The organism is Buttiauxella cochleicola, assembly GCF_021282405.1.
Taxonomy (GTDB): domain Bacteria; phylum Pseudomonadota; class Gammaproteobacteria; order Enterobacterales; family Enterobacteriaceae; genus Buttiauxella; species Buttiauxella massiliensis.
In genome coordinates, this window is the sequence record NZ_JAJSOU010000008.1 from 57,672 (window position 1) to 173,014 (window position 115,343).

The 115,343-nt window shown below is 48.0% G+C and carries 93 protein-coding genes, 3 pseudogenes, 2 riboswitches and 1 other annotated feature (1 of these 99 only partly in view); of the genes and pseudogenes, 70 read left to right on the forward strand and 26 right to left on the reverse strand.

Annotation, left to right across the window (positions count from 1 at the left end):
- Positions 1–10: 10 nt before the first annotated feature.
- Positions 11–643, reverse strand: coding sequence for a fimbria biosynthesis transcriptional regulator FimZ (gene fimZ / locus LVQ79_RS12525; protein ID WP_232865190.1), 633 nt, complete (start codon positions 641–643; stop codon positions 11–13).
- A gap of 591 nt (positions 644–1,234) precedes the next feature.
- Positions 1,235–1,981 carry a helix-turn-helix transcriptional regulator gene (locus LVQ79_RS12530; RefSeq protein ID WP_232865191.1) on the reverse strand — a complete coding sequence of 249 codons (747 nt, stop codon included), beginning with the start codon at positions 1,979–1,981 and terminating at the stop codon, positions 1,235–1,237.
- Positions 1,982–2,643: 662 nt separating this feature from the next.
- On the opposite strand from LVQ79_RS12530, the gene LVQ79_RS12535 reads away from it, so the two are divergent.
- Both LVQ79_RS12535 and potE read left to right on the forward strand, forming a co-directional pair.
- The gene (locus LVQ79_RS12535; protein ID WP_232865192.1) at positions 2,644–4,947 is read left to right on the forward strand and encodes an Orn/Lys/Arg family decarboxylase; all 2,304 of its coding nucleotides are present in this window, start codon (positions 2,644–2,646) and stop codon (positions 4,945–4,947) included.
- Positions 4,948–4,981: 34 nt separating this feature from the next.
- Positions 4,982–6,406 carry a putrescine-ornithine antiporter gene (gene potE / locus LVQ79_RS12540; protein WP_232865193.1) on the forward strand — a complete coding sequence of 475 codons (1,425 nt, stop codon included), beginning with the start codon at positions 4,982–4,984 and terminating at the stop codon, positions 6,404–6,406.
- Positions 6,407–6,508: 102 nt separating this feature from the next.
- Here potE and LVQ79_RS12545 read toward each other — a convergent pair whose 3' ends face one another.
- From LVQ79_RS12545 to LVQ79_RS12555, 3 genes are all read right to left on the reverse strand, one after another.
- Complete coding sequence (locus LVQ79_RS12545) at positions 6,509–7,894, reverse strand: GGDEF domain-containing protein (RefSeq protein ID WP_232865194.1); 1,386 nt, start codon at positions 7,892–7,894, stop codon at positions 6,509–6,511.
- A 108-nt stretch (positions 7,895–8,002) separates the two neighbouring features.
- Positions 8,003–10,264, reverse strand: coding sequence for an EAL domain-containing protein (locus tag LVQ79_RS12550; protein ID WP_232865323.1), 2,262 nt, complete (start codon positions 10,262–10,264; stop codon positions 8,003–8,005).
- A 423-nt stretch (positions 10,265–10,687) separates the two neighbouring features.
- The gene (locus tag LVQ79_RS12555; protein ID WP_232865195.1) at positions 10,688–11,638 is read right to left on the reverse strand and encodes a transporter substrate-binding domain-containing protein; all 951 of its coding nucleotides are present in this window, start codon (positions 11,636–11,638) and stop codon (positions 10,688–10,690) included.
- Positions 11,639–12,111: 473 nt separating this feature from the next.
- Positions 12,112–12,208: riboswitch (TPP riboswitch) on the forward strand.
- Positions 12,209–12,244: 36 nt separating this feature from the next.
- Between LVQ79_RS12555 and thiM the strand changes: the two genes are divergently transcribed.
- The 9 genes from thiM (at position 12,245) to LVQ79_RS12600 (ending at position 21,735) form a co-directional block, all read left to right on the forward strand.
- A complete protein-coding gene (thiM, locus tag LVQ79_RS12560; RefSeq protein WP_232865196.1) occupies positions 12,245–13,033 on the forward strand; it encodes a hydroxyethylthiazole kinase in 789 nt (262 codons plus the stop codon).
- On the forward strand, positions 13,030–13,839 hold the full coding sequence (gene thiD, locus LVQ79_RS12565) for a bifunctional hydroxymethylpyrimidine kinase/phosphomethylpyrimidine kinase (RefSeq protein WP_232865197.1): 810 nt from the start codon (positions 13,030–13,032) through the stop codon (positions 13,837–13,839). The genes thiM and thiD overlap by 4 nt, the downstream gene beginning before the upstream one ends.
- 177 nt (positions 13,840–14,016) lie before the next feature.
- Positions 14,017–15,069: a class I fructose-bisphosphate aldolase gene (gene fbaB, locus LVQ79_RS12570; protein WP_232865198.1), complete on the forward strand. Its 1,053-nt coding sequence runs from the start codon at positions 14,017–14,019 to the stop codon at positions 15,067–15,069.
- A 237-nt stretch (positions 15,070–15,306) separates the two neighbouring features.
- Entirely contained in the window at positions 15,307–16,461 is a 1,155-nt protein-coding gene (locus tag LVQ79_RS12575; protein ID WP_232865199.1) for a mandelate racemase family protein, read from the forward strand.
- 72 nt (positions 16,462–16,533) lie between these two features.
- Entirely contained in the window at positions 16,534–18,168 is a 1,635-nt protein-coding gene (locus tag LVQ79_RS12580; protein ID WP_232865200.1) for an ABC transporter substrate-binding protein, read from the forward strand.
- Complete coding sequence (locus tag LVQ79_RS12585) at positions 18,165–19,202, forward strand: ABC transporter permease (RefSeq protein ID WP_232865201.1); 1,038 nt, start codon at positions 18,165–18,167, stop codon at positions 19,200–19,202. The genes LVQ79_RS12580 and LVQ79_RS12585 overlap by 4 nt, the downstream gene beginning before the upstream one ends.
- Positions 19,199–20,104 carry an ABC transporter permease gene (locus LVQ79_RS12590; protein ID WP_232865202.1) on the forward strand — a complete coding sequence of 302 codons (906 nt, stop codon included), beginning with the start codon at positions 19,199–19,201 and terminating at the stop codon, positions 20,102–20,104. Before LVQ79_RS12585 ends, LVQ79_RS12590 begins: the two co-directional genes overlap by 4 nt.
- Positions 20,076–20,942 carry an ABC transporter ATP-binding protein gene (locus LVQ79_RS12595; RefSeq protein WP_232865203.1) on the forward strand — a complete coding sequence of 289 codons (867 nt, stop codon included), beginning with the start codon at positions 20,076–20,078 and terminating at the stop codon, positions 20,940–20,942. The genes LVQ79_RS12590 and LVQ79_RS12595 overlap by 29 nt, the downstream gene beginning before the upstream one ends.
- 19 nt (positions 20,943–20,961) lie before the next feature.
- Positions 20,962–21,735: an ABC transporter ATP-binding protein gene (locus tag LVQ79_RS12600; protein WP_232865324.1), complete on the forward strand. Its 774-nt coding sequence runs from the start codon at positions 20,962–20,964 to the stop codon at positions 21,733–21,735.
- A 22-nt stretch (positions 21,736–21,757) separates the two neighbouring features.
- Here LVQ79_RS12600 and yegS read toward each other — a convergent pair whose 3' ends face one another.
- The 8 genes from yegS to LVQ79_RS12640 all read right to left on the reverse strand — a co-directional run bounded on the left by yegS (position 21,758) and on the right by LVQ79_RS12640 (position 35,756).
- Positions 21,758–22,657, reverse strand: coding sequence for a lipid kinase YegS (gene yegS, locus LVQ79_RS12605; protein ID WP_232865204.1), 900 nt, complete (start codon positions 22,655–22,657; stop codon positions 21,758–21,760).
- Between the two features lie 389 nt (positions 22,658–23,046).
- The gene (gene trhP, locus LVQ79_RS12610) at positions 23,047–24,393 is read right to left on the reverse strand and encodes a prephenate-dependent tRNA uridine(34) hydroxylase TrhP (RefSeq protein WP_232865205.1); all 1,347 of its coding nucleotides are present in this window, start codon (positions 24,391–24,393) and stop codon (positions 23,047–23,049) included.
- Positions 24,394–24,640: 247 nt separating this feature from the next.
- Entirely contained in the window at positions 24,641–25,363 is a 723-nt protein-coding gene (baeR, locus tag LVQ79_RS12615; RefSeq protein WP_064559538.1) for an envelope stress response regulator BaeR, read from the reverse strand.
- Positions 25,360–26,754, reverse strand: coding sequence for an envelope stress sensor histidine kinase BaeS (gene baeS / locus LVQ79_RS12620; RefSeq protein WP_232865206.1), 1,395 nt, complete (start codon positions 26,752–26,754; stop codon positions 25,360–25,362). Before baeS ends, baeR begins: the two co-directional genes overlap by 4 nt.
- The gene (locus tag LVQ79_RS12625) at positions 26,751–28,166 is read right to left on the reverse strand and encodes an MFS transporter (RefSeq protein ID WP_232865207.1); all 1,416 of its coding nucleotides are present in this window, start codon (positions 28,164–28,166) and stop codon (positions 26,751–26,753) included. The genes baeS and LVQ79_RS12625 overlap by 4 nt, the downstream gene beginning before the upstream one ends.
- A gap of 146 nt (positions 28,167–28,312) precedes the next feature.
- Positions 28,313–31,393 carry a multidrug efflux RND transporter permease subunit MdtC gene (mdtC, locus tag LVQ79_RS12630; RefSeq protein ID WP_232865208.1) on the reverse strand — a complete coding sequence of 1,027 codons (3,081 nt, stop codon included), beginning with the start codon at positions 31,391–31,393 and terminating at the stop codon, positions 28,313–28,315.
- Positions 31,390–34,515, reverse strand: a complete 3,126-nt coding sequence (locus LVQ79_RS12635) for an MdtB/MuxB family multidrug efflux RND transporter permease subunit (protein ID WP_232865209.1) — start codon at positions 34,513–34,515, stop codon at positions 31,390–31,392. Before LVQ79_RS12635 ends, mdtC begins: the two co-directional genes overlap by 4 nt.
- Positions 34,515–35,756 (reverse strand): MdtA/MuxA family multidrug efflux RND transporter periplasmic adaptor subunit, encoded by a 1,242-nt coding sequence (locus tag LVQ79_RS12640; protein ID WP_232865210.1) that lies wholly within the window; start codon positions 35,754–35,756, stop codon positions 34,515–34,517. Before LVQ79_RS12640 ends, LVQ79_RS12635 begins: the two co-directional genes overlap by 1 nt.
- Positions 35,757–36,007: 251 nt before the next feature.
- Here LVQ79_RS12640 and LVQ79_RS12645 point away from each other — a divergent pair, with 251 nt between their 5' ends.
- Positions 36,008–36,355 carry a type II toxin-antitoxin system RelE/ParE family toxin gene (locus LVQ79_RS12645; RefSeq protein ID WP_232865211.1) on the forward strand — a complete coding sequence of 116 codons (348 nt, stop codon included), beginning with the start codon at positions 36,008–36,010 and terminating at the stop codon, positions 36,353–36,355.
- Position 36,356: 1 nt separating this feature from the next.
- A complete protein-coding gene (locus LVQ79_RS12650) occupies positions 36,357–36,674 on the forward strand; it encodes a helix-turn-helix domain-containing protein (RefSeq protein WP_154155342.1) in 318 nt (105 codons plus the stop codon).
- A gap of 30 nt (positions 36,675–36,704) precedes the next feature.
- Here LVQ79_RS12650 and yegD read toward each other — a convergent pair whose 3' ends face one another.
- Complete coding sequence (gene yegD / locus LVQ79_RS12655) at positions 36,705–38,063, reverse strand: molecular chaperone (RefSeq protein ID WP_232865212.1); 1,359 nt, start codon at positions 38,061–38,063, stop codon at positions 36,705–36,707.
- Positions 38,064–38,196: 133 nt separating this feature from the next.
- Here yegD and alkA point away from each other — a divergent pair, with 133 nt between their 5' ends.
- Entirely contained in the window at positions 38,197–39,042 is an 846-nt protein-coding gene (gene alkA / locus LVQ79_RS12660) for a DNA-3-methyladenine glycosylase 2 (protein WP_232865213.1), read from the forward strand.
- Between the two features lie 7 nt (positions 39,043–39,049).
- On the opposite strand, the gene LVQ79_RS12665 is transcribed toward alkA, so the two are convergent.
- A complete protein-coding gene (locus LVQ79_RS12665) occupies positions 39,050–42,382 on the reverse strand; it encodes a diguanylate cyclase (protein ID WP_232865214.1) in 3,333 nt (1,110 codons plus the stop codon).
- A gap of 355 nt (positions 42,383–42,737) precedes the next feature.
- On the opposite strand from LVQ79_RS12665, the gene udk reads away from it, so the two are divergent.
- The 3 genes from udk to asmA all read left to right on the forward strand — a co-directional run bounded on the left by udk (position 42,738) and on the right by asmA (position 45,981).
- Positions 42,738–43,379 carry a uridine kinase gene (gene udk / locus LVQ79_RS12670; RefSeq protein WP_034458495.1) on the forward strand — a complete coding sequence of 214 codons (642 nt, stop codon included), beginning with the start codon at positions 42,738–42,740 and terminating at the stop codon, positions 43,377–43,379.
- 152 nt (positions 43,380–43,531) lie between these two features.
- Positions 43,532–44,113: a dCTP deaminase gene (gene dcd, locus LVQ79_RS12675; protein ID WP_064512248.1), complete on the forward strand. Its 582-nt coding sequence runs from the start codon at positions 43,532–43,534 to the stop codon at positions 44,111–44,113.
- Between the two features lie 23 nt (positions 44,114–44,136).
- On the forward strand, positions 44,137–45,981 hold the full coding sequence (gene asmA, locus LVQ79_RS12680; RefSeq protein ID WP_232865215.1) for an outer membrane assembly protein AsmA: 1,845 nt from the start codon (positions 44,137–44,139) through the stop codon (positions 45,979–45,981).
- A gap of 98 nt (positions 45,982–46,079) precedes the next feature.
- Here asmA and LVQ79_RS12685 read toward each other — a convergent pair whose 3' ends face one another.
- Complete coding sequence (locus LVQ79_RS12685) at positions 46,080–47,660, reverse strand: TerC family protein (RefSeq protein WP_232865216.1); 1,581 nt, start codon at positions 47,658–47,660, stop codon at positions 46,080–46,082.
- A 794-nt stretch (positions 47,661–48,454) separates the two neighbouring features.
- Between LVQ79_RS12685 and LVQ79_RS12690 the strand changes: the two genes are divergently transcribed.
- From LVQ79_RS12690 to wzzB, 39 genes and pseudogenes are all read left to right on the forward strand, one after another.
- The gene (locus tag LVQ79_RS12690; RefSeq protein ID WP_151994412.1) at positions 48,455–49,588 is read left to right on the forward strand and encodes a polysaccharide export protein; all 1,134 of its coding nucleotides are present in this window, start codon (positions 48,455–48,457) and stop codon (positions 49,586–49,588) included.
- A gap of 6 nt (positions 49,589–49,594) precedes the next feature.
- Complete coding sequence (gene wzb, locus LVQ79_RS12695; protein ID WP_034458485.1) at positions 49,595–50,038, forward strand: low molecular weight protein-tyrosine-phosphatase Wzb; 444 nt, start codon at positions 49,595–49,597, stop codon at positions 50,036–50,038.
- 2 nt (positions 50,039–50,040) lie between these two features.
- The gene (gene wzc / locus LVQ79_RS12700; protein ID WP_232865217.1) at positions 50,041–52,209 is read left to right on the forward strand and encodes a tyrosine-protein kinase Wzc; all 2,169 of its coding nucleotides are present in this window, start codon (positions 50,041–50,043) and stop codon (positions 52,207–52,209) included.
- Between the two features lie 115 nt (positions 52,210–52,324).
- Entirely contained in the window at positions 52,325–53,161 is an 837-nt protein-coding gene (gene wcaA, locus LVQ79_RS12705; protein ID WP_232865218.1) for a colanic acid biosynthesis glycosyltransferase WcaA, read from the forward strand.
- A 2-nt stretch (positions 53,162–53,163) separates the two neighbouring features.
- Positions 53,164–53,649, forward strand: a complete 486-nt coding sequence (wcaB, locus tag LVQ79_RS12710) for a colanic acid biosynthesis acetyltransferase WcaB (RefSeq protein ID WP_232865219.1) — start codon at positions 53,164–53,166, stop codon at positions 53,647–53,649.
- Positions 53,646–54,863 carry a glycosyltransferase gene (locus LVQ79_RS12715; RefSeq protein ID WP_232865220.1) on the forward strand — a complete coding sequence of 406 codons (1,218 nt, stop codon included), beginning with the start codon at positions 53,646–53,648 and terminating at the stop codon, positions 54,861–54,863. The genes wcaB and LVQ79_RS12715 overlap by 4 nt, the downstream gene beginning before the upstream one ends.
- The gene (gene wcaD / locus LVQ79_RS12720) at positions 54,838–56,058 is read left to right on the forward strand and encodes a colanic acid polymerase WcaD (protein ID WP_232865221.1); all 1,221 of its coding nucleotides are present in this window, start codon (positions 54,838–54,840) and stop codon (positions 56,056–56,058) included. The genes LVQ79_RS12715 and wcaD overlap by 26 nt, the downstream gene beginning before the upstream one ends.
- Positions 56,059–56,066: 8 nt before the next feature.
- Positions 56,067–56,819 carry a colanic acid biosynthesis glycosyltransferase WcaE gene (wcaE, locus tag LVQ79_RS12725; RefSeq protein ID WP_232865222.1) on the forward strand — a complete coding sequence of 251 codons (753 nt, stop codon included), beginning with the start codon at positions 56,067–56,069 and terminating at the stop codon, positions 56,817–56,819.
- Positions 56,820–56,872: 53 nt separating this feature from the next.
- A complete protein-coding gene (gene wcaF / locus LVQ79_RS12730; protein WP_232865223.1) occupies positions 56,873–57,412 on the forward strand; it encodes a colanic acid biosynthesis acetyltransferase WcaF in 540 nt (179 codons plus the stop codon).
- A gap of 53 nt (positions 57,413–57,465) precedes the next feature.
- Positions 57,466–58,587 (forward strand): GDP-mannose 4,6-dehydratase, encoded by a 1,122-nt coding sequence (gmd, locus tag LVQ79_RS12735; protein ID WP_232865224.1) that lies wholly within the window; start codon positions 57,466–57,468, stop codon positions 58,585–58,587.
- A 2-nt stretch (positions 58,588–58,589) separates the two neighbouring features.
- Positions 58,590–59,555: a GDP-L-fucose synthase gene (gene fcl / locus LVQ79_RS12740; RefSeq protein WP_232865225.1), complete on the forward strand. Its 966-nt coding sequence runs from the start codon at positions 58,590–58,592 to the stop codon at positions 59,553–59,555.
- A 2-nt stretch (positions 59,556–59,557) separates the two neighbouring features.
- Positions 59,558–60,031, forward strand: a pseudogene (locus LVQ79_RS12745) (GDP-mannose mannosyl hydrolase); the annotation flags it as partial.
- Positions 60,032–60,158: 127 nt separating this feature from the next.
- On the forward strand, positions 60,159–61,379 hold the full coding sequence (gene wcaI, locus LVQ79_RS12750; RefSeq protein ID WP_232865226.1) for a colanic acid biosynthesis fucosyltransferase WcaI: 1,221 nt from the start codon (positions 60,159–60,161) through the stop codon (positions 61,377–61,379).
- A 2-nt stretch (positions 61,380–61,381) separates the two neighbouring features.
- A complete protein-coding gene (gene cpsB / locus LVQ79_RS12755; protein WP_232865227.1) occupies positions 61,382–62,827 on the forward strand; it encodes a mannose-1-phosphate guanyltransferase in 1,446 nt (481 codons plus the stop codon).
- Between the two features lie 185 nt (positions 62,828–63,012).
- Positions 63,013–64,383 carry a colanic acid biosynthesis phosphomannomutase CpsG gene (gene cpsG, locus LVQ79_RS12760; protein ID WP_232865228.1) on the forward strand — a complete coding sequence of 457 codons (1,371 nt, stop codon included), beginning with the start codon at positions 63,013–63,015 and terminating at the stop codon, positions 64,381–64,383.
- A 67-nt stretch (positions 64,384–64,450) separates the two neighbouring features.
- The gene (gene wcaJ, locus LVQ79_RS12765; protein WP_064512211.1) at positions 64,451–65,845 is read left to right on the forward strand and encodes an undecaprenyl-phosphate glucose phosphotransferase; all 1,395 of its coding nucleotides are present in this window, start codon (positions 64,451–64,453) and stop codon (positions 65,843–65,845) included.
- Positions 65,846–65,856: 11 nt separating this feature from the next.
- Positions 65,857–67,335: an MOP flippase family protein gene (locus LVQ79_RS12770; protein WP_232865229.1), complete on the forward strand. Its 1,479-nt coding sequence runs from the start codon at positions 65,857–65,859 to the stop codon at positions 67,333–67,335.
- 27 nt (positions 67,336–67,362) lie between these two features.
- Positions 67,363–68,643 (forward strand): colanic acid biosynthesis pyruvyl transferase WcaK, encoded by a 1,281-nt coding sequence (wcaK, locus tag LVQ79_RS12775; RefSeq protein ID WP_232865230.1) that lies wholly within the window; start codon positions 67,363–67,365, stop codon positions 68,641–68,643.
- On the forward strand, positions 68,640–69,860 hold the full coding sequence (wcaL, locus tag LVQ79_RS12780; RefSeq protein WP_232865231.1) for a colanic acid biosynthesis glycosyltransferase WcaL: 1,221 nt from the start codon (positions 68,640–68,642) through the stop codon (positions 69,858–69,860). The genes wcaK and wcaL overlap by 4 nt, the downstream gene beginning before the upstream one ends.
- A gap of 29 nt (positions 69,861–69,889) precedes the next feature.
- Complete coding sequence (gene wcaM, locus LVQ79_RS12785; RefSeq protein WP_232865232.1) at positions 69,890–71,317, forward strand: colanic acid biosynthesis protein WcaM; 1,428 nt, start codon at positions 69,890–69,892, stop codon at positions 71,315–71,317.
- 170 nt (positions 71,318–71,487) lie between these two features.
- Positions 71,488–72,390 carry a UTP--glucose-1-phosphate uridylyltransferase GalF gene (galF, locus tag LVQ79_RS12790; protein ID WP_502258082.1) on the forward strand — a complete coding sequence of 301 codons (903 nt, stop codon included), beginning with the start codon at positions 71,488–71,490 and terminating at the stop codon, positions 72,388–72,390.
- A gap of 423 nt (positions 72,391–72,813) precedes the next feature.
- The gene (gene rfbB / locus LVQ79_RS12795) at positions 72,814–73,893 is read left to right on the forward strand and encodes a dTDP-glucose 4,6-dehydratase (RefSeq protein ID WP_232865234.1); all 1,080 of its coding nucleotides are present in this window, start codon (positions 72,814–72,816) and stop codon (positions 73,891–73,893) included.
- Complete coding sequence (rfbA, locus tag LVQ79_RS12800; protein WP_232865235.1) at positions 73,890–74,774, forward strand: glucose-1-phosphate thymidylyltransferase RfbA; 885 nt, start codon at positions 73,890–73,892, stop codon at positions 74,772–74,774. Before rfbB (LVQ79_RS12795) ends, rfbA (LVQ79_RS12800) begins: the two co-directional genes overlap by 4 nt.
- A complete protein-coding gene (locus LVQ79_RS12805; protein WP_232865236.1) occupies positions 74,764–75,165 on the forward strand; it encodes a sugar 3,4-ketoisomerase in 402 nt (133 codons plus the stop codon). The genes rfbA (LVQ79_RS12800) and LVQ79_RS12805 overlap by 11 nt, the downstream gene beginning before the upstream one ends.
- Positions 75,158–75,637: a GNAT family N-acetyltransferase gene (locus LVQ79_RS12810; protein WP_232865237.1), complete on the forward strand. Its 480-nt coding sequence runs from the start codon at positions 75,158–75,160 to the stop codon at positions 75,635–75,637. Before LVQ79_RS12805 ends, LVQ79_RS12810 begins: the two co-directional genes overlap by 8 nt.
- Positions 75,612–76,553, forward strand: a complete 942-nt coding sequence (locus tag LVQ79_RS12815; protein ID WP_232865238.1) for a GNAT family N-acetyltransferase — start codon at positions 75,612–75,614, stop codon at positions 76,551–76,553. The genes LVQ79_RS12810 and LVQ79_RS12815 overlap by 26 nt, the downstream gene beginning before the upstream one ends.
- Positions 76,550–77,653 (forward strand): DegT/DnrJ/EryC1/StrS family aminotransferase, encoded by a 1,104-nt coding sequence (locus tag LVQ79_RS12820; RefSeq protein WP_232865239.1) that lies wholly within the window; start codon positions 76,550–76,552, stop codon positions 77,651–77,653. The genes LVQ79_RS12815 and LVQ79_RS12820 overlap by 4 nt, the downstream gene beginning before the upstream one ends.
- Positions 77,650–78,900, forward strand: a complete 1,251-nt coding sequence (locus LVQ79_RS12825) for an O-antigen translocase (protein WP_232865240.1) — start codon at positions 77,650–77,652, stop codon at positions 78,898–78,900. The genes LVQ79_RS12820 and LVQ79_RS12825 overlap by 4 nt, the downstream gene beginning before the upstream one ends.
- Before the next feature lies 1 nt (position 78,901).
- Positions 78,902–79,852 (forward strand): glycosyltransferase, encoded by a 951-nt coding sequence (locus tag LVQ79_RS12830; protein ID WP_232865241.1) that lies wholly within the window; start codon positions 78,902–78,904, stop codon positions 79,850–79,852.
- Entirely contained in the window at positions 79,849–80,595 is a 747-nt protein-coding gene (locus LVQ79_RS12835; protein WP_232865242.1) for a glycosyltransferase family 2 protein, read from the forward strand. Before LVQ79_RS12830 ends, LVQ79_RS12835 begins: the two co-directional genes overlap by 4 nt.
- 10 nt (positions 80,596–80,605) lie before the next feature.
- Entirely contained in the window at positions 80,606–81,838 is a 1,233-nt protein-coding gene (locus LVQ79_RS12840; protein WP_232865243.1) for a hypothetical protein, read from the forward strand.
- A gap of 149 nt (positions 81,839–81,987) precedes the next feature.
- Positions 81,988–82,767: pseudogene (locus tag LVQ79_RS12845) on the forward strand (transposase).
- A gap of 52 nt (positions 82,768–82,819) precedes the next feature.
- Positions 82,820–84,223 (forward strand): CDP-glycerol glycerophosphotransferase family protein, encoded by a 1,404-nt coding sequence (locus tag LVQ79_RS12850; protein ID WP_232865244.1) that lies wholly within the window; start codon positions 82,820–82,822, stop codon positions 84,221–84,223.
- 638 nt (positions 84,224–84,861) lie between these two features.
- Entirely contained in the window at positions 84,862–86,274 is a 1,413-nt protein-coding gene (gene gnd, locus LVQ79_RS12855; protein WP_232865245.1) for an NADP-dependent phosphogluconate dehydrogenase, read from the forward strand.
- Between the two features lie 225 nt (positions 86,275–86,499).
- Positions 86,500–87,516 carry a UDP-glucose 4-epimerase GalE gene (gene galE / locus LVQ79_RS12860; RefSeq protein WP_232865246.1) on the forward strand — a complete coding sequence of 339 codons (1,017 nt, stop codon included), beginning with the start codon at positions 86,500–86,502 and terminating at the stop codon, positions 87,514–87,516.
- Between the two features lie 512 nt (positions 87,517–88,028).
- Positions 88,029–88,506, forward strand: a pseudogene (locus tag LVQ79_RS12865) (DDE-type integrase/transposase/recombinase); the annotation flags it as partial.
- A gap of 95 nt (positions 88,507–88,601) precedes the next feature.
- Positions 88,602–89,666, forward strand: a complete 1,065-nt coding sequence (rfbB, locus tag LVQ79_RS12870; protein WP_232865247.1) for a dTDP-glucose 4,6-dehydratase — start codon at positions 88,602–88,604, stop codon at positions 89,664–89,666.
- 22 nt (positions 89,667–89,688) lie between these two features.
- Positions 89,689–90,567 (forward strand): glucose-1-phosphate thymidylyltransferase RfbA, encoded by an 879-nt coding sequence (rfbA, locus tag LVQ79_RS12875; protein ID WP_232865248.1) that lies wholly within the window; start codon positions 89,689–89,691, stop codon positions 90,565–90,567.
- Between the two features lie 202 nt (positions 90,568–90,769).
- Complete coding sequence (gene wzzB, locus LVQ79_RS12880; RefSeq protein ID WP_232865249.1) at positions 90,770–91,753, forward strand: LPS O-antigen chain length determinant protein WzzB; 984 nt, start codon at positions 90,770–90,772, stop codon at positions 91,751–91,753.
- Positions 91,754–91,806: 53 nt separating this feature from the next.
- Here the strand turns inward: wzzB and hisIE are convergent, their stop codons facing one another.
- The 8 genes from hisIE to hisG are packed head-to-tail and all read right to left on the reverse strand — an operon-like array spanning position 91,807 to position 98,857.
- Positions 91,807–92,418 carry a bifunctional phosphoribosyl-AMP cyclohydrolase/phosphoribosyl-ATP diphosphatase HisIE gene (gene hisIE, locus LVQ79_RS12885; protein ID WP_232865250.1) on the reverse strand — a complete coding sequence of 204 codons (612 nt, stop codon included), beginning with the start codon at positions 92,416–92,418 and terminating at the stop codon, positions 91,807–91,809.
- Entirely contained in the window at positions 92,412–93,188 is a 777-nt protein-coding gene (hisF, locus tag LVQ79_RS12890) for an imidazole glycerol phosphate synthase subunit HisF (RefSeq protein WP_232865251.1), read from the reverse strand. The genes hisIE and hisF overlap by 7 nt, the downstream gene beginning before the upstream one ends.
- A complete protein-coding gene (hisA, locus tag LVQ79_RS12895) occupies positions 93,170–93,907 on the reverse strand; it encodes a 1-(5-phosphoribosyl)-5-[(5-phosphoribosylamino)methylideneamino]imidazole-4-carboxamide isomerase (RefSeq protein WP_232865252.1) in 738 nt (245 codons plus the stop codon). The genes hisF and hisA overlap by 19 nt, the downstream gene beginning before the upstream one ends.
- Before the next feature lie 5 nt (positions 93,908–93,912).
- The gene (hisH, locus tag LVQ79_RS12900; RefSeq protein ID WP_232865253.1) at positions 93,913–94,503 is read right to left on the reverse strand and encodes an imidazole glycerol phosphate synthase subunit HisH; all 591 of its coding nucleotides are present in this window, start codon (positions 94,501–94,503) and stop codon (positions 93,913–93,915) included.
- On the reverse strand, positions 94,503–95,570 hold the full coding sequence (gene hisB, locus LVQ79_RS12905; RefSeq protein WP_232865254.1) for a bifunctional histidinol-phosphatase/imidazoleglycerol-phosphate dehydratase HisB: 1,068 nt from the start codon (positions 95,568–95,570) through the stop codon (positions 94,503–94,505). Before hisB ends, hisH begins: the two co-directional genes overlap by 1 nt.
- Positions 95,567–96,649, reverse strand: coding sequence for a histidinol-phosphate transaminase (gene hisC / locus LVQ79_RS12910; RefSeq protein ID WP_232865255.1), 1,083 nt, complete (start codon positions 96,647–96,649; stop codon positions 95,567–95,569). The genes hisB and hisC overlap by 4 nt, the downstream gene beginning before the upstream one ends.
- Positions 96,646–97,953 (reverse strand): histidinol dehydrogenase, encoded by a 1,308-nt coding sequence (hisD, locus tag LVQ79_RS12915; protein WP_232865256.1) that lies wholly within the window; start codon positions 97,951–97,953, stop codon positions 96,646–96,648. Before hisD ends, hisC begins: the two co-directional genes overlap by 4 nt.
- Before the next feature lie 4 nt (positions 97,954–97,957).
- Complete coding sequence (gene hisG, locus LVQ79_RS12920) at positions 97,958–98,857, reverse strand: ATP phosphoribosyltransferase (protein ID WP_064545284.1); 900 nt, start codon at positions 98,855–98,857, stop codon at positions 97,958–97,960.
- Between the two features lie 35 nt (positions 98,858–98,892).
- Positions 98,893–99,015, reverse strand: a sequence feature (His leader region).
- A 232-nt stretch (positions 99,016–99,247) separates the two neighbouring features.
- Between hisG and LVQ79_RS12925 the strand changes: the two genes are divergently transcribed.
- The 5 genes from LVQ79_RS12925 (at position 99,248) to LVQ79_RS12940 (ending at position 104,036) form a co-directional block, all read left to right on the forward strand.
- Positions 99,248–100,075 carry an SDR family oxidoreductase gene (locus LVQ79_RS12925; RefSeq protein ID WP_232865257.1) on the forward strand — a complete coding sequence of 276 codons (828 nt, stop codon included), beginning with the start codon at positions 99,248–99,250 and terminating at the stop codon, positions 100,073–100,075.
- A 38-nt stretch (positions 100,076–100,113) separates the two neighbouring features.
- Positions 100,114–101,028 carry a LysR substrate-binding domain-containing protein gene (locus LVQ79_RS12930; RefSeq protein ID WP_232865258.1) on the forward strand — a complete coding sequence of 305 codons (915 nt, stop codon included), beginning with the start codon at positions 100,114–100,116 and terminating at the stop codon, positions 101,026–101,028.
- 139 nt (positions 101,029–101,167) lie between these two features.
- Positions 101,168–102,466: a 4-aminobutyrate--2-oxoglutarate transaminase gene (gene gabT / locus LVQ79_RS12935; protein ID WP_232865259.1), complete on the forward strand. Its 1,299-nt coding sequence runs from the start codon at positions 101,168–101,170 to the stop codon at positions 102,464–102,466.
- Between the two features lie 153 nt (positions 102,467–102,619).
- Positions 102,620–102,682: a membrane protein YoeI gene (gene yoeI, locus LVQ79_RS22585; protein WP_115631794.1), complete on the forward strand. Its 63-nt coding sequence runs from the start codon at positions 102,620–102,622 to the stop codon at positions 102,680–102,682.
- Complete coding sequence (locus tag LVQ79_RS12940; protein WP_151994370.1) at positions 102,672–104,036, forward strand: APC family permease; 1,365 nt, start codon at positions 102,672–102,674, stop codon at positions 104,034–104,036. The genes yoeI and LVQ79_RS12940 overlap by 11 nt, the downstream gene beginning before the upstream one ends.
- Before the next feature lie 46 nt (positions 104,037–104,082).
- Here the strand turns inward: LVQ79_RS12940 and sbcB are convergent, their stop codons facing one another.
- Complete coding sequence (gene sbcB / locus LVQ79_RS12945; RefSeq protein ID WP_232865260.1) at positions 104,083–105,510, reverse strand: exodeoxyribonuclease I; 1,428 nt, start codon at positions 105,508–105,510, stop codon at positions 104,083–104,085.
- A gap of 265 nt (positions 105,511–105,775) precedes the next feature.
- Between sbcB and dacD the strand changes: the two genes are divergently transcribed.
- The 4 genes from dacD (at position 105,776) to LVQ79_RS12965 (ending at position 109,291) form a co-directional block, all read left to right on the forward strand.
- Positions 105,776–106,942 carry a serine-type D-Ala-D-Ala carboxypeptidase DacD gene (dacD, locus tag LVQ79_RS12950; protein WP_232865261.1) on the forward strand — a complete coding sequence of 389 codons (1,167 nt, stop codon included), beginning with the start codon at positions 105,776–105,778 and terminating at the stop codon, positions 106,940–106,942.
- 204 nt (positions 106,943–107,146) lie between these two features.
- On the forward strand, positions 107,147–107,617 hold the full coding sequence (sbmC, locus tag LVQ79_RS12955; RefSeq protein ID WP_232865262.1) for a DNA gyrase inhibitor SbmC: 471 nt from the start codon (positions 107,147–107,149) through the stop codon (positions 107,615–107,617).
- Between the two features lie 88 nt (positions 107,618–107,705).
- Entirely contained in the window at positions 107,706–108,764 is a 1,059-nt protein-coding gene (locus tag LVQ79_RS12960; protein ID WP_232865263.1) for an FUSC family protein, read from the forward strand.
- 206 nt (positions 108,765–108,970) lie between these two features.
- Entirely contained in the window at positions 108,971–109,291 is a 321-nt protein-coding gene (locus tag LVQ79_RS12965; protein ID WP_151994365.1) for a DUF496 family protein, read from the forward strand.
- Positions 109,292–109,424: 133 nt separating this feature from the next.
- Here the strand turns inward: LVQ79_RS12965 and LVQ79_RS12970 are convergent, their stop codons facing one another.
- Positions 109,425–110,285: a GHMP family kinase ATP-binding protein gene (locus tag LVQ79_RS12970; RefSeq protein ID WP_232865264.1), complete on the reverse strand. Its 861-nt coding sequence runs from the start codon at positions 110,283–110,285 to the stop codon at positions 109,425–109,427.
- 226 nt (positions 110,286–110,511) lie between these two features.
- Positions 110,512–110,691: riboswitch (cobalamin riboswitch) on the forward strand.
- Positions 110,692–110,919: 228 nt separating this feature from the next.
- Between LVQ79_RS12970 and LVQ79_RS12975 the strand changes: the two genes are divergently transcribed.
- The 5 genes in view from LVQ79_RS12975 to LVQ79_RS12995 are tightly spaced (at most 9 nt apart) and all read left to right on the forward strand, a layout consistent with a single transcriptional unit that may run on beyond the window.
- A complete protein-coding gene (locus LVQ79_RS12975; protein ID WP_232865265.1) occupies positions 110,920–112,302 on the forward strand; it encodes a cobyrinic acid a,c-diamide synthase CobB in 1,383 nt (460 codons plus the stop codon).
- Positions 112,299–113,258 (forward strand): adenosylcobinamide-phosphate synthase CbiB, encoded by a 960-nt coding sequence (gene cbiB, locus LVQ79_RS12980; protein WP_232865266.1) that lies wholly within the window; start codon positions 112,299–112,301, stop codon positions 113,256–113,258. Before LVQ79_RS12975 ends, cbiB begins: the two co-directional genes overlap by 4 nt.
- Before the next feature lie 9 nt (positions 113,259–113,267).
- Complete coding sequence (locus LVQ79_RS12985) at positions 113,268–113,900, forward strand: cobalt-precorrin-8 methylmutase (RefSeq protein WP_232865267.1); 633 nt, start codon at positions 113,268–113,270, stop codon at positions 113,898–113,900.
- Complete coding sequence (gene cbiD, locus LVQ79_RS12990) at positions 113,897–115,033, forward strand: cobalt-precorrin-5B (C(1))-methyltransferase CbiD (RefSeq protein WP_232865268.1); 1,137 nt, start codon at positions 113,897–113,899, stop codon at positions 115,031–115,033. Before LVQ79_RS12985 ends, cbiD begins: the two co-directional genes overlap by 4 nt.
- Positions 115,027–115,343: the 5' portion of a cobalt-precorrin-7 (C(5))-methyltransferase gene (locus LVQ79_RS12995; RefSeq protein WP_232865269.1), read on the forward strand. The gene runs 286 nt beyond the window's last position; only the first 317 of its 603 coding nucleotides appear in the window; its start codon is at positions 115,027–115,029; its stop codon lies beyond the right edge, outside the window. Before cbiD ends, LVQ79_RS12995 begins: the two co-directional genes overlap by 7 nt.

Consider the following 115,343-nt stretch of genomic DNA (forward strand, 5'->3'; position numbering starts at 1 on the left):
TGATGCGCAGTTATAATAGTTCTTTTACTCGGGCGTAATCGATAAGCTCGACAATCGATGAGACATGTAGCTTGGAAAATATATTAGATTTATGCGCGCTGATGGTTTTGTTACTCAGCAGAAGTTGTTCGGCAATTTCCTTATTGGATAAACCATTGGCAAGGTAGCGTAATACGGTTATCTCTCTGTTTGATAATGGCGTATCGTCAGTCACTCCGTTACGCGAACCCGGATTACTGATTAACTCCAGCGTTTCGGAGGGGAAAAACGAATACCCTGCAAGCAACATTTCTACCGCATGATAGATATCTTCCTGCTCCTTCCTTTTACTGACAAACCCATTTGCCCCGGCCTGAATAGCACGGCCCGCATAAAACCTCTCAGACTTGGAAGATAAGAACAGTATACGAGTGTCAGCTTGTATGCTCTTGATTCTTTTTAATAAAGTGAAGCCATCAATGGACGGCAGTTCAATGTCGAGAATCACTAAATCGACAGAGTGGGAGCGCATATAGTTGACCACCTCCCGGCTGTCGTCGGTTTTCATCACCACATCAATATTTTTATTTTTCTGTAGCAGTACCTCTATCGACATTCTGACAATAGGGTGTTCGTCCATAATAATTACGGATGCAGGTTTCATATTCTTGCCTCTAATTTTTTGAGGAACATATCGCATTGACGCAAAGTCACTGGCGGCGAAAGTGAAAAGGTGTTTCACTATTTCGTATTTTATAATGTATGCAAGATGCTCCCTTGAACTTAAAAACTTCCTTCATAAGTACTGTTTTCTAATGGCTGCGAGTGAAACAAAAAATTATTTCAATAAGAAAATCAATCTATTCAAATTAGATAAATGAATAGGTTGATTATACAGCCATATTATTTAAGAAAAAGGCCACTGTTATGCTCGGGGAATAATGCTGTGATCAAATTCTAATTAAATTGGTTAATTAATTGTTATTTGGTAGGTGTGTCTGTGTTAAGTGAAATATTTGGGAAAAAAGATTGTTTTGAACATGAAGAATAGTGAGAAGTCTCGAATGTTTCCTATTTGTTATCCGTAGCACAGAGTGATTACGTGGTTAATCGTCGGGAAGCGGCATAGTTTGCGGGAAACTGATTCTCCAGGAATAGTTGTAATTGTTAATAAACTGTTCTTATTTAACAAATCGCGAGCATTGAAAATAAGTCGTTTCCTGGCTTTCACTCGGAAGTCGGTTAGTTAGCGCAGCTATACTTTCCCTGATGACGCACAGGACAATTTATTAAGCAAATGTATCAGTGACTTGTTGTTCCCTGTTCCTATACGAGCGGCAACCCGTCCAAGGGTATAAACCACAGAGTGGTAGGGTTTGTTTAATGACGCGGCAATAGCTTTCAGCGACTCTCCTTTTGCCACGGCCAGCAGAATATTCCATTCCCGCTTTGAAAGTGGGACTGAGCGTGACCCATCCTGAGCATTGGACCAATCTTGCCGGGCTCGCTTTTCAGTCAGCAGAATAAGCAGATCGGTAATTCTCAGTCGCCGTTCCACCACAGGGAAGGTTGATGCCGCATCGATCAGTCGGGCGACTTCAATACAACGGCAGGCAGTCAGTTGCATCATATTCAGATGTGGCCAGGTTTGTTGCCATTGTCTGATCATATTTAGCACATCCATTGCTGGCTCGCTTACGCCATCCAGATCGATGAACACTCGCGGTTGTGGAGTTTGTTTAAGCATAACTTCAGCCTCATCCAGGTTTGCGCAGACATGAGTTCGCTGGAACTTAAAAAAGTACTCAGTCAGTGCCAGCGACAAGTAGTAGTCACTGGTCACGAGGATGATATCGAGTGGTTCCGGCAACTGCTTCGCATACATTTGCTGTTGTAGAGACTCAATGCGGTCAAAGACAATCGGGGCCAACCGGCTATGAAAATGTGTCAGATCGCCATTTTTGATGCGTCGAAATCTACGTTTACGCGCGGCTATGTACAAATCTTCAGTAACCCGCAGCGCAAAGAAAAGGTTTGTGAATCGCGATTTGGGCGTGAGTCAGTGGTGCATTAATAATCATTTCCATATTCTTTCATCAACAGCACCTGTCAGTGCTGAAATAGACTCTTTGTCAATACCGCTGATAATCGTAAGTTAATTTTATATAGCTTACGATTATATCGTTGCAATAAATCCTGACATGAAAAAATCAGGTTAGATATTAGAATTGACTTAAGTAAATATAAGGGGTTTCTTAAAATAATAACCAAGGGGCGGGAGGTTTATATTTATATCAAGATGGCTACCGCCTGGATGTAAATGTCTATAATAATGACGGTGAAAAATTTTGGTTAGGGTTCATGTTTTCGCAAGGCAGGTAATCCTGCCATTGATTGCGGCCATTATTTTTTAGTTACTCACAACTAAAAAAGATAATAATTTGTATGCAATGAAATAAAGTGTGGCTCTTAGAGTTGTCCGGGCACATTTGAAATAAACACCTTTATTATATTTAATCCTTAGTGCGCCGTTCAAATGAATTATTTTTAGGAACTTAACCGTATTGACTATGTGGTTTACTGGGGAATAGCATCGAGATGCCCTACCTGAACTAAATTTTTATGACGCAACTACTGATTATAAATAAAATAATGGAGAATCAAGTGAACATTACCAGTGAAAGGTTGGTTGGTTTTAATGTTTTGATGATACATGCAGAACAGCCGCAATTTTCTGCTATGAACCGAGCTGTTGGAGATATAGTTACCGATTTAAAGCAAAGAGGAATTAACGTTACTTACTCCGCTAATGCCGAAGATGCGTGCTCAATTGTGCATTCTGACACCACTATTCAATGCATAGTATTAAGTTGGAAGATGCAGGATAACGATGAATATAATCAGGAAGCTCGACAAATAATTAATATTGCTAGAGCACGAAATGTTCACATTCCCATTTTTTTGATGATTGAAAGGAGTAGCGAATCCCACTTGACGGCTGATGTCATGCGTCAAACAGATGAGTTAATCTGGCTTCTAGAAGATACAGCATTCTTTATTTCCGGAAGAATTTATGCAGCCATGTTACGTTATCGCGAAAATATCACCCCTCCTTTAACCAAAGCAGTGATAAATTTTGCCAACAAATTTGAATATTCCTGGCATACGCCCGGTCATACTGGCGGTACTGCTTTTCTCAAATCACCCGTTGGTCGTATTTTTCATGACTATTTTGGCGAGAACTTATTGCGCTCCGATCTTTCTATTTCAGTTGGCGAACTGGGTTCGTTACTCGATCACTCCGGGCCTATTGGCGAGAGCGAGAAGTTTTGCGCCAAAGTATTCGGTGCTGACCGCGCATATACCGTGACGAATGGTTCGTCTATGTCTAACCGTGTGATTATGATGTCTTCCGTGGCACGTAATGATTACGCGCTGTGCGACCGTAATGCGCATAAATCAACAGAACAAGCGCTGACCATGACGGGAGTTATACCAACATATTTACTGCCATCGCGTAATAATCTCGGCATTATTGGCCCTGTGTATGCCAGAAATTTACACCATGAATCAATCAGTGCAGCGATTAAGGCTAATCCGCTTGCCAAAGATAAATCACAGAAAGCCGTACATGCCATTATTACTAATTCAACTTACGATGGCTTAATTTATCACGTGCCTACCGTTATCGATTTGCTGGACGCCAGCGTCGATCGTATTCACTTTGACGAAGCCTGGTATGGTTACGCAAGATTTAACCCAATATATCGCGAGCATTTTGGTATGTATGGGGAACCTGAGGATTATCCAAAAGATAAACCTACAATATTTACCACGACTTCAACTCACAAACTGTTAGCCGCACTTTCGCAAGCCTCGTTAATTGGTATTCGCGACGGACGTAATACCGTGCCACATGAGCGTTTTAACGAATCTTATATGATGCATGCTTCAACTTCGCCACTTTATCCTATTATCGTCTCCAATGAAGTTTCGGCGGAGATGATGAGTGGTGTTGGCGGGCAAGCATTGACCACGGAATCGATTACCGAGGCGGTAAGTTTCAGAAAGGCAGTCCGTAAAATTAAGCGCCAGGTGAATAAAGAGAATGACTGGTTCTTCTCAACCTGGAACGCGGATTATGTGACGGATCCTTCCACTAATGAAAGAATTGCTTTCGAAGATGCACCGGATGAACTGCTAATTACCGATCCAGCCTGCTGGAAGCTGAGTTCTGGGGATAGCTGGCATGGCTTTAAAGAAATAGAAAACAACTATTGCATGCTCGACCCTATCAAAGTTTCCGTTGTTACACCCGGTGTCGCAAGCGATGGTTCGCTCGAAGATTTTGGTATTCCGGCTACTCTTCTAACGGCATTTTTAAGCCAGCGAGGCATTCAGGTAGAGAAAACCACCGATTTTACCGTGCTCTTTTTATTCTCACTTGGCGTGACGAGAGGTAAATACGGAACGCTGGTGAATGCGCTGCTGCGATTTAAAGAAGCTTACGATAATAATTTGCCGGTCAGCGAAGTGCTGTATGAACACAAAAGCGACGTCCCGCCATGTTATGAAACTATGGGGCTGAAAACGCTCTCCGACACCATGTTCGCCTTTATGAAGGCGAATCAAACTCTTGCTATTCAGGCTCAGGCGTTTTCAACGATTCCACAACCGCACATGACGCCAGCGGATGCTTACGTCAAGCTGGTTCATAACGAAATTGATAGGGTCAAAGTGGATGATTTGCAGGGACGTGTATTAGCAACAGGGGTTGTTCCTTATCCACCGGGCATCCCAATGATCATGCCTGGCGAATGCGCAGGTGCGAAAGACAGCCCGCATATTCGTTATTTACAGGTATTGCAGGCATGGGACAGGGCGTTCCCAGGTTTTTCACATGACACCCACGGTGTCGAAAGTATCGATGGACATTATTACGTTCAGTGCCTAAAGCATAGCTCGTAAAACAACAGGGCTTGTCTTAATAAGGGAATATGATATGAGTGTGAAAAAAATGAGCGTTACGCAGTTAACGATGTTAACTGCCGTAAATATGCTGGGTTCGGGAATTATTCTATTGCCAGCAAAATTAGCGCAGGTTGGCGGGATATCTATCCTTTCCTGGTTTATTACCGCCACGGGCTCGGTCGCTTTAGCATGGGCATTTGCCTGCTGTAGTACCATAAGTAATAAACCCGGTGGCATGGGGGGCTATGCGGAGTATGCTTTTGGCAAAGCGGGTAATTATATTGCTAACTATACCTATGGTGTTGCAATTGTCATCGGCAACGTAGCCATCGCGATAACAGCTGTTGGTTATATTATCGGCTTGTTTAATATTAACCCTAATCCTTTACAGATAGGGTTGATGACGATTGGGCTACTTTGGTTTACCACTATTGCTAACTTTGGCGGAGCAAGTATTACCGGTAAATTAGGCAGTATAACCGTATGGGGTGTTATCGCACCGGTAGTAGTTATTTCCACCGTAGGTTGGTTCTGGTTCGAACCGAAAATATATATGGCTGGCTGGAACCCACACCATAAAACTATGCTCGAAGCCGCAGGTTCATCGATAGCGATTACGCTTTGGGCATTTTTAGGCCTCGAATCAGCCTGCGCAAACTGCGATGCGGTAGAAAACCCGCAAAAAAATGTTCCCATTGCCGTGCTCTTTGGCACGATAGGATCAGCAATTATCTACATCGTTTCCACCAACGTTATTGCCGGTATTATCCCTAATATGGACTTGGCAAATTCGAATGCGCCTTTTGGCCTGGCATTTGCGAAGATGTTTACCCCGGAGATCGGGAATATCGTTACGGGTTTAATGATTCTTGCCTGTATTGGTTCGCTATTGGGATGGCAGTTCACCACCGCGCAGGTTTTTAAAAGCTCGGCGGACGTTGGATACTTTATGAAGATTTTTTCTAAAAGCACCAAAGCGGGAACACCTATCGTCGGTATGATGGTATTACTTTTGGTTCAAACGCTTTTGAGCTGGCTGTCCATACCCGTCAGCCACGACGGAACGCGACTGGGTTGGCTAACGCAAACCAGTTTCAGTAATACGGGCGTTTCGGATCAGTTCTCGGCGATTGTCGATCTGTCAGTAGTGACTAACCTCATCCCGTATATCCTCTCGATGGCGGCTCTGGTCACCATACAGGAAATAGCTCATACCCCACGGCGTAAGGCAATGATTAACAACGCTATTGCGTTGGTTGGCGCGGCGTATAGCTATTTTGCGCTGGTTAACTCAGGCGATCAGGCACTCATGTATGGTGGGGTTGCTACCATCCTGGGCTTCACGTTCTACGGCGTGGTTAGTGCACGTTTTGTGAAAGATGAACAGAGATTACATCCAGATCATGTCATCTCCGGAGCAGAAGAGGTCCCAGCCGTGCCATTCGATCAAAAATAGAGTTAAAACAGATCGTGTAAGGGAAGTGTGAATCGTGTGAAAGGAAGGCGTGTCGTGCTTGCTTTCACCGATCCACTTCGTTTTCTGCCAGCCACATCCCCTTCAGTTAAGCGACGGCGTAAAGTTTGAGTCTTCATTAATATGCTCAACATGTTGATATTTGCACCATTGATTGCGGCCATTATTTTTTGCTTGATACAAAGCCTGATCTGCATATTTAAACAAAGTCTCATATTTCTGCCCTTCAGACCACCTGACCATACCTGCGCTAATTGTTAGGGGGAACGGCTCATTATCAATAATAAGAGGGTTTCTGGACAGTTCATTAACAATAGTATTGGTTAATTCCTGGTGGTTTATCTCCGGAGTATTAGCAAGCAACAGGGCAAACTCTTCACCGCCTACGCGTCCAAATAATTGACTATCGGGGGTAAACTGTTTTAAACGTTGGCAAAAGGCAACGAGAACCTTATCTCCCTTTTGATGCCCCCATACGTCATTTATTTTCTTGAAAAAATCAATATCAATTAAAACCATTGAACAGATATCTCCTTTCTTCAATGACGACGTAATTGCCTCCGCTGCTTTAGTAAATGCCCGGCGATTGAGAATACCGGTCAAGTCATCGTGATTAGCAAGTTGAGATAACTTAGAAAAGAGTTTATCTCGTTCAGAAATTGCAACCGCAATCGTAAGTGCGCAAAGCGCCAGTACTGCAACAATCGTCCTGACAGCAGAGATGTAGATATTCTCAGAAAAATGTAGATAACCATGCGTAGAGTGAATGATCCACATAAAAAAGAATGCACCATTCATACTGATACCAAAGGTTGTTAGAAATAGATTGCCTGAAAGCGCTAGCCATATGATGGTTGGAATAATCAGTATTGACGCCATCAGGAAATATATTTTGTCTGTTATAAAAATAAAGGCAAACAATAATAGAATAGACGGAATAATATGTAGAAACGCATTTTCGAAAGATTTAAGTATTTTTGGAGCTGCCAAAATGACTGGTAAAAATACTATAAAATCAAGCGACTCGTTTAAGTACCAATAAAATGCTGTTTGAAAAAATGCATTACCATACAGAGCAAATAATGCCCCTGAGCCTACTAACGAACCTATAATAAGAGAGGGTTGGCAGAGTAATAACCATTGCGGAACGCTATGTAAGCTACCAAGCCATTCATCTTCGTCGGTACGCGTAGCGAAGCGATGTAAAGTGATATAACCTATTGAAATTGTGATGATATTGGCAATGGTCATCAGTAAAACCTGGTTGAGACGTGTACCGATTAATAAATCTGGCAACACCATCCCTGCGCAACAAATTAAATAATGACGCCAGTTAACACGTTGGTAAAAGCGTAATAACACACCAATGGTTATAGCATTGGTCAACCAAACTAAAGAAAATGGTCCATTAACTCTTTCAATAATACCTATGACAGTTGTCAGTGTAGTGATTATAAATAAGATTATCATTGGATAGCATTTATAGAAAAAGTTGTTCAGCGTAAGTATCATTCCAGGTGACTTCCCAATCTAACTATCAACACAATAGAGCAATATATGAATTAGAGTGTTTATTAATTACGACCATAGAGACTCAATTGGGACAGGTTTCCCGGTATGATATCCCTGTAACCATTCAACTCCCATCGATATTAGCATTTGTTTTATTTCTTCACTTTCAACAAACTCTGCGACAACTTCCAGACTTTTAAATTTAGCTGCTTCACTAAATGACATCACTATTAGCCGGTCAAACTTATCGTTCACAACATTACGTATGAATGAACCATCTATTTTAAGTATGTCGACATCTAATGTCTTGAGGCGAGAGTAACTGGATGCTCCTGTACCAAAATCATCAATCGCAATTTGACATCCAAGTTTGCGTAGTTCCTGCAGGACACTGGATGCATTAATATTATCAATAATATCTGACTCGATAATTTCAAAGATGATCCGTTCAGGGCGTATTAAGTAGTTCTTTAAAAGAACATTCAGACTATCCAGAAAATCTTTTCTACTAAGCGATTGAGGTGTCAAATTGATGGAAAAACGAGTATCAGATTTAGATTGATCCAGGGATTGCATAAACTGAAATGTTTGTTCAATTACAGTCAAATCCACTTGTGCAAGCAATCCTGCTTCCTCAGCCACCGGTAAAAAAGTATCCGGGAAGAATATTTTGTCGTTGGTCGTCTTCATGCGAATAAGAATTTCATAATACTGGCTGCTGTTTTTAGTTGAAACTATTGGCTGAGCAACGAGCATAAATGATTTACGGTCTATCGATTTTTGCAGAAGATGGCGTATAGCTCCCGAACTGACGGTCTGATCGCCTGGGTGCAAGATATTAAGCGCTTCTGGTTTACCTTGCTTTAGCGATACATAAGCACGGGCATTAAGCTGCCCCACGACATAAGATAGATTATTGATACATTTGCCATACACCATGTATGCCATGCCAAAATTGAGACCCACCTCCATTTCAGCCCAGGAAAAACGAAAAGTTGACATTGCCTTATAGTAAGGGCGGATAATATCGTCATCTACCTTGTTAAGGCGCAAGATAAGCCCATATCCAGGGCTGTAAAACATTTTTTCATTATCCATAAGTAATGGGCTTAAATAAGAAAAAACAGCTTTAACGAATTCGAAGCGAAACGTTATTCCATGAGATTGTGTTAGCGTATTTAATTCAGGGCATTGAATAATACATAACCCAGAGTGTGGGTAACGAATGATATCGTTTTTTAATGCAAGGAGATTAGGTAACCCAGTGTGTGGCTCTGATAAAGAAAGTCGCTTGAGACTTCTAATGTACTTTAGAATGCGTGTAGCCAATACACCAACGATAACAATTGTTAGTGAAAAGGTAAAAATCATCGAACAAGAAAGAGCCAGGTGGCTGACATAATGGTTAAATGTAAACTCATTATTTATTGATATGTAATTATCAATATAGTCGCTCAATAAAATGAGCATGACTACCCACAGGGGAGAGATTAGTGCATGGCCCAGGCAAATTGCACCCCAGAGCATAACTGGCAATAGCCAGACTATAGTGTAATCTGTAAATATTAAGGTGTCGCCGTGCAAATAAATCAGGCAATACATAATTCCAATCACCAATATTACCCAGATTAATTGGTAGATTGCACGCGGCCCTGATGTAATTAATGTTTTTAACTGGTTCAAATAACTAAAAAACCAGACTGGTTTGTAGCACGCCCGTAAAATGAGATAGCAGAAAGGAGTTCCTGTAATACAGGATGTTAACATCCATTGCACATTAATCAGCGTGGGAGTGTTTAAAACATTAATATCGGATATAAAATGAAACTTTAGTAATAACCACTGTTGAACCAATGTGAAAATAATGGTGTTAAAACATATCAACCAAATTATGCGCTGAGCGCTGAGACTACTACGTCCGAAACTGACCGCCCCACGTTTACCGGTGGCAAGAAAATAGACTTTTGTGCTAACTAAAGCCGCTACGAGTTGAGATGTTGTATCCAGGAACTGGGATAAAGGTTGTGTGTGAAAGCTATATAGCGCAAACAGAGAGAGGGCAGGAATGGCTTTTTTATTATACAAAATGAGTAGCGCGGAAATCACTGGCAACGTGAGATCGTAGAGTCTGATAGTTGTACCAGAAATCTCAATGCTGTTACTCAGTTTGTCTGCAAATGAATACAAGAGAATAAATGAAAGGCAGAGCACGATGTATTTTTTTAAGTTTTCAGGGCGTGCGAAATGCATCAATGGAGAATTTTGCCATTGATTGAACGCTGTACTTTTTCTGATCCTTGAGTTTCTTTTAGCTAACTCAGTTTCCATGACCACAGGTGTGTCCATTTTTACAAAAAAACTTCTAAGCCCCATGGTTCTTACTCACAATGGTTTACTTTTCGATTATAAACAGTCTAATGATAGCCATGATGTTTTTAATCTTATCCGTGATTCATTCAACAAACACTAAACCAATAAGTTGCTATTAATTTTCATATGGATTTAAGTGACTAGTCAAACGAAATGTATGATTAGCCAAAAACAAATGTTATTAACATGCTGTGAATGTTGTTTTATGATGCTCATATGTTTTTTTAAGGTTTAAAAATGAGGTGATATAATTTCATTGAGTAATAGTGTGAAGCATAAGTAAGGGAATTGAAAGCATATCCAGAAATGGACATTTTTAGCAGCAAAGTTAGGGTCTTAATGCATTCCTCAAGTCACCTGATGTCGCTGGCAACTAATTATTTATCTCCCCGTTCTTGAGCAATCATCAAATTGTGTTAATGCTTTATCCATTTCTTTTGAATAAGGAGTTTGTAAGTTTAACTTTAAATAAGGAATTGGTTGGTTAAACCAGATATCATGAATCTTACCAAAATCAGGTGATTTTCTAATTTTACAAAGACTCTGATTTACCAGTGACTTAAATTCTTTGTCATCGTGCGGCAGTAATATGACAAAAAACTGAGGTTTCCCAACCCCTTTATCACTAATGGAAAATAAATCTTTATCGCCCTGAGCCTCAATGATTTCCTTTAATGAAATATCATTGATAAAGGCAGCCGATGTTTTTCCACTGCGCATCAGGTCAAAAGCTTTTTCCATGGTTGGAGTTTTTATTACGACTAAATTCAGGCCCATCTCACGATTGGTCTGGTTAAGTGCAAGAGCATCAACTGATCCCGATGTTACACTAACAGTGTGCCCCGCCAATTGATCAATAGATGATATCTTTTTGTTCTTTAACGTAGCGAATCGTGTATATGAATAAGTATAGGGGCTTGAATAGTCTGCAATCGATTTCCATTCATTAACGTTAGCATTCACTGAACAGATCATATCTACTTTTTTCGCACGCAATAATTCATCTCTTTCAGGCAGATATTTATTCTCAATGTAATTAATTTTTAAGTCAGGTATGTTCAGATGTTTGCTGATATCGCTAACGATAACATTACATAAATCGATAACATAACCGACGACTTTGCCATCTGAAGTTGCATAAGAGAAAGGTGGTGCATCACGATAGGCGATGTTTATTTGATGCGTTTTTTTGATGTTATCGATCGTTTGTGATAGTTCGGCTTGAGCCACAGAAACAAACAAACCAGGAACAAGAAAACCACATGTAATTAACCGGTTGAATATTTTTGCAATATTGTTTTTGTTATGAGCTACTTTGTTTTCTATATTCATATAGGATGTTAATTTTATGTGATTTTATAAGAAAAGATCGACGGTAGATATTTGCTGTCAGTTATACACATAAAGCACACCATTGCCAATTTCATTATATCTAACAAGACGGATTTGGCGATTGAGGTAGTATGTTTTAAATACATTGCGATCATTTAATGGTCAAGTTATTTCAATGTATTAACGGAATTTTATGAAATTAAAAAATCCGTGCAAATAATTCAGACTAGTTGGTCAAAAATAATAAATGTTGAATTCGTAAACTCTAATCAATTAATTTTTTAGATTTATGTTAATAGATTTTGAGACGGTATTTTTATTAATAGTCAAATCCGGATAAAGATGATGCTGGAGAAAGTTGATCATCATTTCACAGGATGCACTTAGATTAAGAACTTGTTTGTCGAACACCCTGCTGGCATTATCCTGTGCTGGGATTAACGTCCCGTTAATCGCAAGTAGTTGATTTTGATTTAAATGACTCGGGGTGCCCTTCCACGTGAAGGCTGAGAAATACCCGTACCACCTGATCTGGATAATGCCAGCGTAGGGAAGTCAGATGCCTGTCAGGTCATCCCTTCTTCACGCCGGGCAGGAGCTTTCAATATGCAGCCTGACCTGCTACCCGGCCACCGTGCCGCGTCGGTTTTACACAATTTACATCAAGCTTCCCCTTTGGTTCACTGCATGACTAACGATGTGGTGCAGAGTTTTACCGCCAACGTTTTGCTCGCTATTGGCGCAGCTCCAGCGATGGTTATTGAGCCAGAAGAAGCCGCACAATTTAGCCCTATAGCCTGCGCTCTACTCATCAATATCGGCACACTTACCTCTGAGCGCAGTACCGCAATGCTTGCAGCCATTCATGCTGCGAACCAATCTTCTACCCCCTGGGTGCTTGACCCCGTCGCGGTCGGTGGCCTGGAGTTTCGTACACAATTTGCACGCTCGATTCTTGAATTAAACCCTGCCGCAATTCGGGGGAATGCGTCGGAAATCATGGCGCTTGCGGGCGAGCACAGTGGTGGGCGAGGCGTGGACAGTACTGTAGATGCTCTTTCAGCTCTACCCGCGGCACTTAAGCTTGCTCAGATTAGCGGTGCAATTGTTGCGGTAACAGGTGAGGAGGATTACGTCACTGATGGGGAGAATGCCTGGAGCATTGCCGGTGGCGGCGCGTTGATGACGCGTGTTGTCGGCACAGGATGTGCACTTTCCGCCGTTGTTGCTGCCTGTTGTTCATTGCCCGGGTCCCGGTTAGACAATGTCGCTTCCGCCTGCCAGTTTATGAAATGTGCTGGCGAGCAGGCCATTGCTGCAAGTCGCGGGCCTGGTAGCTTCATTCCAGCCTTTCTGGACGCGCTTTATGCACTTAATGCGGAGGCTCTGGTATGAAAGGCGTCAAACGCATTAACGCGCTAACTATTGCTGGAACCGACCCGAGTGGTGGGGCGGGTATCCAGGCTGACCTTAAAACGTTCTCGGCATTGGGTGCGTATGGCACCAGCGTTATTACCGCGCTGGTTGCACAAAATACGCGTGGAGTGCAGTCGGTTTATCGTATCGAACCTGAGTTTGTCGCAGCCCAACTTGACTCAGTGCTGAGTGATGTTCGCATCGACACTGTCAAAATCGGCATGCTGGCAGAAACAGATATCGTTGAAGCCGTGGCCGAGAGGTTGGCATTTTACCAAGTCAAAAACGTGGTGCTTGATACGGTGATGCTGGCGAAAAGTGGCGACCCATTGCTTGCTCCTTCGGCGGTAGAAAGTTTACGTCGCAGGTTATTACCGCAGGTGGCATTGATTACCCCGAACTTACCCGAAGCGGCAGCTCTGCTGAATACGGTACATGCTTGCAACGAACGAGAGATGAAAGAGCAGGGGGATGCATTGCTGGGGATGGGATGCAAAGCCGTGCTGATGAAAGGCGGCCATCTTGATGACGCTGAAAGCCCAGACTGGTTGTTTACCCAAAGTGGAACGCAGCGTTTTACTGCACCACGTGTGCAAACGCGTCATACCCATGGTACTGGTTGCACATTATCCGCCGCACTTGCGGCACTTTATCCACGCTATAACGACTGGCCTCAAACTATCACAGCGGCGAAAAAGTGGTTATCCCAGGCATTAGACCAGGCAGATTCGCTTGAAGTTGGGCAAGGAATTGGGCCAGTTCATCATTTTCACGAGTGGTGGTAATGGGGTAAATTTCCGCCGGGTATAAAACGTTACACCATAAAACAAACCGAAAGTGCTCCCGAGGTGGCGAATACTGTGAGTCGCGGCCAGGATTATGTCTGCCTGTTTTAACAAAAGCAGGCCAGGAGAATCCATCCTCAGCGGGCAGGGTGCTCGCTGAATTTACGGGAGCGTATTATGACTGATATTGCGCAGCTGCTTGGCAAAGATGCCGACAGCTTGTTACAGCATCGTTGTATGACTATTCCGGCAGACCAGCTGTATCTGCCAGGCTCAGATTATGTAGACCGCGTGATGGTGGATAACAACCGCCCGCCTGCAGTGCTACGAAACATGCAAACGCTGTATAACACCGGGCGGCTTGCTGGCACTGGCTACCTTTCCATTTTACCGGTCGATCAGGGTGTGGAACACTCCGCCGGGGCATCGTTTGCGGCAAATCCTCTCTACTTTGACCCGAAAAACATTGTTGAATTGGCGATTGAAGCGGGCTGCAACTGTGTCGCTTCAACCTATGGTGTGCTGGCATCGGTATCGCGACGTTACGCGCATCGCATTCCTTTCCTCGTCAAACTTAATCACAACGAAACGCTCAGTTACCCAAACACTTTTGACCAGACGTTATACGCAAGCGTCGAGCAGGCGTTCAACATGGGCGCGGTGGCAGTTGGGGCGACCATTTACTTTGGTTCGCCAGAGTCACGTCGCCAGATTGAAGAGATTTCAGTGGCGTTTGAACGCGCACATGAGCTGGGGCTGGTCACTGTTCTTTGGGCATATTTGCGTAATCCGGACTTTAAAAAAGACGGTGTGGATTACCACGTAAGCGCCGATCTTACTGGCCAGGCAAACCATCTGGCCGCCACTATTGGCGCGGATATCGTGAAGCAGAAGATGGCGGAGAATAATGGTGGCTACAAGGCGGTGAACTTTGGTTATACCGATGACCGTGTGTACACCAAACTGACCAGCGATAACCCGATAGACCTGGTGCGTTATCAACTGGCCAACTGTTATATGGGCCGCGCAGGGTTGATTAACTCCGGTGGTGCCGCTGGTGGTGAAACCGACCTGACAGATGCTGTGCGTACCGCTGTCATTAACAAGCGTGCGGGTGGCATGGGGCTGATTCTGGGACGCAAAGCCTTTAAGAAATCTATGTCTGAGGGTGTTAAGTTGATTAATGCTGTGCAGGATGTGTATCTGAACAGCAAAGTGACTATCGCCTGATTTTCTGCGTATTGCTGGCGGGTTAGCGCAAGCGACTCCCGCCAAAAACTTTCCCACATTCATTAGTTACCTTCATCACAATTCCATAACACTTTGTGAAAAGCATCACGCCCCCCTGGACATATGTCCAAAAAATCACTCGCATTTAAGCACCTTTGAACGAGGCGGAGGTGATTTTTTACGCATAGAGTAAGTGGTGAAACGCTGTTTTAAATTAACAAAGGGACAATGACAGCCGTGAAAATAGAATCCGTAAACGTAACCGTTTTTACTTACCCAACCCGCCGAGTTTCTGACAGTGCAGGCCATTCTCACCCTGGCCCGGAAAGCCTAGCGAAAATGGCGATGCTGACGATTACCACTGATGAAGGTGACTGTGGTTACTCTTTCGCGCCACCAGAAGTGGTGCGCCCATATGTAGTGAATGCATTCTTCCGCAAAGTGCTGGTCGGGCAAGACCCGTTTAACCGCGAACGTATCTGGCAGGATCTGGTGCACTGGCAGCGTGGCAGCGCACACCAACTTACCGAACGTGCACTCTCGTTTGTTGAGCAAGCACTGTGGGATTTAATTGGCCGCAAACTGAAAGTGCCGGTCTACAAATTGCTTGGTGGATTCCGCGACAAAGTGCCTGCTTACGGCAGCACCATGTGCGGCGACGAACTGGAAGGGGGTTTATCTACGCCAGACGAATTCGGCCAGTTCGCTGAAAAGCTGGTCGCTCGCGGCTATAAAGCCATCAAACTTCACACCTGGATGCCACCGGTTGCCTTCGCTCCCGATCCAAAAATGGATGTTAAAGCCTGTGCCGCCGTGCGTGAAGCCGTTGGCCCGGATATCGATTTGATGCTTGATGGCTATCACTGGTACAGCCGCAGTCAGGCGCTGTATATCGGCAAGGCGCTGGAAAAACTCAACTTTGCCTGGTTCGAAGAGCCGATGGAAGAAGAGAGCATGGCTTCTTACGTCTGGCTTTCTGAGAACTTATCTATCGACGTTGTCGGGCCAGAAAGCCTCGGTGGCAAACATCATAGCCGCGCAGACTGGGTAAAAGCGGGCGCGTGCGACATCCTGCGTGCCGGAGCGAACGGCGTTGGCGGCATATCACCAACCATGAAAGTTGCTGCACTTGCCGAGTCCTTCGGCATGGACTGTGAAGTTCACGGCAACGGTGCGGCAAGCCTTGCGGTTGTCGGTGCGATTCGTAACTGCCGCTGGTACGAGCGCGGTTTACTGCACCCGTTCCTTGAATACGATGAGCCAGCCGCTTACCTGAACAGCATCGTTGACCCGATGGACGCCGATGGTTTTGTGCATTTGCCACAACGTCCGGGCTTGGGTGAGGACATCAACTTTGACTATATAGAAACGCATACAATAAGCCGTGATTAACCCGTTACAAAAATAATAAGCCCAGGCTGATAGCGCCTGGGTAGTCATTACCCTACAAAAACGGTATCTATCATGAATCGAAGCTCCCGACTGAGGGCGTGGTTGCTCACGCTCCTGTTCATGTTCGGCAGTAGCTCGGCGATGGCGAAAACGCCACCTGACCAGCTAATCATCGGCATGAATATGAATAACCTGCTCACCCTCGACCCGGCCGCCATGACCGGTAACGAAGTGGTGGGACTGGTGGTAAACCTCTATGACTCGCTGGTGGAGTTAGACCCTGCGAAACTCACCAACGTGCGCCCGGCACTGGCAACCTCCTGGGATATCTCGGAAGACGGCAACCGTCTGACATTCCACCTGCGCGATGGCGTGAAATTCCACTCTGGTAACGTACTCACCGCAGACGACGTGGTGTGGTCAATGCGCCGTGTTTTGCACCTCAATCTGGCGCAGGCATCAGTTTGGAAATCCTACGGCTTTAGCAAAAAGAACGTCGATGAGCATGTGAAAGCACTGGATGCCTCGACGGTGGAAATCACGCTGCCAAAAGCCAACGACCCGCAGCTGGTGATTTACTCGCTGGCGGCGTTGGGAAGCGTGGTGGTGCTGGACAGTAAAACGGTAGAACAGCATGTACAAAACGATGACTGGGGTAACCGCTGGTTGACGACCAACGAAGCGGGTTCTGGGCCATTTAGCCTTGATGTATGGCAGGCAAAAGATGTATTGCGTATGAAGCGCAACCCGGATTACTGGCGCGGCGCGCCTAAACTCTCCCGCGTGGTGTTCCGTCACTTCCAGGAGTCGCAAACTTTACGGCTGATGATCTCCAAAGGCGATCTGGATATTGCCAGCAACATGGCGGTATCTGACGTAAACGCCTTGCGAAAAGATCCCGATTTGACCGTCGATGCAGTAAAAAAAGGCACCATATATTACGTTGCCATGAGCATGAAGGAAGCGCATTTCGCCAACCCTAAAGTGCGCGAAGCTGTGCGTTATCTGATTGATTATCAGGGTATCAATAAAGCATTGATGCCGGGGTACGGCGTGCTACATCAGCGCCCAATTCAATCTGGAATGCCGGCAACGCTTCCGAACCCAGGCTATGCGCTGGATATTCCACGGGCCAAAAAACTGCTGGCGGAAGCCGGTTATCCTGACGGGTTTGATACCACGCTGCGCGTACTTGCGGATCAGCCATTCCTCAATATTGCCATCGCGGTGCAGTCCACACTGATGCAGGCGGGAATCAACGCGAAAATCGTGACCGGCACGGGCAACCAGATTTACGGCGCAATGCGCGAGCGTAAGTTTGACATATTGGTTGGGCGTGGCGGCAGTGGCGTAGAACCGCATCCGCATTCCAGCCTGCGCTCTCTGGTTTACAACCCGGATAACAGTGACGCTGCGCGTCTGACTAACTTCCAGGGTTGGCGTACCAGCTTCTACGACAAACAAATTAATCAGCAAATCGATAAAGCTCTGGTGGAGCGCGACCCAACTAAGCAGCGTGAAGAGTATCAGGCGATTCAGACCCGTTATGACGAGTTGATCCCTGCATTATTGCCGCTTTCACAAATGGTGGATTCGGTGGTGGTGCGCAATGAAGTGCAGAACTACCAGCCGCACCCATCAGCCACCACTTTCCTGCGTGATGTTTATAAAACGCCTGCTGCTGAAAATGGGGAGAACAAAGGATGAGTATGATCCTGTTGGCACCGGGTGGCCGCACCCGGCGTTTCTCAAAACGCTTAAGCCAGGTGCTGATCACCTTGTTTGGCTTGCTGTTACTGACCTTCTTTATTGGCCGTGTGATGCCCATCGACCCGGTGCTGGCGATTGTCGGCCCGGACGCTGACCAAAGCACCTATCAGCAGGTTTACCACCAGCTTGGCTTTGATCAATCTCTGGCAACGCAGTTTTGGATTTACCTCGGTGGCTTACTGCATGGCGACTTAGGAAACGCCCTGCTGACCGGGAAACCGGTGGTGGACGATATTCTGCGCGTGTTCCCGGCAACCCTTGAGCTGGCGACGGTGGCCATTATTGTCGGTGCGGGCCTTGGTATTCCACTAGGTGTCTGGGCGGCGGCTCGCCGTAACAGCGTGGTGGATTACGCCGTGCGCATTATCAGCCTCGCGGGTTATTCGACGCCGATTTTCTGGGTCGGGATGATGGGGCTGCTGCTGTTTTACGCCTGGCTCGGTTGGGTGGGTGGCGCAGGCCGCATTGATTTAGGGCTGGATGGCATTGTCCCGCGTCGTACTGGATTGTTGCTGGTGGATGCATTATTGGCGGGAAACAGCGCGGTGTTCTTCAACGCACTTAACCACCTGATTCTTCCGGCATCTCTTTTGGGTTTCCACTCGCTGGCTTACATCAGCCGCATGACGCGCAGCTTTATGCTGGCTCAACTGTCGCAGGAATTCATTATTACTGCGCGTGTGAAAGGGCTAACAGAGCGCCAGGTTATCTGGAACCATGCTTTCAGAAACATTCTGGTGCAGCTGTTAACGGTGGTGGCGTTGGCTTACGGCTCTTTATTGGAAGGTGCGGTGTTAATTGAAACCGTGTTCTCGTGGCCGGGTTTTGGGTCCTATCTCACGGGCAGTTTGCTGTTGGGCGATATGAATGCGGTGATGGGCTGTGTGCTGGTGGTCGGGGTGATCTTCGTGTTGCTGAACCTGCTGTCTGACATGCTCTACCAACTCTTTGATCCGAGGACAAAATCATGACCGTCTCCTTTGGAACACCTCAACTCACCGCTGCTGATGAGCGTTCATTACGCTTCAAACGTGCCGGTCTGCGGGCTGTTGGTTTTATTGGCAAGATGGCGCGCAATCCGCTGACGGCGATTGGAGGAGGGATTGTTTTCCTGTTGCTGCTGGTGGCAATTTTCGCCCCGTGGATAGCGCCATTTAACCCACTGGTGCAGGATTTGAGTAATGCGCTAACTGCACCAAACGCCACACATTGGTTTGGCACCGATGAGTTTGGCCGCGATATCTTCAGCCGCCTGGTTTACGGCTCGCGCATCACGCTTTACATCGTGCTGCTGGTGTCGGTCACGGTTGGCCCGCTGGGCTTGCTGCTTGGCGTTACGGCGGGTTATTTCGGCGGAAAAGTCGATATGGTATTGATGCGTGTCACCGACATCTTCATTTCGTTCCCAAGTTTGGTACTGGCACTGGCATTTGTTGCGGCACTTGGCCCCGGCCTTGAACATGTTGTGATTGCAATTACGCTAACAGCCTGGCCGCCGATTGCCCGCCTGGCGCGTGCGGAAACCCTTTCGCTACGGCAGGCTGATTTTATCTCTGCCGTCCGCCTGCAAGGGGCTTCGCCGGTTCGTGTGCTGTGGCGTCACATTGTGCCGCTGTGCATGCCGTCGGTGATTATCCGCATCACTATGAATATGGCGGGTATTATCCTGACCGCCGCCGGGCTTGGCTTCCTGGGGCTTGGCGCACAACCGCCAGAACCGGAGTGGGGGGCGATGATCTCCAGTGGGCGCACTTACATGATGGAGTGCTGGTGGGTAGTAACGATTCCGGGGCTGGCGATTTTAATCAACAGTCTGGCATTCAACTTCTTGGGAGATGGCTTACGTGACATCCTCGATCCTCGCAGCGAATAACTCGCCGCAACTGCTTGATGTACGCGACTTGAATGTGACATTCGTTAACGGTCGCCAGCAAACCCACGCGGTACGTGGTGTTTCCTTCCAGCTCGGACGCGAAAAGCTGGCGATTGTCGGCGAGTCCGGCTCCGGGAAATCCACCGTCGGGCGTGCGCTTTTGCAGCTTCACCCTAAAAAGGCGCAGATCACCGCCGATCGTATGCAGTTTGGCGACGTGGATTTGTTAAATGCCACGGACGCGCAAATGCGCGATGTGCGCGGCAAACGAATTTCCATGATTATGCAGGACCCGAAATACTCACTGAACCCGGTGATGTGCGTTGGTGATCAAATTGCTGAAGCGTGGCTGACGCACCATCGCGTTGGCCATAAAGAGGCGAAACAAAAAGTGCTGGAGATGCTGGAAGTGGTGCGCATTCGCCAGCCGGAACGCGTCTATAACCTCTATCCGCACGAAGTTTCCGGCGGGCAGGGGCAGCGCATTATGATTGCGATGATGCTGATCACCGACCCGGAAATGGTGATTGCCGATGAGCCGACTTCCGCACTTGATGTTTCAGTGCGTTTGCAGGTGCTGGCGCTGCTGGATGATTTAGTGCAATCGCGTGGACTGGGGCTGATTTTCATCAGCCACGACATCAACCTGGTGCGCAGTTTCTGCGATCGTGTGCTGGTGATGTACGCCGGGCGTGTTGTGGAATCTATCGCCGCCAAAGATCTGGATAACGCGCAGCATCCGTACACGCAGGGCCTGATAAGCGCCTTGCCGGATATGGACAAACGGCGTGCGCATCTGCCGGTTCTACAGCGCCAGGCCAGTTGGCTAACCCAATAAGGAGCAACGTATGTCATCCATGATTGAAGTCAGCCAGCTTAATTTAACCTTTGGCGAAGTGGCGAAAACCAACCAGGTGCTGTTCGATGTGAATTTCAACGTTGGGCACGGTGAGATTTTTGGCCTGGTGGGGGAGTCGGGTTCCGGGAAAACCACGGTGCTGAAATGCCTGGCGGGTTTATTTACCCACTGGCAGGGCAAGTTGGTGATTGACGGAACTGAACTCGAGCACAAAATCAGCCGCGAGCGGTGCCGCATGGTGCAAATGGTATTTCAGGACCCCTACGGTTCGCTCCATCCGCGCCATACCATAGGCGATATTCTGGAGGAGCCGCTACAAATCCAGGGATTCACTGACCGCGACCGGCGTATCAATATGATGCTGGATAAAGTTGGTTTAAACCGGGCATTTCGCAGTCGCTATCCGCATCAGCTTTCCGGTGGGCAACGTCAGCGTGTGGCGATTGCACGTGCGCTGATACTTGAACCGGAAGTGCTGCTGCTTGATGAACCTACTTCGGCATTGGATGTTTCGGTGCAGGCGGAAATTCTCAATTTACTTTCGGATTTACAGCAAGAATCGAAACTCACCTATTTAATGGTGACGCACGATTTAGGCGTCATTGCGCATTTATGCCATCGCGTGGGTGTGATGCAACACGGGCGTATTCTGGAATCGCTCGGCACCGATAATTTAATCAGCGGTGCCGCGCAAAATCCGTATACGCAAATGCTGGTTAACGCTAGTCGTCAATATAGCCGTGAAATGGCAAGCCAGGTGGCGCAGTTCTGACTCGACTCAATTGCCCGTCTGCTTAACCCAGCAGCGGGCAGTTTGGTGGCAGACGGCAGCTCAGCGCATTCGGATGGATATCAATGCGGAACTTCTGACTGGTCAGCGGCTCGCCATCAAGATTAAAAGTAATGTCGTGCGGGGCGGTTATCTCAAACCAGGATGAACGCCCATCAATGATATTTGGGTTGTCGTCTGGTTGCGTCAGAGTTTTAAAAATCGCCGGGAGCAACTCTTCGCCGGTGAAAATGCGCAGTTCTAACAGCCCATCGTTAATCAACGCCTGCGGGCAAAGTTCTTGTCCACCTCCCGCCTGACGGCCATTGCCGATGCCAATCACCAGCGCGTCGCCTTGCCACTCAAAATTCTCACCACGAATTTCGCAGCGATCCGGTTTGAGCGTGTCGAGGCGAATCAGGCCGTGAACGAAATAGGCGATCCCGCCCAGTGCCGCTTTAAGTTTTTCCGGTGTTTCGGTGGTGATACGCGTCCCGAAACCACCGGTCGCCATATTGATAAACCAGGCCGATTCGTTCACCTGCACCAGATCGATAGGCGTCCCTTTGCCGACAATTGCCAGTTGCAGCGCTTTGTCCAACTCCTGTGGAATGCCGACGCTGGTGGCAAAGTCGTTGGCGGTGCCGAGCGGTAAAATGCCCAACACCGGACGGTGTTCAGGGGCCAGTTGCGCCAGCGCGGTCGCCACTTCGTTTATCGTACCGTCACCGCCTCCGGCAATAACCGTATCAACGCCCATCCTGGATGCTTCTTCAACATAGCGAATCGCATCACCTTGTTCCCAGGTGACGCGGATGTGTAACGTGTACCCCTCATCACGCATGACGCTGACGGCGCTGCGCAAAATATCGTTATTAGCACCTTTGCCGTTCAGAATGACGAGCGATACCGGAAACTGCTCCATGGCAAACCTCTGGAAATGTAATTGAATTCAAAGTGTATCTTATGTGTGGGATTTGCGGGTAAGAACAGGCTGAGTCTGCGGGGTTTAGCAAAAAAGAAGGCCTGCGGAAGGGAGATTCCACAGGCCAATGAGGTGGTTCCTGGTACATATCCGTCATACTTTAAATTGTAGATGCGTTGGCTTTCCTCGTTCACCCCAGTCACTTACTTGAGTAAGCTCCCGGGGATTCACTGCGTCGCCGCCTTTCTACAATTCGAATTATTAGGATATAGCTAGCATTTATGGGTTATGTTTTTCAGCCCGGCGATAATAACCGTATACAGCGAAGCGGTATGTGATCGGTTTCTAAGAAATGTCCTGGCGCGGAAAAAATACCCACAATGAGTGACTTAGCGCGCGTTCTGAGCAACCAAATTGCGCATCAGCAGCGCGTAATCCAGCGAAACATCTTCTGGGACAGGCATCCAAACGGTGTGGCCATCGCCTGGAGCCACTTCAATCGGCTGCGCTTTGGTATTTTCCAGCACTTCCAGCGTGAAGGTGACGTTGCCTTGTGGCGTCATTAATTCCAGGCTGTCGCCGAGCAGGAATTTGTTCTTCACTTTCACTTCTGCCAGGCCGTCACGGCGTTCACCGGTAAATTCACCGACAAATTGCTGACTTTCAGAAACCGAGTGGCTGTACTCGTAATTCTGATAAGAATCATGATTATGGCGACGTAAGAAACCTTCGGTATAACCGCGATGCGCCAGTCCTTCAAGCGTGGTCAGAAGCGTTGGGTCGAACGGTTTTCCTGCAGCGGCATCGTCGATCGCACGGCGATAAACCTGAGCGGTACGCGCGCAGTAATAGTAAGACTTGGTGCGGCCTTCGATTTTCAGCGAGTGCACGCCCATTTTGGTCAGGCGCTCAACATGTTCAATGGCGCGCAGATCTTTGGAGTTCATGATGTAGGTGCCGTGTTCGTCTTCGAACGCCGTCATGTATTCGCCAGGACGTTTACCTTCTTCCATCAAAAACACTTTGTCGGTTGGTGCGCCAGCGCCCAAAGTTGGCTCTATGTTCTGAACCGGAATCGGCTCATGAAGATGCACGATATTGCCGACATCATCTTCCTTACCTTCTTCAACTTTGTACTCCCAACGGCAGGCGTTGGTGCAGGTGCCTTGGTTCGGGTCGCGCTTGTTGATGTAACCAGAAAGCAGGCAGCGGCCAGAATAGGCCATGCATAGAGCGCCATGAACGAAGATTTCCAGTTCCATATCTGGCACTTGTTCACGCACTTCAGCGATCTCTTCCAGCGACAGTTCGCGTGAAAGAATCGCACGCGTCAGACCCATTTGTTTCCAGAACTTCACGGTTGCCCAGTTTACGGCGTTGGCCTGCACAGACAGGTGAACGTCCATTTCCGGGAATGCTTCGCGTACCATCATGATAAGACCTGGGTCGGACATGATCAGCGCATCCGGGCCCATATCGATAACCGGTTTCAGGTCACGGATAAAGGTTTTCAGCTTAGCGTTATGGGGAGCAATGTTGACAACCACATAGAATTTTTTGCCGAGCTCATGGGCTTCGTTGATGCCGAGCTGGAGGTTTTCGTGGTTGAATTCGTTATTGCGCACACGCAGGCTGTAACGCGGCTGGCCCGCATAAACCGCATCGGCACCATAGGCAAAAGCGTAACGCATATTCTTCAGCGTTCCGGCTGGCGAAAGGAGTTCTGGTTTAAACATGATTTTCTCGTTCTGATTTCAGGTCAGAAATCACCGCACTGGGTGCGATGATTTTAAGGCGCGTGCATAAGGCACAGTTTTAGGGCGGGAATTGTAGCGCTAATGCTCGTCATACTTCAAGTTGCAGGGGCGTTGGCTGCGCTCACTTACCCGAATCACTTACATAAGTAAGCTCATCGGGATAACTTCCCTTGCCGCCTACCTGAAACTCGAATTATTTTGAGCATATTAGTTCCAGAAACTACCTTTACGCAATACGGCACTCGTCGGCTTCCCAACGGTAACCCACACCATATACCGCGCGGATAAACGACTGTTCTTCATCTAATGCTTCGAGTTTACGGCGCAGGTTTTTAATATGGCTGTCGATGGTGCGGTCAGTCACTACGCGGTAATCATCGTAAAGCTGGTTAAGTAGCTGTTCGCGGGAAAAGACTTTGCCCGGTTCGTGGGAAAGGGTTTTTAGCAGTCGGAACTCAGCTGGTGTTAAGTCCAGCAGCTTGTCGCGCCAGCTTGCCTGGAAGCGTCCTTCGTCAATGATTAACGGGCTGATTTCGTCGGCAGCAACCGGGTCGCGCTGGCGTTTGCAGCGGCGCAAAATAGTTTTCACGCGCGCCACCACTTCACGCGGGCTGTACGGTTTACAGATGTAATCATCGGCACCAATTTCCAGCCCTAATAAGCGGTCGATCTCTTCGATTTTGGCGGTGACCATCACAATCGGAATTTCCGAGAAACGACGGATTTCGCGGCATAGCGTCAGGCCATCGGTGCCTGGCAGCATCAAATCAAGCAGGATCAAATCCGGCGGTGTCTGGCGCACGAAAGGCAGCACTTTGTCGCCGTGAGTGATCAATTCTGGGGCGTATCCCGCGGCACGTAAGTAATCAATCAACAGTTGGCCGAGCTTCGGCTCGTCTTCAACAATTAAAATACGCGGTGTGTTTTCGTCAATAGGTAATTCGGTCATACAGGTCTCAACGATTCTGGCTCCAGCGGTAACTCTACTGTAATGCTTACCCCGCCGAAAGGCGAATGCGAGGCGTAAAGCTTGCCGTTATGGGCCGCAACGATATTCTGGCAGATGGACAAGCCGAGGCCGGAGCCGCCGCTTGCGCGGTTGCGCGAACCTTCAGTGCGGTAGAAACGCTCAAACAGCATGGTGAGTTGTTCATCGCTGACACCCGGCGCGCTGTCGGCAAAGTGCATGACAAAACGTTGATTCACCACTTCGCCGGAGATAACCAGCTGGCCGCCCGCATCGGTGTAGCGCAGGCTGTTTTCCAACAGGTTATTGAATAACTGCATTAAACGATCGCTGTCACCGAAAATGGTGGCGCTATCAGGCAGCGCCAGGCTAATTCTTAAACCACGTGAGTTAAAGCGTTCGCGGAAGGCTCCCGCCACAATTTCCAGCAGGTTAATGATATCCAAAGATTGCTTCTGGTAGGCCAGTGCGCCTTCGTCAGACATTGACAATTGGTGCAGGTCATCAACCAGTTTGGTCAGTGTGGCGACCTCCATTTGTAGTGACGCCACGGATTCCGGCGTGAATTTACGCACGCCATCCTGAATCGCCTCCAGCTCGCCGCGTAAAATCGCCAGCGGGGTGCGCAATTCATGGGAAATATCCGCCATATACGCGCGGCGCATATTATGGTTTTTCTCAAGCGTGCTGGCGAGCTGGTTAAAGTCCTGCGCCAGTTTGCCGAGTTCATCCTGGCTGGTGGAGTCCACTCGGGTGGTGAAATCCCCGGCGGCAAGTTTGTGTGTCCCTTCAACCAGGCGCTTAACCGGTGCCAGCAGGCCACGCGCTAACAGGAAGGTTGCGGCGGCGGCGAGCAATGTTGCCAGGCCGACGATTATCCAGCTGGTACGCCGTTGTTGACGGTCGAAATTAATATCGGTGTTGCGCGTCAGGCGTTCAACCGGCGAGGCGACAACCCAGCCTGCATCACGGCCATTAACGTTTATCGCCCGGCGCATACCGTCTGTGGGAACCGGGCCACGTGGGCCAACCAGCACTTTGTAATCCTGGTCGACGACCCAGAATTGAGTGCGCCAGCCGTGCGGTGGCAGGTTGTTATTTTCTACATCGCCATGCTCGAATGAACGCAGCAGCTTGAACATAAAGCGATCATTATTGCGCAGAAACTGCCAGTTTCCGTGCTGTTCATACTGCTCGCCCAACGCGTCGCTTAGCATCTCCAGCCGCTGTTCATTGCCACGTTTGATGTAATCAATAAACCCATGTTCGAAACTGAGCCGCACACCCCAGTGCATGATTGCCAGCACCAGCAAGCAAGTCGAGAAAATCGCGAGGAACAATTTGCCGGTAATTCCAGGCCGCCAGAGCTTCATGAGCTCCTCCTTTTGCGTCGCGCAATCACGACATTTTTGGTGGTGTCTTTCGGGACGCGAGCAAAAATCAGTGCGGGCAGGGCGATAACCACCGCCATGCTGAGATACGTATACATAAACACGCTGTGGACTACGGTGCTATCTGCCGTCAGTTGATGATGACCGTACATTCCCAGTAACAACCCGGCGATGGTGACGCCGATACTCATCGAAAGCTGCATCACCATTGAGAGCATGCTGTTGCCGCCGCTTGCGAGGTCATCAGGTAAATCTTTCAGCGTCAGCGTGTTCATTGAAGAGAAACGTGTTGAGTTCACCATGCCGAGCAGGAACAACACCACTGGTAGCAGGTAGTACCAGCCCAGCAGCGCGGTTGCCATAAACAGTAGAATTACCAGCGCTAAACCGAGCGTGGTGGCAACTAACACGTTGCGATAGCCAAAACGGTTAACCACCTGTACCACAATGCGCTTCATGCCCATGCTGCCGAGCACCATTGGCACCATCATCAGGCCCGCGTGGAATGGCGAAAAACCGAGGCCGATTTGCAGGAATACCGGTGTCATAAACGGGATCATGCCGCTGCCGATGCGGCCGCAAAAACTGCCTAGTAGCCCGAGAGAAAATGTCTGCGTCTTAAAAAGGTTTAGATTGAATAGAGCGTTGTCATTGGCTTTGGCATGCCATAAGTAGAGCGCCATTGCCGTAGCACCGCCACCAACCAACAACCACACAGTGGATGGGCTAACGCCTAAACCTTTCGCGCCATCAAGCGCAATGGTCAACGCCGCCATGCCAAATGCCAGATAGACAAAGCCCATCATGTCGAATTTACGTGTCTGCATGGTGTAGTTCGGCATCAGCCATAGCGTGGCGATGGCTCCGATAATGCCAACCGGCAGGTTAATCAGGAAGATCCAGTGCCAGGATGCATATTCCACCAGCACGCCACCGAGCGCCGGGCCAAGCAGCGGGCCAATTTGCTCCGGCAAAGTGACGAAGGTCATCGCTGCCATATACTGCTCGCGCGGCACGATTTTCATCACCGTTAAGCGCCCGACGGGCACCATCATCGCACCACCGATACCTTGTACTACGCGCGCCATCACAAGCTCGTTAAGCGTTGAGGCGTGCGCGCAGAGCAATGAGCCAATGGTGAAGAGCACAATTGCGGTGAAGAAGATATTGCGCACGCCAACGCGGTCCGCCAGCCAGCCGCTGGCGGGCAACATTACCGCCACCGTCAACACATACGACACGATAACCGAGTGCATGTGTAACGGGCTTTCGCCCAGGCTCGCCGCCATAGAGGGCAGGGCGGTGTTGACGATGGTGGTGTCGAGCGACTGCATAAAGAAGCCAAAGGCGACTATCCACAGTTGCCAGCGCACGGCGGCAGGCAATTCGGTCATTTAAATATCCTTCATACTTGAAGCTGCAGCAGCGTTGCTGCGCTCTTTCGCCCAAATCACTTACTCAAGTAAGCTCATCGGGACTCATTCACTTGCGGCCTTGCTGCAACTCCAATTATTTTGGATATTCCAGTGCCATGGGATGATTAATCCGTTGTCGCAAGACGATCATTTTTACGCGCAAACCGCATCCGCAAACGATCAAAGAACAGATAAACCACCGGCGTGGTGTACAGCGTTAAAAGCTGGCTTACAAACAGGCCGCCAACAATCGTGATCCCTAGCGGCTGGCGCAGTTCCGCGCCGTCGCCACTGGTCAGCACCAATGGCAATGCACCGAAAAGTGCGGCAAGTGTGGTCATCATGATTGGGCGAAAACGCAACAGGCAGGCCTGGAAAATGGCTTCTTCAGGTTGCAGGTTGCCGTTACGCTGTGCGTTGATGGCGAAATCCACCATCATGATGGCATTTTTCTTCACGATACCAATCAGCAGCATGATGCCAATGAGCGCGATTAAGCTAAACGGCGCGCCAAAAATTTCCAGAGCTAACAACGCGCCAACCCCCGCGGAAGGCAGGGTAGAGAGGATCGTCAGCGGGTGAACGTAACTCTCATACAAAATCCCCAGCACGATATACACCGTGGCGATGGCAGCAATAATCAGCAAAACCTGGGATTTCATGGTGTCCTGGAATACCTGCGCGGTTCCGGCGTACATCCCGCGCACGGTTGAAGGCACGCCGAGCGCGGTCATGGTGCGGTCGATAGCATCACTGGCTTCCGATAACGAAACCCCGGTTGGCAGGTTAAAGGAGACGGTGGAGGCGGCTGATAACCCCTGGTGGTTAACGGCAAGGGGGGCGTTCGCCGGCTGCCATTTGGCAAAATACGAAAGAGGGATTGGTTTACCCTCTTTATTAGTGACAAACATTTGGTCCAGTGCGCTGATGTCCTGGGTGTAACGCGGGTCGACTTGCATCACCACTTTGTACTGGTTTAGCGGCTGATAAATTGTCGAAATCTGCCGCTGGCCAAAGGCGTTATTTAGCAGATTATTGGCATCTTGAACGCTTATGCCCAACCGTGACATGGTTTCACGATCATAAATCAGATCCATTTCTGCGCCGTTATTCTGGCTGTCAGAGTTCACATCTGCAAGTTGCGGCAGTTTAGCCAGAGCCTGACGAATCTTTGGCTCCCAGGTGCGCAGGTCGGCCAAATTATCTGATAGCAGCGTGTACTGGTAACTGGCATTGGCCTGGCGTCCGCCAACACGAATATCCTGCACGGCCATTAAGAACAGGCTCGCACCGGGTTCTTTTGCCAGTGATTGACGTAAACGATCGATAACCTGTTGCGCCGTCTCTTTACGTTCAGAAAGCGGCTTCAATGAGATAAACATCATACCGCTGTTTACCCGTGAACCACCGGTGAAGCCCGTTACATTATCCACTGCCGGATCATCCCGGACGATTTTCATAAAGTCCTGTAACTTCCCACGCATCGCCTGGAATGAAATGCTTTGGTCGGCCTGAATGTTGCCCATCAAGCGCCCGGTGTCTTGCTCGGGGAAAAAGGTTTTTGGAATCGCGATATACAGCCAGATATTCAGTGCGATGGTTGCCAGCAGCACAACACCCACCAATTTCGTATGGTTTAGCACCCATTTCAGAGAACGCCCATAGCCTTGTTGCATTGCGACAAGTACGCGTCCAAATCCACGGTTACGGGTTGGGGTATGCTGCGGTTTATTCTTTAGTAACCAGCCACACATCATCGGCGTCAGCGTAATCGAAACCACCAGTGAGATACCGATGGCGACCGAAAGCGTGACTGCAAATTCTTTAAACAGCCGGCCCGGCAAGCCGCCCATTAACAGCAAAGGCAGGAAAACAGCGACTAACGACAGGCTCATCGACAACACGGTAAAACCGACTTCGCGCACACCCTGAAGTGCTGCCTGCAACGGTTTCACACCCGCTTCGAGATGGCGGGAAATATTCTCCAACACCACTATAGCGTCATCCACCACAAAACCGGTGGCGATGGTTAGCGCCATCAGCGACAGGTTATTGAGGCTAAAGCCGCACAGGTACATAGCGATGAAGGTGCCGATGAGCGACACCGGAACCGCGACTGCGGGTATGAGTGTTGCGCGCCCGGACCGCAGGAACAGGAACACCACCAGAATCACAAGTGCGACTGAGATAACCAACGACTGCTCGACTTCAGCAAGAGAGGCACGAATGGTTGGCGAGCGATCCTGGGCGATTTGCAAATCGATCGACGCAGGAATAGTTTCCCGCAACTCAGGGATTTTCGCCCGAATCCTGTCAACCGTCTCGATGATGTTCGCTTCCTGGGATTTACGAATCATCAGCAAAATCGCGGGTTTCGCGTTGGTCATCCCGGCGTTACGCACGTCCTGTACTGAATCGGTGACGTTAGCGACATCACTCAGTTGTACCGCACCACCATTGTTGTAATGAATGATTAACGGCTTATATTCCGCTGCGGTTTTTAGCTCATCATTTGTCTGCAATTGCCAGCGTTTAGAACTATCTTCCACCGCACCTTGTGGACGGCGCACGTTGGCATTGTCGATAGCGGTGCGGACGGCATCGAGCGAAACGCCCTGGTTGAATAGTGCTTGTGGGTTGAGATCTACACGCACCGCAGGTAGCGAACTGCCGCCGACATCCACATCACCCACGCCATCAATTTGCGAGACGGTTTGCGCCAGTTGTGTGGAGGCGAAATCGTAGAGCTGGCCTTGCGAAAATGTATCGGAAGTCAGCGTCAGAATCATAATGGGTGCATCTGACGGGTTAGCTTTGCGATAGGTCGGGCGGCTTGGCATTCCACTTGGTAGCAGGCTTTGCGCGGCGTTTATCGCGGCTTGCACATCACGCGCGGCTCCGTTGATATCGCGGTCAAAAGTAAATTCCAGAATGATGCGCGTGCTGCCAAGCGAACTCGACGAGGTCATCTCATTCACGCCAGCAATACGCCCTAGCGCCCGTTCAAGTGGCGTTGCCACTGACGATGCCATGGTTTCAGGTGAAGCGCCCGGCAGTGAAGCACTGACCATAATGACCGGGAAATCCACCTGTGGCAGCGGGGCCACAGGCAGCAGGCGGAAGCCCAACACGCCGCACAATGTGATGGCGGCGGTCAGCAGAATGGTGGCGACGGGCCGGTAGATGAATAGTGCAAAGAATTTCACAGCACTTCCTCATCACGACGACCAAAGCGGCGGCGCACCGCATGCGACAGGTTATCGAACAGCAAATAGATAACCGGCGTGGTAAACAGCGTTAATACCTGGCTCACCAGCAGACCACCGACCATGCCAATCCCGAGCGGGCGGCGCAGTTCTGCACCCACACCGGTTGAGAGCATCAACGGCAGTGCACCAAGCAGGGCGGCGAGGGTAGTCATCAGAATCGGACGGAAACGCAGTAAACAGGCCTGGTAAATCGCATCGTATGGTTTCATGCCTTGTTCACGCTCAGCCGCGAGGGCGAAGTCGATCATCATGATGGCGTTTTTCTTCACTATGCCGATAAGCAAAATGATGCCGATGATGGCAATGACATCCAGTTCGGCTCCTGCCAGCATTAACGCCAACAGTGCGCCTACGCCCGCAGTCGGCAGTGTTGACAGGATAGTTATCGGGTGAATGAAGCTTTCGTATAACACGCCGAGCACGATGTACATCGCCACCACTGAAGCCACGATTAGCCAGATGGTGCTCCCTAACGCGTTCTGGAAGGCGAGGGTGCTGCCCTGGAATTGAGTGGTGATATCAGCGGGCATGGCGAGATCTTTTTCCGCCGCTGTAATCGCTTTAACCGCATCCTCCAACGAATGGCCGCTCGTGACGTTAAATGAGAACGTCGTAGATGGGAACTGGTCGAGATGGTTTATCGTCAACGGGGCAAAACGCTGCTCGATTTTGGCAATGCTACTCAGCGGCACGCTGCCGCCATCAGTGCTGGCAAGGCGAATATTATCCAATCCGCTCAGGCCTGGTGTGGTGCTGGTATCGTGCTCAAGTACCACGCGATACTGGTTGGCCTGAGTATAAATAGTGGAAATCAGGCGCTGACCAAATGCGTTATAGAGCGCGTTATCGACATCTGACATGGAGATACCAAGGCGGCTGGCACTGGCACGGTCAACATTTACATAGGCCACCAGCCCCTGATCCTGCCAGTCGCTGCTGACGTCAGCCAGTTGCGGCAAAGCTCGCAATTTTTCAGTTAACTGCGGCACCCAGGTGCTGAGTTCATCCAACGAAGTAGTCTGCAAAGTGAACTGATACTGCGTACGGCTAACCGTTGTATCGATGGTCAAGTCTTGCACTGGTTGCAGGTAAAGCTCGACCCCCGGCACTTTTGCCACGTTAGTTTGTAAACGCTCAATCACTACCGGAATACGGTCGTCACGGTCGCTCAATGGTTTGAGGTTAATTTGCAAACGCGCACTGTTCAGAGATGGATTGGTACCATCCACTCCTATAAATGAAGTCAGGCTTTCGACCGCAGGATCTTTCATTATCACATCTGCAACCTGCTGTTGGCGCTGCGCCATGCTGGCAAAGGAGACAGATTGCGGTGCCTGTAAAGTGCCCTGAATAATGCCGTTATCCTGGATCGGGAAGAAGCCTTTCGGAATGAAAATCCACAGTACAACAGTGAGACCCAGGGTGCCAAAAGCTACACCCAGCGTGAGCCACGGGTGGTTTAACACACGGGTTAACATGCGCCCATAACCGGCAATTACGCGATCGAAGAAGCGTTCACTGGCGCGGGAGAAACGGTTCTGCTTGCGCAGTGATTCGTGGCTTAACATCCGTGCGCACATCATTGGCGTAAGCGTCAGCGACACTACCGCCGATATCAGAATCGCAATAGCCAACGTGACGGCAAATTCCCGGAACAAACGGCCAACGATATCGCCCATAAACAGCAGTGGGATCAGCACAGCAATCAGCGAGAAGGTCAGCGAGATAATCGTAAAGCCAATTTCCCCCGCGCCTTTTAGCGAGGCGGCGAGGGGCTTTTCGCCTTTTTCGATATAACGCGAGATGTTTTCGATAACCACAATCGCATCATCGACCACAAAACCAGTAGCGATGGTTAACGCCATCAGCGTCAGGTTGTTTATCGAGAAGTCGAGAAACACCATCACCGCAAAAGTCCCGATCAACGACAGTGGCACTGCAACCGCCGGGATAATGGTCGCCGGAACGTTTCGCAGGAACAGGTAAATAATCATCACTACCAGCGCGATGGCGAGCATCAGCTCATGCTGGGTGTCGGTAACGGAGGCGCGGATGTTGGTTGTGCGGTCGCTGAGCAGTTTGACTTCAACCGATTTCGGCAGGCTTTTGGTTAGCGCGGGCAACATCGCGCGGATGCTGTCGGCGGTGTCGATAATATTCGCCCCCGGCTGGCGCTGTACGTTCATCACTATCGCCGGTTGCTTGTTCGCCCACGCACCAAGCCAGGTGTTTTCTGCCCCTTGCTCAACGGTTGCCACATCGCCAAGACGAATTGGCGCACCGTTCTGATAAGCAATAATCAGGTTGCGATACTCTTCAGCCGACTGCATTTGGTCGTTTGCTGAAAGCGTAACGGCGCGTTCGGGGCCATCCAGGCTGCCTTTTGCTGAGTTAACGTTGGCGCTGGTGATTGCCGTGCGCACGGTTTCGCTGGTTAAACCCAATGCGGCAATCGCCGGTGCGTTGAGTTTCACGCGGACCGCCGGGCGCTGGCCGCCGGAAAGCGTGACCAGGCCGACGCCGGAAACCTGGGAGATTTTCTGTGCCACGCGCGTTTCTACCATGTCTTCGACCTGCGTCATCGGCATGGCAGTTGAGGTGACGGCGAGAGTCATAATTGGTGGATCCGCCGGGTTTACTTTGCTGTAAACCGGCGGATTCGGCAGGTCGTTTGGCAACAGGTTAGTGGCGGCGTTAATCGCGGCTTGTACTTCCTGTTCGGCAACATCAAGTGGCAACGTGAGCTGGAATTGTAATGTTACAACCGATGCACCACCGGCACTTTGTGACGACATCTGTTTGAGGCCCGACATCTGGCCAAACTGGCGCTCAAGAGGCGCGGTAATGGCTGATGTCACTACATCCGGGCTGGCTCCAGGATAAAGCGTTACCACCTGAATTGTTGGGTAATCCACTTCGGGTAATGCAGATACAGGCAAGAAGCGATAGCCAATAATACCGGCCAGCAAAATGGCCACCATCAAAAGTGTGGTGGCAACTGGCCGTAGGATAAACAGGCGCGATGGGCCACCTGTGGCGCTCGGTGGTAACACCTGCATCAGGAAGCCGCTCCGTTACGTTTGTGTTTTGGTGCAGCTTCGGTATTGCTGGTTGTCGCTGATTGTGCTTCGACCACTTCCACTTTCGCGCCTTCCGTCAGGCGATCAATGCCGTCCGTTACCACTCGCTCACCTGCAGAAAGGCCAGCGGTGATAACGACTTTCTGGCTATCCTGAATGCCGGTAGTCACCAGGTGTTTGCTGACTTTATCTTCGCTATTGAGCACCCAGACAAAGCTGCCTTCATTGCCCATTTGTACCGCGGCAGTGGGAACAACCACGGCATCTTGCTGGGTATCTACCAGCATGCGGGCATTAACAAACTGGTTTGGGAACAGGGCATCGTCTTCATTATTAAAGCGGGCTTTGAGTTTGATGGTGCCAGTGGTGACATCAATCTGGTTATCCAGACTCAGCAGTGAGCCGCTGCTGAGCTTTTGCTTATTAGTCCGATCCCAGGCTTCAACACTCAGTGTTGCTCCTGCCTTTTGCGCTTTAACCACGGTGGCAATATCACCTTCAGGCAGGGTAAAGATCAGGTCAATAGGATGTGTTTGGGTCAGCACTACAATCCCGGCGGTATCACTGCTGGAGATCTGATTGCCAACATCGACCTGTTTTAACCCCACACGGCCATCGATTGGTGCGGTGATTCGGCTCCAGTCGAGCTGCAACTGAGCGCTGGCAACTGCGGCTTCATCAGCTTTAATCGTCCCGACAGATTCATTGACTAACGCTTGTTGCGCGTCCAATTCCTGACGTGACACGAGATTGGTTTTAACCAGTTGCTGGAAACGCGCCAGGTCACGGCGTGCATTGGCAAGCGTTGCCTGATCTTTTGCCAATTGACCCTGTGCCTGGGCAAGGGTGATTTTGAACTGACTTGGATCGATTTCAGCCAGTAAATCACCTGCTTTTACCTGCTGCCCTTCCTGGAAGTGAATCGCCAGTAATTGCCCATCCACACGGCTGCGCACAGTAACGGTGTTCGCGGCAGTGATAGTACCAAGACCTGTGAGATAACGGGGTACAGATTCACTGGTCGCCGTTGCGGCCTGAACCGGCGCTAGTGCACCGCCGCGCATCCCCTGGCGGTTGCCGGCATGGCGCTGCTGAGTTGATTGCGAACCTGCGGTGTCGTTACCCGTGCTCGAATGGCGCCAGTAAAAAATAGCGGAAATAACGACAATGACTGCTGCTGCTGCAATCCATAACCCACGTGCGGTGAATGTGCCTTTCATAGATTTACGTCTTCTCTTCCTGAAACGATTATCCCCGTCGTACTCAGGGGTTAGGCCTAATGATACTAGTGTAGTGAGTTAAGGCGGCGGAAAAATGGAGGAAATATGAAGTACTGTATGGATAAGTCTGAGATGGCGGTTTTTTACGAGGCGGCTCGTAGGAATACGGTTGAATAGTATCCTGCTTATATTTCCAGCAATAAACTGTGGTTTATATTTTAGATATAAACTATAGTTTATGAGGCAACGCTATGACATGGACGATCTTGACCACAAAAAGATTTGAAGAATGGTTTGATGAACAAAACGATGATCTTCAGGAAAGAGTGCTTGCGGTGATGGGGCGTTTACAGTTTTGGGGGCCGGGACTCTCTCGTCCTTTTGCTGATACGGTAAAAGGTTCGCGCTTTGCGAATATGAAAGAGCTGAGAGTGCAACATCATGGCAAGCCCATCAGGGCATTTTATATTTTTGATTATCGGCGTAATGCAATTTTGCTTTGCGCTGGCGATAAATCGAAAAGCAAGCATTTTTACGAATCGATGATCACTGTCGCTGATAAAGAGTTTTTGGCCTGGTTGAAGGCACAGGAGAAATAATATGAAAAACAACCCGAAAGGTTACAGCACATTAGAAGAGTTGATTGCTCGTCGTTCACCTGAAAGTCAGAAACGAATTGCTGAAGCGACTCAGGAACTGATTCTGGAAAGCTGTTTGCATATGATGCGTGAGCAAATGGGCTGGTCGCAACAACAACTGGCAGACGCGATGGGCATTAGCCAGCCTGCGGTAACGGCAATTGAAAAACGCGGCAATGAGGTCAAACTGGGGACACTAAAGCGTTATATCGAGGCATTGGGTGGCAAGCTTTCACTGCAAATTGAGTTTCCGGATGGCATTAAACAGCTGAAGATTTAAAACGCCGCAGGTTTCCCCACGGCGGTTTGATTATTCGCGGAACACCACATCAGCCCAACGGGCCAGGCCTGCAGTTACGGAGCCGAAGTCATCGCCTCCAGCCAGTGGGATGCCCGGCAATTGCTGAGCCAATGCATGTTTCAGCAATGGTGAGCGAGCACTACCACCAGTGAGATAAATCACATCCGGTTTCACGGCACTGTTTTCCAGTGCAAGTGTGACTTGTTCGAGAATACGTTGCAGCGGCTGACTGATAGCGCTTTCCAGATCCGGCTGAGTAATCTCGCAGCCCAGTTCTTTACTGATAAACGGCAGCATGGTGGCGACTTGCTGACTATCGGACAGCGCGATTTTACTCTCTTCCGCAGCACGCACCAGGCGATAGCTAAGGCGCTGGCGCCAGACCTTTTGCAGGAATGCCACTTTTTCAGGTTCACGCGAATCGCGCACCAGTTCGTTGAGCATGCGGCCATTAGCACTGCTATAAAAATCGTTTTGCGCCGGGACGTCGTTAATTGCGACCGCATTCCACCACGGCAACACTGGCAAAGCGATACCTTTTTCGGTTTGCCCGCCCATGCCCAATAATGGGGAAAGCTGTTTAAAGGCCAGCATAATATCCAGATCGTTTCCGCCAACACGGCAACCGCTGTGGCCTAATAGGCTCTGTTCGCGATCACGACGAGCACGCCATTGCGGCCCCATCAGCAATACTGAACAGTCAGTGGTACCACCGCCGATATCGACGACTAACACCTGTTTCTCTTCTTTTAATGTGGCTTCAAAATCAAGTCCGGCCGCAACCGGCTCAAACTGAAACACCACATCTTTAAATCCTGCGCGATGAGCGGCACGGTCAAGGATCCCTTGAGCCTGCTGATTGGCTTCATCACCACCTGTGCCCTGGAAGTTAATCGGGCGGCCGATCACAGCTTGAGTAATCGGCTCAGCAACCTGGCTTTGGGCCTGATTACGGATATGTAGCATCATCGCGCAGACTAAATCTTCGAACAGAGCGACTTGCTGAGGTTTCAGGCCTGTAGCGCCGAGGAAGGATTTTGGTGATTTAACGAAGTAAACTTCTTCCGGGTCTTCCATGTACTGGCGCAGGGAACTCAAGCCAAATTGCACACTGTTGGGCAAGACATCGATATCTTCTTCGCGATTAAAGGATACCGCGCGACGCAGCAATGCCTGGGTTTCGGTACCAGTGGCAGGAACCTCGTGATGGCGATAGAGCCACTCACTTACTGATTCACGTGTCGGAGCGCACAACATTGACGGAAGCAGTTTTGAGCCGTTTTCCATCTCCAGCGCCTGTGGAACGCCGTCACGCATCACTGCTACCGAGCAGTTTGCAGTACCATAATCGAAGCCAATAAATTGCATATAATCCCCATGCCGGTGAAGAAGGGGGGCGACTTTAGCGGAATGTGGCGCATCGGGCAACTGAATATCAAAGCAAGGCATTATTAGTGGCGTGCGCCTATGCTATTGCGATAGCTAACGACAGGAAGAAACAATGTATCAGCTGGAGTACACCCCACCTTACGACTGGAAGTGGATGTTTGGTTTCCTGGCCGGGCGAGCGGTTAGTGGCGTCGAGATTGTCACCGATGAGTATTACTGCCGCAGCTTTGCGTCAGGGAAGTATCAAGGGCTAGTGACGCTTGAGCCTGATGAAACAGCCTGCCAGCTAAAAGTGACGCTGAGTGCGGGTCTGGAGCCGGTTGCCGATGTGGTTTTGCAGAAAGTGAAACAATTGCTCGATCTTGATTGTCAGCCCCATACCATTCTTGAAAGTCTTGGTGATCTAGCGACTGCAAGGCCTGGCCTTCGTTTGCCAGGCTGCATGGACACCTTCGAGCAGTCTGTCCGCGCGATTTTAGGGCAACTGGTGAGCGTGGCAATGGCGGCAAAACTTGCCGGTAAACTGGCGCAGGCTTTTGGTGAACCGCTGGTGGATTTTCCTGATTGGCGACTTTTCCCCACCCCTGAACGACTGGCATCGTTGAGCCCTGAAGAGCTAAAACCGCTTGGTATGCCCTTAAAGCGTGGCGCTGCGATCATTCATCTGGCGCAACAAATGATAAGAGGCGAGTTTCCACTCCATAGCCCTACAGATGTTGAGCAAGGTGTGAAAACGCTCGTCACTTATCCAGGGATTGGTCGCTGGACGGCAAACTACATTGCTTTGCGTGGTTGGCAGGCAAATGATGTTTTCTTACCAGACGACTATCTGATTAAGCAGCGATTTCCTGGTATGACGCCAACTCAAATTCGCCGTTACGCCGAACGCTGGAAGCCCTGGCGCTCCTATGCGTTATTGCATATTTGGTATAGTGAGGGCTGGGTTCCAGGTATTTAATAGCGAGTTAATTAATCGCGAAATAGCTGGTGTTCAGCAGTATTTCCAGCGGGGTTGGTTGGGTCACTGCCTCACCGAAAATAAGGTCAATGCCAATGCCTGACAGCGTATCCATCACCATTGGCATATCGGCAGGCCCCGCGATCGTTTGTAATGATTGGCGCTGGGCGTGGCCATGAATGATGGTCACCATCATTTCATCCATCAGATTGCAGTGAACATTACTAATCAGTTCGTCATCAACAATGATGTAGCTGAAACGCTGGCGTGAGACGTGTTTAAAGATATCCAGGTCTCGGCCTACGTGGCTTAGGATCAACTGGCATCCACTATCGCGCAGCCTTTTCAGGTTGCTGTCGATTTTCTCATCATCACTTTGCAACACTTCGCAATTGACCATCAGGTGTAACAGACGAGCAGGTAGTGGGCTGCGGGATAAGCCTCTTAACAGCTCGTCGACAACTTTATCATTCGCAAGGCCCGGGGAAGAAATAGGAAGCGCGATGCCAAAGCCTTTGCTTGCTACTTGTTGAGAAAACTTGCTGAAAAATTCGTTAAAAACCCTCAGGTCGAGAGCGCATTGCAACTCTTTGTCGGTAACGGCTGTGCGGAACGGGGACTCATCAATCACGACATTATCACTTCCCCAGAAGCGTAACGACACCACATAAAAACTGGTTGACTCTGGAACGCGTGGCGGGGCAACTCCTCTGGCTACCATCAGGATCGGGTTCTCGTTGATGATGCGCTTTTGCTCATCGATGGTCATATGTTGATCTTCTTTGCGAATCTCATGCTGAGAAGATTCAAAGACGGTCACACGGCCGCGACCACCATTTTTCGAGGCATAACAGGCGATATCGGCCTGAGAAAGCACTTCAGAGGCAATTCTGTTATCGGCATCAATTTGGGTTATCCCCGCGCTGGCGCCAATGCTGTGCAAACGCCCGTTCCACGTAAAGTGATAGTCATTAATGCTTTGGATAATACGCTCAGAAATATAGCGCGCATTGTCAGAAGAGCAATCAGGGAGTAACAAACCAAATTCATCGCCGCCCAGACGAGCCAGGAAATCACCTGTTCGCAACATGCTTAGCATCAAAGAGGAGAGCTCGCGCAGCAGCGCATCGCCCGCAGCGTGCCCTGCGGTATCATTCACTGCTTTGAAACGGTCGAGGTCGATAAACACGAGCGCATGGCGCTGGCGATTTTCTCCAGCACTCTGCAATAAACGTTTGAGATGATTTTCGAAACTGACACGGTTTGCCAGGTGTGTCAGCCCATCATGTGAGGCACTGTAGCTCAACTGTTTAAGCATTTTACGTGATTCGGTAACATCCTGAATGACCAGTACCGAGCCGATGCTTTGCCCATCCAGCGTTGTTAGTGGGGTGATGCTGTAATGAATATCGTAACTGCCGCCATTGCGGCAATGCAGAACGACATCGTGCTCAATGGTCGTTCGCGCATAATCGCCACTATGAATATTCTCCATCACGGGCCCGGTATCGCCAAACGTGATGTGCAGAATGGCCAGAATATGCTGACCGATTGCCTGCTGTTGTGGCCAGCCGCTGAGCTTTTCGGCAATAGGGTTCATAAAGGTGATATTCATATCTACATCGGTACAAATGACCGCTTCACCTATCGAATCCAGCGTGATGTGTAGACGTTCTTTTTCCTGATACAGCGCTTCGTTCAGCTGTTTAACTTCCGTCATATCCATGTTGATGCCGAGCAGGCGCTCAACATCACCATTTTTATTCAACACCCGGTTTGCGAGTGAGCGAATATGGCGAATGCCTTCTTTGACATGAATACGATATTCCATCTTGAAAGGCACTCGAGCCTTCAAAGCATCGCGAACTGTTTTTTCAGCCTGTGGCGCATCCTCGGGGACGATAGATTCAAGCCACAGAGCGTAGGTGGGTTTCATATGTGCCGGAACTTCATAGAGATCAAACATACGTTTGTCCCAACTGATTACGTCGCTGCCAAGATCCCATTCCCAGATACCGATGCCACCCGCTTCATTGGCAAGCGTAATGCGCTCCATCAAGCGTTTATTCACCCACTCGGTATGCTTGAGATCGTTAATATCTTCAATCTGCGCGATTAAATAGAGCGGCGTGCCGTCAATATCACGCACGATAGACACCGCCAGCAATGCCCATACGACATCGCCTTTGCTGGTGTAGTAACGTTTTTCCATCGAATAGCTGTTGATACTGCCACTTACCAGCATATTAAGTTGCTGTAAATCAGCGTGTAAATCTTCCGGATGCGTGATTTGCTGGAATGTCAGTGAGCGTAGTTGTTCGGCGCTATACCCGAGGAATTTGCAAAGCGATTTATTGACCTGCAACCACTGACCATCAGTTGATACCAACGCCATACCGATGGCTGAATACTCCATCGCGTTACGGAAACGCGCTTCGCTTTCGGTGATGTGTTTACGCTCCTCGCGAAACGAATACATCACCATTGTCATTACATTTGCTGGTAATAAAATCATCAGGAACGGCAGCCAGGGGGCATTATTCATGATGTCCGTGTGCGGTTGCATGTCTACCGTGCTATTGGTTGCCATCATTAAAGAGACAACCATTAATGTAGCCAGGAAAATAACGAAAGCTTCCAGACGCGGCAGGCGAATAGCACTCCACATCAGAAAAACAATAATAAAGGTAAATGGCCACGGCATATAACGCAGAGCAAGATAGCTAAGTGTCAGGGTGATAACAAAAGTGAATATTGTTTCTAATAATAGTTTCGGATTTTTATGGCGTAATAAATAGCTTGGTTTAAACAATAATGCTGTTGGGACTAACGCCAAAGTGCCGATGGTTTCGGATAAAACCCAAACGAAAAAAGTTTTAGCAATGTTTCCGCCATCAGACCCCGCAAGCCAAACTGCCAGCACGCCGCCAATAAGAGGGGGAACTATGGCACTGCAGAAAACCAGACGAACCCAATTATTGAGGTTTTGCAATGGGTTAATTTGCGTGAGGAAACGCCGCATTAACGATGCGCCAAACAATGCCTCGATAATATTTATAGCGGTGTAGCCGAGATTAATCTCATGTATGGGCTGCAAAATAGCAGAAGCGCATAAACTTCCGAGAGCGCATACCACAATGATCATTGGCCATTGACGGACTGGATTACGGAATAAGGCCACCATCATGATGGATGTTGGGAACCAAAGCGGTGCTAAAACAGTACCGACCAGAGACAGTTCCAGGGAGTACAAAGTGAATATAAAACTTAAGAAGCCCAACCCCGCAGGCAAAATGAAGGAAGGCATTGCGATTAACTCTTTTGTGCTTTGTTTGATCATTACCGCAAATCCGTTAAGGCGTGCCGCCAGGTGCCATGCCCGGATGCAAATAAAAAGATAAGTTTCGGTTTATGCTAGTACAAACAATTTACAATTCCTATGCAGGCCGATCATAATTTAACACCAAGAAGTAATAAAAAGTGTTATTTGACATACTTATTTTTACCATCAAGTAATAACCATGTTTTTATAGTTGTTACTCATTGACTTCCACCTACCTGATACCTGTCAGTTAAAATCACCCTTGCGTGTGCATTACTCTGGTATCAGCGGGCGGATCTCCCTATAATTGCCGCGTTTGACGTCTTTTGCGTCGCCCTTCCTCAACATTTAAGTCAACAAGGCTCGTTACAACATGACTGACAAGTCCCATCAATGCGTCATCATCGGGATAGCCGGTGCGTCGGCTTCAGGAAAAAGTCTTATTGCCAGCACACTGTATCGCGAACTACGCGATCAAGTTGGTGATGAACACATTGGTGTCATTCCAGAAGACAGTTACTACAAAGACCAAAGCCATCTTTCGATGGAAGAACGAGTTAAGACCAACTACGACCATCCAAACGCGATGGATCACAACTTGCTGTTTCAGCATTTACAAATGCTCAAATCAGGTAACCCTATCGAACTGCCTGTCTACAGCTATGTTGAACATACCCGTACCGGTAACACTGTTCACTTAATGCCAAAGAAAGTCATCATTCTGGAAGGGATTTTGTTGCTGACGGATGCCCGTCTGCGCGAAGAGATGAACTTCTCCATTTTTGTTGATACGCCGCTGGATATTTGCCTGATGCGCCGTATGAAACGCGATGTTAACGAACGTGGCCGTTCAATGGACTCTGTGATGGCCCAGTATCAGAAAACCGTTCGTCCTATGTTTTTACAATTCATCGAACCTTCCAAGCAGTATGCCGATATTATCGTGCCGCGCGGGGGTAAAAACCGTATCGCCATTGATATCCTCAAGGCAAAAATCAGTCAGTTCTTTGAATAATCTTCAGGCTTAACAGCCTTTCGCGAACGAGTTCTACTTATTCGCTCGCAAAAACGTAATGTAATCCCGGTATTTACCCTTCGTAGCGTGGCTATCTTAGCCCCGCTGTGGCAGGGTAAACAAAACTGAGCTTGAGATAAGGAGCATCACTAATGCGTTTGTGTGACCGCGATATAGAAGCCTGGCTCGATGACGGGCGCTTAACGATTACCCCTCGTCCGCCAGTTGAACGCATTAGCGGTGCTACTGTCGATGTGCGTTTGGGGAACAAATTCCGTACTTTCAGCGGCCATACGGCACCGTTTATAGATTTGAGCGGTCCTAAAGACGAAGTGACTGAAGCGCTGGAACGCGTCATGAGCGACGAAATCGTCCTCAATGAAGGCGAAGCATTCTATTTGCACCCAGGCGAACTGGCTTTAGCGGTAACGCTTGAGTCCGTAACGATCCCCGCTGATTTAGTCGGTTGGTTAGACGGACGTTCATCTTTGGCGCGTTTGGGTCTGATGGTCCATGTAACCGCACACCGTATCGATCCAGGTTGGCATGGCTGCATCGTTCTGGAGTTCTATAATTCCGGTAAGCTGCCTTTAGCCCTGCGTCCTGGTATGATGATTGGTGCTTTGAGTTTTGAACCGCTTTCAGGCCCTGCTGCACGCCCTTACAACAGTCGCCAGGACGCGAAATATCGCGATCAGCAAGGGGCTGTGGCGAGTCGTATTGATAAGGACTGAGTTGCCATTTGTATGGGGATTGTATGAGACGATTACTTACCACGCTGATGATTTTGCTGGTTGTGCTGGTTGCCGGCCTTTCTGCGTTGGTGTTATTGGTTAACCCCAATGATTTTCGTGCATATATGGTAGGCCAGGTTGAAGCTCGCAGTGGCTATCAACTGGATTTAGACGGGCCGCTGCGTTGGCACGTCTGGCCACAACTTAGTATTTTATCAGGGCGTATGTCTCTGACCGCGCCAGGTGCCAGCCAACCCTTGGTGCGTGCCGACAATATGCGCCTGGATGTTGCCTTATTGCCTCTGCTTTCTCATCAGCTTAAGGTTCACCAGGTGATGTTGAAAGGTGCAGTAATTCAACTCACTCCCCAGACAGAAGAGCGCCGCGCGAAAGATGCCCCTGTCGGGCCGTCGGCCCCAACGCCTCCACCTGATGAAGACAGCGGTTGGTCTTTTGACATAGCTAAGCTAAAAGTTGCTGATAGTGTGCTGGTTTTTCAGCATGCTGATGATGAACAAATTACGGTGCGTAATATCAATGTGCAAATGGAGCAGAATGAGCGAAAACAAGCGCACATTGAACTGAGTAGCCGCATCAATCGTGACCAACGTGATCTGACCTTGTCATTGGTGGCCGATCTTGATGCCAGCAATTATCCGCAGCAACTCAGTGCCAATATCTCCAAACTCGATTACCAACTTCAAGGTGCCGACCTTCCTGCTAAAGGGGTTACGGGCAGCGGAACCTTTGCGGCACGCTGGCTTGAACCACAGCGTCGTCTTGAACTTAATCAATTGCAACTGACTGCCAATGATAGCGACTTGCAAGGTAACGCCAGTGCTGTGCTGGAAGACAAAACGCAGTGGGTAATCGATTTACGCTCAGGTAAATTGAATCTGGATGGTCTGGTTGCTGGCAACTCAGTGACGAATGTCAACGTGCAGCAACAGGCACAGCAACAAAATGCGCTACCACGTCCGATCATTGCTTCCGGTGTCGAAGAGACCAACTACCAGAGTCTGCGCGATTTTACTGCCCAGGTTAACATTGCCGCGTCCAGTGTGGTATGGCGAGGACTGGATTTCACCGATGTTCAAGCGGCAATAACCAACAATTATGGTTTGCTGACGGTTTCTGAACTGATGGGGAAATTTGGCAAGGGTAGTATGTCATTCCCGGGCGAGCTTGATGCACGCCAGAGTCAGCCGCGACTATCATTTAACCCAAAAGTGGAAGACATAGAAATTGGGCCGATTCTGACTGCGTTTAACTACCCAATCGCGTTGTCTGGATTGCTATCAATGGAAGGGGAGTTTAGCGGTGACAGACTCAATGCCGAAGCTTTCCGTCGTAGCTGGCAAGGAGATGCGAGCATAACGATGCTACATACCACAATGCAGGGTATGAACTTCCAACAGCTAATACAGCAAGCAGTAACCCGCAGCAATGATGATGTTCAGGCCCAGGAAAATTATGACAATGTCACAATGTTGGATAATTTCTCGGCGCATGCAAGCCTCGATAATGGTGAGTTATCGCTCAAGAAAATGGTTGGCGAATCTTCTATGTTGGCGCTAACAGGCGTCGGGACTCTTGATCTTGTTAAGCAGCAGTGCGATACCCGCTTTGATGTCACCGTAGTTGACGGTTGGAAAGGGGATAGTAAGTTGATTGAGGTGCTGAAAACCACGCCAATCCCGCTGCGAGTTTATGGGCCATGGCAGAAGTTGAATTACTCTTTGCAAGTGGACCAGGTACTGCGTAAGCAGTTGCAGAGTGAAGCAAAACGTCGCCTGAATGACTGGCTGGGCAAGCATAAAGACAGCAGCAAAGCGAAAGACGTTAAAGATTTGCTAGATAAGCTTTAGTCATTTCAATCGTCGGATGTTGCTACGCTAATCTCTCCTACAAATACTCTATTTCGTAGGTCGGATTAGCGCAGCGACATCCGACTTTTTTAATTAAATCACACCTCAAAATCCATCTCATCGTCGCGGGTCTTCGGCACAATTTGCACCTTCTGTACGCGATGGCTTTCCACCTGCAATGTCCGCAACAGAAAATCTCCCACCTGAACAGCTTCTCCTGTCACCGGAATATGTTGTAACGCCTCCATCAGCAGCCCTGCAATCGTGTGATAGTTGCGTTTGTCATCCAGTGGTATCGGCACATACTGCACTAAGTCTTCAAGCGGCATATGACCATTTGCGGTCCATGTTCCATCAGGGTTTTTCTGAATATCATGGCGCGCGTCTATCTCTTCAGCTTCATTCGGCAAGTTACCGGCAATGGTTTCCATCACATCACTCAATGTCACCACACCTTCTACCGAACCAAACTCATCTACCACAAAGGCAAAGTGAGTTCTGGCGTTGCGGAACTGTTCTAGTGCCGCCAATAAAGGCAGTGTTTCCGGGAAGACAAGTGGCTGGCGAATTAACACTTCGAGGTTGAGCGGTTCGCCTTTGAGTGATTGCTGGAGCAAATCAATGACGTGTACTACGCCCAGAATCTCATCGCTTTCGCCAGTTATTACCACGCGGGTATGCTGGTTCTTATCAAGCAAGGCTCGTATTTGTTCTTCCGGGTCGGCCAGTTTAATGTGCTCGACATCGTGACGTGAGGTCATGATGCTGCTCACCGTGCGCTGGTTGAGATTAAGCACGCGTTCAATCATCAGCCGCTCTTGTGGTTCAAATATCTCATCTTGCCGGGCGTGGTCAGCAATCAGCGATGCGGTTTGCGCATCCAATTCAGCTTCTTCTTTCTTACCGTTTAATAAACGCAGCACGGCTTCAGCGGTGCGTTGGCGCAACGATTGATCGGCAGACAAGAAGCGGCGGCGGTTGAATATCGCCAGCTGGTTTAGACTCTCAATCATCACCGAGAAGCCGATAGCAGCGTATAAATAGCCTTTCGGGATATGGTAGCCAAAGCCGTCTGCGACCAGGCTAAAGCCTATCATCAACAGGAAACTCAGGCACAGAATCACAATAGTAGGATGGTTATTCACGAAGCGTGTGAGTGCTTTACTGGCAAGCAGCATCAGGCAAATCGCGATAATCACCGCCGCCATCATCACGGGTAGATGGTCGACCATGCCCACGGCGGTTATCACCGAATCGAGAGAAAACACCGCATCCAGAATGACGATTTGCGCGACTACCGGCCAGAACCTTGCTCCCCGTCGCTGCGTATGGGCTTCACTATCTTTACCCTCAAGCCGTTCGTTGAGCTCAACGGTCGCCTTAAATAGAAGGAATAGCCCACCAAAGAGCATGATCAGATCTCGGGCGCTAAAACCAAGCTCACCAAACCTGAACAGCGGGCGGGTTAACGTGACCAGCCATGAAATGGAGGCCAGCAACAGCAAACGCATCAACATGGCAAGAATAAGGCCGGTGACGCGTGCTTTGTCGCGTTGGGATGGGGGTAGTTTTTCGGCAAGGATAGCGATAAACACCAGGTTATCGATGCCGAGGACCAGTTCAATAACGACTAACGTTATCAATCCGGCCCAGATTGAGGGGTCGGCAATCCATTCCATGCCTTAATGCACCTCTTGTTAGATGACAAACGTCACACTTAAAGGATGGTTAACCGCGCGGGAAATTGCAATGCCGCAGGGTGGGATAAATCATGTTGCCCTTTAAATGTTAAATATTGCCAGGTTAATTCCATTTAATTACTAAGGTAAATAATTAATTATTTTCGAAATAACGGCTCATTGTTTTTTCTTATAATGAAATTCACATGAGATATATCTGTATATCACATTGCGACTTATCACTTATTAATATTCTGTCAATATAAAGAAATTCCTAAACGCATGTAAATGTGCCGTTAATATTATTCTTAAAAGTCCCTGTATGGTTCTGTGGAACCTTGCCTGATATAGGGTTAGCTGTAACAATCGATATCGGTGTCTGATATTAGATGTATTTTTTATATTCGCTGAAGCTGTGATATTTAACCTGATGCCATAGGGCTTATCTCCAGAGAATTGTTCTTTGGGTTTACTTTCTGGAATCGTTATTTCTTATAAATTTTCTTTTTTCAGTAGGTTGGTGACTGTAAGCCAGGGGCGGTAGCATGCCCGAAGGCCAGAGAATAAGCCTCAATTATTCTGTCAATAGGATATCGGGAAATAAGCGTTTTTTTAGGATTGATGCCAGATGTTTTCTGCGTCAACCAGGCTTTAATTTAGGCCTTATTCAAAAACCTAACGAATCACTTATTTTATACCCAAATAATTCGAGTTGCAGCCAACACCCCTGCAGCTTGAATTAAGAAGGGTATATTCGCTCAGGATAATTACTCTGCCATAGTGATAAATACTCAATGATTAAATACAAACTTAAATTGATGCCTTTATTGGTGTCGGTAACCCTGATGAGTGGTTGCACAGTGCTCCCCGGTAGCAATATGTCTACGATGGGGAAAGATGTTATCAAGCAGCAGGATTCAGATTTTGATCTGGACCGGATGGTTAATGTGTACCCGTTAACACCGCGTCTGGTTGAGCAATTACGCGTACGTCCAGCGGTCGCACAGCCAAATATGTCTCTCGACCAGGAGATCTCTGCTTACCAATACCGCGTGGGACCAGGAGATGTTCTGAATGTCACGGTCTGGGATCACCCAGAACTCACCACTCCGGCGGGCCAATACCGTAGCTCAAGCGACGCGGGTAACTGGGTACAGTCAGACGGCACCATGTTCTATCCGTATGTCGGCAAAGTAAAAGTCGCGGGTAAAACCTTGTCTGAAATCCGCAGTGATATTACCGGCCGCCTTGCGACGTACATCGCTGACCCGCAGGTGGACGTTAATATCGCTGGCTTCCGCTCCCAAAAAGCCTATGTCTCAGGCCAGGTGAATAAATCTGGCCAGCAGCCAATTACCAACGTACCGCTCACTATTCTTGACGCTATCAATGCCGCAGGCGGCCTGACTGATGCGGCCGACTGGCGCAATGTGGTGCTGACGCATAACGGCCAGGAAAAACGGATTTCCCTGCAAGCGTTGATGCAAAACGGCGACCTGAGCCAGAACCATCTGCTTTATCCCGGCGACATTTTATTCGTGCCGCGCAATGACGATCTGAAAGTGTTCGTGATGGGTGAAGTGAAGAAACAAACCACCCTGAAAATGGACTTCAGCGGCATGACGCTGACCGAAGCGCTGGGCCAGGCCGAAGGTCTGGATATGACGGCTTCCAATGCCAGCGGCATCTTCGTTATTCGCCCAATCAAAGAGAAGCAGGGGGGCAAAATCGCCAACATTTATCAGCTCGATATGTCGGATGCGACGTCGCTGGTGATGGGTACCGAATTCCAGTTGCAACCTTACGATGTGGTGTATGTGACCACAGCACCTGTCACGCGTTGGAATCGTCTGATCAACCAACTGCTGCCGACGATCAGTGGCGTTCGTTATATGACGGATACCGCCAAAGATATCCATACCTGGTAACACGCTATGTTCAACAAAATTTTGGTTGTTTGTGTGGGGAATATTTGCCGTTCCCCAACCGCTGAGCGGTTACTCAAAAGCTATCACCCGCAGCTCACCGTGACCTCGGCGGGGCTGGGGGCTTTGGTCGGGAAAGGGGCTGATGCTGGTGCTGTTCGTGTCGCCGAGCAGCATAACCTCTCCCTTGAGGGGCACTGCGCAAAACAGGTTTCCGGCAAAATGTGCCGCGAATACGACCTGATCCTCGCCATGGAAAAACGCCATATCTCCGCACTTTGCGAAATGGCTCCAGAGATGCGCGGCAAAGTGATGCTGTTTGGTCACTGGGATGCCGAACGGGAAATTCCCGACCCGTATCGCAAAAGCCACGACGCTTTTGAAGCGGTTTACGGTCTTCTGGACCAGAACGCCCAAAAATGGGCTAACGCACTCAACGCTCATCAGGGATAACAATGACAGAAAAAGCACGCCGTTCGAGCGCCCCGACTGAGGGCAATGACGAAATTGATATTGGCCGATTGTTCGGAACGGTTCTTGAAGCCCGCTGGTGGGTTTTGGGGATCACCGCAATCTTCGCGATTCTGGCGACCGTCTACGCGATGTTTGCCACGCCAATCTATAAAGCCGATGCGCTGGTGCAAATCGAACAAAACGCCGGTAACTCGCTGGTCAACGACATCAGTTCCGCGCTATCTAACAAGCCGCCGGCTTCCGCTGCCGAGATGCAGCTGATTCAGTCGCGCCTGGTATTGGGTAAAACGGTCGACGATCTTAACCTGGATATTTCAGTCGAAAAAAACAGTTTTTGGTTATTAGGTGCGGGCTGGGACAGGCTGCAAGGCCGCCAGAACGATACCGTCGTTGTTGATACCTTTAACCTCCCGGCAGGGCAGGCCAAAAATGTATTTACCGTGGAAGTGGTTAGCCCAACGCAGTATTTGCTGACTAACGACAATGGTTTTAGCGCCAAAGGGCAGGTCGGGCAAACGCTCAATCAAGGCGGCGTCACGATGCTTGTCAGTGCGATTAAAGCGCAAGTGGGCGATACCTTTACCGTCAATAAATACTCAACGCTTGGCATGATAAATCAGCTTCAGGGCAACCTGACCGTAGCTGAAAATGGCAAAGATACCGGCGTGTTAAGCCTCTCTTATACTGGTGAAGACAAGGACCAAATCCGCGCCATCCTCGACAGCATCACGCGTAACTATCTGGCGCAGAACGTGCAGCGCAAGTCGGAAGAAGCGGCTAAAAGCCTGCAATTCTTAGCGCAGCAGTTGCCGGAAGTCCGCAGCCACCTCGATGCTGCCGAAAATAAACTGAATGCCTATCGCCAACAGCAAGACTCGGTTGACCTGTCACTGGAAGCCAAATCCGTGCTCGACACCATGGTGAACATTGATGCGCAGCTCAATGAGTTGACCTTCAAAGAGGCTGAAATTTCCAAACTCTATACCAGGGTTCACCCGGCTTATCGCACCTTGCTGGAAAAACGTCAGACGCTGCTTGATGAAAAAGCGCGCCTGAACGGGCGTGTTACCGCGATGCCAAAAACGCAGCAAGAAATCGTGCGTTTAACGCGCGATGTCGAGTCTGGTCAACAGGTATACATGCAGCTGTTGAACAAGCAGCAAGAGTTGAAAATCACTGAAGCCAGCACCGTGGGTGATGTACGTATCGTCGATGCGGCAATTGCCCAACCAGGCATGGTGAAACCGCAGCGTGCCCTGATTATTCTCGGCAGCATTATTCTTGGCCTGATGTTGTCCGTTATGGGTGTGCTGTTACGCTCCTTGTTCAACCGTGGCATCGAAAGTCCTGCGGTACTCGAAGAGGCAGGGATTGGTGTGTATGCCAGCATCCCGCTCTCTGAATGGCAGAAATCCCGCGACAACGCCACGGTGCGCAGCGTTAAAGCGGCGAAGCGCAATAAGCAAAGCCAACTACTGGCGGTGGGGAACCCGACGGATCTGGCCATCGAAGCGATTCGCAGCCTGCGTACCAGCCTTCATTTCGCCATGATGCAGGCATCCAATAACGTCCTGATGCTGACTGGTGTTAGCCCGTCGATTGGTAAAACGTTTGTCTGTGCCAACCTGGCGGCGGTCATCAGCCAGACCAACAAACGTGTGCTGCTTATCGACTGCGATATGCGCAAAGGTTATACCCACGAACTACTGGGCACGACCAACAACAACGGTCTTGCAGAAGTGCTCTCAGGCCAGGCGGAAATTACCCGCTGTGCGCAAAAAACCTCCGTACCCAATTTTGACCTTGTGCCGCGCGGTGTAGTGCCGTCCAACCCTTCTGAATTGCTGATGAGTGAGCGCTTTGCGGAGTTAATCGCCTGGGCAAGCAAAAGCTATGACCTGGTGTTGATTGATACCCCGCCGATTCTCGCCGTTACTGACGCAGCGGTTGTGGGTCGCCATGCGGGCACCACGCTGATGGTGGCGCGCTACGCGGTGAATACGCTCAAAGAGGTCGAAACCAGTCTTAGCCGCTTTGAACAAAATGGCGTCACCGTACGTGGTGTGATCCTCAACTCCATCTTCCGCCGTGCGGCAGGGTACGAGGATTACGGTTACTACGAGTACGAATATAAATCTGATGCTAAGTAATCAGGCATCAACTGGCGGATGACGCTTTGCTTATCCGCCCTACAAATCTCGTCGTAGGGTGGATAAGCGATAGCGCCATCTACCAATAAATAATAACGATTTCAGGGGGAGCGCCATGAAACGCCCACTTATCTCTATTTATATGCCGACATGGAACCGCCAGCAGTTGGCTATCCGCGCCATCAAATCGGTGCTGCGCCAGGATTATGAACACTGGGAAATGTTAATCGTTGATGACTGCTCTTCATCTTTTGAACAGCTTCAGCGCTTTGTTGATGAGCTGGGTGACTCGCGTGTGCGCTACATCCGTAATGATTTCAACTCTGGCGCCTGTTCGGTGCGCAACCAGGCTATAAGCCAGGCTTCGGGTGAGTTGATTACCGGTATTGATGATGATGATGAGTGGACCCCCAATCGCTTGTCAGCGTTCCTTGAGCATAAACAGCAGTTGGTGACGCACGCCTTTTTGTATGCCAACGACTATGTTTGTGAGGGGCAAGTCTATTCGCAGCCCGCAAGCTTGCCGCTCTATCCTAAATCCCCATTCTCATTAAAGCTGTTTTATAAGCGTAATATCATAGGTAATCAGGTATTTACCTATGCTGACCGCTTCAAAGCATGCCTGTTCGATACCACTCTTGCAGCGGCTCAGGACTACGATATTTTCCTGCGTATGGTGGTGGAGTATGGTCAGCCGTGGAAAGTCGAAGAAGCCACGCAGATTCTGCATATCAATCACGGTGAAATGCAGATCACCAAATCACCGAAAAAGTTTGCCGGGTACTTTCACTTCTATCAAAAGCACAAAGACAAATTCGACCGTGCCAGCAAGAAGTATCAGCTATTTACCCTGTACCAGATCCGCAACAAGCGTATGTCTTTGCGCACGTTATTAGCGCTATTGAGCGTGCGAAATACTAAGCGACTGGCTGATGGATTGCGGGGGAAATAACAGTGCTTGAAGACCTACGCGCAAACTCCTGGAGCCTTCGCCCTTGTTGCATGGTGATGGCTTACCGTATTGCCCATTTTTGCTCGGTATGGCGCAAAAAAAGCGTCATCAACAATCTGTGGGCAGCTCCGATAATCCTGCTTTATCGCTTTGTGACCGAGTGCTTGTTTGGCTATGAAATCCAGGCCGGAGCCACCATTGGGCGCCGTTTTACCATTCACCACGGTTATGCCGTCGTCATCAATAAATTCGTGGTTGCCGGTGATGATTTCACTATTCGCCACGGCGTCACCATCGGTAATCGTGGCAAAAGCAACGCCTGCCCGGTGATTGGCAACGGTGTCGAACTGGGTGCCAACGTGGTGATTATTGGCGATATCACGCTTGGGAATAATGTCATTGTTGGCGCGGGAAGCGTGGTGCTCGATAGCGTGCCGGATAATTCATTAGTGGTCGGCGAGAAAGCGCGAGTAAAGGTAATCAAATGAATATCATGCAATTCAATGTGCGCCTGGCTGAAGGCGGTGCGGCGGGCGTGGCGCTGGATCTTCATCAGCGTGCCAATGCCGCAGGTTTTAGCTCGCGATTTATTTACGGCTACGGTAAAGGCGGCAAGAAAAGTGCCAGCCACGACAAATTCCAGGGCGTGGAAAAACACACACCGCGCCTGACGTCGATCGCCAACATTATTCTGTTTCGCTTTTTCAACCGCGACCCGTTCGGCAACCTGAATAACCTGTATCGCAAAGTGACTCGCGCCCAAGGCCCAGTAGTGCTGCATTTTCATGTGGTACACAGCTACTGGCTGAATCTCGAAGAGATGGTGACGTTTTGCCAGCGTGTAAAAGCGCATAAACCGGATGTCACTTTTGTCTGGACGCTCCACGACCACTGGAGCATCACCGGGCGCTGTGCGTTTCTTGATGGTTGCGACGGCTGGAAAACTGGCTGCCAGAAATGCCCGACACTAAACAACTACCCGCCCGTGAAAAAGGATCGTGCACATCTTCTGGTGCACACCAAACGCCAGTTGTTCCGCGAAATGTTAGCGCTAGGCTGCAAGTTTATTTCGCCAAGCCAGCATGTGGCCGATGCCTTTAACCTGATTTACGGAGCAGGGCGCTGCAAAATCATCAATAACGGTATTGATGTGGCAACCGAAGCGATTCTGGCTGAATTACCGCTCACGCAAGCCGCGGGCGTTAAGCCAAAAGTAGCGGTGGTAGCCCATGATTTGCGTTACGACGGCAAAACCAATCAGCAACTTGTTCAGGCCATTATGGCGCTGGGCGATGAAGTCGAGTTGCACACCTTCGGTAAGTTTTCGCCGTTTAACGGCCCGAACGTGGTGAATCACGGTTACATGACCGATAAAAAAGCGTTGATGAGCGAGCTTAACGAAATGGACTCGCTGGTATTCAGCTCGCAGGTCGACAACTACCCGTTGATTCTGTGTGAAGCACTATCGATTGGCGTGCCGGTTATTGCCACGCAAAGTGATGCAGCGGATGAAGTGTTGCGTAAAGTTGGCGGTAAAACCTTTAGTGATGCTCGGGTGCTCGAACTGGTGAAAATGACAAAAGAGCAGTTAGCGCAACAGGTGTTTGGCAAAGAGTTGCAGGTGTTTAAAGCTGCAAGCCGCCAGGCGTTTAGTGGGCAACAGATGCTGGAGGAGTATGTCTCGTTCTATCAGAATCTGTAGTTATCTGCTGTTACCGTTTATCTATCTGGTGGTCAACATCAAGTTGGCCTCATTAGGGGAAAGCTTCCCGATAACGATAGTCACCTTTTTGCCCGCAATCCTCTTTTTGTACATTGAACGCATCAGCGTCAAAAAATTGATGATTGCGCTCGGTATTGGTGCGGGACTGACCGCGTTTAACTACATCTTTGGCCAATCGCTTGATGCCAGCAAATACGTCACCTCGACATTATTGTTCGTTTATATCGTGCTGATTATGGCAATGACATGGAGTTGCCGTTTCAAAACTATTTCACAGCGTAATCACCATAAAATTTTGCGGTTATTTTATGGTGTGGTTGGCATTATTGTGATGCTTGCTGCGGCGGAGATGGCTCAGATTATTCTGACCGGTGGAAGTAGCCTGATTGAGAAAATTTCGAAGTTTCTTATATACAGTAATAGCTATGTTCTGAACTTTATTAGCTTCGGTGGCAAGCGCACCACGGCACTCTATTTTGAACCGGCGTTCTTCGCTCTGGCGTTAATCTCAATTTGGCTCAGTATCAAACAGTTTGGTATCAAAACACCGAAAACAGATGGTATGATTCTTTTAGGGATAGTACTTTCAGGGTCGTTTTCAGGGGTAATGACTTTTATCCTGTTCTATCTTCTTGAATGGGCATTCCAGTACCTTAATAAAAGTGCCATAAAGAAGAAGTTGCCATTAGCAATTATTTCTCTTTCCGTGTTTTTAGTAGGGTTAATATTCGCATTTCCTTATATCGCGACCCGTCTTGGCGATTTGGGAACCGAAGGTTCGTCCTCTTATTATCGAATTATTGGCCCATTAGCGATGGTTGGGTATTCATTAACCAATATCGATGGAGTAGTACGTTTCGGATCTTTATATGAATATGTCGCATCATTCGGAATCTTTAACGGTGCGGATGTCGGTAAAACAGTAGACAATGGTTTGTATCTGTTAATTATTTATTTTTCATGGTTCGCGGTATTACTGACCATTTGGTATATGTGGAAAGTCATTAAAATGATGCGCACAGCTTTTGGTAATAATGAAAATTACCGCGTTCAATTATGGCTTTTTACACCCGTGTCATTATTTTTTACCGGTTCAATTTTTAGCCCTGAATATGCGTTCTTGATTGTGTGCCCGTTTATTTTGCGTAAGGCACTTAATATTACACAGCGCTGAGGTCCATCATGCTATTAAGTGTCATTACTGTTGCTTATAAAAATCTCGCCGGAATAGAAAAAACCTGGCAGTCGCTGGCTCACTTAGCGAAGGCACCGGGCATCACATTTGAGTGGATTGTAGTAGATGGTGCCTCAAATGACGGCACGGCAGAGTTTCTCGAAAACCTCAATGGTCAGTACCAGTTACGTTATGTCAGCGAGAAAGATAACGGTATTTATGATGCGATGAACAAAGGCATTGAGATGGCCCAGGGCCGCTTTGCTTTGTTCCTCAATTCTGGTGACATTTTCCACCAGGATATCGCCACCGTCGCGCATCAACTGGCTGCTATGCCGTCAACAGATAATGCGATGGTGATTGGCGATGCGTTATTAGATTTTGGCGACGGTACAAAAATAGAACGCCGCGCAAAGCAGGGCTGGTATATCTACCACAGTTTACCTGCCAGTCATCAGGCGATATTTTTCCCGGTGTCCGGGTTGCGTAAATACCCTTACGATCTGCAATATAAAGTCTCATCGGATTATGCGCTTGCCGCACGGATGTATAAAAAAGGTTATGCATTTAAACGCGTCAAGGGATTGGTGTCTGAATTTTCCATGGGCGGCGTATCGACATCAAATAATATTGAATTGTGTCGGGATGCAAAAAATGTTCAGCGGAAAATATTAGGCGTGCCGGGCTTTATTGCGGAATTATCTTATAAGCTCCGTCTGCGTACTACCGGAAAAGCAAAAGCACTTTATAACAAAGCCTGATTCTGTAGGTCGGATTAGCGCCAGCGACATCCGACAAAAACGTAGGAAATATTATGCAGGAATTAAATGGCTTCTCGGTACCGAAAGGTTTCCGGGGTGGGCACCCTATTAAGGTTCAACTGTGGTGGGCGGTACAAGCAACATTATTTGCATGGTCACCACAAATATTTTATCGCTGGCGTGCCTTTTTATTACGCCTGTTTGGTGCACGAATTGGTAAAGGTGTTGTGATTCGTCCATCGGTCAAAATTACTTACCCATGGAAATTAACGCTAGGTGATTATGCCTGGGTAGGCGATGACACAGTGTTATATACGCTGGGTGATATCACGATAGGGGCGAATTCTGTGGTGTCACAAAAGTGTTATTTGTGCACCGGTAGCCACGATTATATGAGTAAGCATTTTGATATTACCGCTTCACCAATTGTTATCGGTGAGAAGTGCTGGCTGGCAACAGATGTATTTGTTTCACCAGGCGTGAATATTGGAAATGGCACCGTCGTAGGTGCGCGTAGCAGCATTTATAAATCATTACCGGCGAATGCCGTTTGCCGGGGTAACCCAGCAGTAAAAATACGCGATCGAGCGTGAGCGCTTTATTTAAAGCAAAGCTCTTAATTTAATCTTCAATCATAGGAATTATTATGACTAAAGTAGCTCTCATCACGGGTGTAACCGGGCAAGACGGCTCCTATCTGGCGGAACTGCTGCTGGAAAAAGGTTATGAAGTTCACGGTATTAAACGTCGCGCTTCTTCTTTCAATACGGAACGTGTTGATCATATTTACCAGGATCCGCATTCAGGCAATCCAAAATTCCATCTGCACTACGGCGATCTGACGGACAGCTCAAACCTGACTCGTATCTTGCAAGAAGTGCAGCCGGACGAAGTGTATAACCTGGGGGCGATGAGCCACGTTGCGGTTTCTTTCGAATCCCCGGAATACACCGCCGATGTGGATGCGATGGGCACTTTGCGCCTGCTGGAAGCGATTCGCTTCTTAGGCCTTGAGAAGAAAACCCGTTTCTACCAGGCGTCGACTTCTGAGCTGTACGGCCTGGTGCAGGAAACGCCGCAGAAAGAAACCACGCCTTTCTACCCGCGCTCCCCGTATGCGGTTGCCAAACTTTATGCCTACTGGATCACCGTCAACTACCGCGAATCCTACGGCATGTTTGCCTGTAACGGCATTCTGTTTAACCACGAATCCCCACGCCGTGGCGAAACCTTCGTCACCCGCAAAATCACCCGCGCTATCGCCAACATCGCTCAGGGCCTGGAAAAATGCCTGTATCTGGGCAACATGGACTCCCTGCGTGACTGGGGCCATGCCAAAGACTACGTGAAAATGCAGTGGATGATGCTGCAACAAGACAACCCGGAAGACTTCGTAATTGCGACCGGCGTTCAGTATTCCGTGCGTGAATTCGTCGAAATGGCAGCGGCACAACTGGGCATCAAACTGCGCTTTGAAGGCACCGGCGTTGACGAGAAGGGCATTGTTGTTTCTGTCACGGGCCACGACGCGCCGGGCGTGAAACCAGGCGATGTGATTATCTCCGTTGACCCACGTTACTTCCGTCCTGCTGAAGTGGAAACCCTGCTGGGCGACCCAACTAAAGCACACGAAAAACTGGGCTGGAAACCAGAAATCACGCTCAAAGAGATGGTTGGCGAGATGGTGGCTAAAGATCTGGAAGCGGCGAAAAAACACTCGTTGCTTAAGTCCCACGGTTACGAGGTTGCCATCGCGCTGGAGTCCTGAGCATGAATAAACACCGTATCTTTGTTGCCGGCCATCGGGGGATGGTCGGTTCGGCCATTGTCCGTCAGCTTGAACAACGCGCTGATATCGAACTGGTGCTGCGTAGCCGCGACGAACTCAACCTGTTGGATGGTGCGGCGGTTAATGCATTTTTTGCCGAGCAGCACATTGACCAGGTTTACCTGGCGGCGGCGAAAGTGGGTGGAATTGTTGCCAACAACACCTATCCAGCCGACTTCATCTACGAAAACCTGATTATTGAGAGCAACATTATTCACAGCGCGCACACGCACAATGTGAACAAATTGCTGTTCCTCGGCTCATCGTGCATTTACCCGAAAATGGCTAACCAGCCGATGGCGGAAAGCGAGCTGCTGCAAGGCACGCTTGAAGCGACTAACGAACCGTATGCGATTGCGAAAATCGCCGGAATCAAACTGTGCGAGTCGTACAACCGTCAGTACGGTCGCGATTATCGTTCGGTCATGCCGACCAATTTGTATGGGCCGAACGATAACTTCCATCCAAGCAATTCGCATGTGATCCCGGCGTTACTGCGCCGTTTCCACGAAGCGACGCAGCAAAACTCGCCGGATGTGGTGGTGTGGGGTAGCGGCACGCCAATGCGCGAATTCCTGCATGTCGATGATATGGCGGCAGCCAGCATTCACATTATGGAAATGGCCAGCGAAGTGTGGCAGGAAAATACCGAGCCGATGCTTTCGCATATTAACGTCGGTACCGGTGTGGATTGCACCATTCGCGAACTGGCGCAAACCATCGCCAAAGTCACGGGCTACCGTGGCCGTGTGGTGTTTGATGCCACTAAACCTGATGGCACGCCGCGCAAACTGCTGGATGTTACCCGCCTGCGCCGCCTGGGCTGGTACCCGGAAATCACCCTGGAGCCTGGCCTTGCCAGCACCTACCAGTGGTTCCTCGAAAACCAGCAACGGTTCCGGGGGTAAATATGTTTCTGAGTGCTGAAGACTTCTCAACCGTTGTCCGCTCCACACCGCTGATCTCAATCGATCTGATCGTTGAAAATCAGGCAGGAGAATTCCTGTTGGGGCAACGCACTCAGCGCCCGGCGCAGAACTTTTGGTTCGTGCCGGGAGGCCGGGTACAGAAAGACGAAACGCTGGAGCGGGCTTTTGCACGCTTAACCGAAGCTGAATTAGGCACGCCGTTCACGTTGCAGGACGGTGAGTTCTACGGCGTGTGGCAGCACTTCTATGACGACAACTTCTCCGGACCTGAATTTTCCACGCACTATGTCGTGCTGGGTTTCCGCCTGCGTGTTGATTCCGATGCGCTGCAACTGCCGGACGCGCAGCATAGTGATTATCAGTGGTTAACGCCTGAAGAATTGTTGGTCCGCGACGATGTGCACGACAACAGCCGCGCTTATTTCCTCGATGAGAAACGCGCGGAGGCACCCGGCTATTACTCGAAATCATTCGGCCTGGGTCAAGGCGGCAAACCCGAGAATCCTCAGGAGCTTACTCAAGTAAGTGACTGGGGTGAGCGGGTGCAGCCAACGCAGAAGCAGGTTGAAGGATGAAGAGTAAATGAAAATTTTAGTGTACGGCATTAACTACTCCCCGGAATTAACGGGCATCGGCAAATATACCGGCGAGATGGTTGAATGGATGACGCGCCAGGGCCATGAGGTGCGGGTGATTACCGCACCACCTTACTATCCGGTTTGGGAAGTCCATCCCGATTATTCCGCCTGGAAGTACAAGAAAGAAGTCGGAGCCGCCACCGTCTGGCGTTGCCCGCTGTACGTCCCAAAACAACCCTCAACCTTAAAGCGCCTGATTCATTTGGGCAGCTTTGCGCTTAGCTCGTTCTTCCCGCTTATCGCGCAGCGTAGCTGGAAACCGGATCGCATTATCGGCGTGGTGCCGACGCTGTTTTGTGTGCCGGGCATGCGTCTGCTCGCAAAACTTAGCGGGGCGCGCACGTTGCTTCACATTCAAGATTATGAAGTCGACGCCATGCTTGGCCTCGGAATGGCAGGTAAGAAGCAGGGCAAAGTGGCCCGTCTGGCCAGCCGTTTTGAGCAAAGCGGCCTGCACAACGTCGACAATGTTTCGACAATTTCCCGTTCGATGATGAATAAAGCGGCTGAAAAGGGTGTTGATCCGAAGAAAGTGATCTTCTTCCCGAACTGGTCTGAAGTAGAGCGTTTTCGCGGTATTTCCCGTGAAGAAATCCTTGCGGTTCGTGACAGCCTGCAATTGCCTGCTGATAAAAAAATCATCCTCTATTCCGGCAATATCGGCGAAAAACAGGGGCTGGAAACGGTAATTGAAGTGGCGGAGCGTTTTGCCCTCCAGCCGTATGTATTCGTGATTGTCGGGCAGGGCGGCGGCAAAGCTCGGCTGCAAAAACTGGCGCAGGACAAAGGGCTGCACAACGTGGTGTTCCATCCGTTACAGCCTTACGACGTGCTGCCAGCGTTGCTTAAGATTGCTGATTGCCATTTGGTGATTCAGCGCCGTGGTGCGGCTGATGCCGTTTTGCCATCAAAACTGACCAACATTCTTGCGGTGGGCGGCAATGCGGTGATTACCGCAGAAGCGGACACCGAGCTAGGCCAGCTTTGCGACGCATTTTCCGGTATCGCGGTGTGTGTTGAGCCGGAGTCGGTTGATGCTCTGGCTGATGGCATTCAGCGCTGCCTGCAACTGCCGGAACATAACATCGTGGCATGTGAATATGCCGAGCGCACGCTCGAGAAAAACAGCGTGTTGAATCAATTTATTGCGGACATTCAGGGTTAATTATGACTAATTCCAGACTCTATCCGGTCATCATGGCTGGAGGAAACGGTAGCCGCTTGTGGCCGTTGTCCCGCGTGCTTTACCCGAAACAGTTCCTGTGCCTGAAAGGCGAACTGACGATGCTGCAAACTACCGTTAGCCGCTTAAACGGCGTCGAGTGCGAAAGCCCGGTGGTAATTTGCAATGAAGAACACCGTTTTATCGTCGCCGAACAACTGCGTGAGCTGAACAAGCTGACGGAAAATATTGTGCTGGAGCCTGCCGGTCGCAATACCGCACCGGCGATCGCGCTGGCGGCATTGGCCGCGATTCGCAACCAGTCGGATACCGATCCGCTGATGTTGATCCTCGCCGCCGACCACGTTATCCAGGACGAAGATGCTTTCCGAAACGCAGTACGTAATGCGCTGCCGTATGCCGAAGCCGGGAAACTGGTCACCTTTGGCATCGTTCCTGACTTGCCAGAAACCGGCTATGGCTACATTCGCCGTGGCGAAGTGATAAACCCGAATGCACCTGATGTGGATGCTGTGGCGTTTGGTGTGGCGCAGTTTGTCGAAAAGCCGGATATCGCCACCGCGCAGGCATACGTCGCCAGTGGCGAATATTACTGGAACAGCGGCATGTTCTTGTTCCGCGCCGGGCGCTACCTCGAAGAGTTAAAAAAATTCCGCCCGGATATTCTCAGCGCCTGCGAAAAGGCGATGGCGAACATCGACCCGGATCTCGATTTTGTGCGCGTTGATGAAGCTGCATTCCTGGCATGTCCTGACGAGTCTATTGACTACGCGGTGATGGAAAAAACTGCTGATGCGGTAGTTGTGCCGATGGATGCGGGCTGGAGCGATGTCGGTTCATGGTCTTCTCTTTGGGAAATCAGCACCAAAAACCAGCAGGGCAATGTGCATCACGGCGATGTGATCAGCCACTCTACCGAGAACAGTTACATCTATGCCGAATCTGGCCTGGTCACCACCGTTGGCGTGAAAGATCTGATTGTTGTGCAGACCAAAGATGCGGTGCTGATCGCCGACCGCGACCACGTGCAAAGCGTGAAGAAAGTGGTTGAGCAGATCAAATTCGATGGCCGCCACGAACACCACAACCACCGCGAAGTGTATCGCCCGTGGGGCAAGTACGACTCCATCGACGAAGGCGAACGCTACCAGGTGAAACGCATCACCGTGAAACCAGGCGAGGGTCTGTCTTTGCAGATGCACCATCACCGCGCCGAACACTGGATTGTGGTAGCGGGCACCGCAAAAGTGACGCTGGGTGAAGAAGTGAAACTGCTCGGCGAAAACGAGTCCATCTACATTCCGCTGGGCGTCACCCACTGCCTGGAAAACCCCGGAAAGATCCCGCTCGACCTGATTGAAGTGCGTTCCGGCACTTACCTCGAAGAAGACGACATTGTGCGCTTCGAGGATCGCTACGGACGCATCTAACCATCATATTTCACGCTGCAGATGCGTTGGCTTCCTTTGCGCACACCGGTCACTTAGTTAACTAAGCTCCCGGCGATGCACGCAGTTGCCGCCTTCCTGCAACGCGAAATCTAATGGTTATACATTTTAGAAAAAGTTATCTCCGTACTGGAGAGGGCTGACTGTTGCCTGAAAAGAGGTAAAACATGACTGAATTGACCTGTTTTAAAGCTTACGACATTCGCGGCAAGCTGGGCGAAGAGCTGAATGAAGAGATTGCCGAACGTATTGGCCGCGCTTATGGCGAGTACCTGAAACCGAAAACTATTGTACTGGGCGGCGATGTGCGCCTGACCAGCGAAGCGCTCAAGCTGGCGCTGGCAAAAGGGTTGCAGGATGCGGGTGTGGATGTGCTGGATATCGGCCTGTCCGGTACCGAAGAAATCTATTTTGCCACCTGGCATCTGGACGTGGACGGCGGCATTGAAGTGACCGCCAGCCATAACCCGATGGACTACAACGGTATGAAGCTGGTGCGTGAAGGGGCTCGCCCGATTAGCGGCGATACCGGCCTGCGTGATGTGCAGCGACTGGCGGAAGCAAATGACTTCCCTCCGGTGGACACGGCAAAACGCGGTAGCTACCAGAAGATTTCGGTGGTTGAGGCGTACATCGACCACCTGTTCTCGTACATCAACGTGGCAAATATCAAACCCCTGAAGCTGGTGATTAACTCCGGTAACGGTGCGGCAGGCCCGATTGTGGACGCTATCGAAGCCCGCTTTAAGGCACTCAATGTCCCGCTGACATTTATCAAAGTGCACAACCAGCCTGACGGCAATTTCCCGAACGGTATCCCGAACCCGCTGCTGCCGGAGTGCCGCGACGACACCCGCAACGCGGTGATTGAACACGGTGCGGATATGGGCATCGCCTTTGACGGTGATTTCGACCGCTGCTTCCTGTTCGACGAAAAAGGGCAGTTTATCGAGGGCTATTACATCGTCGGCCTGCTGGCGGCGGCTTTCCTCGAAAAACAACCAGGGGCGAAGATTATTCACGACCCGCGTCTGTCGTGGAACACGGTGGATATCGTGGAGCGCGCAGGTGGCACGCCGGTGATGTCGAAAACCGGCCATGCATTTATCAAAGAGCGTATGCGCCAGGAAGACGCCATTTACGGCGGCGAAATGAGCGCCCACCACTATTTCCGTGATTTTGCTTACTGCGACAGCGGGATGATCCCGTGGCTGCTGGTGACCGAGCTGCTGTGCCTGAAAGGGAAAACCCTTGGCGAACTGGTGCGTGACCGTATGGCGGCATGGCCGGCGAGCGGGGAAATCAACAGCAAGCTGGCGGACCCGAAAGTCGCGATTGCGCGTGTGCAGCAGCACTTTGCGCCACACGCTGAGGAAGTGGACCACACCGACGGCGTGAGCATGGCGTTTGCCGACTGGCGCTTTAACCTGCGCAGCTCAAATACCGAACCGGTGGTGCGCCTGAATGTGGAGTCGCGGAGCAACGAGCAGCTGATGCAGGCGCGAACGCAGGAAATTATGGAACTGTTGAATCAGTGATCTGTGGGGACGGAAATCTCCTGAGGCAGGAAAGGGGATCCGTCACCCTTTTAATAAAGGTAAAACGATGACAAACCTAAAAAAGCGCGAGCTGCCAAAAACGAACGCATCGTTAATCTCTATGGTGCAACGTTTTTCTGACATAACCATTATGTTTGTTGGGTTATGGGTAGTGTGTCAGGTTAACGCGTTACCGTTTTTGTATATGCATTTGCTGATGGCGTTACTCGCCCTCGTGGTCTTCCAGATGATTGGCGGAATGACCGATTTTTATCGCTCCTGGCGTGGAGTGAGAATTTCCAGCGAACTGATGCTGCTGCTGCAAAACTGGACACTAAGTCTGATTTTTAGTGCCGGATTACTGGCGTTTAACCCTGACTTTGATGGCTCTTTCTGGGTGTATCTGGCCTGGTATGTGTTGACCAGTTTTGGCATGGTGATGTGCCGTTCGTTTATTCGCTTCGGTGCCGGTTGGTTGCGCAATATGGGCTACAACACACGTCGTATTGCTATCGCGGGTTCACTGCCGGTGGGTTACACGCTTGCCGAAAGTTTCCGTAACGAACCGTGGTTAGGCTTTGATGTCACCGGGGTTTATGACGATCAGCAGCCTGAATCCCCACACGGTGATTATGCCGGCTCTTTTGCCGACCTGGTTGAACAGGCGCGAGCAGGGCAAATCGACAATATCTATATCGCCATGGCGATGAGTGAAGAAGCGCAGATTAAAACTCTGGTCCGCGAACTCACGGACACCACCTGTTCGGTGATGCTAATCCCCGATGTCTTCACCTTCAATATTCTTAACTCCCGCACTGAAGAAGTTAACGGTGTGCCGGTTGTGCCGCTGTTTGCTACCCCCCTAAACGGCATTAACCGGATTCTGAAACGCCTCGAAGATATCGTGTTGTCGGCGATGATCCTGCTGTTTATTTCTCCGGTACTGCTGTGCATTAGTGCTGCGGTAAAACTGACCTCGCCGGGTCCGGTTATCTTCCGCCAGACCCGTTACGGCATGGATGGAAAGCCAATCAAAGTATGGAAGTTCCGCTCCATGAAAGTGATGGAAAACGATGCCGTCGTGACTCAGGCCACCAAAGGTGACAAGCGTATTACGCCGGTGGGGAATTTCCTGCGCCGCACGTCGCTGGATGAACTGCCGCAGTTTATTAATGTGCTGATGGGAGAAATGTCGATTGTCGGTCCTCGCCCCCATGCGGTTGCGCATAACGAACAATATCGCTTGCTGATTGAAGGCTACATGCTGCGCCACAAAGTGAAACCCGGCATTACCGGCTGGGCACAAATCAACGGCTGGCGCGGCGAAACTGACACGCTGGAAAAAATGGAAAAGCGCGTTGAGTTTGACCTGGAATATATCCGCGAATGGAGCCTGTGGTTTGACATCAAAATCGTCTTTCTGACCATCTTCAAAGGCTTTGTTAATAAAGCTGCGTATTAAGTGAGTCTTTAATGAGCCTGAGAGAAAAAACCATCAGCGGCGCGAAATGGTCCGCCATCGCTACGGTGATTATTATTAGCCTGGGCCTGGTGCAAATGACGGTGCTGGCACGCATAGTCGACAACCACGAGTTTGGCCTGCTGACCATTTCACTGGTTATTATCGCCCTGGCCGATACGCTGTCGGATTTTGGTATTGCCAACTCGATTATCCAGCGCAAAGAGATCAGCCATCTTGAACTCACCACGTTGTACTGGCTTAACGTCGGCCTGGGGCTAGTGGTGTTTGCGCTGGTGTTTTTGCTTAGTGATGTGATTGCCTCGGTGCTGCATGCACCGAAGCTCGCGCCACTGATTAAGACGCTGTCGTTTGCTTTTATTGTCATTCCCCACGGGCAGCAGTTCCGCGCGTTAATGCAAAAGGAACTCGAGTTTTCAAAAATTGGCTCAATTGAAACAGTCTCCGTGATGGCGGGCTTTACCGTCACCGTGGGGGCGGCGATGTATTACCCGTTCGCCATGACCGCCATCGTCGGCTACCTGGTCAACACCGTGGTGCGTACCTCTCTGTTTGGCTTCTTCGGCCGCAAGATTTACCGCCCCGGCCTGCATTTTTCACTCAAGTCCGTTGGCTCGAACCTCAAGTTTGGCGCGTGGCTGACTGCAGACAGCATTATCAATTACGTTAATACCAACCTTTCAACGCTGGTGCTGGCGCGTATTCTTGGGGCGAGCATCGCCGGGGGCTACAACCTCGCTTATAACGTGGCGGTGGTGCCACCAATGAAGCTAAACCCAATTATCACCCGCGTGCTGTTCCCGGCATTTGCCAAGATTCAGGACGATACCGACAAGTTACGCCTCAATTTCTACAAGTTGCTGTCGATTGTCGGAATTATCAACTTCCCCGCGCTGCTCGGTCTGCTGGTGGTATCGAACAATTTTGTGCCGCTGGTGTTTGGTGAAAAGTGGCAGTTTATTACGCCAATTCTGCAATTGCTGTGCGTGGTGGGGCTGCTGCGCTCCATCGGTAACCCGATTGGGTCATTACTGATGGCAAAAGCGCGAGTGGATATCAGCTTTAAGTTCAACGTTTTCAAAACCTGCCTGTTTATCCCGGCGATTATTGTCGGCGCCCATCTTGCTGGCGCACTGGGCGTGACGCTCGGCTTCCTGTTCGTGCAGGTGGTGAACACCGTTCTGAGCTATTTCATCATGATTAAACCGGTGCTGGGGTCCAGTTACCGCCAGTACATTCAGAGCATCTGGCTACCGTTTTACCTTTCGATTCCAACCATTGTGGTGAGTAGTGCGCTGGGGATTGCCCTGAAAGGGCATCTCGCGCTCGGCTTGCTGGTGGGCGTACAAATCGCGGCAGGCGCATTGGCCTTTATCGTCATGCTGGTGCTTTCCCGCAATGCGCTGGTGGTTGAGATGAAGCGCCAGTTCTGCCGTAACGACCGTTTAAAAACACTGCTTCGCGCAAGCTAAAACCCCTTAATAAGAGGTCTGATTTATATGAAATTATTGATTCTTGGCAACCACACTTGCGGCAACCGCGGTGACAGCGCCATTTTGCGCGGACTGATCGATGCGATTACCACCATTGATGACACCGTGCAGGTTGATGTGATGAGCCGTTATCCGGTGAGTTCCGCCTGGTTGCTGGGCCGCCCGGTTATGGGTGACGGCTTGTATAAGCAGATGAAGCAGCACAACAACGCGGTTGGGCTGATGGGGCGGGTAAAGAAAGTGCTGCGCCGTAAATATCAGCACCAGGTTTTGCTGGCGAAAGCCACTGACAACGGGCGCCTGCGCAATATCTCCATCCCGCAGGGCTTTATTGATTTTGTGAAATCGCTGCAAAAATATGACGCGATTATTCAGGTCGGCGGCTCATTTTTTGTCGATTTATATGGCGTTTCTCAGTTTGAGCATGCGCTGTGTAGCTTTATGGCCAAAAAGCCGGTGTACATGATTGGCCACAGCGTTGGGCCGTTCCAGGACCCGCAGTTTAACCACCTGGCGAGTTATGTTTTCGGTAATGCCGAGTCGCTGATTTTGCGTGAGTCCGTCAGCCTTGATTTGATGAAGCAAAGCAATATTGATAGCAGCAAAGTGGAGCAGGGCGTCGACACCGCCTGGTTGGTGGATCATCACAACGACAGCTTTGTGCCGAGCTACGCGGTGCAGCATTGGCTGGAAACCATCAAGCGCAAGAAGACAGTCGCTATTACGCTGCGTGAACTGGCACCTTTCGACAAACGCCTTGGCACCACGCAGCAGGCCTATGAACAAGCATTCGCCTCAGTGGTGAATCGTGTCATTGAGCAGGGTTACCAGGTGCTGGCATTGTCGACCTGTACGGGTATCGACAGCTACAACAAAGATGACCGCATGGTGGCGCTCAACCTGCGCCAGTATGTGAATGACCCGGAGCAATACCATGTGGTGATGGACGAACTTAACGACCTTGAGATGGGCAAAATTCTCGGTGAATGCGAACTGACGGTTGGCACGCGCCTGCATTCTGCCATCATCTCCATGAACTTCGGTACACCTGCGATTGCCATCAACTATGAACACAAATCCGCAGGCATCATGAAACAGCTTGGCATGCCGGAAATGGCGATTGAAATTCGCCAGTTGCTGAATGGATCTTTACAGAGTGTGGTGGCGGATGTGCTGGGGCAATTACCAGCAATCAAAGAACGCCTGGCTCATGCGGTGCGCGCCGAACGTGAAGATGGTTTGCATATGGTGGAATCTGTATTGAAGCGTGTTAAGGGGGAAAAATGAAAGTTGGCTTCTTCCTACTCAAATTCCCAGTGGCATCCGAGACCTTTGTGCTCAACCAGATAACCGCATTTATCGATATGGGTTATGAGGTGGAAATTGTCGCCATCCAGAAGGGGGATTTGACCAACACGCACTCGGCATTCAAAGAGTACGATCTGGCGGCGAAAACCACCTGGCTGATGGACGAGCCTTCGGGGAAGGCAGCAAAACTGCAATCCCGTGCCCTGAATACTCTGCGTGGCGCACTTCGCCCGCAGACCTGGCGCGCGCTAAATTCCAAACGCTATGGCAACGAGGCGCGCAACCTGATCCTCTCCTCGATTTGTGGCCGTAACCCGCAAACCGTACAGGCAGATGTATTTATCGCCCACTTCGGCCCAGCGGGGGTGACGGCGGCCAAACTGCGCGAACTGGGGCTGATTAAAGGCAAAATTGCCACGGTGTTCCACGGCATTGATATTTCAGGGCGCGAGGCACTTGCGCACTACACACCGGAATATCAAAAACTCTTTACGCGTGGCGATTTGATGCTGCCGATAAGCAATTTATGGGCGGGGCGTTTGCAAAAAATGGGCTGCCCGGCCAACAAGATTACCGTTTCGCGTATGGGCGTGGATATGGAGCGCTTTTCGCAGCGTAGCGTGAAAGCTCCGGCCAAAACACTGGAGATTATTTCGGTAGCACGATTGACTGAGAAGAAAGGTCTGCATGTTGCAATTGAAGCCTGCCTGCTGCTCAAAGAACGCGGCGTGAAGTTCCGTTACAACATCCTCGGTATTGGTCCGTGGGAAACGCGCCTGCGTACGCTTATCGAACAAAATCAGCTTGATGACGTAGTATTTATGCCGGGCTTTAAGCCGAACCATGAAGTGAAAGCGATGCTCGATGAAGCTGATGTGTTCTTACTGCCGTCGATAACCGGTGAAGATGGCGATATGGAAGGTATTCCGGTGGCGCTAATGGAGGCGATGGCGGTGGGTATTCCAGTTATTTCCACCGTACATAGCGGTATTCCAGAACTCATAGACGCGGGTCGTTCTGGTTGGCTGGTGCCAGAAAAAGATGCGCCAGCACTAGCGGATACTTTGCAGGCATTCGGCAACATCGAAGCCAATGAGCTGAAACCGATGCTTAGCCTTGCCCGCGCGAAAGTTGAAACTGAATTTAACCAGAAAGTTATCTACCGAGAATTAGCCCGTCAGCTACAAACGCTGTAAACCCACCGAGTGAAACCTCACGAGGATGTATGCGCAAAAGATTTGAATCGACTCACCCTTCGTTTTCCTCCTCCCGCCGCAAATTACTTAAAGCCAGTTCAGTACTGGCTGCGGTGCCATTCATCTTACCTCGTAGCCTGTTTGCCACAGGCCTTAAGAGCGAGGTCAACGTGCAGAAATTCTATAGCGGTGACTGGATTGCCGCGTTCAAACAAGCATTCTCAGCCGCTGATATCGTGACCGTTCCGACCGATTTGGTCTGCGACAACATCAATACCGCCATTTTTATGCCTGCAGGCAAAACCTTGCACGTCGCTGGCGGCTTAAAAGGTAATGGCAAAGGGCGTTTTGTACTGCAGGATGGCTGCCAGATATTGGGCGAGAAGGGTGGGCGGTTTAATAATATCACCCTCGATGTGCGAGGTTCTGATTGCAGTATCAAAGGCATTGATATGAGCGGTTTTGTGCCGGTCACGCAAATTTACATTGGCGGTAAAGAGAAGCGCACCATGCGCAACCTGGTGATTGACCAGATTACGGTGCACGATGCGAACTACGCGATTTTGCGCCAGGGTTTCCATAATCGTATGGAGAACGTGAAGATCACCAACGGGCATTTTAGCCGCCTGCAAGGGGATGCTATCGAATGGAATGTTGCTATCAACGACCATAACCTGCTTATCTCTGACCATGTGATTGAAAATATTGACTGCACCAATGGGAAGATCAACTGGGGTATTGGGATTGGGCTTGCGGGCAGTACTTACGACAACGAGTACCCGGAAGACCAGGCGGTCAAGAATTTTGTGGTGGCAAATATCACAGGTAGTAACTGTAGGCAGTTAATACATGTTGAAAATGGTAAACACTTTGTTATTCGTAATATTAAAGCCCGCAACATTAATCATACTTTCAGCCAGAAAGCGGGAATTGATAATGCGACAATAGCGATTTATGGCTGTGATAATTTCGTGATTGATAATATCGATATGAAAGAGAGTGCGGGGTTTCTTATTGGTTATGGTGTGATCAAGGGTAAGTATTTATCTATTCCGCAAAATTTTAAACTAAACGATATAGCGCTTGATAATACTCACATGCAGTATAAAAGCCGTGGAATACAGATTTCTTCGGGTAACGCGACGTCGTTTGTTGCCATCACCAATGTGGCGCTAAAGCGTGCAACGCTTGAGTTACATAACAAACCGCAACACTTGTTTCTGCGCAACGTTGACGTCATGCAGTACGCTGAAACTGGACCAGCGCTGAAGCTTAACTTCGACCTGCGTAAAGACGTGCGAGGCCGCTTTATGGCTAAGGGTGATACGCTCCTGTCGCTGGCCAATGTACGTGCCGTGAATGAGAAGGGGCAGAGTTCGGTGGATATCGACCGGGTTGACCATCAGCACGTGAACACTAGCGGGTTGAATTTTGTGCTGCCGGTGACGACTAAGTAGATTGTCAAATCACATTGCGAATTTTCCGACCTTTTGCAATGCATAAATCAAGGTTTTGGTTTTGCGTACTTTATTGAGAACGTTAAGATGAAGTACTAATTCTGGGGATCAATTCATGCTGGCATCAGCGCACGAAAAGACTATAATCCCCCAACCATTTTGAGGTGGGCTTGAATATGATTAATTTGAAAGCAGTTATTCCGGTAGCAGGCTTGGGCATGCATATGTTGCCCGCAACAAAAGCTATCCCAAAAGAGATGTTACCAATCGTCGATAAGCCGATGATCCAATATATCGTCGATGAGATCGTAGCTGCTGGTATCAAGGAAATCGTGCTGGTAACGCATTCATCCAAGAATGCTGTTGAAAACCACTTCGACACATCTTATGAACTTGAAGCTCTGCTTGAGCAGCGTGTTAAGCGCCAGTTGCTCGCTGAGGTTCAGTCAATCTGCCCTCCGGGCGTGACGATCATGAACGTACGTCAGGCTCAACCGCTAGGCCTTGGTCACTCCATTTTGTGCGCCCGTCCGATTGTTGGCGACAATCCATTTGTTGTGGTATTGCCTGACGTTATCCTTGATGGCGCAAGTGCTGACCCATTGCGTTATAATTTAGCTGCTATTGTTGAGCGTTTCAGAGAGACAGGGCGCAGCCAGGTTCTGGCAAAACACATGCCTAACGTTGATTTGTCTGAATACTCAGTTATCACAACGGAAGAACCGCTAGATAACGATGGGCAGATTGGCCGCATTGTCGAGTTTGTGGAAAAACCGGATGAACCACAAACACTGGATTCCGATTTGGCCGCGGTAGGGCGCTATGTTCTGTCTACTGATATCTGGGCTGAACTCGAGAAAACCGAGCCGGGTGCCTGGGGCCGTATCCAGCTTACTGATGCCATCGCTGCACTTAATAAAAAGCAAGCGGTAGAAGTTGCATTGATGACTGGCGAAAGCTATGACTGCGGCAAGAAAATGGGTTATATGCAGGCATTTGTACAATATGGTCTGCGTAACCATAAAGAAGGCCAGAAGTTCAGGGACAGCATTCAGAAGCTGCTGGCTCGCTAAGAGTTTTAGAACAATGGTGGTGAGCATTTGATGCAGAACGGCAATCAATAGTGGCGGTGAGGTTTCTTAGTTGAAACGTTACTGAGACTGGTTGCCGTTTTTTTTGAGTTGCATGTTACAAAGTATGTTTGCTGTTGATGACAGGATATTCGAATGAGCAAGAGAGGATAGCTACCATACAAGCTACTGACTCAGTAACGTCTTGTTCATTCAAATGTTTCGTAAAATATAACCGACATAGCACAGGGAATTGTTCTATGCGCTAAGTGTTTAGTGTTCTGGTAGCTGTTAAGCCAGGGGCGGTAGCATGGCTGGTGAAAATTATTCCCCTTTTGTATTACCCATTATTACCTCAATTAATTCAAACGTCCGATATTCATTTATCGAAGAAAATCACTACAAGATTAAAGAGAGATTGCTTCCGTGAAAATTCTTGTTACTGGTGGTGCCGGCTTTATTGGTTCTGCTGTCGTTCGTCATATTATAAATAACACCCAAGACAGCGTGATTAATGTCGATAAATTAACCTATGCAGGTAACCTTGAATCATTGGCAAAGGTCTCTGGTAGTGAACGTTACGCTTTTGTTCAAGCCGATATTTGCGATAGAAATGCACTGGACAAACTCTTTGTCGAACACCAGCCTGATTCAGTGATGCATTTGGCAGCGGAAAGCCACGTTGATCGTTCTATTACAGGACCTGCTGAATTTATTGAAACCAATATTGTTGGCACTTATACAATGCTTGAAGCGGCTCGTGCATATTGGTCGCAACTTAGTGCAGAAGGCAAAGTCAATTTCCGTTTCCACCATATTTCTACTGATGAAGTATATGGTGATTTGCCACATCCTGATGAGTGCCCCGTTGAAGCAGAACTTCCGCTATTTACCGAAACAACATCTTATGCCCCGAGCAGCCCTTATTCAGCGTCTAAAGCGTCCAGCGACCATTTAGTACGCGCATGGCAGCGGACCTACGGTCTGCCTTGCATCGTGACTAACTGTTCAAATAACTACGGCCCATATCACTTCCCAGAAAAGCTGATCCCGTTGGTTATTCTTAATGCGCTCGAAGGCAAGAACTTGCCTGTCTATGGTAAAGGCGATCAAATCCGTGACTGGTTATATGTTGAAGATCATGCGCGGGCGCTTTACACCGTAGTGACTCAAGGTTCGATTGGTGAGACTTATAACATTGGAGGTCACAATGAGAAGAAAAATCTTGATGTGGTACTGACAATTTGTGACTTGCTGGATGAACTGGTTCCAAAGAATACCACTTACCGTGAACAAATCACTTATGTTGCCGACCGTCCTGGGCATGATCGCCGTTATGCAATTGACGCGAGCAAAATTAGTCATGATCTGAACTGGAAGCCGGAAGAGACATTTGAAAGCGGGATTCGTAAAACGGTTGAATGGTACCTAAATAATATTAGATGGTGCCAACGTGTTCAGGATGGCAGTTATCAACGCGAACGTTTAGGGATTTTATTAAAATGAAAGGTATTATTTTAGCAGGTGGTTCAGGAACCCGTCTTTATCCAATAACCATGGGAGTATCAAAACAGCTACTCCCTATTTATGATAAACCTATGATTTATTACCCACTTTCTGTATTAATGCTTGCGGGTATTCGAGATGTTCTCATTATTACTACGCCAGAAGATCAGGAATCATTCCAGCGTTTATTAGGGAGTGGCTCAGCATTTGGTATTAACTTAGAATATGCTGTACAGCCGAGTCCAGAGGGCTTAGCTCAGGCCTTCATCATAGGTGAAGATTTCATTGGATCAGATTCTGTTTGCCTTGTACTCGGTGATAATATTTTCTTTGGGCAAGGTTTTAGTCCTAAATTGCGTAATGCTGCTCAAAGAAATCAAGGTGCAACAGTGTTTGGATACCAAGTGATGGATCCTGAACGTTTCGGTGTTGTTGAATTTGATTCAGAGTTTAATGCTATTTCTATAGAAGAAAAACCAAAGCAACCAAAATCAAATTGGGCGGTAACCGGGCTGTATTTTTACGATAATGAAGTTATCGAAATTGCTAAAAATGTTAAACCCTCTGAGCGAGGTGAAATAGAAATCACTTCCATTAATGAAGAATATTTGAGAAACAATAAATTACAGGTTGAGTTGCTTGGAAGGGGGTTTGCTTGGCTTGATACAGGCACGCACGATAGTCTGATAGAAGCGGGTAGTTTTGTAGAAACGGTTCAAAAAAGACAGGGTATGATGGTTGCATGTCCTGAAGAAATTGCTTGGCGAAACGAGTGGTTAACTGACGACCAGATATTGAATTTGGCAAATATGTATTCTAAAAATAGTTATGGAAAGTACTTGTTCAATTTAATTAAAAGGAAATTTGAGCATGGACATTAAAATGCTAGATTTGTCTTACCATGGGGATGAAAGAGGGGGGCTTGTTTCATTAGAAAGCTGCAAAAATATACCATTTGAAATTAGAAGAGTATATTATCTATTTGAAACAAAAAAAAATATCAGCCGGGGATATCATGCTCATAAAGATCTTAAACAGATTGCAGTTGCTCTTAAAGGATCTTGTAGATTTATTCTTGATGATGGTAAAGAAAGAAAAGAAGTTATATTAAATTCGCCGCAAAAAGGTCTATATATTGATTCTTTCATTTGGCGTGAAATGCATGACTTTAGCGAAGATTGTGTTCTTTTAGTATTGGCAAGTAATTATTTTGATGAATCTGACTATGTCAGGGAATATTCAAAATTTTTAGAGGGTTGCCAAAATGAGTAGAATATCATTAGTAGCTTATGATGAGGAGTTCTTAGAACTCAGTTGGCAATGGTTAAACGATGCTGAAATAAAAGAATTAACATTAACGCCTAATTTTACTAAAAGTGACCAGAAAAAATATTTTAAATCATTGAAAGAAAGGACTAATTATATTATTTTTGGATTAATTGTTGATGATAATATAAAAGTTGGCGCTGCAGGCTTAAAAAATATTGAAACGAATAGAGCCGAATACTGGGGATATATAGGTAATAAGAATTATTGGGGGCAGGGATTAGGTAAAGAATTAGCTAAACTAATGGAAAAGGTTTGTGCTGAGAGGTACATCAACGAGCTTTACTTAAAAGTCTCAAGTGAAAACATTCGAGCTGTAAAGTCATATTTGAACACCGGATATTCTAAAATCAGAAATGAAGGTAATATAATAATAATGGAGAAGATGATTAATGTTAACGCTATTGTCCTTGAATGAGAGTCTTCGCAATGATTGGGATTATGTTGTGGATAATGCAAGGAATGGTCTTTTTTTATTTAAATGGGACTACATTACATATCATGCTGATAGATTTACTGATTGTTCACTTGTTGTGTATAAAAAAAACAAACCAATAGCAATTTTTCCTGCGAACGAAGTTGATGGTACCGTTTATAGTCACCAAGGATTAACATTTGGTGGTCTAATAAGTCTAAAAGAATTGCATGCTACAGAAATTATTGAAATAATTAAGAATATAGTGCTGTTTTATAAAGATAAAAACATCCATAAGATGATTTATAAAAAAATACCCACATATTTCACACAATATCCATGCGACGAAGATTTGTATGCAATTAGCCTTCTTGGAGCAAAATTGATAAGAAGAGATTTATCAAGTATTATAAAATGTAGTAATAAGATCAAGTTAAGTGATTCGCGAAAAAGCACAATTAATAAAGCAAAAAAATCAGGTGTTTTATTTTATGAATCTCAACGGTATGACGCTTTTCATATGATGCTCTCAAATGCGCTTGAGAAGTATAAGGCAAAGCCTGTACATACATTAAATGAAATTGAATTTTTATTAGAAAAATTCCCTAATAATATCAGATTATTTATCGCCGCAATGACAGAAGAGAGTGATCCATTAGCGGGTGTGCTTGTCTATGAATATGATGAAATAGTACATACTCAATATATGGCGAGTACAGAGGACGGTAGGAAATTAGGTGCATTAGATTATATTTTGGCCAGCCTAATTAATGAAGTCTATTCCGAGAAAGAATATTTTTCGTTTGGGATTTCTACAGAAAATAATGGTGAGTTTCTTAATGAAGGTTTGATTAAGCAAAAAGAAGGTTTCGGAGCTCGTGGAGTAGTACACGATTTTTATTCTTTGGAGTTATTATGATTGACTTTCTGAATCTAAAAAAAATTAATGCGCAATATGAAAGTGAACTTTTACTTGCCAGTGAACGAGTAATTAAATCAGGGTGGTATATTCAGGGGGATGAAGTTAAAAGCTTTGAAACCGAATTCTCCGAATATTGTGGAGTTAAACATACCATTGGTGTTGCAAACGGTTTAGATGCGCTTAGCATTGTTATAAGATCATGGAAAGAATTAGGGTTATTAAAAAATGGAGATAAAGTTCTAGTTCCAGCCAACACTTACATAGCTTCAATTCTAGCTGTTACTGAAAATGGATTAATTCCAGTATTCGTTGAACCTGATATTAATAGTTTTAATTTAAGCCTGACCGAAATGGTCAAAATGTATACTGATGACGTAAAGCTTATATTAGCAGTACATTTATATGGGAAGCTTTGCCCAATGGTAGATATCTGCACCTTCGCTCAGGAACATAATCTTTTGGTCTTAGAAGATGCAGCACAGGCACATGGAGCAAGCATTAATGGACGTAAGGCTGGCTGCTGGGGGGATGCTGCTGGGTTTAGTTTCTATCCAGGTAAAAATTTAGGGGCACTGGGAGATGCGGGAGCCGTAGTAACCAATAATTCTGAACTAGCGAGAACGGTTAGAGCATTAGGAAATTATGGGTCAGAAAAAAAATATGATAATATTTATAAAGGCACCAATAGCCGATTGGATGAAATTCAAGCAGCATTTTTGAGAGTAAAACTAAAATATTTAGATCAAGAAATTCAGATTCGTAGATTAATTGCCAGTAATTACATTGCTCGGATTTCAAATGATCTTCTTACACTACCTTCAGCTCCAACATCACAAGAGCATGTTTGGCATTTATTTGTGGTTCGCACAACAGTTCGTGATTCCCTTCAATTATATCTAAAACAACATGGTGTGGGTACTGTTATCCATTACCCTAAAGCGCCACATAAACAAAAATGTTATTCAGAGTATAATGATCTCAACTTGCCGATTACAGAATTAATACATAATGAAGTGATTTCATTACCTATCGATCCAACTATGACAATGAATGAAGTTGATTCAGTTATTAAAATTATAAATGGCTTTGGTAAATGAATCGACTGCTATCGGTCACATCACTAACCGGATTGTTAACACTGCTAAAAATGTGTCTGGGTTTTATTGTAGGAAAGATCATTGCTATATATATTGGTCCCTCTGGAGTGGCATTACTAGGGCAGTTACAGGGGATTGTATCCATTTTTAATGGTCTCGCAAATGCACCTGCTAGTAGTGGTATTGTAAGATATACTTCGCAAAATTTTGAACAAGGCTATGAAAAATGTGCGCCATGGTGGCGCGCAAGTGTTGTATGGATATTGATCTTAAGCAGTATTGCGATTCTTATTGCATTTGTTTCTGCTCAATATTTATCCGAGACATTGCTAAATAATGCTGACTACAAATGGCTTATAATATTGATTGCGTTATTTTTGCCATTAACCGCGATTGGGACGATGATTAACTCTATAGTTAATGGCCAGCAGCAATATAAACGTTATGTATCTATGGGGGCAATTTCAGTAATTATTAGTAATTTTTTAATGGTCGCATTAATAGTTAAGTTTGGTATAACAGGGGCTCTGGTATCCATCAGTTTGCAATCATCTTTCATTGGATGTGTGATGTTTTTTTTAGTCTTGAAGCAACCATGGTTTCTGTTACGAAATTTCTTTGGTGAATTCTCAATAATAGAGTTTAAAGCAATTTCTGGCTATATATTAATGATGATTGCAAGTGCAACGTTAATGCCTTTAGCATTAGTTGCAGTTAGAAAAATATTAGTTATAAATACAGGTTGGAATGCGGCAGGAGAATGGCAGGCCGTATGGAAAATATCAGAGACATATCTTTCAATAGTAACAATGGCATTAGGTACTTATTTTTTACCAAAACTATCGAAATTACAATCACAGTCTGAGTACGAGAGTGAAATTAAAAATGCAGCAAAAATAATTTTACCCATAGTGGGGTTAATGGCGCTAATAATTTTCTTAATAAGAGATGCGATTATATCATTACTATTTACGATTGATTTTTACGGCGCTAGAGATTATTTCTCTGTGCAGTTAATCGGAGATTTTGTGAAAATAGCTGCTTGGTTATTTGCATATCCTATGTTATCGAAAGGTAAAGTAAAATTATTTGTGAGCTTGGAAATTGTGTTTGCAATCAGTTTGGTTTTCCTGTGCTGGCTTTTGGTGCCGGTAATGGGAGTTCATGGAGCAAACTTTGCTTATGCAATGAATTATTTATTATATTTCATTGTGGTTAAATTTAATTTTAAAAAGATAGTTAATTAATATGAATTCACAAAGTTTTATTAGCATTGCTTTGGTTACATATCAATCAGCGTCTACTGTTGTACAGACTCTTAACAGTATAGTCAATCAAAGTTATGGAGCTCAGAATATTGAGTTAATTATTAGCGACGATGGTTCAACTGACACAACAGTCATTACAATTAACAGTTGGATTAAAGAACATGGAAAAAAATTTCAAAATGTAAAACTTTTGGTGAGTGAAAATAATAACGGTACTGTATATAATCTAGAACAAGCACTAAGAGCTTGTTCTGGTCAATGGATTAAAACAATCGCAGGTGATGACATTTTACTTCCTTCCTGTTTATCTAGCTTTAAAGAATATTCTACAAAGAACCAATCTCGTGTGATTTTTTCACAAATGAGTTCATTTCAATTTAAAAATGAAGAAATCAGAATTTTAGATAATGTCTTTCCTGATTCAAATCAGAAAAAGGTATTAAAGGCAGGAATTGAAGAGCAAAAAAAACACCTTCAGCATTCCTGCTTTGCAGTAGCTCCGACTACATTTATTGAGAAGAATTTATTAGAAGAGGTGGGGTATTTAAATTTAAACTTTCGATTGTTAGAAGATTATCCACTGTGGATAAAAATTATTGAGCATGGAGTTAGATTTAGCTTCTTAGATGAAATTACAGTGCTCTATAGGATCGGTGAGTCCACTAGTAGGACCAATGATAAAATAGTTAATTTAGATTTAATGCAGGATTTAATAATTTTAGAAAAATCCATTCTCAGCAATCACTCTGATATTAATAAGTTGCAACTTATAAGGAGGATGGTTTGGGTGTATCTTTACCCAGAATTCATTAGTAAATTTAAAAATAAAAGAACGTTTTTATCAAAGTATACTTTACTTGTTTTTAACTCTTTATTTAAAATTGGGTTCTTTAAAAAAACAATAAATAATTTACTGAGGGCCATAATGTGAAAGAAAAACTTGTTTCTATAATTATGCCCGCATTTAATTCAGGTAAAACAATTAAAGAATCAATCAATTCTGTGTTAATTCAAACATATAGTAATTTTGAGTTGTTAATTATTGATGATGATTCAACTGACAATACCGTTAGTGTTGTAAATGAGTTTACTGACAGCCGTATAATTCTCCTCAGTAACTGTAATTCTAAAGGAGCGGCAGGGGCCAGGAAGACAGGTATCGACCATTCGAGTGGGAAGTATATTGCATTTCTTGATAGTGACGATATGTGGCCTGCCCAGAAATTAATGTTGCATGTGTCTTATATCGAAAGTAATAATGTCTCTTTTACTTATAGTGATTATTATTCATTTGTGCATGCCCCATCTTCTCCAACAAAATTTCATACTGTCGCTGATAAGATTTCGTATAAGGATTTATTGAAATCATGTCAAATTGGGTGCCTTACCGTATTAATTGATAAGAAAAAATTTCGCGATTTAGAGTACGATAACTTACCAAAAGAAGATTATGCTTATTGGTTGAAGTTACTTAAGCAATGTGAGTTTGGATTTAAAGTTCCTGGTAGTTATGCTTATTATAGATTGCAAAAAAAATCATTATCTTCGAATAAATTTAAAGAAATAAAAAAACAATGGTATATTATTAGATATGTTGAGAAAAACTCTTTAATTAAATCGATTTATAATATATCAACATATATCATATATGGTTTAAAAAAACATTTATTGTAAAGTGAGATGAATGAAAAAGATAATTTTCACGATCATATTATTTATGTATATTTTTTCTTTTAAATTACCTTTAATAAATAGTACATTTTATGCAGCCGTAATCTCGTCTGTTTTTTTGATTTTTAGTACGAAAAATATAAATTTAGTTGCAGTAAAAATAGCAGTCAACAAGTTTTCTATGTATATAATTTATCCACTTTCTTTATTTACAGTCATCGCAGCGTGTATTTCTTTGTTACATGCTTCATCTGATTTAAGTTATAGTTTTTCTTTATTAAAGGTTGTGTTGTATGCGGTTTCATTTATCCCTATAGTGATATTATATTATGCATGGCTTGGTCATGGCAATAATGATATTTCAAAAATTGTATATAATGTTTTCTTTATTCAATCATTAATCATTATTTCATGCCTAATCAACCCAATGCTGCGAGAGTTTGTTGGATATTTTCAATTTGAAGATGCAGTTGCTGTTTCAGAAAGATACAATGGAATAAGAGGGTTAGCGTTAGCTGGACCTCAATTTTTTGCACTTGCTTGTTCTTATATTTTCGTTTTTATTTTTATTGCGCATGATTTTGTTCATGGAAAACTGAGTCTAAAATATGTAAGTATAACAATCCCCATAATGCTTCTTGCAACATTTTCAATTGGTAGAACAGCTTTGCTTGGTGCGGTAGTTTATTTTTTGATAGCCGTCACATCAAAAATTAATAAACTTGCAATAAATATAAAAGTAATTAAAAGTTTATTTATTTACTTATTTCTATTCGGTGTCGGTATACTATATGTAATGTTTAACCCTGCCCTGAGTGAGCTTTTGTTTAATAATTTAATACCCTTTGCGTTTGAGTTCATTATAAAGTATCTCGATACAGGAACAGCTTCTACAACATCAACTGATATTTTACAAAATATGTACTTCCCTATTTCAGACTACACTTTTTTATTAGGTGATGGAATGTATTCCGCTGTAAATGGTGTTGGCTATTATATGGGTACGGATGCGGGATATATGAGGCCTATCTTATTTGGTGGCGTATTTTTCTTCTTAATGCTCGCAATGCATTGGTTATTTTCTTTTTGCTATGGGCTGGGGGTTATATATGGCCGTTATATAAGTTTTATTATTTTAGTTGTTACATTAATATTGCAATATAAAGGAGAGGTTATTGCTGTACAACCTACTATTATAGCTACATTATTACCTTTCTTACTATTAGCGAGGAAGGGGCCTAAATAGCTGTTCCAAATAGTAGATCAAGTGAAGGGAATTCAGTCCGATTTAAGCGATCTGATCAATCGCTGAATATCCAAAACCACCAACCGGACTGAGTTATGCCGATCATAGCACCGATACCCGACGCCGAAAGATACCTGATGTAAAAAACTATTCAGAAAACAGACAATAAGAACCATACTCGCAGGTTAACCGCTGTGCTGATGCTTCACTGCGGAGATAAAATAAGCGATGTTGCCAGAAGCACGTTCATCGTTGGGACGCTGGATTAACTGGTTCACTCTTTATGGCCCCGAAGACATGAAATTATTGCCGCCAATACGTGGTCGACGTTGGCCGTTTGAGCATATTTGTGCACTACTGCGTCAGTTAATTGAGGATGCTACGGGAGATTTTGGTTATCAGCGCTCTAGCTGGAGTACTGAATTGTTAGCACTAAAGATCAATGAGATATTAGGCTGTCATCTGCATGCATTAACCCTACGGCGCTGGCTTTCTGCTGCCAGACTGGTCTGGCGAAGAACAGCATCCACATTGCATATTTGTGACCCACATAAAGAAGAGAAAATGGCCGATATTGCCGACGCTCTTGAGCAATGTAGCGTTGGACATCCATCTCAATCCTAAAATCGGTGCTGACTGGCAAGTACGGGGACAACAAAAGCGTGTTGTCACGCACGGTAAGAATGAAAAATATTATCTGGCTGATGCGTTACATTGCGGTACAGGAAAAGTCAGGTATGTTGGAGGAGGCACTAAAAATTTGGATTTATTTATCGACCGGTTTACTTACCGTGGGTGAACCATGTTGAACGGTTATGACAGGCATACAGGACACGATAACCAGAAATCATCACTGCCGCTCGATGCGGCAGTGACTGAACAAAGTCCGCCACTTCATGAAAACAGTCAGTCCATTCCCTGGCAGGTAACACGGTCAGGCAAAAGTGTAGCGATATTTGGAACAGCAATTTAGGATTAGTTATGTTTAAAAATATTGTAAGAAAAGTTTTGTATGTTTGGCATTCAAATAGGAGGTTATTCATATCGGAAAAATTCCACGCCTTTTTTTTGAAGCCAAAAGAATTGTTGGTTATTGATATTGATTTATCAAACAGGATTTTGCTTGTCTACTCCAAAGATAAGCCAGAAATGTTAATTTCAAATATTAAATACACAGCAAGTGGATGTTTGTATAACTTGAGTTTTTCAAATTTAACAGATGAGGTGTCTGCACTATGTGGATGGCGAGTAAAATATCTAAATAATTATTATTGTATATCTAATGCATATAAAAAGTCAGTATTGGAGATTTTTCATTTAATTAAAACTGAATCAGTTATAGATAATTTGGTTGTTTTTTCAGACCGTGATTCTCATGCTGATGATAATGCAGAACACCTTGTAAAGTATATTTTATTAAACAAGCCAGAATTAACAAAATCAAATTTTTTTTATTTTATTAATACTGAGGTGAATTCTAACGAAGATATTGAAAATATAAGAATATCTCCATTTTCTTATACACATGAGATTTTATTGAAACATTGTGGTAAGTACGTGTCCTCCCAAATCGATTTTGCTAAATTGCAATTTCTTCATGCAGAGTGTAAATTCATTTTTTTACAGCATGGGGTTACATTGAATGATATTTCCTCATGGCTAAATATGAAAAAAATAGATTTGATAGTTACGTCAACCTGTCTTGAACATGCCTGTTTTGTTGATGAATCTTCTGCATACAGAATAACTGAACGGGAGGCTTTTTTAGGCGGGATGCCCAGATTTGATTATCTTTATGAGAATAAAAATACTTGTATTGAAAACTCTATTTTAATTGCACCTACCTGGAGATCTTATAAAGTCGATTCCTCCGAAATGCGAGCTTATATTAATGCTTGGTGCAAGTTGCTTCTTTCTAGTTCGATCTATGATCTTTCATTAAAATACGATATTGTATTTATAGCTCACCCAAAACTACAAGACTTAATATTTGAAAAAATCAAGGTGCCTAAATATGTGTTACTTAAGAAACCGAATGATTCTTATAGTTCCATTTTTCTAAAGTCCAAAATTCTCATAACAGATTACTCGTCAATTTCATTTGACATGGCATATTTGTCTAAATATACAATTTACTATCAATTTGATAAAGATTCTTATTTTTCTTCAGGAGTGGTTAAAAATAATAAGGGGAAGGGGTTTTGTTACTATGAAAATGGTTTTGGACCGGTTTGTCATTCGTTAACAGAAGTATCAGATAAGATTGTTGCCTTTTTTGATAATGAGTGGTGTGGTGAGTACGCCCAACGTTTTGAAATGAATTTTAAGCATATTGACGGAAATAATTGCCAACGACTTGTCGCTAAGTTATTTGAATCTTGTTAATATATATTCCGTTTTTGGTTATGCGTTTTTGTAGTATAAACATACTTACGCAAGTGAAATTTCTTCGCACTATTGAATAACTGTTCTCTTTTTATTCTTATTATTGACATAAAAACATCTATAGTATGATTATTAGTCAATGTGGGAAGGGTGTTTCATGATTGTTAAAGTAGTGCAGTAAATAGTGTGTGTGCTTCTAACTGTAAAAATAAGAATATACTGGAAAATCTATAACGACATTAATAATAATCATCATATACCGATTGCTATTAAGAAAATTAACCCTGTTTGTGCCCATATGTGAAAGTCAATTAATTAATTCTACTTCGGTGAGTTAAATTGGCGATGCATGATTGATGGCTAACTCACTGAAATTAAAAATTTTTTCCTCTGTGATTTGATTGCGGTTATTAGTTATACTTGATTTCTGTCATAAAAATTTTTAAGTGCTATAATTTTTTACCATTTTCTTAAATGTATCGAATATGCTTAACGAAATCCCATTTTGGTTAAAATATGTTTATTCTATGGGCAATGTTTTTTTACGCTATCCGCTGGACTAAGACCTGAGTTAACATATTAAGCCACATTTCAAGCCGCGCACTTGCAGCGGTGACCACACCTGACAGGAGTATGTAATGTCCAAGCAACAAATCGGCGTCGTTGGTATGGCAGTGATGGGGCGCAACCTTGCGCTGAATATCGAAAGCCGTGGCTATACCGTTTCCGTGTTCAACCGCTCTGGCGAAAAGACTGAAGAAGTTATTGCAGAGAACCCGGGCAAGAAGCTTGTTCCTTACTATACGGTGCAAGAGTTCGTTGAATCGCTCGAAACTCCACGCCGCATCCTGTTGATGGTTAAGGCCGGTGAGGCCACGGACAAGACCATTGATTCTCTCAAGCCGTATCTTGAGAAGGGCGATATCCTGATTGACGGCGGTAACACCTTCTTCCTGGATACAATTCGTCGTAACCGTGAACTTTCTGCAGAAGGTTTCAACTTTATCGGTACAGGCGTTTCTGGCGGTGAAGAAGGTGCATTGAAAGGGCCATCCATTATGCCAGGCGGTCAGAAAGAAGCTTATGAACTGGTTGCACCAATTTTAAAGCAGATAGCAGCCGTTGCCGAAGATGGCGAACCATGCGTTACCTACATTGGTGCTGATGGTGCTGGTCACTATGTAAAAATGGTTCATAACGGCATTGAATACGGTGATATGCAATTAATTGCTGAAGCCTATTCACTGCTTAAAAATGGCCTGAATCTTTCGAATGAAGATTTGGCGACAACCTTCACCGACTGGAATAAAGGCGAATTAAGCAGCTACCTGATCGACATCACCAAAGACATCTTCACTAAAAAAGATGAAGATGGTAAGTATCTGGTGGATGTGATTCTTGATGAAGCAGCGAACAAAGGTACTGGCAAGTGGACTAGCCAGAGCTCGCTGGATCTGGGTGAACCGTTGTCTCTGATCACCGAGTCTGTGTTTGCACGTTACATCTCTTCCTTGAAAGAGCAGCGTGTTGCCGCTTCTAAAGTGCTGAGTGGCCCGCAGGCTAAACCATTTGCTGGCGATAAAACTGATTTTGCCGAGAAAGTGCGCCGTGCATTGTATCTGGGCAAGATTGTTTCTTACGCTCAAGGTTTCTCCCAGCTACGTGCAGCATCTGAAGAGAATAACTGGGATCTCAACTACGGTGAGATTGCTAAGATTTTCCGAGCAGGTTGCATTATCCGTGCTCAGTTCCTGCAGAAAATCACCGATGCGTATGCAGAGAACCCAGCCATCGCGAACTTGTTGCTGGCACCGTACTTCAAGAAAATTGCTGACGAATACCAGCAAGCTCTGCGTGATGTGGTTTCTTACGCGGTGCAAAATGGTATTCCAACGCCAACCTTCTCTGCTGCTATCTCTTACTACGACAGCTACCGTTCAGCGGTACTGCCTGCTAACCTGATTCAGGCACAACGCGACTACTTTGGTGCGCATACTTACAAGCGTACCGATAAAGAAGGCGTATTCCATACGGAGTGGATGGAAAAGTAATTAACTATCAGTAAATTATGATCTTATTTAAAACCAGTGGAGAATGCTCTCCACTGGTTTTTTTTCTGTCTGGACGTATAGGCTAAGCGCACCCTAAGTTCTACTATTAACCTCCATTAAAAATGGGGGATGTCCCCAAGGATTGAGACTATGGGGCAATTTGGCTGAGGATGACATCGATACAAAATCGATAAACTCATTTTGCAATCTGAATCTGGAGAAACTATGGCAATTCTTGTAACTGGTGGTGCTGGCTATATTGGCTCACATACCGTACTGGCATTACTGGAGAGAGGTGATGAAGTCGTTGTTATCGACAATCTTTCTAACGCATCTAAAGCGTCTTTAGAAAGGATTACAGAATTAACCGGAAAAGCACCAACACTATATGTGGCCGATATTTTAGATAAAAATATTCTAAAAGAGATTTTCTCAAACCATGTGATATCCGATGTTATCCACTTTGCCGGTTTAAAATCCGTCGGTGAATCGGTTAGAAAACCACTGGAATATTATGAGAACAACGTCGTTGGAACGCTTGTTTTGCTTAATGAAATGTTGCTCGCAGGCATAGATAATCTGATCTTCAGTTCATCTGCGACGGTGTATGGTCATCCCGAAAAAGTACCGCTCAGTGAAGAGTGTCGCACTGGCGGCACCACTAACCCATACGGGACGTCGAAATTAATGGTTGAGCGAATTTTGCGCGATTTTTCGCATGCACAGCCTAACTTCCGCATTACCTGTTTACGTTATTTCAACCCAGTCGGTGCGCATCCTTCAGGCCGTATAGGGGAAGATCCCAACGGCATTCCCAATAATCTAGTACCTTATATTTCTCAGGTAGCAATTGGAAAACTCGAATGCCTGTCTGTTTACGGCAATGATTATCCAACACCAGATGGAACCGGTGTTCGTGACTATATTCATGTGCTGGATTTGGCAAGCGGACATCTGGCGGCATTAGATCATAAAACTGAAGGTTCACCATTCAAAGCCATTAACCTGGGGACGGGTGTCGGCTATTCCGTTATTGATCTTATTAAGGCGTTTGAAAAAGCAGCACAAACGACAATTAACTATCAAATAGTTGAAAGAAGGCCGGGTGATGTTGCGGAATGCTGGTCAGATTCATCCTTAGCCAAACATGCTCTGGGATGGGAAGCGATTCGTTCTCTTGATGAGATGATGCGTGATACATGGAACTGGCAGAAAAATAACCCTAACGGTTTCGATTCTTAATCTCGTTTCTATCCTCAAGTTATTTCAAGATGCAGGGTGGTGGCAATTGAGTAAATCCAGATGAGCATGCAAAAATGAGCGATTCGGGTGAGCAGCCAAACCTCTGCAACTTGAAGGGTAATTTACATTATGGGTCCGGTATTCAGTCTCAATACCAATCAATTATTGAGCGCGAATCTTCGATACTCGATTCCAACCATTGCTCTGCTTTCCTCCATTATCCAGATTAATTATGGTTTTTCCTTGACCATTCAGCATCGGCAACGCAATAAAATAATACCTATTAACTAAGGTGACAGGCTGTTTAAGTGATCTATTATTTTGCGCAGCTATTTAGGTGATAACTCGTCCAGCACGTCAGAGGTATAATCCCCCGAAAAACGTTGAATTTGTAATTCGAATTTTCTCGTAATCTGAATCGGGGAGATATCTATGGACAAATCACGTTTTGCTGAAAGCCAGATCAGGACCATTCTGAAGTAGGTTGAAACCGGTACACCGATACCTGAATTGTGCCTGAAAGCAGTAATATGTGCTCGTCGATGGACTTCATGCTCGACCAACTATCGGATGATTGTTCTGTTCGTCTACTGAATATCATTGATGACTTTAACCGCGAAGCGCTGGCTATTGAGGTAGATTTTCCTCTGCATGCCAGTCGGGTGGTAAAGACACTTGAACAACTCATTGAGCGGAAAGGAAAATCGGCTGCAATAAGGTGTGATAACGGAGCGGAATATACAGGTAAGGCATTAATGTCATGTGCTCATCAGCAGAATATAGCGTTTAAGTTTATTCAGCTCAGTAAATCTCAGCAAAATCTCTATATTGAGCGATATATCGCATTGTGCGTTATGACTGACTGAGCCAGCACCTGTTTAGTATGCTTGATGAATTACAGCAAAATATGCAATAGAATGGCAGTGGTTTTATAATCATGAACGGCCCAATATGGCGATGAAAGGTTATACACCAGTGCATCATATATAGCGTATGGCCTGATTCTACTTATCACCTCCGTTAAAAATGGGGGATTACCGTAGTCGTAGCGGTTGTTCAACAAGATTTACACTCTTTGAGGCTTTATGAAAATTATTGTAACTGGTGGGGCAGGGTTTATCGGTTCTGCAGTAGTTCGCCACATTATTAACGCAACCAGTGATGAAGTTTTAGTCATTGATAAATTGACCTACGCCGGAAATATGGAGTCTCTTACCTCCGTATCCAGTAGTAAGCGTTATTCATTTCGCCAGATTGATATTTGTGACCGGGCCGCTTTAGATAATGCTTTTCATGAGTTCCAACCAGATGCGGTGATGCATTTGGCAGCAGAAAGCCATGTTGATCGTTCAATTGATGGTCCTGCAGCGTTCATTGAAACGAATATTGTTGGAACTTATATTTTACTCGAGGCTGCTCGAAATTACTGGAACCAGCAGACTCCATCATCGAAAGACGGCTTCCGTTTTCATCATATTTCCACAGATGAGGTTTTTGGTGACTTACATGATACGGAGTCACTGTTTACCGAAACAACACCTTATGCCCCAAGCAGTCCATATTCTGCTTCTAAAGCGTCTAGCGACCATTTAGTTCGTGCTTGGTTGCGGACCTATGGGTTGCCCACAATTGTGACTAATTGTTCAAATAACTATGGCCCGTACCATTTCCCTGAGAAGTTGATTCCACTCGTTATTCTCAATGCGTTAGAGGGTAAACCTCTGCCAGTGTATGGCAATGGTTGCCAGGTACGAGACTGGTTATATGTCGAGGATCATGCCAGGGCACTTTACAAAGTAGTTACGGAAGGTAATCCGGGCGAGACATACAATATTGGCGGCCATAATGAGCGTAAAAACATTGATGTTGTGAAGACCATTTGCCGCTTACTTGATGAAATTGTTCCCACTAAGCCCGCAAACATAGAACGTTTTGAAGAACTTATTACTTATGTCACGGACCGTCCTGGCCACGATCTGAGATATGCAATTGATGCTTCCAAAATTGAAAGGGAACTTGGTTGGAAACCTAGTGAAACCTTTGAGAGCGGTATCAAAAAAACCGTCGAATGGTATCTTGCTAATGAGTCATGGTGGCAACGTGTTAAAAATGGTTCATATTCAATGGAACGTTTAGGTCTAAACAGTTAATCAAGAATATAAGGATTTTAAGATGAAGGGGATTGTTCTGGCGGGTGGGTCGGGAACACGGTTGTATCCGATTACACGCGGGGTCTCAAAGCAGCTGTTGCCCATTTACGATAAGCCCATGATTTACTATCCACTCTCGGTACTAATGCTGGCAGGTATCCGCGATATTTTACTTATCACCACACTTGAAGATCTTCCTTCCTTCCAGCGTTTATTGGGTGATGGTTCTCATCTAGGGATCAAGCTGAGCTATGAAATTCAGGCTCGTCCTGAAGGTCTGGCGCAGGCATTCATTATCGGAGAAGAATTCATCAATGGCGAGAATTGTGCTCTGGTACTCGGAGATAACATATTCTTTGGGCAGGGATTCGGCAGTAAGCTTGAAATGGTTGCACAACGGCAAAATGGCGCTACCGTTTTCGGATACCAGGTGATGTCTCCGCAACGTTTTGGTGTTGTCGAATTCGACGAAAATTATCGAGCGCTTTCTATCGAAGAAAAACCGATGCAGCCAAAATCTAATTGGGCAGTTACTGGGCTCTATTTCTATGATAACAAAGTCGTCGATTTGGCTAAGCAGGTTAAACCTTCAGAACGGAATGAACTCGAAATCACCAGTATCAATCAGATGTATCTTGAGATGAATGAACTGAATGTTGAATTGCTTGGGCGTGGTTTTGCCTGGTTGGATACAGGGACTCACGATAGCTTGATTGAAGCATCTCAGTTCGTCCATACCATTGAAAAGAGACAGGGTTTCAAAGTAGCCTGCCTGGAAGAGATTGCCTATAGAAAAGGATGGATGTCTGTCGATCAAGTGCTTGAAAGTGCTAAGACTATGGATAAGACATCGTATGGGCAATATTTGATTCAGTTAGTGGGTAAGCAGGTTCCCGTTTAAGCAAATCTACTTAATTGATCAATCCTTAGACTCCTGGTTGATTAAGGATTGTATTTTTTCACAAAGCCCCATGATTTGAGGGGCGTTTTTCGGTTTTTTCCGACATAAACCATTACTCTTTCGCAGGCAATTTTTCTGTTATCTGATTATACTAAAAACGTACAAATGTTAGCGGTTTGTGAACTGATTTTTTAGGGTAATCATGATTCAAGATAAAAATGTAACAAATAGCCAAACAGGGAATTCAGGCGAAACAATCGATTTAATAGATGTTTTAATGCAGTTGTGGAAAGGGAAAACCACCATTATTGCTTGTGTTGTTGCGGCCATGGTACTTGCCGTTATCTATCTGTTTATCGCTAAAGAGAAATGGACCTCTACAGCGGTTATTACACAACCAGATGCTGCGCAAATTGCTACCTACAGCAATGCGTTAAACGTTATTTATGGCAATGCTGCCCCTAATATTACCGATCTGCAAAATAGAGTTGTCGGTCGCTTAAGCTCCTCACTTTCTGCTTTATCAGAAATGTTAGATAACCAGGAAGAGCCTGAAAAACTCACAGTTGAACCTTCTGTTAAAGGTCAACAATTACCCTTGAAAGTGAGTTATGTCGACAACACACCTGAAGGTGCTAGAGCTAAAGTAGCTCAGTATATACAACGAGTTGATGAACAGGTTGGTGAAGAGCTTGCCGCAGATCTTAAGGACAATATTAAGCTGCAAATTTCGACGCTTGAGGACTCTTTGCAAACTCAGCAAAAAGTAGCCCAGGAACAAAAAGATTTGCGTATTAAGCAAATCAGTGAGGCGCTTAAATTTGCGACAGAAGCAAAGGTTTCGTCACCTCAGTTACAGCAAACTTCTGATGTTACTCAAGACACAATGGTTCTATTAGGTAGTGAAGCACTGTCTTCGATGATTAAAAATGAGGCTACACGCCCGTTAGTGTTTTCATCTACTTACTACCAGACTAAACAGAACTTACTTGATATTCAGAGTTTGAAAATCGATCCTGCGACAATCCATTCTTACCGCTATGTAATGAAACCAACTCTGCCAATTCGTCGAGATAGTCCGAAGCGTGCTTTGACATTGATATTGGCAACGTTGTTAGGTGGGATGGTTGGTGCTGGTGTAGTGTTAGGCCGCAATGCTCTACGTAACTACAAACCTGATGCCTAGAGTCAGAATGTGAATAAGGCCGCTTTCGCGGCCTTTTTCACATCAATGCAAACCTACTTATGCCGTTCCCGCAAATTCTCAATCACTACACTCAAATCCAAATCCTGATCCTGCAGTAACACCAGCAAGTGATAGACCAAATCCGACGCCTCATTCTTCAGCTCAAAGCGGTCATTCACGGTCGCCGCCAGCGCTGTCTCAACGCCTTCCTCGCCGACTTTCTGCGCAATGCGCTTAGTGCCACTCGCATACAACTTGGCGGTATATGAGCTTTCCGGATCGGCAGTTTTACGCGAGGCCAGCAACTCTTCCAACTGATACAAGAAATGCCAGTCGTGATGCGTTTCGCCAAAGCAGCTCGAGGTGCCGAGGTGGCAGGTTGGGCCAATTGGGTTTGCCAGAACAAGAAGTGTGTCGTTATCGCAGTCTGGAGCGATGTTTACGACATTCAGAAAATTGCCGGAGGTTTCGCCTTTGGTCCACAAGCGTTGTTTCGTACGAGAGAAGAAGGTGACCTTTCCGCTTTCGATGGTTTGCGCCAGAGCTTCCGGGTTCATATATCCCAGCATCAGCACTTCGCCGGATTTGGCGTGTTGAACAATCACCGGCATCAGTCCGTCGGTTTTTTCCCAGTCCAGTTGGTCTTGCTGCTCTTGTGTTAACACACTCTTATCTCCACGCCTTGCTGAGCCAGATAAAGTTTCAGCTCACCAATATTAATAATTTGTTTATGGAACACTGAGGCCGCCAGTGCACCGTCAACATCTGCATCACGGAAGGCTTCCAGGAAGTGCTCCATGGTTCCCGCTCCACCCGAGGCAATCAGTGGCACGTGGCAAACTTCACGCACTTTCTTTAATTGCTCCAGGTCGTAACCGTTACGCACGCCATCCTGGTTCATCATGTTCAGAACGATTTCCCCGGCACCACGTTTTTGCACTTCCTGCACCCAGTCTACGGTTTCCCAGGTGGTCACGCGCGTACGGCTTTCATCGCCGGTATATTGATTGACGTGATATTTGCCTGTTTCGCTATCAAACCAGGTATCAATACCGACAACAATGCACTGGACGCCAAAACGATCGGCCAGGCGGGTAATCAGTTCAGGGTCAGCCAGAGCAGGGGAGTTGATTGAAATTTTATCCGCGCCGAAAGAGAGAATCTGTGCGGCATCTTCAATCGACTTGATGCCACCGGCCACGCAGAATGGAATATCAATAACTTCTGCCACGCGCGACACCCAGCTTTTATCTACCACACGGCCATCGCTCGATGCAGTGATATCGTAGAACACCAGTTCGTCTGCGCCTTCGGCGGCATAACGCTGGGCCAGCGGGACGATGTCACCAATGATTTCATGGTTGCGGAATTGCACACCTTTCACGACTTGCCCGTCGCGTACATCCAGGCAAGGAATTATCCGTTTTGCCAGCATGAGATTGCCTCCGTTACGTTGAATTTCCCTTCCAGCAGTGCACGCCCGACAATCACACCCTGCACGCCCGTTCCGCGCAGCGCGGCGATATCATCAAGCCCGCCAATGCCGCCGGAAGACTGGAATGCCACCTGTGGGAAACGTGCACAAACTTCTTCATATAATGAGACGTTCGAGCCTGCCAACGTGCCATCGCGGGAGATATCGGTGCACAACACGTGCTTGAGGCCGACGGGCAGGTATGTTTCCACCAGTTCTTCAAGCGTTACGCCAGAGTTTTCTTGCCAGCCGCTGACGGCAACCTGTTTGTTGCCCTGTTCGTCGATGCGCACATCCAACGCCAGCACCAGCGCATCAGCACCAAAGCGGGTAAACCAGCCTTTCACCACTTCAGGTGATTTCACTGCTGTAGAGCCGATAACAACACGCGCCACACCTGCTTCAAGCAGTGCCGCAACATCTTCTTCTGTACGTACACCACCACCCACTTGCACGGGAATTTTGACGCCCGCAACCAGCGTTTTAATCAGTGGGATCTGGCGCTTAGCAGGGTCTTTCGCGCCGGTTAAATCTACCAGATGCAGCACTTGTGCGCCTTGTGCTTCGTACTCTTGCAGACGCGGTAACGGATCGTTGCCGTAATCGCGTTGCTGGCCATAATCCCCCTGATGGAGGCGCACCACTGTGCCGTCAATTAAATCGAGAGCAGGAATAATCATGGTGCTTACATCTCCAGGAAGTTTTTCAGTAATTTTGCGCCTGCGGCACCCGAGCGCTCCGGGTGGAACTGCACGCCAAAGAAATTATCTTTTTGCACGGCCGCGGTGAAGGCTTCACCGTAGCTTGCCTGAGCGATGGTGTTTGCACATACCGGCATCGCGTAGCTGTGCACAAAGTAAAAATAATCACCGTCGTCGATGCCGCGGAACAGGCGGTCGCCTGCTTTCGGGTAGACACGGTTCCAGCCCATATGCGGCAAAGGCAAACCATGGTCGACCATTTTTAGCACTGGCTGCTCGATGATGCCGAGCATGTCGATGCCGTTGCTCTCGTCGCTGCGCGAACCCAGCAATTGCATACCGAGGCAAATGCCCAGCACGGGTTGGGTACAAGCTTTGATCAGATCGATAAGCTCGCGCTCACGAATCTGATCCATCGCCGCTTGTGCTGTTCCAACGCCCGGTAGAAAAAGTTTATCGGCGCGTAGCACCACATCCGGGTCGCGACTCACCAACGGCTCGTAGCCGTGGCGCTGGATTGCTGACCTCACCGAGTGCAGGTTGGCACACCCGGTATCGAGGATCACCACGTTCATTACAACACTCCTTTTGAGGAGGGCAGCGTGTCGCCTTCGACTTTAATAGCCTGGCGCAACGTGCGGCCAAAGACTTTAAACAGGCTTTCGACACGATGGTGGTCGTTTTTACCTTTGGTTTTCAGGTGCAGCGTCACGCCCATGGTGTAAGAAAGTGAACGGAAGAAGTGCTCAACCATCTCAGTGCTTAAATCGCCGACACGTTGGAAGTTATACTCGGCTTTGTATTCAAGGTGTGGGCGGCCAGAAATATCCAGTGCACAACGGGCCAGACATTCATCCATCGGCAAGGTGAAGCCGAAGCGGGTAATCCCACGTTTGTCGCCCAGCGCAATTTTCAACGCTTCACCCAGCGCCAGACCAGTGTCTTCAACCGTGTGGTGGTCGTCGATATAAAGATCGCCTTTTACGCTGATATCCATTCGGAAACCGCCGTGGGTGGCAATCTGGTCCAGCATGTGGTCGAAGAAACCGACGCCAGTGTTAATTTTGCTTCCGCCTTCACGGTCGAGCCAGACTTGCACGTCGATTTGTGTCTCTTTGGTGGCACGTTCAACGTGGGCATAGCGGTCACGCTTAGTCAGCTTTTCGCTGATGGTCGGCCAGTTCAGCGTTTCGCCGTGGTAGCGTAAACCCTGAATTCCCATATTTTCAGCCAGCTCAATATCTGTCGCGCGGTCGCCAATCACATAGCTATTGGGTTTATCCAGCACGCCTTCTTCCAGGTAACCGTTCACCATGGCAATTTTTGGCTTACGGCATTCACAGTTGTCAGCCGGCAAGTGTGGGCAAATCAGCACGTCATCGAAGTCCACGCCCTGAGAAGTAAACACCTGCATCATCAGGTTATGTGGGCCGTCAAAATCCGCCTGCGGGAAGCTGTCCGTTCCCAGGCCATCTTGATTGGTGATCATCACCAGCTTGTATCCGGCTTTTTGCAATTGCAGCAGGGCGGGGATCACCGCTGGTTCAAAGGCCAGTTTGTCCATGCGATCCACCTGATAATCTGAAGGTGGTTCAGAAATTAAAGTGCCGTCACGGTCGATAAAAAGAATTTTCTGGCTCACACGCCCTCCGTGGCCGTCAGGCCTGGTTGTTCACGCAGCGCAGCAATGGTGCGCTCGCATTCTAAACGGGTGCCGACAGTAATCCGCAGGCAGCCGCTTAATGATGGTTGTTTATTTTGGTCACGTAAGATAATGCCCTGATCCCACAGAGATTTAAACACTGCACTTGAAGCGGTGATGCGGGCCAGAACATAGTTGGTTTCTGAGTCGAAAACTTGCTCTACGCAACCTACTTCATTGAGTGCGGTGACCAGGTACTGGCGATTCACCAGGACTTCTGCGACGCGCTCGCGCATTGCATTTATTCCCTGCGGGCTTAATGCCTGAGCAGCAATATCCGCAACCGGGGTCGAAAGCGGGTAAGGGGCGATGACTTTCATCAGCAAATTGATCACTTCTTCATTTGCCAGCGTAAAGCCACAGCGCAGGCCAGCCAGCGCAAAGGCTTTAGAAAGTGTGCGCAGAACCACAAGGTGTGGATATTCATTCAGCCAACCGGCCAGCGTCGCCTGCGGGCAAAACTCAATATAGGCTTCGTCGGCCACAACCAGCGCTTTGCCGCGAGCCATTTCAAGCAGCACGCGGAAGTCTTGCGGATTGATTAACTGACCGGTTGGGTTGTTCGGGCTGCAAACATAAATGACTTTTACGCCTTCGATTTTCTCAGCGATTCCCGGTAAATCAAGCTGCCAGTCTGCAAGTGTAGGGACGGTGCGGCACTCAACGTTAAAGGCTTCGCTGCTGACGCTGTACATGCCATATGTCGGCGGGCAGTAGAGAACGGCATCTTTGCCCGGTTCGCAGAATGCGCGGATCAACAGTTCGATGCCTTCGTCCGCGCCACGACTCACCAAAACTTGTTCCGGTTTTACGCCTGCATACTCGGCGTAACGTTCAATGACCAGTTTAGGCTGGCATTCCGGGTAACGGTTTAGCGTCTGTTGCGTTAATTCAAACTCAACGGCGGTCGGGTATTCGTTGGCGTTTAACCACACATCGCCATTACCGCCCAGGCGGCGCGCCGACTGGTAAGGGGTCAGGGCGCGGACATTTTCGCGGGCTAACTCTTCAATGCTCATGCTTGCTCCTTCAGTGCTGCAACTCGCAGGGTAACGGCGTTTTTGTGGGCATCCAGCAGCTCGGCGGCGGCCAGAGTTTCAATCGTTTTCGCAAGACTTGCGAAACCTTGTGGTGAGAGTTCCTGAACCGTCATCCGTTTCTGGAAATCAGCCAATCCAAGGCTTGAACACGTTGAGGTATAACCATACGTCGGCAGCACGTGGTTAGTGCCAGAAGCGTAGTCGCCAGCCGATTCCGGTGACCAGTCGCCGAGGAAGACTGAACCTGCACTGGTGATGCTATCGACCAGGTCACGGGCGTTGCGGGTCTGAATAATCAGGTGCTCCGGGCCGTACTGGTTGGAGATCTCAATGCATTGCTCGAGGTCTCGGGCAACAATCAGGCGGCTGCTTTCCAGCGCTTTGCGAGCGGTTTCAGCACGTGGCAGAGCGGCTAGCTGGCGCTCAACGGCTTCGGCAACGGCTTGTGCCATATCGGCATCCGGCGTTAACAGAATCACTTGCGAGTCCGGGCCGTGTTCGGCCTGTGAAAGCAGGTCCGATGCCACAAAGTCAGGCGTTGCACCGCTGTCAGCGATGACTAAAACTTCTGATGGGCCAGCAGGCATGTCGATAGCCGCGCCGTCAAGACGCTGGCTGACCTGGCGTTTGGCTTCGGTCACAAACGCGTTGCCTGGCCCGAAGATCTTATCCACTTTCGGGATGCTTTCCGTGCCCAGCGCCAGTGCGGCAATCGCCTGCGCGCCACCGACCTGAAACACTTCCTGCACGCCACACAGTTGCGCGGCATACAGAATTTCATCGGCAATCGGCGGAGGTGAACACAGCACTACTTTTTTGCATCCCGCGATTCGTGCAGGCGTGGCAAGCATCAATACGGTTGAAAACAGCGGTGCGGAACCACCAGGAATATAAAGGCCAACAGAGGCAACCGGGCGCGTAACCTGCTGGCAACGCACACCCGGCATGGTTTCGATATCAACGGTTGGCAGTTGCTGGGCCACGTGGAATTTTTCGATATTCGCGACAGCAACGGCCATCGCGTCTTTAATCTCCGAACCCAGACGAGCAACGGCATCGGTAATTTCCTGCGCACTGACTTTCAGCTGCTGCACATCTGTTTTATCAAACTTTGTGCTGTATTCGCGCAATGCAGCATCACCGTTAGCTTTCACATTATTAAGAATGTCAGCCACCGTGCGGGTAATGCTTTCGGAGGCAGAAATCGCCGGACGGGTCAGCAAAGCCTGTTGCGCCGCTGCATCGCACTCATTCCAGTTAATCAACGTATTGAAGTTTGCCATGGTGTTACTCCATCATCTTCTCAATTGGTAACACCAGAATCGAACTGGCACCCAGCGCTTTCAGTTTTTCCATGGTTTCCCAGAACAGCGTTTCGCTGCTCACCATATGCATTGCCACACGTTGTTGATCGCCAGCCAGCGGCAGAATAGTTGGGCGTTCAGCGCCTGGCAGCAGAGAAATAATTTCATCCAGGCGCTCGCTTGGTGCATGCAGCATGATGTATTTCGATTCACGCGCCTGAATCACACCCTGGATGCGAGTCATCAGTTTGTCGATTAACTGCTGTTTGGCTTCCGGCATTTCACCGTCGCGTTGAATCAGGCAGGCTTTGGAGCGGTAAATCACTTCTACTTCACGCAGGCCATTAGCTTCGAGTGTTGCGCCAGTAGAAACCAGGTCACAGATTGCATCAGCCAGGCCCGCACGCGGGGCCACTTCAACAGAACCGTTCAACAGGCAAGATTTAAACTGCACACCTTTGCCATCAAGGTAGCGCTTCAACAGGTGAGGGTAAGAGGTCGCGATACGCTTATTATTCAGGCTTGCCGGGCCGTCCCACGGCTCATCAACGGAAATCGCCAGAGAAAAGCGGCAACCGCCGAAATCCAGGCGGCGCAGGGTAAAGTAACGTGGGTCTTCGCCCTGAGCGCGGCGCGTCAGTAACTCTTCTTCCAGCACATTCTCACCGATGATGCCGAGATCAACCACACCGTCCATAATCAGGCCAGGGATATCGTCATCACGCACGCGCAGAATGTCGATCGGCATGTTTTCAGCTAACGCAATCAGGCGCTGGGTATGCAGGTTGATTTTTATGCCACAGCGTGCGAGCAATTCGCGTGAGTCATCGCTTAAACGGCCTGATTTCTGAATAGCTATGCGTAAACGGTTATTGTCTAACATGAGTAATCCCTCTAATAAATTCTTGTCTGACGTCCAAAAAAAAGCCCCCGGAAGAAATCTTCCGGGGGCTTATTGACTCGTTCATGCACCACTGGAAGATTTTTCTGTCTCCCAGCACACATCGCCTGAAAGACTAGTCAGGATGATGGTGATGATGGTGATGATGGTGGGTAGTAGTTTGAACGCGTGTCATAAAATTCTCGTATGAATGTTTATTCATGATGTGCTTTTAACGTAAACCATATTCAGTGCCTTGTGCAAGGGCTTTTTACCCCCTCAATTAATATTCTGTTTAGTGCCATTGATTGTCAGTTGTCGTAACGTGGCGTAGCCTTAATAAAGGGCTAAAAAGCACAGCAGAGAGATATGCTGCAATCCAGGAGAGAAGGCATGAAAAAGGTTGCGATTGTCGGGTTAGGGTGGCTGGGAATGCCACTGGCGTTGTCTTTATCAGCGCGGGGCTGGCAAGTGACAGGGAGTAAAACGACCCTCGATGGCGTTGAAGCGGCGCGAATGTGTGGGATTGACGGTTATCAGTTGCAACTGACTCCTGAGCTGGTTTGTGACAGCGACGATCTTGATGCATTACTGGATGCTGATGCGCTGGTGATCACGCTGCCCGCTCGTCGTACTGGCGATGGTGACGATTTTTACCTGCAAGCGGTACAAGAAATTGTTGATAGCGCACTGGCTCATAATATCCCGCGTATCATTTTTACCAGTTCCACGTCGGTGTATGGAGAAACAGAAGGCAGCGTGAAAGAAACCTCGCCGCTTGAGCCCGTTACCGCCAGTGGGCTGGTGCTGAAAGAGCTTGAAACCTGGTTGCATGATTTGCCTGGCACCTCGGTAGATATTTTGCGTCTTGCGGGTTTGGTTGGGCCGGAACGCCATCCTGGTCGTTTTCTGGCAGGGAAAACTAATGTGGCTAACGGTGCTCATGGGGTGAATCTGGTGCACCTTGAGGATGTTATTTCTGCAATTACTCTGTTGCTACAGGCTCCGAAAGGCGGGCACATCTATAATTTATGTGCGCCAGCTCATCCAACGCGCGCCGAGTTCTACTCTTTGATGGCACGGCAGATGAATTTAGACGCACCCGTTTTTCGAACTGAAACGCAAAATGGCCACGGTAAGCTGGTGGATGGCAACCGTATTTGCAACGAACTTGGGTTTGAATATCAATATCCAAACCCGCTGGTAATGCCCATGCAGTAACCACTGTGGGGTGTTGCTCGTGACCTCCAGGAACGAGTATGAAACCACTGCTGGATGTGCTGATAATTCTCGATACCCTCGATAAAGAAGGGAGCTTTGCTGCTGCGGCAACAAAGCTCTTTAAAACGCCTTCCGCACTCAGTTACACCGTTCAAAAACTCGAAAACGATCTCAACATTCAAATACTCGACCGATCCGGCCACCGTGCGCGTTTTACGCGAACGGGTCAGCTTCTGCTGGAAAAAGGTCGCGAAGTGCTGCATACCGTACGCGAACTGGAACAGCAGGCTATCAAGCTTCATCAGGGATGGGAAAACGAGCTGGTGATTGGCGTGGATGATTCTTTTCCCTTTTCGTTGCTGACTCCACTTATTGAAGCTTTCTACAAAAGTTATAGCGTGACGCGGCTGAAATTCATCAACGGTGTATTGGGCGGTTCATGGGAAGCGCTCACTGAAGGGCGGGCAGATATTATTGTTGGCGCTATGAGCGACCCACCATCGTTGAGCGGTTTTGGTTTTACACTCCTTGGTCAACTTGAAAGTATCTTTGTTGTTGCACCTCATCACCCACTTGCGGAAGCTGAAGAACCACTCACTCGCCGGATTATCAAACGCAGCCGTGCCGTTGTAGTTGGCGACACATCGCGTCTTGAGCCGTCACGTTCGATGCATTTACTCGAAGAACAAGATGCGATCACCGTTTTTGATTTCAAAACCAAACTCGAGCTGCAAATCAGTGGTATTGGCTGTGGTTACGTACCCCGTTACATGGCGCAGCGTTTTATCGAAAGTGGCGTGCTGGTGGAAAAGCAGGTTGTATCCCATGTACCTTTTGTACCGGTATGGATTGGCTGGAATGAGCAGACTGCCGGGCTTGCCAGTGAATGGTGGCGAGAGCAAATCGTCAATAGTCCCGAAATCGCATTGGTATACGGAACCACGCAAAAATAATGCTTTTGGGTGAGTGGCAGAGCGCCAGGCTCACATCTATTGTTTAAAGTGGCTCGTTATTTCTTCTGAATATGTCTTCGCGTTTAAATTTTCTTCTCTGCTTTGTTTTGCGGAGTTTTTTTGCACGCAAGGAGTCTGTATGAAGCAAACCAATCAGCAATGGCAGTCGCGGCGTGAACAGGCGGTTCCTCATGGGGTCGGCAATGCACTGCCGGTATACATCGAAAAAGCGAAAAATGCCGAATTATGGGATGTTGAAGGCAAACGCTATATTGATTTTGCCTCTGGTATTGCGGTGCTAAATACCGGGCATAACCATCCGGCCGTTATTGACGCCGTGCGTCAACAACTTGAAAAATTTACCCATCCTTGTTTCCAGGTCACACCTTACGGCAACTATATTGAGCTTGCCGAACGGTTGAACAAACTGGTGCCAATAAGCGAACCATGCCAGACGCTGTTTCTCACTACCGGCGCGGAAGCGGTTGAAAATGCCATTAAAGTGGCGCGTATTGCGACGGGGCGTTCGGCCATCATCGCATTTCGTGGCGCCTTCCATGGCCGGACCTTACTGGGCATGGCCTTAACGGGCAAAGTTCAGCCGTATAAAAAGGGCTATGGTCCGTTCCCGGCAGGCATTTATCACGCACCTTATCCAGCGGCCTACCTTGGCGTGAGTGACACTCAGGCACTGGCGTCATTGGCGGGTATTTTTGCTGCTGATGTTTCGCCGGATGAAGTCGCCGCGATCATTATTGAGCCGGTGCAAGGTGAGGGTGGTTTCTATGCAGCGTCACCATCATTTATGAAACAACTGCGGGCGCTGTGCGATAAGCACGGCATCGTTCTGATTGCAGATGAAATCCAAAGTGGGTTCTGCAGAACGGGTAAAACGTTTGCGATTGAACATAGTGAGGTGGCGCCGGATCTCATCACTATGGCAAAAAGCCTGGCAGGCGGCTTCCCACTTTCAGCGCTCGTCGGCAAAAAATCCCTGTTCGATAAAGCGATGCCTGGCGGCTTGGGTGGTACTTATGCCGGCTCGCCTGTAGCGATTGCAGCGGCACTGGCGGTGACTGATGTCATTGAGCAAGAAAATCTCAATCAAAAGGCGCAGGAAATCGGTGAGCTAATCACTGATCGTTTACAGCAAATGAGTGAGCAATTTACCTGCATTGGTGATGTGCGCGGATACGGTGCCATGATCGCGATGGAGTTGGTGGAAGAGCGCGATAGCCACCGCCCAAATAAAGAGTTAACACAGGTACTTGTGCAAGAAGCAGGCAGAAAAGGTTTAGTGTTGCTGTCATGCGGAGTGAGAGCGAATGTTATTCGTTTTCTCGTCCCGTTAACGGCTGAAAAAGAAATTGTTAATGAAGGCCTCAATATCTTGTCATCCTGCCTTGAATTAGTGCAAAATACGCGCCTCACTAAATGAGAACAAAAAACCGACGTTAAACGCGTCGGTTATTTTTTTGCATTAAGTTCAAGTAGTCAAACAGGCATACGCCAAAAATCCAAGAGGCCGGGCTTCGTACCGGATAGATACTAGCTTTTAAAAAACGACAGTCGTGTCGCCGAGGAAATTCAGATGGGGCAGCTTTTTGCTTTTGCGCAGGTATTCGCCGTTTGGGGGAATGACCATGTCGCTTAACGTCACCGCAGGTGCAAAATCTCGTGTTGAACTCCGTAAGAGCCTTACGCTCATTCCGGTAGTTATGATGGGCCTTGCTTATATGCAGCCTATGACCTTGTTCGATACATTTGGGATTGTATCTGGCCTTACCGACGGACATGTCGCTACGGCTTACGCGTTTGCCCTTGTGGCAATTTTGTTCACCGCGTTAAGTTATGGAAAGCTAGTACGCCGCTTCCCATCAGCGGGTTCTGCCTATACCTACGCTCAAAAAGCAATCCACCCGGTGGTTGGCTTTATGGTGGGTTGGTCTGCCTTGCTTGATTATCTGTTTATGCCGATGATCAACATCCTGCTGGCAAAAATCTATTTTGAAGCTCTGGTGCCATCTATCCCGTCGTGGATTTTCGTGGTGCTGCTGGTTGGCTTTATGACTATCTCCAACCTGCGCGGCATCAAAACCGTGGCTAACTTCAACAGCTTTATTGTTGTGCTGCAAATGATCGTGATGGTGGTGATCACCGGTCTGGTTATTTACGGTGTGGCAAATGGCGAAGGTGCAGGTACGTTAACCAGTACACGTCCATTCTGGTCAGAACATGCGAATGTGGTGCCGATGATTACCGGTGCGACCATCCTATGCTTCTCGTTCCTTGGTTTTGACGGTATTAGTTCTCTATCTGAAGAGACCAAAGATGCAGGCCGCGTTATCCCAAAAGCGATTTTCCTGACTGCTTTAATTGGCGGCGTGATCTTCGTTGTGGTGTCTTACTTCCTGCAACTGTATTTCCCGGACATCTCGCGCTTTAAAGATCCGGATGCATCGCAGCCAGAAATCATGCTCTTCGTGGCAGGTAAAGCCTTCCAGTTCGGCATCCTGATTTTCTCCTGCGTGACGGTTCTGGCATCGGGTATGGCGGCACATGCGGGCGTTTCTCGCCTGATGTATGTGATGGGCCGTGACGGCGTGTTCCCGGAGCGCTTCTTCGGCTACATTCACCCGAAATGGCGTACCCCGGCGCTCAACGTTGTACTGGTCGGTATCATTGCTCTGTTTGCGGTTAAGTTTGACCTGGTGACTGCAACTGCGCTGATTAACTTCGGTGCGCTGGTGGCGTTTACCTTCGTTAACCTGTCAGTGATTTCCCAGTTCTGGATTCGTGAAGGGCGCAATAAATCCATCAAAGATCACATCAACTATCTGGTGCTACCAATTTGTGGTGCGCTGACAGTCGGTGCGTTGTGGATTAACCTGGAAGAAAGCTCGATGATTCTGGGTCTGATTTGGGCGGCCATTGGCCTGACTTATCTGGCCTTCGTAACTCGCCGCTTCCGTAACCCGGTTCCGCAATTCAACGAAGATTTAGCGTAAAAGCTAACTACGAAGAAGGCCGCGAAAGCGGCCTTTTTGCTATCTATTACCCTACCAAAAACTGCGCGTACTCAAACAGCTCCTTAAGCAACGCCGTCTTTTCCTTGTCCCCTTCATGCAGGTTATACAGCGCCTCCAGTTCTTGCGCGTAGGCTTGCAACGCTTCCTGAGATAACACATCGCGGCGGTGTTCTAACCAACGCTGTTGTTCTGCTTCATCCAGTGTTCCTGGGAAATTGCGCGCGCGATAGTTAAACAACAGCTTTTCAATACGTTTATCGGCGAAAGTGATATCCAGCGCAGGCAGATTTTGCGGATCGGTTTGCAGCACTATGCGCATCGCCGCACGGTCTGCATCACTGAAGAAACCGTTATAAAGCTGCGCATCAACATTTTCAGATGGTACAAAAGGTTCGGATTCAGCAAAGATAGCCACCGCTTTTTCACGTACTAAAGGGTGTTCGCGCAGTAACTTCAGGTTATCCAGGCAACGCTTACGATCGATTCCTAAACGTTCGGCATCTTCCGGGCGCAGCGTATTAGCCACCGCCAGCACCGGGCATTTATTCAGATGCACCAGTTTAATTGGCACCGCAGCCGCATCGCCAAGCGCGGCCTTCGGCGTATACAAACGTTCGCGTAATGTATCGGCGTCCAGTTCCAGCAGCGGCGAAATATCACCTGCTAAATCGACCATAATCACCGCATTTTTGTTATCCGGGTGCCAGGCCAGCGGTGCAATCCAACTGGTGTTGCCACGCCATGCGCCGAACATCCCGGAAACATGCACCAGTGGTTTCATCTGCGGGATATCAATCAATGTGGTGAGTTTGTGTTTGGAACGATGGCTGTAAAGGTACTCAAACAGCCGTGGCTGGCGAGTCTTAACTAATTGCGCCATCGCGATAGTGGCGTATACATCAGACATCGCATCGTGCGCGTTCGCATGTTCAATACCGTTGGCTTTGGTCAAATGCTCGAGGCGGAAACTCGGCAGCCCCTCGTCGTTTTCCGGCCAGACAATCCCTTCCGGGCGCAGGGCATAGCAGGCGCGCATCACATCGAGCAAATCCCAGCGCGAATTATCGTTCTGCCAGCTCCAGCCGTATGGGTCGTAAAAGTTACGGTAGAAAATATTGCGCGTTACTTCATCGTCGAAGCGCACGTTGTTGTAGCCGACCACGCAGGTTTTCGGCACGGTAAAGATATTGTGAATACGTTTGGCAAAATCTGCTTCATTCACGCCCTGAGCCAGTGCGTGTTGTGGGGTAATACCGGTAATCATCACAGCTTCTGGCTGTGGAAGGTAGTCATCAGCGGGTTTGCAATAGAAAACTTCAGGATCACCGATAACATTGAATTGGTCATCAGTACGAATCGCTGCAAATTGCGCTGGTCGGTCAAGAGATGGACTCTTGCCGAAAGTTTCATAATCATGAAAGAGGAAGGTCGGTTGTTGCGTTGAATTTTCCACGGCTTATTTCCGCCCTTGAGTGTTGTTTAACTTGCTGTTATTAAACTGAAATACCACTAAAACCCTCTCCATGTTTCCATCTTGATTATCAGGTGTTGCATAAGTGCATGGTAAACCATTAATAAGCCTCCTGCACCACCGTGAAAAGCATTCAACGCCCGTATGCAAATTTGATTATTCATAACTTTTTGCAATTTAATCGCGAAAATTATCGCAAACTCCAGTAAAAGAAGCGGCTGAATTTATTGTTTCCGAGGGTATATCGTTGAAGATCCGTCTATTTGCTGCCTGTTCATTGCTTTCTTTTGTTGCTCACTCCGCTTTTGCCGACGATACCTTTGTTAATGCACCACCACCTCCACAGATCCAGGCGGGATCGTGGGTGTTGATGGATTACACCACCGGGCAAATACTGACAGCGCAAAATGAACATGTGCGACGCAACCCGGCGAGTCTGACCAAACTGATGACCGGCTATGTGGTGGATCGCGCCATTGATAGCGGGCGTATCTCGGCAAACGATATGGTCACCGTAGGTAAAGATGCCTGGGCGAAAGGGAATCCGGTTTTTGACGGTTCGTCGCTGATGTTTTTGAAAGCAGGTGACAGATTAACGGTTCATGACTTGAGCCGCGGGCTGATTATTGATTCCGGGAACGACGCTTGTGTCGCGTTAGCCGATTACGTCGCTGGCGGGCAGCCACAATTTGTGGCCCTGATGAACAAATACGTGCAGCAGTTACATCTGCGCGATACCCATTTCGAAACGGTTCACGGCCTCGATGCGCCTGGCCAGCATAGCTCGGCATACGATCTTGCGGTACTTTCTCGCGCCATTATTCACGGCGAGCCTGATTTTTATCATATGTATAGCGAGCGTAGCCTCACGTGGAATGGCATCACGCAGCAGAACCGCAATGGCCTATTGTGGGATAAGGGGCTGAATGTGGATGGTTTGAAAACCGGGCACACTGCCAGTGCAGGCTTTAATCTTATCGCTTCAAGTGTTGATGGCGAGCGCCGCTTAATTGCCGTTGTCATGGGTGCGGAAAGCTCGAAAGGCCGCGAGGATCAGGCGCGTAAACTGCTGCATTGGGGTCAGGATAATTTTGATACTGTGCAGGTGCTGCATAAAGGCAAAAAAATTGGCACCGAAACAGTCTGGTATGGCGACCAAAAGAAAGTTGAAGTCGGCACCAATCAGGATGTCTATCTGGCGCTGCCAAAATCAGAAGTTCCAAACATTAAAGCCAAATATGTCCTTGATAACCCGGAGATGGAAGCGCCTGTCGCCGCTAACCAACATGTTGGTGAAATTGAACTGTTTGACCGCGACAAGTTGATTGCACACTGGCCGCTGGTAACGCTAACAGATGTTAAAAAGGGCAGTGCATGGTCGCGATTTAGTGATTATCTGAGCCACAAGCTGTAGTTGCTTAAAAATTTCAACAGGCTGACTTTATGTTGGCCTTTTTTTCGCATTTAGTTCTAACCTGCGCTTCTCGTCTGTACTACGATCTATTGGCGAAAAGCGATCTTGCTCGCAAAGTAACCACATCACCCTGCCAAAGGATTGCTTCCCTGCAATAGAGTGGTGTATTTATATACAGTACTTTTAATCGGGTCAGGAGGTCATATGGAATTTAACGTACAACAAGTTCATGAGCGAAAAGTAGCGGGTTTTCATATGGTAGGGCCGTGGGAAAAAACGGTTCAACAAGGATTTGAGCAACTTTCTCTATGGGTTAAATCGCATAAAGTCGTCGGTGAAGAGTGGCTGGCGGTTTACTACGATAACCCAGATGTCGTGCCTGCAGAAAAGCTCCGTTGCGATACGGTTGTATCCGTTGCGGAAGATTTTACCGTGCCTGAAAACAGTGAAGGTGTCATCACTACACGCATTGAAGCAGGGCAATATGCGGTCGCGCGTGCAAAAGTCGACGACGGCGATTTTGCAAAACCATGGAATATCTTCTTTGATAGTCTCCTTGCTGATAACCGTTACCAGTTAACCGGCAAACCTTGCTTTGAGCACTACCTGAATGATGGCTCTGAGAGTGGAGTGTGGGAAGTTGATATGTATATCCCGGTAGCAGATCAAGTCTAAAGGCGAAGGGGGCTCAAGCCCCCTAACTTTGTGATGCCCACACTAAAAAAACAGGTACAATCACGCTTTTGTTTCAGGAGAGCCGGGTGTGCGCCCCGACAAATCACTAAGCCCGTTTGAACTGCGTGTTTATCGCAACTACCGAATTGTGCACGGCGTTCGTATCGCGCTGGCATTTGTTCTTACCTTTCTCATCGTACATCTTCTGAAAGTTCCGGAGGGCACGTGGCCATTAATCACTTTAGTGGTGGTGATGGGGCCAATATCCTTCTGGGGAAATGTAGTACCTCGCGCCTTTGAACGTATTGGCGGTACCATTTGTGGCGCAACCATGGGGCTTATTGCACTAAGGTTGGAGCTGTTTTCTCTGCCGCTGATGCTGGTTTGGTGCGCTTTTGCTATGTTTATTTGCGGTTACCTGGCGCTGGGGAAACGCCCGTATCAGGCTCTGCTGATTGGTATTACCCTTGCGGTCGTGGTGGGTGCTCCGGCTGGGGATATGGAAATTGCGATGTGGCGTAGTGGTGATGTTATCTTCGGATCATTACTCGCAATGCTATTTACCAGTATTTATCCGCAGCGCGCGTTTATCCACTGGCGCATTCAAATGGCGAATTTCGTCACCGCCTTTGGCCGGGTTTATAACGCAGGTTTTTCGCCGAACTTGCTGGAGCGCCCGCGTCTGGAAAAACACCTGCATCAGGTGTTGACCGATGTAGTGAAAATGCGCGCGCTGATTGGGCCGAGCAGCAAAGAAACCCACATCCAGAAATCTATTTTCGAAGCGATACAAACTGTCAGCCGTAATATGGTGTGCACGCTTGAGCTGCAAATCAACGCTTACTGGGCTTCCCGAGAGAGTCATTTCCTGATGATCAATGCTCATACTCTGCGTGATACTCAGCAGATGACGCAACGCACACTTGCTGCGATTGCTCATGCATTGCATGACGGCAACCCATCACCGATTTCTGCGAATAATGAAAAGCTGACTGAGATCGTCAGCGAGTTGCGCCAGCTTATGCAGGAAGGTGGAAATGGGAAACTTCAGGAAACCCCAATTCACGGTTATGTCTGGTTGAGTCTGGAGCTTGCTCGTCAACTGGAATTACTCTCGCAGTTGATCTGCCGCGCGTTACGTAAATAATTGCGGGGTGCGGAGCGAATTGCTGGTTTCGATTCAGCACCAATTGAGGTTAAGATAGCGAAAGAGACTAATCGCCTGTACTGTTTGGTTATAGAGCCCGGAACAGACGGGGATAAAAGAATTGTCAGCGGCCGCCGCTACCATTAAGGTAATCTTATGGCGGTTGTCTTAACGAATCCGAGTATGAAATTAGCAGGGGTATAAAAATGGAACCAACTAAACCTTCTTTCCAGGACGTGCTTGAGTTTGTACGTCTGTTCCGTCGTAAAAACAAACTGCAGCGTGAGATTCAGGACGTTCAGAAAAAGATCCGTGATAACTCAAAACGTGTTCTGCTGCTTGATAACCTGAGTGACTATATTAAGCCAGGTATGAGCATTGAAGCTATTCAAGGCATCATTGCCAGCATGAAAACCGACTACGAAGACCGTGTTGATGATTACATCATCAAGAATGCTGAACTGTCTAAAGAGCGTCGTGAAATTTCCAAAAAACTGAAAGTGATGGGTGAAATCAAACCCGACTAAATTTACCCGTCATACTTCGAGCTGCCTGTGTGTTAGCTGCGTTCACTTACCGCTTTAATGCAACTCGAATTATTTAGGGTAAATAGTGTTAATTGTGAAAACCGCCGAATCGGCGGTTTTTTTTCGCAACAACTCAGCGCACTCCGCCCTCTATCATCTTTACCAGATGCTGCTGCGGATAATGTCTATCAATCTCTAAATGCTTTATCAGCCAGAGCATCTTCTCAACATCATGCTTACTGGTATCAAGCATCAATCCCACCACACTGCCGCTATGCGCCACATTTAACCCGTACAAATCTGTCTCTTCGACCAGGGCTAATAGTTGGGAAAACATGGGTTTTACTAACAGTTGCTGGCAGGCTTTGGCACTCATTGTAGTGGCTTCACCTAACAACCGGGCATCTTGTTGTCGGCAACTGCGTTGTAGCGTCTGCCAGGCGTTATCCAGTAAGCCCGCGTTATGGATTAACACTGATTCTCGTTCGTAACGATGATAATCCTCCGTCAAAAGCGTGGTATTGCTTTCAAGCAGCAGAATTTCCAGCATTGGCGTGGGCTGGCAGCTAATTTGTACTTGTGCCTGGATATGGTCAAAAAGGGTTGGCTTGCGGAAAATCGTGCTGTCCGTTGGTTCTAGTTGCACGCATAAAGTGGCAAGCGCGGACTCATCCAGCATTTCACCTAAATGACGCGCGGTAGCAACTGCTGTGGCGGCAATATCCGCAGTGCTACTGGCAAGACCTTTCCCGACCGGAACCGTTGATTCCAGATTAATGCTCAGGCTGTTTGCTAGCGCAGTGGAATAGCCAAAGTACGCGACGACGCACTCCAGCATCTGGCGCATTCGGGGCCGCTCGCCGGAGAGCCTCTTGCCTTCACTGACTTCAACGGTGCTAAACCAGTCTATCGGGCAGGACACCAGTTTTTCCCCGCCATCTATCCAGCCCTGAATTAACTCGCCGCAGGATGCCGGGCAGCGTGCTTCAGCCATAGTATTGGCAACTCTCTTTCATGTTGGGATTCATTCTGTTTTTCACCGCAGGCGCGGGAAGATAGCACAGCGGCACATTACAACGATTAAGAGCTAAGCATTAATAAAAATCAGTAAAAATTGTTATAGCGCAACAATCAATATCTATTAGCTTTTACACTAGAACCGCTTTTACAAATTTATATGCATGATGATTAAAAAATGTCATGCAGTAAAACGGTAATTAAAATCGATACAACTGACTCGTTTATGCCATGTGTCAAACATGGCTGGGAAGGGGGTGACAATCCCCCGCAGCCCCCGCTGCTGTGATGCCGACGAACCCGCGTAACCACTGATCTTTGATTGGGAAGGGCGGGCGAGAGTGACGCTAAGCCAGAAGACCGACTTGTCAGCCGTACCCGTCATACTTCAAGTTGCAGGTGCGTTGGCTGCACTCACAAACCCGAATCACTTACTACAGTAAGCTCATCGGGATTTGCTCGATTGCCGCCTTCCTGCTCCACGAATTATTCCGGGTAATATTTTAAACAACTCCTTCGGTGGGAAGCCAGTTGTCATCAGATGCGTGCAGCCGCAAGGTGCGCGCACGTGCTGACATCCGCATTTTGCCGAAGTAAGTAAAAAGGCAATTATGGCAGGGGCAGCGAAACACGCATTCGTCATTGCAGGAACCAGCAGCGGCTGTGGCAAAACCACTGTCACGCTCGGGCTGCTCCGTGCCCTCATGCTGCGCGGCCTGCGCGTTCAACCTTTCAAAATCGGTCCCGATTACCTCGACAGCGGCTGGCACAGTGCCGTGTCTGGCATTGCCTCACGCAATCTCGATGCGTTTATGCTGCCCACGCCAACGCTTAATGGTCTGTTTGCAAAACAAATGCAGCACGCTGATGTCGCCGTTATCGAAGGCGTGATGGGGCTGTACGATGGTTACGGAACTGACCCGGACTATTGCAGCAGTGCTGCAATGGCAAAACAGCTCGGTTGCCCGGTGATTTTGCTGGTGGACGGTAAAGCTGTCTCCACTTCTATTGCTGCAACGGTAATGGGCTTTCAGCGATTTGACCCAACATTGAATATCGCGGGCGTTATTCTTAATCGCGTCAACAGCGATAGCCATTATCAATTACTTGCCGATGCCATCACCCGTTATTGTGGTATTCCGGTGCTTGGCCGCGTGCCTGTCATGGCCGATGTGGCTTTGCCTGCACGACATCTCGGACTCGTTCCTGCCCAAGAAAATGCGCCGCAAGATGAACGCTGGCAGCAGCTGGCGCAACAGCTCGAAGAAACCGTCAACATTGACCTCCTGTTAAATTTATCTCGCCTGAACTCGCTGCCACAAGGTGAAGCGCCGGTTATACCTGATGCGGCACTGGCTGATGGGCTTACTCTTGCACTTGCCGAAGATGAAGCCTTCAACTTTTATTACCCGGACAACCTCGAATTACTCGAGCAGGCAGGGGTAAAAATCCAGCGTTTTAGCCCCTTGCATGACACTAAACTCCCTGATTGCCAAATGATTTGGCTCGGCGGTGGCTATCCAGAAGTACACGGCGAGAAACTTGCCGCCAATATCAAAATGCGTGAATCCCTGCAAAAGGCACATCAGCAGCGAATTCCGCTGTACGCCGAATGTGGCGGGTTGATGTATCTGGGGGAATCTCTGACTGACGGGAATGAGGAAACCCATGCCATGTGTGGCGTATTGCCTGGTCACAGTCAGATGGGCAAACGGCTGACGCGTTTTGGCTACTGCGAAGCCACGGCATTACACGACACGTTACTTGCCAAAAAAGGCGAAACCCTGCGCGGCCATGAGTTTCACTACTCCGATTTTAGCGGCTCATTACCTGCCGCTCTCGATTGTTGCAAATGGCGTGATGGTGTAGCTATTTCGCGCTGGCAGGGCGGTATTCAGCATCATGCGACCTTTGCAAGTTACCTGCATGTTCATTTCGCCCAACGTCCCTCGTTACTCAATCGCTGGTTAGCACTTGCGAGGAATCACCTATGACACTTCTTGCGTGGGCTGTCGCGTGGTTACTGGATTATTGGCTCGGTGACCCGCATCACTGGCCACATCCGGTGCGCTGGATTGGCAATCTCATCAGCTTTACGCAGCGCCAGATACGCCGGTGCTGCAAAAGCGACCGTGCGCTGAAAATCGGCGGCGGCGTGTTATGGCTGGTTGTGGTGGGTTCGACCTGGGGCGTGAGTTGGGGAGTATTGCACCTCGCAAATCAGGTATCTGTGTGGCTCGGCTGGCTGGTTGAGGTGTGGATGATTTATACCGTGCTTGCCGCCCGTTGCTTGAGTGATGCGGCACTCGAGGTTTATCGCGCACTCAAAGATGGCACGCTAGAAGAGAGTCGCGAGAAATTATCCTGGATAGTCGGGCGTGATACTTCGCAACTCGAGCGCCCGCAAATCACCCGTGCGGTGGTCGAAACGGTGGCAGAAAATAGTGTCGATGGTGTGATTGCTCCACTGTTCTTCCTGATGATTGGCGGTGCACCACTTGCCCTGGCCTACAAAGCTATCAATACCCTCGACTCCATGGTCGGTTATAAAACCGAAAAATATCGCGCCATTGGTTATGTCAGCGCCCGGCTTGATGACCTCGCTAATTTCATTCCCGCAAGATTAAGCTGGTTGCTGCTTACCCTCGCGGCCTTTTTCTTGCGAGCCAACCCTCGCCAGGCGCTGCTTATCGGCTGGCGTGACCGCTATCAACACAGCAGTCCGAATTGTGCCTGGCCTGAGGCTACCGTTGCCGGCGCGCTAGGTATCCGACTGGGCGGGCCGAACACCTATTTTGGCGAGCGGGTAGAAAAACCGTGGATGGGGGATGAGCAGCGCGGCATTGCCCTTGACGATATAACTCGCACCATGCAACTCATGATGTTGGCTTCGCTGTTTGCTTTGCTGCTGTTTGCCGCATTGCGCGTACTTGCACCTGGCATAGCTTAAGGACACCTGATGAACTACCTGCAACAACCCCAGCTTATTGAGCAGCACAGTTTTGAAATCATTAGCGAAATCATTGCCGCCGAGCGCCCGGAATATCGTTTTAACGATGCTATTCAGGAAGCGATGATCAAGCGGGTTATCCACACTACCGCCGATTTTGAGTGGCTGGATATTTTGTGGTTTTCACCTGATGTCATCGAAAAACTGACCGCCAGTTTGTTGCGTGGTTGCACGTTGTACACCGATACCACCATGGCACTTTCGGGTATTAACAAGACCCTGCTGGCGGAGTTTGGTTGTAGCTGCCGCTGCTTTATTAGCGACCCGCGCGTGGTGGCTCATGCCAAAGAGCAGGGCGTGACTCGTTCTATGGCGGCGGTGGATCTGGCTTTAGAGGAAGATGGCGAGAAGGTCTTTGTCTTTGGGAATGCGCCAACCGCGCTGTTCCGCTTGTTAGAGTTAGGAGCCAAACCTTCAGCCGTTATCGGCGTGCCCGTCGGATTTGTCGGGGCTGAAGAGTCTAAAGAAGCGCTGGTTGAAAGCGGCTTACCGGCCATTGCTGCGCGTGGGCGCAAAGGCGGCAGTAACGTCGCCGCAGCTATTGTGAATGCGCTGCTTTACCGCTTGCGGGAGGCTCAGTGAGCGAGCAAACCGCCGATTGCGTCTGGCATAAAGGCAAGGCATACCGCAAAGGCTACACCACCGGTTCATGCGCCACTGCTGCGGCTAAAGTCGCGGCTCTGATGGTATTGCGCCAGCACGTGATCGACCAGGTTTCTATCGTCACCCCTTCAGGCGTCACACTGCATCTCAACGTTGAAATGCCAATTATCGAAGGTCAGCAGGCGACGGCGGCAATCCGTAAAGACGGCGGCGATGACGTCGACGCCACTCACGGCATGCTGATTTTCGCTCGCGTACAGCTTAATGACAGCGGTGCGATCACCCTGCGCGGCGGTACCGGGGTCGGCAAAGTCACACGCAAAGGCATCGGTTTGCCCATTGGCGAATCGGCCATTAACCGCACGCCGCGCCAGACCATTGAAGCGGCGGTGCGTGAAGTTATCGGCGCGGAACGTGGCGCCGAAATTGAAATTTTTGCTCCAGAAGGTGAGGAGCGAGCAAAGAAAACCTACAACCATCGCCTCGGGATTTTGGGCGGGATTTCGATAATCGGTACCACCGGTATTGTGATGCCGATGTCCGAAGAAAGCTGGAAGCGTTCACTGGCACTCGAGCTGGAAATGAAACGCGCCGCCGGGCTGGATAAAGTCATTCTGGTGCCGGGCAACCACGGTGAACGTTTTGTCCGCGAGCAACTCGATTTGGACAGTGAATGTGTGGTGACGATGAGCAATTTCGTCGGCTACATGATTCAGGAAGCGGTGCGCCTTGAGTACCGTCACATCGTGTTGATTGGCCACCCTGGCAAGTTGGTGAAAGTCGCCGCCGGGATTTTCCACACCCACAGCCACATTGCCGACGGGCGCATGGAGACGTTGGTCGCACACCTGGCATTAATGGGCGCGCCGTTTTCGTTGCTGGAAGCTGTAAGCCAGTGCGACACCACTGAAGCGGCACTTGAAATCATCGCGGAGCAAGGCTGGATGGGCGTGTTTGAACGTCTGGCAATCCGCATCTGTGAGCGTGTTACTGAGATGCTGCGTTTCACCCAATCCCCGCCTAAGTGCGACGCCATTTTATTCTCGTTCGATAACCAGGTTTTAGGCAGTAGCCGCCCGGTGGCTGAAATAGCTCAGGAGTTGCGATGCTGACCGTTGTAGGTATTGGACCAGGGGCTGCGGAGTATCTGACTTTCCAGGCGCGTATCGCCATTGATGAAGCGCAGATTCTGGTGGGCGGGGCTCGTCAACTGGCGCTGTATGCTGATTCGGAGGCCCAGACGCGTTTGTTGGATAGCGATCTTGACGGCTTAATCACCTGGCTTGGTGAACGCCTTAGCCAGCAAATAGTGGTCCTGGCCTCCGGCGACCCGCTGGTTTATGGCATTGGCAAACGTCTGGCAGCAAGTTTCCCCCCTGAACAGCTGCGCATCATTCCCGGCATTAGCTCGATTCAATATCT

Coding starts and splice junctions, on each gene's coding strand:
- LVQ79_RS12635 (WP_232865209.1), bottom strand. CDS start 34,515: ATGCAGGTGTTACCACCGAGCGCCACAGGTGGCCCATCGCGCCTGTTT.
- LVQ79_RS12840 (WP_232865243.1), top strand. CDS start 80,606: ATGAAAAAGATAATTTTCACGATCATATTATTTATGTATATTTTTTCT.
- hisA (WP_232865252.1), bottom strand. CDS start 93,907: ATGATTATTCCTGCTCTCGATTTAATTGACGGCACAGTGGTGCGCCTC.
- wcaD (WP_232865221.1), top strand. CDS start 54,838: ATGTCTCGTTCTATCAGAATCTGTAGTTATCTGCTGTTACCGTTTATC.
- LVQ79_RS12715 (WP_232865220.1), top strand. CDS start 53,646: ATGAATATCATGCAATTCAATGTGCGCCTGGCTGAAGGCGGTGCGGCG.
- wcaL (WP_232865231.1), top strand. CDS start 68,640: ATGAAAGTTGGCTTCTTCCTACTCAAATTCCCAGTGGCATCCGAGACC.
- LVQ79_RS12940 (WP_151994370.1), top strand. CDS start 102,672: ATGTCGCTTAACGTCACCGCAGGTGCAAAATCTCGTGTTGAACTCCGT.
- fimZ (WP_232865190.1), bottom strand. CDS start 643: ATGAAACCTGCATCCGTAATTATTATGGACGAACACCCTATTGTCAGA.
- LVQ79_RS12685 (WP_232865216.1), bottom strand. CDS start 47,660: ATGGAATGGATTGCCGACCCCTCAATCTGGGCCGGATTGATAACGTTA.
- trhP (WP_232865205.1), bottom strand. CDS start 24,393: ATGTTTAAACCAGAACTCCTTTCGCCAGCCGGAACGCTGAAGAATATG.
- alkA (WP_232865213.1), top strand. CDS start 38,197: ATGTATCAGCTGGAGTACACCCCACCTTACGACTGGAAGTGGATGTTT.
- LVQ79_RS12965 (WP_151994365.1), top strand. CDS start 108,971: ATGGAACCAACTAAACCTTCTTTCCAGGACGTGCTTGAGTTTGTACGT.
- LVQ79_RS12975 (WP_232865265.1), top strand. CDS start 110,920: ATGGCAGGGGCAGCGAAACACGCATTCGTCATTGCAGGAACCAGCAGC.
- LVQ79_RS12810 (WP_232865237.1), top strand. CDS start 75,158: ATGAGTAGAATATCATTAGTAGCTTATGATGAGGAGTTCTTAGAACTC.
- LVQ79_RS12625 (WP_232865207.1), bottom strand. CDS start 28,166: ATGACCGAATTGCCTGCCGCCGTGCGCTGGCAACTGTGGATAGTCGCC.
- gabT (WP_232865259.1), top strand. CDS start 101,168: ATGAAGCAAACCAATCAGCAATGGCAGTCGCGGCGTGAACAGGCGGTT.
- cbiB (WP_232865266.1), top strand. CDS start 112,299: ATGACACTTCTTGCGTGGGCTGTCGCGTGGTTACTGGATTATTGGCTC.
- LVQ79_RS12770 (WP_232865229.1), top strand. CDS start 65,857: ATGAGCCTGAGAGAAAAAACCATCAGCGGCGCGAAATGGTCCGCCATC.
- LVQ79_RS12805 (WP_232865236.1), top strand. CDS start 74,764: ATGGACATTAAAATGCTAGATTTGTCTTACCATGGGGATGAAAGAGGG.
- LVQ79_RS12970 (WP_232865264.1), bottom strand. CDS start 110,285: ATGGCTGAAGCACGCTGCCCGGCATCCTGCGGCGAGTTAATTCAGGGC.
- LVQ79_RS12985 (WP_232865267.1), top strand. CDS start 113,268: ATGAACTACCTGCAACAACCCCAGCTTATTGAGCAGCACAGTTTTGAA.
- wcaI (WP_232865226.1), top strand. CDS start 60,159: ATGAAAATTTTAGTGTACGGCATTAACTACTCCCCGGAATTAACGGGC.
- LVQ79_RS12600 (WP_232865324.1), top strand. CDS start 20,962: ATGATTGAAGTCAGCCAGCTTAATTTAACCTTTGGCGAAGTGGCGAAA.
- LVQ79_RS12580 (WP_232865200.1), top strand. CDS start 16,534: ATGAATCGAAGCTCCCGACTGAGGGCGTGGTTGCTCACGCTCCTGTTC.
- thiD (WP_232865197.1), top strand. CDS start 13,030: ATGAAAGGCGTCAAACGCATTAACGCGCTAACTATTGCTGGAACCGAC.
- udk (WP_034458495.1), top strand. CDS start 42,738: ATGACTGACAAGTCCCATCAATGCGTCATCATCGGGATAGCCGGTGCG.
- LVQ79_RS12930 (WP_232865258.1), top strand. CDS start 100,114: ATGAAACCACTGCTGGATGTGCTGATAATTCTCGATACCCTCGATAAA.
- potE (WP_232865193.1), top strand. CDS start 4,982: ATGAGTGTGAAAAAAATGAGCGTTACGCAGTTAACGATGTTAACTGCC.
- cpsG (WP_232865228.1), top strand. CDS start 63,013: ATGACTGAATTGACCTGTTTTAAAGCTTACGACATTCGCGGCAAGCTG.
- rfbA (WP_232865248.1), top strand. CDS start 89,689: ATGAAGGGGATTGTTCTGGCGGGTGGGTCGGGAACACGGTTGTATCCG.
- dcd (WP_064512248.1), top strand. CDS start 43,532: ATGCGTTTGTGTGACCGCGATATAGAAGCCTGGCTCGATGACGGGCGC.
- LVQ79_RS12925 (WP_232865257.1), top strand. CDS start 99,248: ATGAAAAAGGTTGCGATTGTCGGGTTAGGGTGGCTGGGAATGCCACTG.
- LVQ79_RS12820 (WP_232865239.1), top strand. CDS start 76,550: ATGATTGACTTTCTGAATCTAAAAAAAATTAATGCGCAATATGAAAGT.
- rfbA (WP_232865235.1), top strand. CDS start 73,890: ATGAAAGGTATTATTTTAGCAGGTGGTTCAGGAACCCGTCTTTATCCA.
- galE (WP_232865246.1), top strand. CDS start 86,500: ATGGCAATTCTTGTAACTGGTGGTGCTGGCTATATTGGCTCACATACC.
- wzb (WP_034458485.1), top strand. CDS start 49,595: ATGTTCAACAAAATTTTGGTTGTTTGTGTGGGGAATATTTGCCGTTCC.
- wcaJ (WP_064512211.1), top strand. CDS start 64,451: ATGACAAACCTAAAAAAGCGCGAGCTGCCAAAAACGAACGCATCGTTA.
- baeS (WP_232865206.1), bottom strand. CDS start 26,754: ATGAAGCTCTGGCGGCCTGGAATTACCGGCAAATTGTTCCTCGCGATT.
- LVQ79_RS12650 (WP_154155342.1), top strand. CDS start 36,357: ATGAAAAACAACCCGAAAGGTTACAGCACATTAGAAGAGTTGATTGCT.
- LVQ79_RS12545 (WP_232865194.1), bottom strand. CDS start 7,894: ATGATAATCTTATTTATAATCACTACACTGACAACTGTCATAGGTATT.
- gnd (WP_232865245.1), top strand. CDS start 84,862: ATGTCCAAGCAACAAATCGGCGTCGTTGGTATGGCAGTGATGGGGCGC.
- wzc (WP_232865217.1), top strand. CDS start 50,041: ATGACAGAAAAAGCACGCCGTTCGAGCGCCCCGACTGAGGGCAATGAC.
- wcaE (WP_232865222.1), top strand. CDS start 56,067: ATGCTATTAAGTGTCATTACTGTTGCTTATAAAAATCTCGCCGGAATA.
- LVQ79_RS12640 (WP_232865210.1), bottom strand. CDS start 35,756: ATGAAAGGCACATTCACCGCACGTGGGTTATGGATTGCAGCAGCAGCA.
- LVQ79_RS12585 (WP_232865201.1), top strand. CDS start 18,165: ATGAGTATGATCCTGTTGGCACCGGGTGGCCGCACCCGGCGTTTCTCA.
- LVQ79_RS12645 (WP_232865211.1), top strand. CDS start 36,008: ATGACATGGACGATCTTGACCACAAAAAGATTTGAAGAATGGTTTGAT.
- wcaM (WP_232865232.1), top strand. CDS start 69,890: ATGCGCAAAAGATTTGAATCGACTCACCCTTCGTTTTCCTCCTCCCGC.
- cpsB (WP_232865227.1), top strand. CDS start 61,382: ATGACTAATTCCAGACTCTATCCGGTCATCATGGCTGGAGGAAACGGT.
- LVQ79_RS12815 (WP_232865238.1), top strand. CDS start 75,612: ATGTTAACGCTATTGTCCTTGAATGAGAGTCTTCGCAATGATTGGGAT.
- LVQ79_RS12690 (WP_151994412.1), top strand. CDS start 48,455: ATGATTAAATACAAACTTAAATTGATGCCTTTATTGGTGTCGGTAACC.
- yegD (WP_232865212.1), bottom strand. CDS start 38,063: ATGCAATTTATTGGCTTCGATTATGGTACTGCAAACTGCTCGGTAGCA.
- wzzB (WP_232865249.1), top strand. CDS start 90,770: ATGATTCAAGATAAAAATGTAACAAATAGCCAAACAGGGAATTCAGGC.
- LVQ79_RS12555 (WP_232865195.1), bottom strand. CDS start 11,638: ATGAATATAGAAAACAAAGTAGCTCATAACAAAAACAATATTGCAAAA.
- LVQ79_RS12665 (WP_232865214.1), bottom strand. CDS start 42,382: ATGATCAAACAAAGCACAAAAGAGTTAATCGCAATGCCTTCCTTCATT.
- fcl (WP_232865225.1), top strand. CDS start 58,590: ATGAATAAACACCGTATCTTTGTTGCCGGCCATCGGGGGATGGTCGGT.
- yegS (WP_232865204.1), bottom strand. CDS start 22,657: ATGGAGCAGTTTCCGGTATCGCTCGTCATTCTGAACGGCAAAGGTGCT.
- gmd (WP_232865224.1), top strand. CDS start 57,466: ATGACTAAAGTAGCTCTCATCACGGGTGTAACCGGGCAAGACGGCTCC.
- wcaK (WP_232865230.1), top strand. CDS start 67,363: ATGAAATTATTGATTCTTGGCAACCACACTTGCGGCAACCGCGGTGAC.
- hisG (WP_064545284.1), bottom strand. CDS start 98,857: ATGTTAGACAATAACCGTTTACGCATAGCTATTCAGAAATCAGGCCGT.
- asmA (WP_232865215.1), top strand. CDS start 44,137: ATGAGACGATTACTTACCACGCTGATGATTTTGCTGGTTGTGCTGGTT.
- rfbB (WP_232865247.1), top strand. CDS start 88,602: ATGAAAATTATTGTAACTGGTGGGGCAGGGTTTATCGGTTCTGCAGTA.
- LVQ79_RS12825 (WP_232865240.1), top strand. CDS start 77,650: ATGAATCGACTGCTATCGGTCACATCACTAACCGGATTGTTAACACTG.
- thiM (WP_232865196.1), top strand. CDS start 12,245: ATGCAGCCTGACCTGCTACCCGGCCACCGTGCCGCGTCGGTTTTACAC.
- hisC (WP_232865255.1), bottom strand. CDS start 96,649: ATGAGCATTGAAGAGTTAGCCCGCGAAAATGTCCGCGCCCTGACCCCT.
- wcaA (WP_232865218.1), top strand. CDS start 52,325: ATGAAACGCCCACTTATCTCTATTTATATGCCGACATGGAACCGCCAG.
- baeR (WP_064559538.1), bottom strand. CDS start 25,363: ATGACCGAATTACCTATTGACGAAAACACACCGCGTATTTTAATTGTT.
- LVQ79_RS12550 (WP_232865323.1), bottom strand. CDS start 10,264: ATGGAAACTGAGTTAGCTAAAAGAAACTCAAGGATCAGAAAAAGTACA.
- hisF (WP_232865251.1), bottom strand. CDS start 93,188: ATGCTGGCAAAACGGATAATTCCTTGCCTGGATGTACGCGACGGGCAA.
- wcaF (WP_232865223.1), top strand. CDS start 56,873: ATGCAGGAATTAAATGGCTTCTCGGTACCGAAAGGTTTCCGGGGTGGG.
- hisD (WP_232865256.1), bottom strand. CDS start 97,953: ATGGCAAACTTCAATACGTTGATTAACTGGAATGAGTGCGATGCAGCG.
- fbaB (WP_232865198.1), top strand. CDS start 14,017: ATGACTGATATTGCGCAGCTGCTTGGCAAAGATGCCGACAGCTTGTTA.
- LVQ79_RS12590 (WP_232865202.1), top strand. CDS start 19,199: ATGACCGTCTCCTTTGGAACACCTCAACTCACCGCTGCTGATGAGCGT.
- LVQ79_RS12850 (WP_232865244.1), top strand. CDS start 82,820: ATGTTTAAAAATATTGTAAGAAAAGTTTTGTATGTTTGGCATTCAAAT.
- sbmC (WP_232865262.1), top strand. CDS start 107,147: ATGGAATTTAACGTACAACAAGTTCATGAGCGAAAAGTAGCGGGTTTT.
- hisH (WP_232865253.1), bottom strand. CDS start 94,503: ATGAACGTGGTGATCCTCGATACCGGGTGTGCCAACCTGCACTCGGTG.
- LVQ79_RS12830 (WP_232865241.1), top strand. CDS start 78,902: ATGAATTCACAAAGTTTTATTAGCATTGCTTTGGTTACATATCAATCA.